Raw genomic sequence first — 114,587 nt, forward strand, 5'->3', positions numbered from 1 at the left:
GTAAGATCGTTGCGCCACAGCTGTACATCGCGGTCGGTATTTCCGGCGCGATCCAGCACCTGGCGGGCATGAAAGACTCCAAAGTGATCGTTGCGATCAACAAGGACGAAGAAGCGCCGATCTTCCAGGTGGCCGATTACGGCCTGGTGGCGGACTTGTTCGAAGCCGTACCTGAGCTGGAGCGGGCGCTCTGACTCGATGGCTGTTGCCACAGGTGGAGGGTGGGGCAGGGGGATGCCTGCCCCACCCATAAAAAAGCCCCGGACACTGTCCGGGGCTTTCAATGGGGTGTGCGAATCAGCAGTAGCTGTTCACTTTCACAACGGCAGGTTCTTCTTTCGCCTTTTCCCAAGTCAGGGTCAGGGTGTGCAGAACCTTCTCCATAAAGTGTGTGTCCGCTGCGGCCTTCTTGCCAACGTAGCCCTGGCCGCGGCGGTACATTTTGAGTCGTGCACGCATCTGTGGATGCTGCTTTTCAAACTCAGATTCTTCTGGGTATTGCGTGACAGCGTCGATATGGACTTCGCCCGCTTCATTGACCCACACAATATGATCGTCGAGTGTGTCTTTACGACTGGCAAACAGTTCGGCCAGTTCGTTAACAGTAGGTTGGTTATTCAGGTTCATCGCTAACTCCTTGACCACTCGTTGATCTGTCAATTGATTCGCGCAACTGCACATGCAGCGCTACGTAGTGTCCATCTAATGCAGATCCTGACTTGAACCCGTGATGTGTAGTAGTAGAACAGTGCTACTACAACATCGGCCTAAATAAGGGAGAACAGCGCGAGCCAGCATGCTTCGGGTGACGTGATGCATCAGCCACAAGCTTCATGAGGGCGTCTCGCCAGTTTCGCTCATCCTGACATCGGACGATCAAACCAGGTCCGCTTCATCAATTCTGCCTTGTGGGCAGTACCTATCCCGGAACAGTCCGACGGCTCGTCGAACATGCTTACAACCACTTTTTCCAACGCTTCCGGTGGGGAAGACGTCTGCATCATGCAAAATGAAAAAGCCGTCGTCAACACATATGTAGTGAATATTTTAAAGCACTACATATGTGACTCGTCGGTCTGTTTCCAGCATGGCAGTCATCTGCTCTGGCTCGGCAATTGGCGGCTCCGGGACTTGCCAACAACCTGTGACCAGTGGATTTCGCCGTATTGCAGTGCTTTTAGTACGGGCGGTGTATGCCGTGGGCCAGCAGCAGTGGCCGCTCTGTTAGTATCTGGCACTTTGATACCCATTAAAGGTGCCCTATGAGCGAGCCGATTCGCCTGACGCAGTACAGCCACGGAGCAGGTTGCGGCTGCAAAATTTCGCCTCAGGTACTTGAAGTCATTCTTGCGGGCAGTGGTGCGCAACACCTTGATCCAAAGCTGTGGGTCGGTAATTCATCGCGTGATGACGCGGCGGTCTACGCCCTGGATGATGAGCGCGGCGTGGTGTCGACCACCGATTTTTTCATGCCCATCGTCGATGACCCGTTCGATTTCGGCCGCATTGCGGCCACCAATGCCATCAGCGACATCTACGCCATGGGTGGCGATCCCTTAATGGCGATCGCCATTCTGGGCTGGCCGGTGAACCTGTTGCCGCCTGAGGTGGCCCGTGAAGTGATTCGCGGGGGCCGTGCGGTGTGTGATGAGGCAGGGATCCCGTTGGCAGGCGGGCATTCGATTGACACCCCGGAGCCGATCTTCGGTCTGGCCGTGACCGGTGTCGTCAATAAGCGCCAGATGAAGCGCAACGACACCGCGACCGCCGGGTGTTTGCTGTACCTGACCAAGCCATTGGGGATTGGCATCCTGACCACCGCCGAGAAGAAGGGCAAGTTGCGGCCCGAGGATGTCGGCGTCGCACGGGACTGGATGTGTACGCTGAACAGCATTGGCAGCCAGTTTGCCAAGCTCGAGGGCGTCACCGCGATGACGGACGTCACCGGTTTTGGCCTGCTGGGGCACTTGGTTGAGATGGCCGACGGCAGCGACCTGACTGCGCAAATCCAATACGCCAACGTGCCACGCTTGGCGTCGGTGGAGTACTACCTGGAGCTGGGTTGTGTACCGGGCGGTACGTTGCGTAATTACGACAGTTACGCGAGCAAAATTTCGCCTGTCCAAGAGCTGCACAAGCGTGTGCTGTGCGATCCGCAAACCAGTGGCGGGTTGCTCGTCGCTGTCAGTGCGCAAGGCAACGAGGCCTTCCTGCACATGGCCCGCGAGCATGGCTTGAACCTTGAGCCGATTGGCCGTTTGGTGGAGCGACAGACACACGCGGTTGAGGTTTCATGATGGCTCATGACATAACCGACTTCCGCGAACTGTTTCTCCATGATCGGCCGATGATCGACACCCGTGCGCCGATTGAATTTCACAAAGGGGCGTTTCCAGGGGTGGTCAATTTGCCCCTGATGACTGACCACGAGCGCGAGCGCGTGGGCACGTGCTACAAGCAGCAAGGGCAGCAAGCGGCTGTGGTGCTGGGGCATCAATTGGTGTCGGGCAAGGTCAAGGCCGAGCGCTTGCAAGCATGGGCCGATTTTGCTCGCGCCCATCCTGACGGGTGTTTGTATTGCTTTCGTGGCGGCATGCGTTCGCAAATCGTCCAGCAGTGGCTTAAACAGGATGCAGGGATTGACTACCCGCGCATCACTGGTGGCTATAAGGCGCTGCGCACATTTCTGATCCAGACCCTCGATGATGCCGTGGCGCAGTGCGATTTGCAGGTGCTCGGCGGCATGACCGGCACCGGCAAAACCGATGTGCTGGTGCAGCTCGACAATGCGCTGGACCTTGAAGGCCACGCCAATCACCGCGGTTCAAGCTTTGGCAAACGCGCGACCGGTCAACCGTCCAACATCGATTTTGAAAATCGCTTGGCCATCGATGTGTTGAAAAAGCGCGACAAAGGCGTTGAGCGGTTTGTACTGGAGGACGAGAGCCGCACGGTGGGCAGTTGCGCGTTGCCGTTAGCCCTCTACCAAACCCTGCAGACTGCGCCAATGGTGTGGCTGGAAGACAGCTTGAACAGCCGGGTCGAGCGTATCCTGCGTGACTACGTCATTGAGTTATGTGCTGAGTTCGTGGCCAGAAATGGTGAGCATGGCTTCGCGCTTTTCTCTCAACGGTTGTTGGAAAGTCTGGCCAATATTCAAAAACGCCTCGGCGGGGAACGTTACCAGCGTTTGCAGGAGGTGATGAGCAGCGCACTGAAGGAGCAGGAGCGTTGCGGCTCTGTGGATTTGCACCGGGTGTGGATCGAAGCGTTGCTGCGTGAGTACTACGATCCGATGTACACCTTCCAGCGTGAAAAGAAAGCCGGACGGATCGTGTTCGCAGGGGATCAGGCGGCAGTCCTGGCGTATTTGCGTGACCATGCCCGCAGCCGCGAGGACCGTTAAACAGCGTTTTAGGTACGGTCAATGGCTCATTGGCCAAACCAGTCAACCAGCTTGAGCGGTTTGACCATTGTTGCAGAGCCCTCGCAAGGCGATTATCAGCAGGATTTTCGACGGTTCCCATTCCTATAAAAAGACCGAGGGATTCTGCTGATGCGCGACTATCTGACCGCGACGAGCGACTTTGACTATCAACGTGCAGTGAGCCACGCGTTGCATGGCGATTTAACCGCTCTCAATGCCTGCGTCGAGTGCTGCGACCGCCATGCCTTGCCGGGGCGCATTGCCTTGTTCTGGGAAGGCCGTGACGCCAGCAGCGCGTCCTACACCTTTACCGAATTGCAGGACCACGCGGCCCGTTTTGCCAACTTCCTGTTGGCCCAAGGGGTCAAGCGCGGCGACAAAGTGGCGGGCCTGTTGCCACGCAATGTCGAGTTGTTGATCGTGGTACTGGCGAGTTGGCGCATAGGCGCGGTCTACCAACCCCTGTTTACGGCCTTTGGCCCCAAAGCCATTGAGCATCGCCTTAACAGCTCCGGCGCGGCGCTGGTGGTCACTGACGCCGTCAATCGACCCAAGCTGGCTGAAGTGAATGACTGCCCGACGGTCGTCACCGTGGGCGGTCCGAAAGGCCAAGGGTTGGTGCGGGGCGATTACAGCTTTTGGGCTGAGCTGGAGCGCTACCCGGCAGTCTGCGAGCCCATAATGCTGACCGGCGAAGACCCTTTTCTGCTGATGTTCACCTCGGGTACGACTGGCCCGGCCAAACCGCTCCTCGTTCCCCTTAAAGCCATCGTCGCGTTTCAGGCGTACACCCGCGACGCCGTGGACCTTCGCCCTGAAGACGCATTCTGGAACCTGGCCGATCCTGGTTGGGCGTACGGTATTTACTTCGGCATCACCGGCCCGTTGTCGATGGGCCACCCGATCACGCTCTACGACGGCCCGTTTAGCGTCGAAAGCACCTGCCGCGTGATCAAAAAGTACGCCATCACCAACCTCACCGGCTCCCCGACGGCTTACCGCCTGTTGATTGCAGCCGGTGATGCGTTTTCCAGCAAAATCAAAGGCCAGTTGCGGGCCGTCAGTAGCGCCGGTGAACCCCTTAACCCGGAAGTCATCCGCTGGTTTTCCGAGCACCTTGACGTCACCATTCATGACCACTACGGGCAGACTGAAATCGGCATGGTGCTGTGTAATCACCATGGGCTTGGTCATCCGGTGCACCTGGGAGCGGCGGGGTTTGCCTCACCGGGACACCGCATTGTGGTGTTGGACGACAACCATCAGGAGCTGCCCGTAGGTCAGCCGGGCATTTTAGCCGTGGATCGCAGTCAGTCGCCGATGTGCTGGTTTGGCGGCTACCACGGTTTCCCCACCAAAGCCTTCGTCGGTAATTACTACCTCAGTGGCGACACCGTTGAGTTGAATCCGGACGGCAGCATCAGTTTTGTCGGACGCAGCGATGATGTGATCACCACCTCCGGTTACCGTGTCGGTCCCTTTGATGTGGAGAGCGCCTTGATCGAACACCCGGCGGTGATCGAAGCCGTCGTGGTCGGCAAACCTGACCCTGAGCGCACCGAGTTGGTCAAAGCGTTTGTGGTGCTGAGCCCGCATTACCTGGGTGATGCGCAATTGGCAGAAACCCTGCGCTTGCACGTGCGCCAGCGCCTGGCAGCCCATGCCTATCCCCGTGAAATCGAATTTGTCAGCGAATTGCCCAAAACACCCAGCGGCAAGTTGCAGCGCTTTATCTTGCGCAATCAGGAAATCGCCAAGGCTGAACAGGCGGCGAACGCCCGGGCCACGGCTTAACCTTCAGGAAAAATCATGCAAATCGAGAACACAGTTTTTATCGTCACAGGTGGGGCTTCAGGCTTGGGCGCTGCAACGGCTGAGATGCTGGTCAATGCTGGCGCCAGGGTCATGCTGGTGGATGTGAACGCGGACGCAGTGGCCGCACAGGCCACCCGCTTGGGCGCTAAGGCGCGCAGTGCAGTGGCGGACATCAGTCAGGCGCAGGCCGCGCAGGCAGCCATTGATGCCACCGTCGCGGCGTTTGGGGGCGTTAACGGTCTGGTCAACTGCGCCGGGATCGTGCGCGGTGAAAAGATCCTTGGCAAGGGCGGCCCTCACGGCCTGGAGAGCTTCAGTCAGGTCATCAACGTCAACCTGATTGGCAGTTTCAATATGCTGCGACTGGCCGCAGCCGCAATTGCTGAAACGGCTGCGGATGTCGATGGCGAACGCGGGGTGATCATTAATACGGCGTCGGTGGCCGCCTTTGACGGGCAGATTGGTCAAGCCGCGTACGCGGCCTCCAAAGGCGCGATTGCCAGCCTGACCTTGCCAGCAGCTCGCGAGCTGGCCCGCTTCGGCATTCGTGTCATGACCATCGCCCCCGGCATTTTTGAAACGCCGATGATGGCGGGCATGACCCCGGACGTGCGCAACTCGCTGGCTGCGGGCGTGCCGTTTCCGCCGCGTCTGGGCAAACCGGCGGAATACGCTTCGCTGGTGCGGCACATCATTGAAAACAGCATGCTCAATGGCGAAGTGATCCGTCTCGACGGCGCATTGCGCATGGCAGTGAAGTAAGGAGAGGGCGATGACAATGTCTAATGATCCAGTCGTAATAGTCAGTGCTGCACGCACGCCCATGGGCGGTTTTCAAGGTGACTTCAAGGGCCTGACTGCGCCACAGTTAGGCGCTGCGGCCATCCGCGCTGCTGTGGAGCGCGCCGGGGTGTCGAGTGACAGCGTTGAAGAAGTGCTGTTCGGTTGCGTGCTGTCAGCCGGTCTTGGGCAGGCCCCTGCGCGCCAGGCCGCGTTGGGCGCGGGCCTGGACAAGGGCACCCGTTGCACCACGCTGAACAAAATGTGCGGGTCGGGCATGGAAGCGACGATTCTGGCCCACGATCGGCTGATGGCGGGCGGGGTGGATGTGGTGGTGGCAGGCGGCATGGAAAGCATGTCCAACGCGCCGTATCTGCTTGACCGGGCCCGCAGCGGCTACCGCATGGGGCATGGGCGGGTGCTGGATCACATGTTCCTCGACGGTCTGGAGGATGCCTACGACCGCGGCCGCTTGATGGGCACGTTTGCGGAAGATTGTGCCCAGGCCCATGGCTTCACCCGTGAGGCCCAGGATGCCTTTGCCCTTGCCTCGCTGGCCCGCGCGCAGCAGGCGATCAGCGAGGGAAGCTTCAGCGCTGAAATCGTCCCGGTGCAGGTCGTCGTGGGCAAGGAACAGCGCGAGATCACTGAGGATGAGCAGCCGCCCAAGGCCAAACCCGAAAAAATCCCGTCGCTGAAACCGGCGTTCCGCGACGGCGGCACGGTGACCGCGGCCAACGCCAGCTCGATCTCCGATGGCGCCGCGGCGCTGGTGCTGATGCGTCGTTCCGAGGCGCAAAAGCGCGGGCTTACACCATTGGCGGTGATTCATGGGCACGCGGCGTTTGCCGACGAGCCAAGCCTGTTTCCCACGGCGCCAGTGGGCGCTATCAAACGCTTGATGAGCAAAACCGGCTGGCGCCTCAATGAAGTCGATCTGTTTGAGATCAACGAAGCCTTTGCGGTGGTCACGCTCGTCACCATGAGTGAACTGGACCTGCCCCACGACAAGGTCAATATCCACGGCGGTGCCTGCGCCTTGGGTCATCCGATCGGGGCTTCCGGTGCACGTATCCTGGTGACGTTACTGTCGGCCTTGCGCCAGAAAAAACTCAAGCACGGCGTGGCCGCCATTTGCATTGGCGGCGGCGAGGCCACTGCGATTGCCGTGGAATGTCTGTATTAAGGAATCTTTATGCTGCCCACACCCGAACAACTACAAATTCGTGAAGCGGCCCGGCAGTTCGCCCAAGAGCGCTTAAAACCGTTTGCAGCCGAATGGGACAAGCAGCATCGCTTCCCCCGCGAGGCGGTTCAGGAAATGGCCGAACTGGGTTTTTTCGGCATGTTAGTGCCCGAACAATGGGGCGGTTGTGACACCGGTTATCAAGCCTATGCCATGGCCCTTGAAGAAATCGCGGCGGGCGACGGCGCCTGCTCGACGATCATGAGCGTGCATAACTCGGTGGGCTGTGTGCCCATTCTCAAATACGGCACCGAACAGCAAAAACGCGACTATCTGATCCCGTTGGCCAGCGGTGCCATGCTGGGCGCATTTGCGCTGACCGAACCGCAGGCTGGCTCCGACGCCAGCGACCTGAAAACCCGGGCCCGTCGTGAGGGTGATCACTACGTGCTCAATGGCTGCAAACAGTTCATTACCTCGGGGCAAAATGCGGGCGTGGTGATTGTGTTTGCGGTGACCGATCCGGCTGCGGGCAAGCGCGGCATCACGGCATTCATCGTGCCCACCGATACGCCGGGTTACAGCGTGGCTCGGGTAGAGGAAAAGCTCGGCCAGCATGCCTCCGACACCTGCCAGATTCTCTTCACCGACATGAAGATCCCGCTGGCCAATCGTTTGGGCGAAGAAGGGCAGGGGTACAAAATTGCGCTGGGCAATCTGGAGGGCGGGCGCATCGGTATTGCCTCACAAGCTGTCGGGATGGCACGCGCTGCGTTTGAAGCGGCCCGCGACTACGCCCGCGAGCGCGTCACCTTCGGGCAGCCCTTGGTCGAGCATCAGGCCGTGGCGTTTCGGCTGGCTGACATGTCCACAGAAATCACCGTGGCCCGGCAAATGGTGCGCTATGCCGCCGCTTTGCGTGACAGCGGGCAGTCCGCGCTGGTCGAGGCGTCGCAAGCCAAGCTGTTCGCGTCGGAAATGGCGGAGCGCGTCTGCTCCAAAGCGTTGCAAACCCTCGGTGGTTATGGCTATTTGAGCGACTTCCCGCTGGAGCGCATCTATCGCGACGTGCGGGTGTGCCAGATTTATGAAGGCACCAGCGATATTCAGCGCATGGTCATTTCGCGCAATCTTTGAATGAGGATTTATCAATGAACTACGAAACCATTCTGTTGGACATTCATGGGCGCGTCGGCCTGATCACCCTGAACCGGCCGCAAGCCCTGAATGCCTTGAATGCGCAGTTGGTCAGCGAAGTGAATCACGCACTCGACCGCCTGGAGGCGGACAGTGAGATTGGCTGCATTGTCTTGACCGGTTCGAAAAAAGCCTTCGCCGCCGGTGCAGACATCAAGGAAATGGCTGACCTGACCTATCCACAAATTTACCTTGACGATCTGTTCTCGGACAGTGAACGCGTGTCTGCTCGGCGCAAGCCCATCATTGCGGCCGTTGCCGGTTTTGCCCTGGGCGGCGGCTGTGAACTGGCAATGATGTGCGACTTCATTCTGGCCGGTGACAATGCCAAGTTTGGCCAGCCTGAAATCAACCTCGGGGTACTGCCGGGCATGGGCGGCACCCAGCGCCTGACACGCGCAGTAGGCAAGGCCAAGGCCATGGAAATGTGCCTGAGCGGTCGCTTGATCGACGCCGCTGAAGCTGAACGTTCCGGGCTGGTGTCACGCGTGGTGCCAGTGGATGAATTGGTCGAAGAAGCCCTGAACGTGGCTGCGGTGATCGCCCAAAAATCACTGCCGGTGTTGATGCTGACCAAAGAGTGCGTCAACCGCGCGTTCGAAGTGAATCTGGCCGAAGGCGTACGTTTTGAGCGTCGCGTGTTCCATTCACTGTTCGCCACGCAGGATCAAAAAGAAGGCATGGCGGCGTTTGTGGGCAAGCGCGAAGCCCAGTTCAAGCACCAGTGATGCATCAGGCGCAACGCGGTCAGGCCTGACCGCGTTGCGTTGAATCGTAACCGGCGCTTGGCGCGTTTAAACCAAATAGTGTTTCAGCTCGCGTGCAATGACCATGCGTTGGATCTCACTCGATCCTTCATAGATTTGGGTGATTCGCGCATCCCGGTAGTAACGCTCAACCGGGTAATCTTCCAGATAGCCATAGCCGCCATGAATCTGGATGGCTTTGGAGCACACATACTCAGCGATTTCCGACGCAAATAACTTGGCCTGCGAGGCTTCAGACAGGCACGGTTTGCCAGCGCTGCGCAATCTGGCCGCGTGCAGGATCAGCAAGCGCGCTGCATTGAGCCGGGTCTGCATGTCGGCCAGCATGTTGGCGACGCTCTGGTGTTCAATGATGGCTTTATCGAATTGCACGCGATCCCGGGCGTAGGTGAGGGCGGCTTCAAACGCGGCGCGGGCGATGCCAAGGGCCTGTGCGGCAATGCCAATGCGACCGCCTTCAAGGTTGGACAGGGCGATTGCCAGCCCTTTGCCGCGCTCCCCAAGCAGGCTGCTTTCGGGCACGGTGCAGTTATTCAGAGTGACCGCGCAGGTGTCCGAAGCGCGGATGCCCATTTTGTGTTCCGTACGGTCCACGATGAACCCCGGTGTATCGGTCGGCACCAAAAACGCCGACAAGCCCTTTTTGCCCAGGTCCGGATCGGTGACGGCAAACACAATGGCCAATTGAGCACGTTTGCCGTTGCTGACAAATTGCTTGGCACCATTTATCACCCACTGGCCGTCCTGCAATTGCGCCCGGGTGCGCAGGTTGTGCGCTTCGGAACCCGCCTGGGGTTCTGTCAGGCAGAAGCACCCGATGGCCTGACCGCTGGCGAGTTTTTCCAGCCAGGTCTGTTTTTGCGCCTCGCTGCCGTACTTGAGGATGGGGCCGCAGCCGACCGAGTTGTGAATGCTCATCAGCGCGCCGGTGGCGCCGTCTCCGGCCGAGATCTCTTCGACCGCCAGGGCATAGGCAACATAATCGACGTAGGTGCCGCCCCATTCCTCAGGCACCACCATGCCAAGCAGGCCAAGCGCTCCCATTTTTGAAACCAGTGTGTCGTCAATCCAGCCTGCTTTTTCCCATGCCTGGGCATGGGGCGCAATTTCGCGGCGGGCGAAGTCGCGGGCCATGTCACGGATCATCACTTGTTCTTCACTCAGTTCGATGTCCTGCATGGTTCAGGCTCCTGTCGGCTTGAAATCAGAGAAGAAGCTGGCGACGTGTGCGGCATCCAGTTCGTTCAGGGAAGGCGGGTTCCAATGAGGCGTTTTGTCCTTGTCGATAATCAGGGCGCGCACGCCTTCCATCAGGTCGCCGCGATCAAACCACTGGCGATCGAGGTGCAATTCCAGTTCGAAGCACTGTTCGAGGGGCAGCTCGCGTCCCCGGCGCAGCATTTCAAGGGTCACTGCCATAGCCAGCGGCGAGCGGGTGAGCAGCAGATCGGCCGTGGCTGTGGCCCATTCGCGTTGTTCTGGCAGCGTGACCGCACGCAGACGATCAACGATCGCTGACACAGTGGGCGCCGAGAACACGTCATCTATGAGGGGGCGCAGTGTGGCGAGCGGGGGGGCTGATGGTGAGCTGTCAGTCAAGGACTCGATCAGCGTCTTGAGGTCGTCAGCAGGCGACAGTGTCCAGTTGAGCGTACTCAGTGCAGCGTCAAAATCGGGCAGTCGGCTGCTTTCAATGAAGTGATCAGCCAAGCCGCAATACAACGCATCGCTGGCACGTATTTGTACACCGCTGACGCCGAGATACGTACCCAGTTGACCGGGTGTACGGGTGAGAAAGTAACTACCGCCGACGTCAGGAAAATATCCGATGCCGACTTCTGGCATTGCCAGTTTGCTGCGCTCAGTGACAATCCGGAAATCAGCGCCCTGTACCAACCCCATGCCGCCGCCAAGAACAAAACCGTCCATCAGGGCCACAAGGGGTTTGGGGTAATGGTGCAGCGTAAGGTCGAGGGCGTATTCCTCTTCGAAGAAGGTGTAATGCAGTGTGCCCTGGCTGTGGTAGCTGTCGTACAACGAGCGGATATCGCCTCCGGCGCAGAAGGCTTTTTCACCCGCGCCCCTCAATACAACAGCCTTGATGGCCGGATCTGTGGACCAGGTGTCCAGGTGGTGCTGAAGTGCGCGGACCATGTCCAGATTGATGGCGTTAAGGCCGCCGGGACGGTTGAGGGTCAAGTGGCCAATGTGGTTGCGCACCTCGGCCAGAATCTCGGAATGCGGGGTCTCGACATCCTGTGTCGCTGAGGATGAAACCTGAGCAGTCATCACTAACTCCCTGCTTTGTCTTGTTATTAAGGGCTGTTCGCTGACGAACGATGCTCGATGCTAACAGTGCAAATTTGCCTATTACAACCCGAATAAGTGCAGGCTTGGCATGCATATTTGCATGCCTGATCTGCAGATATGTGCCCGGTCATTGTGCCAGCCACCCGCCGTCGACATTCCACGCCGCCCCCCTGACCTGACTGCCTGCTTCACTGCACAGGAACAACACCAGTTCGCCCAACTGCGGCGGGGTGACAAATTCCAGTGATGGTTGTTTTTCGGCGAGCAGGTCGTGTTGGGCCTGATAAGGGTCGATGCCCTGACTGATGCGTTGGTCTATTTGCTTTTGCACCAGTGGCGTCAATACCCAGCCGGGGCAGATGGCGTTGCAGGTGATGTTGCTGGTCGCCGTTTCTAGGCCGACAACTTTGGTCAGGCCGATGACCCCGTGTTTGGCGGCGACATACGCAGCTTTACCGACCGACCCTACAAGGCCGTGTACTGAAGCGATGTTGACGATGCGTCCCCAATTGCGTTTACGCATGCCGGGCAGGGCGAGGCGGGTGCTGTGAAAGACCGAGGAGAGGTTGATGGCGATGATGGCGTCCCACTGCTCTACAGGAAACGCTTCCACGCTGGCCACGTGCTGAATACCGGCATTGTTGACCAAAATATCAATGCCGCCGAATTCCCGTTCTGCGTAGTCGATCATCTCGGCAATTTGCGTGGGGTCACTGACATCGGCGGCATGATGACCCACTCGGCCACCCCACTGTTCCACTTCGGCAATCACTTTGCTGGCATCCCCAAAGCCGTTGAGGATGAGGTCGGCACCGGCTTTAGCAAGGCTCAACGCAATACCCAGGCCTATGCCGCTGGTGGAGCCGGTTACCAGTGCAGTTTTACCCTTAAGGCTCATGATCATTTCCTCAGGTGAGACACGATTGGTTCGTGAGGAGGAAACGTAGCACGAGGTTAAAGGCAGCGGATACGAAACGGCCCACCAAGAGGCGGGCCGTTGTCACGCAGCGCTTGAGGATTAATCCTGGCGACTGGTCACTTCAAGCAGGTGATAACCGAATTGGGTTTTTACCGGACCTTGAACCACGTTGATCGGTGCGCTGAACACCACGGTGTCAAATTCTTTAACCATCTGGCCTGGACCGAACGAACCCAGATCGCCACCCTGACGGCTGGACGGGCAGGTGGAGTTGGCTTTTGCGACTTCAGCGAAATCAGCGCCGCCTTCGATTTGAGCTTTCAATTCGTTGCATTTGGCTTCGCTGGCAACAAGGATGTGACGGGCAGTGGCTTTGGCCATGGGAAGTACTCCTTTCAATAAAGTGGTGAGACTACCGGATTCAGGCGCTTTTTTCGCGGCAAAAGTTCCCGCCGTTGTCGTGTCTTTGCGAGTTATACGCCTTTGGCTTTGAGGCGGCGGGCGTGTTCTACATAAAGCCCGGCCGGATCGACGCTTTTGCTGGCCAGCGCTGCAACATGGTTAATGGTGTCCAGATGATCCAGGGGGTAGTCCGAACGAATGACATGCCCCAAGTGGGAACTGTAACGCCCGACCATCCCGTCATTCTCTTTGCTTTCGCGGGTGAAAAAGCTGCCGAACACTCGACAGGCATTGTGCAGGGGATCGAGCAGGTTCAAGGATTCGGAAAACAGCGAACCTTTAATGATTCCGCTCCATGAATAGTAGAGAACGCCATTGACCCGGTCAGCGCCCATTGCGCCCCATGTATCCGGCAACCCTTGGGGGTAGGTTTGGTTAAATTTCGCCACGCCCTCTGTGGTCAGCGCATTCAGCGCGCTCAAAGCATTCTGTGGCAGCTTTCGTTCACCACCCAAGGCTGAAATAAAACTGCCAAGTGCCGAGCTCATGGCCGCCGCAATGGTTTCAGGAAGAGCACCGGGGGTCAGTACTTGGCGAACCCGATCAGCAAGCTCCGAACCTTGGTTGGGACCGCTGACAGAGGTAACTGAAGCGACGAGTTCAGGGGCAACGGCTGCTGCGTAACGGGCGGTCAGGGCCCCTTGGCTGTGGCCGATAACATTGAATTTCGCGACCCCGGTTTGCCTGTTAAGAGCACGCAGTTGTTCTATCAGCTGTTCGCCCCGTTCTTCGGAGCTGTGGGCCGCAGAAACCTTGGCCACATAGACGTAGGCACCTGCGTTATTCAAGGCTTCTTTAATGCCATTGAAGTAATTGAACGGGCCAATGTGGTCGAAACCGAAAAGGCCGTGTACCAGGACAATCGGGTATTTCGTGGTGGCTGACGTATCCATGTCAATGCATATCCTCTAACAGTGTGTGATCCATAAAGATCACCTTAGGTGAGGGTTTCAGAACCGTGAGGGCAGGGATGTCGTCGAGCCAAACCCTTGAGGGCTCATTCCAGAGCCACTGTCGGCAGACTCCTGCTTTCCCCCTGGCAGTATCTGTAGGCAGTGGTTGAACTTTGACCCCGCATATTGGAAAAGACTGACGCTCAACGGTCTCAGGGCCAGTCCCGGGCACGCCACCCGGGACGCTGGGGGATGTCCGCGTCAGCCGATCACACGAGAACGCGTGCGCTGCTGTCGCAATTGGCTGGCAGCCGCGCGCAACAAGGTTTCGGTCGCATCCCAGCCCAGGCAACCATCGGTTACGGAGACGCCGTAACGCAGGTGGCCACTCAATGGCTGGCAGCCTTCGAACAGATGACTTTCGAGCATCATCCCGATCAAGGACCGATCCCCGCCCAGGCGCTGTTCAAGCACATCGTTGAATACATCAGGTTGACGCAGAGGATCCTTACCACTGTTTGCGTGGCTGCAATCGACCATCAAACGCGCGGGAATGCCGTTTTTCTCCAGCCCTGCGCGGGCGTTGGCCACGTGGGTGTGGCTGAAATTTGGGCCACTGTGCCCACCCCGCAAGACCAGATGAGTATCAGGGTTGCCGGATGTCAAAACGATTGCCGGATGGCCCTGTTCATCCACGCCGAAATGACGATGGCTGTGTGCTGCACTGCGCATGGCATCACACGCAATCGCTACCCCGCCGTCCGTGCCATTTTTGAAGCCCACGGGCAGGTCCAGGCCGCTGGCCATTTCCCGGTGGATCTGCGATTCGGTCGTGCGAGCGCCAATGGCCGCCCAGCCCAGCAGGTCGTCGAAGTAGCCAGCAGCAATCGGCTGCAGCAGTTCTGTCGCGACCGCAAGCCCCATGCGTAACATTTCGATCATTAACTCGCGTGACAGCGTCAGGCCATGCGTCATGTCGTCGCTGCCATCCAGGTGAGGGTCGTAGGCCAGGCCTTTCCAGCCGACGGTGGTGCGTGGCTTTTCAATATAGGCCCGCATCACCAGCAGCATATCCTCGCTCACTTCGCGGGACAGGGCGGCCAGGTGGCTGGCGTATTCGAGGGCGGATTGCGGGTCGTGGATGGAGCAGGGGCCGACGACGATCAATAAGCGATCGTCTACACCGCCAAGAATGTTGCGGATGGCCTGGCGTTGGGCCTGAACCAGCTTATGCAGGGGTTCGCTGAGGGGTAATTGCTGCTTGAGCTGGGCTGCACTTGGCAGGCGCTGGGTCATCGCATGGCTTGCAGTGGTTGGAGCAACGTTCAGTGCGGATACAATGGCGTTCATGATTCTGGCTTCCTGGGCAGGCTGCGGGTTTTCCCGCGCGCTCAGCCCTAGTGGGGTGTTCGACAATGGGCCGTATTGGCTATGAGGGGATGCGTGCCACCCAAGTGGTTTCGTTCGGAGGCGGCAGACTGTCCCGAACGACGGTTGATAAATCGCCATGCAGCACAGAGGTCGAAGCGGTAATAGGTGGTGTAGTTCATGGGTAAATCCTCAAATTCAATAAATTATCAGGGGCTAAAAAAACAAAACCCCCGGTCGGGTAGCCGACCGGGGGTGAGAATTCTCTGGTAGGCGACCCCTGAAACGTGGGCGCCGATTGGGTATCAGGCGCGCCAGTGGCTAAACCAATACCCAAAATAAAATCGTACAGCAGAGTGTGTGTTGTTCGCGCGCACAGCGCCGACCAAGCATAAATCGCTGGTGATCTGGCAAATGGCTGTGGTGGCTTCGCGCAACATGGCTGTTCTCCGATGAATGGCTTGAAGCTTACGCGAGGCCAGTCAACAGATTCAATCAAAAAATTCTATGGGTAATGACTCCGGGGGCTATAAGCGGTTTAGCAAGTGAAGGCCCGAACCGCATTCCCCGAGGCAGAGGGGGGTTATAGCAAAGCAATAGACAAGGGCCTGGGTGGGGTCAATTCTAAAATGGGGTGGTCTTCCCAATTAAGCGCATACTCAAAGCAATTCATCGCATTTCGCTTCAGAAGAAGTGGCAATGATGCCGTCTTTCATGCCCAGAAGTACCGCCACTTTGTGGGCTTCACCACGTTTCCCTTTTTTGCGCCCAGCGAGCACTTGATAGGTGGTCGCGGGATCAACGCCGTGCTCTCGAGCAAACTCTTGAACCGACTTTCCCTGATGTTCCAGCCATGCCTTGGCTTGTGCGGCAGTACGAATTCCGGTCATAGTTCAAAACCGTTCAAAGTTGTTTAATATTTTTTGATTATACCATCCTAGCGGGTGTTTAAAATGGGAACTTACATCCAAATGAGTGGAATCGGTTCGCGGTTGAGGCAAGAGAGAGAGCGGCTGGGCTTGTCGCAGAAAGCTTTTGGCATGATCGGTGGCGTTGAAGCTAATGCCCAGGGCAAATATGAAAATGGTGATCGTGCGCCCAAGGCCGATTATCTGTCGCGGGTGGCAGAGCGCGGCGTGGATGTGTTGTATGTACTGACAGGTAGCCCCACCCCGACGCTTATGGACAATCTGAGTCAGGTCGAAGAAAAGGTTTTGGTCAGCTATCGGGTGCTGCAAAAAGAAGATCAGGATGCTATCCGCCGTTTAACGACAACACTGGCCGACCTGTCTATCATACATGCGAGCAAGATTCGTCCTGATCCAACAGACGCCTAGCAGGTGTCTATCAGCGTTTTAAGTGTCTCCAGGGAAGGGCGGTGCAGGTAAGTAGGTTGGAGCTTTGGTTTTTTGCTAAGGTGTCGGCAACCAAAGAAGACCAATTTACGAGGTGTCGACTTGATTCGGGTTCTAGTGGTCGATGACCATGATCTTGTGCGTACAGGCATCACACGAATGCTGGCGGATATCGACGGCCTCCAGGTCGTCGGCCAGGCCGAGTCCGGTGAAGAGTCGTTGATCAAGGCTCGTGAACTGAAGCCAGATGTCGTCTTGATGGACGTTAAAATGCCAGGCATTGGTGGTCTTGAGGCGACGCGAAAAATGATGCGTAGCCATCCGGACATCAAGGTAGTCGCCGTGACCGTGTGTGAAGAAGACCCCTTCCCGACGCGTCTTCTGCAGGCGGGCGCCGCAGGGTATATGACCAAGGGAGCAGGTCTGGCCGAAATGGTTCAGGCCATCCGGCTAGTGTTTGCCGGTCAGCGTTACATCAGCCCGCAAGTCGCGCAGCAGTTGGCGCTCAAGTCATTTCAGCCTGCTAGCGATTCCCCATTCGATGCATTATCCGAACGTGAAATTCAAATTGCCTTGATGATTGTGGGCTGCCAGAAAGTCCAGGTCATTTCGGACAAGCTCTGTTTGTCCCCTAAAACGGTCAACACCTACCGTTATCGAATCTTCGAAAAACTCTCCGTCAAAAGTGATGTGGAACTGGCCTTGCTGGCAGTTCGACATGGCATGGTAGATGCCGGTTGATAATGACTGACGTGTTTGATCCGAGTGCCTTTCTTTCGACCTGCAGCGGTCGGCCCGGCGTTTATCGCATGTTTGATAGCGAGGCGCGCCTGCTGTATGTCGGCAAAGCCAAGAACCTTAAAAAACGCTTGGCCAGCTACTTCCGCAAGACGGGGCTGGCGCCCAAGACTGCTGCCTTGGTGGGGCGTATTGCGCAGATCGAAACCACGATCACTGCCAACGAAACCGAAGCCTTGTTGCTTGAGCAGACCCTTATCAAGGAATGGCGGCCGCCGTACAACATTCTGCTGCGTGATGACAAATCGTACCCCTATGTCTTTTTGTCCGATGGTCCATTCCCCCGATTGAGTATCCACCGTGGAGCCAAAAAGCCTAAGGGCAAGTACTTTGGGCCTTACCCTAGCGCCGGGGCGATTCGAGAAAGCTTGAGTCTGTTGCAAAAGACCTTTCTGGTGCGCCAATGCGAAGACAGTTACTTCAAAAACCGAACCCGGCCCTGTCTGCAGTATCAGATCAAACGCTGTAAAGGCCCGTGCGTAGGTCTGGTTGATCCTCAGGAGTACGCACAAGACGTGCGCCACTCGGTGATGTTCCTGGAAGGGCGCAGCAGTGCACTGACCGATGAACTGAATGCTGAAATGGAGCAGGCTGCCAGCGCGCTGGATTTCGAGCGCGCTGCCCAAGTGCGCGATCAAATCTCCTTGTTACGCCGTGTCCAGGATCAGCAGAGCATGGAGGGCGGTAATGGCGATGTGGATGTGATTGCAGCCTTCGTTAACCCAGGCGGGGCGTGTGTGCACTTGATCAATGTGCGCGGTGGACGGGTGCTCGGTAGCAAGAATTTCTTCCCGCAAGTCGGGATCGAGGAAGAAGTCGCTGAAGTGATGGCGGCTTTTCTCGGGCAGTACTACATCAGCAGCCCTGAGCGCGATTTGCCCAGCGAACTGATTGTTAACGTCGAGCACGAAAGCTTTGAAGCCATCAGTGCAGCGATTGATGAGCTGCGGGGCAGGGAAATAGCCATCAGCTATCGAGTGCGCGGAACGCGTGCCCGCTGGCAGCAATTGGCCGTCACCAACGCTGAACAGGCGTTGAGCGCCCGTCTGGCCAATCGTCAGCATGTTGCAGCCCGATTTGAGGCGTTGGCCAAGGTCCTTAAGCTGGATGAGATTCCGCAGCGGCTGGAGTGCTACGACATTAGTCACTCCAGCGGTGAAGCGACGGTTGCGTCCTGTGTCGTATTTGGCCCGGAAGGCCCTATCAAGTCGGATTACAGGCGTTTCAACATTGAAGGTGTGACCGCGGGTGACGATTATGCCGCGATGCATCAAGCGTTGATGCGACGTTTTAGCCGCCTCAAAGAGGGGGAGGGCAAGTTGCCGGACATTTTGCTGGTGGATGGCGGCAAGGGACAAATGTCCATGGCGCGGGATGTACTCAATGAACTGGCAGTTCCAGACCTTATTTTGTTAGGTGTTGCCAAAGGCACGACGCGCAAGGCCGGGTTCGAAACCTTGTACTTGAACGACGCCGCCCACGAGTTCACGTTAAAAGGGGACTCGCCCGCACTGCATTTGATCCAGCAGATTCGCGATGAAGCTCACCGTTTTGCCATCACCGGGCACCGGGCCCGCCGCGGTAAAACACGCAGAACGTCTACCCTCGAAGGTATCGCCGGGGTCGGCCCAACCCGCCGCCGAGACTTATTGAAACATTTTGGTGGATTACAAGAGCTGTCTCGTGCAAGCATCGAGGAGATCGCCAAAGCACCCGGGATCAGTAAAAAGCTCGCTGAGTTGATTTATGCAAACCTGCACAGCGAGTAGAATGCCACCTCACCTCGTAGCCAGTTGTGCCGATGAATATCCCTAATTTGATCACCGTACTACGCGTTCTCCTGATTCCTATCTTCATTCTTTTGTTCTACCTCCCTTACAGCTGGAGTTATGTCGCCTCAAGTTCTGTCTTCGCCTTTGCGGCTGCAACAGACTGGCTGGACGGCTATTTGGCAAGGCGTCTGGAGCAAAGCACGCCATTTGGTGCCTTCCTTGACCCGGTGGCCGACAAGCTGATGGTGGCGGTGGCCTTGGTGTTGCTGGTGCAAGAGCATCACAACGTCTGGCTGACGCTTCCTGCCGCAGTGATTATTGGTCGTGAAATTGTCATCTCGGCCTTACGTGAGTGGATGGCCGAGTTGGGCGCGCGTGCTCAGGTTGCGGTGTCCAACATGGGCAAATGGAAGACGGCGGCGCAGATGCTGGCGCTGGTCATTCTGTTGGCCAACCCTTCGGATTTCAGTTTCTGGGTCTTGGTAGGCTACGGCCTGCTGCTTGTGGCTGCGGGTTTGACCCTGTGGTCGATGCTCCAATATCTGCGGGCTGCCTGGCCGCACTTGAAGACCACATCTGAAAAATAAATAACACTTTTTGAATCAAGGGGTTGACGCATTCTTTGAAAACTATAGAATGCCCAGCACCAAGACGCGGGAATAGCTCAGTTGGTAGAGCACGACCTTGCCAAGGTCGGGGTCGCGAGTTCGAGTCTCGTTTCCCGCTCCAAATATCGATCTACAGAGTTCCATGGAATTCTGTAAGTCATTGAAAATAGACGCTTAGGCGTCTTTTTTTCGTTCCGCCAGAATCCATTAAAAACCACGGCAGCTCGACTAAGTCAGTCCATTTCGTGATGGCTTCGTGAGCGGATTGTTGCGCGAGCCTGACCAGTCATGTGCTGAATATCTAGTCCTGAAATCAACCTTCAGGAGACTAGAGCATGGCTCTTATAGAGGCTCCCATCCGGCACGCCTAGCCCATCGGCAATGACGACACCCCTCAGTTGCAGCGCCGACGCAACTGTTAAGCCGACCGGCGGACACAAACTCACCCCTTCCTTGGCCTGTTTGATCGCTGGATCGAACATCGCGCACTCTCGTTCAAAGAAAGGCGCCCACGTACGCGGTCTTAAATACGACGTATCTTTGCCAACCCTGTGTCGCCGTCACTGGGGTCGCGCTCTATCGGTCAGGGCGGCAGCTCTACCGACCCCAAATTTATCGATAACGTTCAGGGCATGCGCGCCAATGGCCTGAAGGGTGGGGTCTATCACTACTTCCGCACGCTAATACCTGCGCCTTTCCCTGAGCCACTGACTATCCGAAAGACGCTATTTTGAATTGGCCGTCAGGTCGCTGGCCACTTCCTTGGCCAGCGCCATAAATGCCCGTGCCGCCGAGGATTGATAGCCATTCTTGCGCTGCATCAATACTGCCGTGCGTTCCAACCGGTGCGGTCCCAGCTCAACAGCGACTAACGCGGGGTGCGCCCGCGCTATGGCGGCAGGCAGCAAGGTCGACAGTGCAGTTCTGCGCACCACCTCAATCAATGCACCAATCGCATTGGCCTCCATGACCACGCGCGGGCGGATGCCATGTTGGGTGCAATAGCGGTCGATCTGCTCGCGGGTGGCGAACGCGTTGCTGAGCAGAACCAGAGATTGCGCATTCAACGTCTCCAGCCCGATGGTCTGTTCCCCGGCCAGCGGGTGTTGGCTCCCCACGACCAAAGCAAGCGTTTCTACCAACAGTGCAAAGGCCTCGATGTCTGGCGCATGCACTTCATCAAACCCAATGCCCACATCCAGTTCGTCAGCCAGCAGTTGGTGCTCCATGTGCTCTTGGGCGAGCTCTTGCACGTTCAGCACAATGTTCGGGTAGCGGCAGTGAAAGGCTTGTACCAGTGGCCCGACCAGGTAAGTGGTGAAGGTCGGCGTCACTGCGATGCGCAGCGTTCCTCGACTGAGATCGCCCACATCATGGATCGCCCGTTGGCCTTCGCGCAGTTCCTGGGCCGCGCGCAGGGCATAGCGCAAGTAAACCTCTCCGGCATCGGTCAAGCGCGTCTTGCGACCTGTGCGATCAAACAACTGCGCGCCGAGGCTTTCTTCCAGTTGCCGCACTTGCTGTGACAGCGCGGGCTGCGAGACATGCAATGCCGCCGCTGCACGGGTGAAGCCCTGGTGGTGCGCGACCGCAAGGAAATATTGGATATGACGCGCGAGCATGGTCGTACCTATAAGATTATCTAATGCTTGCGATCATATATCAGTCTTTTACCTTATTTCACGTTCTCCGTAACCTCTGCTTCATCGCATCGCGAACCCACGGAGTCACCCATGCAAGACATCATCGACGGTTTCCTTAAATTTCAGCGCAATGCCTTCCCGGAACGTGCCGGCCTATTCAAAGGCCTGGCCAACCAACAGAGCCCACGGGCGTTGTTCATCTCTTGCTCAGACAGCGGGCTGGTACCGGAGCTGGTCACACAGCGGGAACCGGGCGACCTGTTTGTCATCCGCAACGCTGGCAACATCGTCCCGTCCTATGGCCCTGAGCCGGGCGGCGTGTCGGCCTCGGTGGAATATGCCGTCGCCGCCCTGAAAGTCAGCGACATCGTGATCTGCGGGCATTCCGACTGCGGTGCCATGACCGCCATCGCCACCTGCAAGTGCCTGGATCACATGCCCGCCGTGGCCGGCTGGTTGCGCTACGCCGATTCCGGTCGAGTGGTCAATGAGGCCCGTCAGCACGTCGACCAGCACGCCAAAGTCGCCTCGATGGTGCGGGAAAACGTCATCGCCCAGTTGGCCAATATCCAGACACATCCTTCAGTACGCCTCGCACTCGAAGAACAGCGCGTGACGTTGCATGGCTGGGTGTACGACATCGAAAGCGGCTGCATCCAGGCCTTCGATCGTCGCACCGGCACGTTCGTGCCACTGGCCGAAAACCCGACAGTTCGCGCTGTTTCGCACTAACCCTGATTTTTACCCACGGAGAACCCACCATGATCCAGTCACACATCAACCAAAACGCTCGCCATGCCCTGACCGACGTCATCTTGCTGGCCAAGGCCCGCAAAGACTTGTCGTTTGCACAAATCGCCGAAGGCACCGGCCTGCATGAAGCCTTCGTCACCGCTGCGTTGCTCGGTCAACACCCGCTGCCAGCCGAGGCCGCCCGTGTGGTTGCCGACACCCTGGGCCTCGACGCAGACGCTGTCCTTGTGCTGCAAAGCATTCCGCTGCGCGGCAGTATCGGTAACGGCATTCCCACCGACCCGACCATCTACCGCTTCTACGAAATGATTCAGGTCTACGGCACCACGCTCAAGGCGCTGGTTCACGAAAAATTTGGCGACGGCATCATCAGCGCCATCAACTTCAAACTGGACGTCAAGAAGGTCGATGACCCCGACGGCGGCTCCCGTGCGGTCATTACCCTGGATGGCAAGTACCTGCCGACCAAACCGTTCTGATCAATGCCCCATGGACCCGGCGCTTTATGGCTGCCGGGCTCCATTTTTCCGACAATCAGGAAGAGAGCTTCTGAGCATGAAAGCGTTACTTCTACTGATAGCCGGCGTGTTTAGCGCTGCGGCCATGGCCGACGAGCCGCTACCGGTTGAGCACTACAGCTATAGCCAGCACCTGGACATCGCTCACGTTATTTCTACCACTGAAATCGCCAATGTCTGCGCCGTCGTGCCAGTGCGCATGACCTATGAAGACTCCAAGGGCCAGAAACACATTCTTGAATACCGAGTGATGGGGAACGGCTGTTCCAACGGTTGAACCCCCAATTATTTGTTTTTCTACCGTTGCCCCGACGTGTCTGAGGGCAGCAACACAGAGGGCCTACGGCATGGATTTAATCTTTCGCAAGGTACGCATCGACGATGCCAAACCGCTGATGGACGTGGCGGTGCACGACGGCAAGATTATCGAGATTGCGCCGACCCTTTCAGTGCGCGCCACGCAGGAAATCGAAGGCCACAGCAACGTGCTGATCCCGGGGTTTGTCGAAGGGCACCTGCACCTGGAAAAAGCCAATATCATGCACCGCAAGGCCAATCGCTCCGGCACATTGAAAGAGGCCATAGCGGTTACCGCTGAACTTAAACCTACATTGACCCGTGACGACATCCTCGAGCGGTCGACTCAAGCACTGCGTGCATTGGTGCAGTCCGGCACCACCCACGTACGTGCCCACGCCGAATTCGACCCGGTGCAAGGCTTCACCGGTTTTGATGTGGTACTGGAACTGCGTGACACGTTGCGAGATGTCATCGACATCCAGGTAGTAGCTTTCCCGCAGGAAGGCATTCTGAAACTACCGGGCATGCAGGCAATGATGGTTGAGGCCATGGAAAAAGGCGCCGATGTCGTGGGCGGTATTCCCTACAACGATGACTCGGCCCATGAACACATCGACTATGTATTCGATCTGGCCAAGCACTACGGCAAGGACATCGACTTCCATCAGGACTTCGCTGACAACGCCGAGCACATGACCATTGAATACCTCGCGCGCAAGACGATCGAAGCCGGTTATCAAGGGCGCGTGTGTGTCGGTCACCTGACCAGCCTGGACGCGGTGCCGCCGCACAAACAGCAGGACATCATTGCCTTGATTCGCGAGGCCGGCATCAGCGTCATGTGCCTGCCCGCCACCGACTTGCACCTCGGTGCGCGCAGCGACGGTCATAACGTACGCCGTACACTGACGCCGGTGCGGGCACTGCGGGACGGGGGTGTGAATGTGTGTTTAGCCACCAACAATATCCGCAACGCCTTTACCCCCTTTGGCACCGGCGATTTGCTGAATATCGCGCAACTGGCGCTTCCGGCCTGTCACCTGGGCGGAGCGGATGACCAAGCCACGGTGTTGTCGATGCTGACCACGCATCCAGCAAAAGCGCTGGGGCTCAAGGACTATGGACTGGCGCCGGGTAAAGCCGCTGATTTGGTGTTGCTGGATACGCGATCGGTGGGCGACGTAATTCTCGACCTGCCTGCGCGGTTGATGGTGCTTAAGCGCGGAAAGATCGTGGCGACGTCGGTCTGTCAGCGCTCGGTGGTTTTCTGACTCTGGGCGTGGCCGGGCTAGAAACTCAGTCATCAGCGCGACGACCTTCAGCTCAATCACCCCCTTGTGGTCATTAACAAGCTCGCCCGTCACTGGACGGCCATTAGAGGTGTAAAGGTGCCAACGGCGCGAGCCCCAGCACCAGATCGGCACCCTTGTCGCCAATTACCACCGTTGTGGCATTGGTATTGCCGCAGATTAGATTGGGCATGACCGATGCATCAATTACCCGCAAACCGTCTACCCCACGGACACGAAGATCAGGCGTGCAGACGGCCATCGGGTCATCTGCATGGCCCATGCGGCAAGTGCCCACGGGATGATAGGCGGTGGTAAGTAAAGGCTCCATCCAGGCTAGCCATTGTTTGTCGGTCTGCACCTCTGGGCCGGGTCGTACTTCAGTGTCGATCAGTCCGGCCAGCGCGGGCTGTTTCGCCATGTCCCGCAACCAGCGCAAAGCCCAGATCAGCGCGCGACGATCGCGGGCGTCGTGCAAGTAGTTCATGGTAATCGCCGGGTGCTGATCCATGTCGCGGCTTTTAAGGCGTATATGGCCGCGTGAGAACGGCCGTCCCTGTAAGGGCCCCAGCGTCATACCCTCGAAACTGTCCGGTTGTGCGGCCTTGTCGCCGTCACAATCGCTTTGGCCAGTCATTGGCAGGCCGAAAACCTGAATATCGTTGTACGCCAGATCTGGATCGCTCTTGAGGTAGCATCCGAATTGCGCGGGTGGGCTCGTCATCGGCCCGGTGCGATTCGCCAGATAGCGCAGTACCGAGCCTGCCAGGCCCAAGCCCCGGAACCGGCTGTTCATGCCGCGTACGCCCGGTTTTAACTTCCAGCACAACGGCGCACTCACATGGTCCTGCAGGTTTTCGCCCACGCCGGGCAAGTCCACAACAACCGGGATACCCAAGGCCTGTAACTGCGATGCCGGGCCGACGCCCGAGACCATCAGCAACTGAGGCGACTGTACGGCCCCGGCGCACACCAGAATCTCGCGCCGGGCCTTGGCGTGGCGAAGGGTGCCATCGGGCAGGGTATATTCCACGCCGGTTGCGCGGCGGTCTTCAAAGACAATGCGCTGCACCATAGCCCGCATCACCAGTTTTAAATTGGATCGAAGCAGTGCCGGCTCTATAGCATTGCTGGCTATTGAAGAGCGTTGGCCGTCACGGAAATTGACCTGGAAGACCCCGGCGCCCCTGGCTTGCCCATCATTGAAATCGTCGACCCGGTCCAGGCCTGCTTGTACGGCGGCGTCAATCATCGCGTGCGTCAGCGGGTGCACTGTCGGCAGGTCGCTCGCCCTGAGCGGACCGCCCTGGCCATGCCAGGCATTGTGAATGCGCTGCTGATCTTCGGTCCGCACAAAATGCGGCAACAGTTCCGGCCAACTCCAGCCCGTGGCCCCAGCCGCTACCCAATCGGCGTAATCGTGCTCGTGCCCCCGGATATAGATCATTCCGTTGATCGAGGACGAGCCGCCGACAAGCTTACCCCTGGGCATTTTCATGCGACGACCGCCCGCATACTTTTCCGGTTCGGTCTTATGCATCCATGAAAACGTAGGGCTGGAAGTCATCGCCCCCCAGCCAGCGGGCATACGGACTAAAAAATGCTTGTGGCTGCCGCCGGCTTCCAAGACCAGCACCCGGTACCGGCCGTCCTCGCTGAGGCGCGCCGCCAGGGTGCCGCCCGCCGAGCCGGAACCCACCACGATATAGTCAAAGGTGTCCGACAAGAGTGATCTCCCTGGCTTATGTTCAAAATATCCCTGCCTATTATTGGCTTGGCTCCCGCGTGAACCTGAAACCGGGCATTTAATCGTTCCACAGCCGTTCTGCCGGTGCTTACCTCTTTCGGACTAGCCGGTCTTCAGTAGGCAGCGTGGGTCACCTCCCAATGCTTTGCGCTGTTCACGGGAGATTGCCAATCATCGAAGCGCTGGCGTAAGGAAACAATATGGGTTGCTGCGCAGCGTAGTGGCCGAGTTGAAAGGTTGGCTTTAGCGGTTGGAAGAGTGAGGGTGCTACAAGTGCGACCCCATTACGTTGATGTCAGAAAAGTTGATCGGACTGAATGGCGCAGCGAAAACTAAAGCCGGGGGAATAGTGTTTCTAACCGGTTCTGGTGCAAGGCGCCGTCCAGTAAGAGCGCTGAGTATTGGGTCTTCGGGGTAGTTCGCCCCCCTAAAAATCCGAAGGGTTCCAGTATCGGGACCAGCCGAGTTAATCAATGAAGACATACATTAATAATCTGTGTCGTACCCGCCATTAACCCAGTCGGTGGCATTGTCAGTGAGGTTATAAATGCCCAATGGATTAGCGACAAAGCGATTAACGAGAAAAGTACGGCCTATGCCCGTCATTGCGACCGTAGCCTAAACGTCCATTGTCAGCGGTAAACATGACTCTATTTGAGTGTGATCTTCTATGACTACTGTTTGTTTTTTCCTACATTTACATCCGTTAGCGGACATCTGATTTTGATAGCTGCGAAGTGAGGATAAACGGTTTTATTCAAGGCGATTGGTCGCTTGTAAACGCTCATTTTAAAGTTGTGTTTTTGGGGTGACTGCGCAACTTCTTGCACACCTAAATGTGGATAAGTCTGTGGATACATGCCTGTAAGTATTGATTTAAAGGGCGCGCAGAAGGGTGCGCAACTTCTTGCACAGTACTGCGCAAGAAGTTGCGCACTTTTTACCTGTTTTTAGCGTCTATTAACCTTGCTTTTATTAAGTGATTTAGCTAACTGTTTGATATATATAATATCGAAATTAGTTGGCATGAATATTGATTGCTTACTTGTTGTCCGGCAAGCACTTTCGCCTGTCGGCACTCATTTATTAAACAAGGAAATCATCAATGGCTACTCCAGCGTATATGTCCGTCACGGGCACTAAACAAGGCCTTATCACAGCCGGTGCATTCACGGCTGATTCAGTCGGCAATACCTACCAGGAAGGTCATGAAGACCAGGTCATGGTTCAGGGCTTCAGCCACGAAGTGATCATTCCTCGCGACCCGCAATCGGGCCAACCGACCGGTCAGCGCGTACACAAGCCGGTGAAAATCACCAAAGTCTTCGACAAGTCGTCGCCGCTGCTGCTGGCAGCACTGACGTCGGGTGAGCGCCTGACCGAGATCACTATCCAGTGGTACCGCACTTCGGCTGCCGGTACGCAAGAGCATTACTTCACCACCAAACTTGAAGACGCGATCATCGTCGACATCAAGGACTACATGCACAACTGCCAGGATCCATCCAGTTCGCACTTCACCCATCTAGAAGACGTGGAGTTTACCTACCGCAAAATCACCTGGACCCACGAAGTGTCGGGCACGTCCGGTTCCGATGACTGGCGTGCACCGGTTGCGGCTATAGCGGGCTGATGAATAAAACACCCCGGTCACTGAGTGGCCGGGGTGCTACAAAAACTCACGTTTAAACGTAAGGACAAACCTATGTTTGCGCCCGCCAATACTGCGCATTTCACGTTGTCGATTCCCTATGTTCGTAACGATTTCAAAGTGCTTGCCTTTGATGGATTTGAAGCGATCAGTACGCTGTATGCGATCAAGGTGGAGTTGGTGAGCGAGCACCCTGATTTTGATTTGGAACGCTTGCTCAGCCAGCCAGCGTTTCTCCAGTTCGGCCTGAAAGGCGAGGGTATTCATGGCCGTATTGAAGATGTGCGAGTGGGCGAATCCGGTAAACGACTGACGCGTTACCACCTGACGTTGGTGCCTGCGTTGTATTACTTGCAGTACAGCGTTAACCAACGCATTTTCCAGCACCTGACAGTGACGCAGATTATCGCCCAGGTGCTTAAAGGGCATGGCATTCAAGCCCATGCGTATAGATTTCATGTGAATAAAAGCCCTGAGCGCGAATATTGCACTCAATACGGTGAAAACGATTTCGAATTCATTCAGCGCTTATGCAGTGAAGACGGAATTTCATGGCATCACCAGCACAGTGCGCAGGACCACCTGTTGGTGTTCACCGAGGACCAGACTTTTTTTCCAAAACTGGGAACGACTCAATACCAGCCAGGCAACGGACTGGTGGCCGATTGCCCGGTTGTCAGTCAGTTTTCAGTGCGCTTCAGCTCCCGCACCACCACGACGACACGGCGCAGTTACGATTTAAAACGTCCCAGTTTATTGCTTGAGAGCCAATTCACGGCCGAGTTCACCCCTGCGCTTGAGGATTACAGCTCTCCGGCACCCCTCGACAATGAAAAGCAGGGGCGGCAGATCGTTCGGCAAGCGCTGGAACGCCATCGTGCGGATTACAAAGTCGCTCAGGGGGAGAGTGACCAGCCGACCTTGCGCAGCGGTCACTTTCTCAACCTGAGCGAACACCCACGCAAGCACTACAACGATTTGTGGTTATTGCTGGGGGTTCGTCACGTGGGCAAACAGCCCCAAGTGCTTGAGGAGTCGATAACCAGCGACGTGACGTCTGGCGACGCCTTCACGCAAGGCTATTGCAACACCTTTAGCGCGATTCCTTGGGATGTTTTTTACCGCCCCCCGCTGGTGAAGCGTCCATCGTTCTTGGCCAGCCAGACCGCCCGTGTCACCGGGCCGGCCGGCGAAGAAATATTTTGCGACGAGTATGGGCGCGTCAAGGTCCAATTCCATTGGGATCGCGCCGAACAGGGAAACGATAAAAGCAGTTGCTGGCTACGGGTGTCATCGAGCTGGGCAGGGCAAGGATATGGCGCCGTGACGGTCCCGCGTGTCGGCATGGAAGTGGTCGTGACCTACCTGGAGGGCAATCCCGACAACCCCCTGATTACCGGCTGCGTGCCCAACAAGGTCACGCGCGCGCCTTACCCGTTGCCTGCTCATAAAACCAAAACCGTGATGCGCAGCGCCAGCTCGCCTGCCAGTGGCGGCTTCAACGAGCTGTCGATTGAGGATCGAAGCGGCCAGGAGCTGATTTATGTCCGCGCGCAGCGCGACATGGAGCAGCGGGTCGAGAACGACAGCCGACTGGAGGTCGGCAACGAACGCCGCGAAACCATCAAAGGCAACAGCATCGCTGTGCTGGAAGCTGAAGAACAGCGCACCGTCACGGCCGATCGCAAGGTGCAGCTCAAGGCCAACGATCATTTAGTGGTCGCGGGCAACAGCCATACCCGTGTCGGGCAAACGGTCGTGATCGAGGCCGGTCAACAGGTTCATCTCAAAGCCGGCGCGCAGCTGATTCTGGATGCGGGGGCCAGCATCACCCTCAAAGGCGGCGGTGAACACCTCGTCATTGGCGCAGGCGGTATTTTCAGCAGTACCGAGATTCAGCTCGGAGGCGCACCTGCCAGCGGGACGGCCGCTGCACCGGTGCTGCCAGGCATGCTTGAAGGCGTGTCAGTCCCTTCGGCATTGACCCTGCCGGATCTGGCGTTTTACCAACTGCAAGCCTTTGTGGGCACGTTGCTGCCGTTGCCAGGCTGTGCGCTCGACGCATCGGGCAACTGCCCCATCCACCAACAGGGCCAGACAGCATGATGACTTCGATTCCCTCGCCTTTTCAGGCGCCTGTGGCGCCGGGCATGGTGTGCGTGATTCTGGACGCCAGTTTCGATCCGGCCCTGCAAGAACAGGTCGAACAGCGCATGGGCCATGGCCTGGAGCGCTGTGTGCCGTTGTTTGACACAACGCCTTATGTCGGTCTGCAATCCGCCGGACCGTTCGCCGTGCTGTGCGCGATGAACGGGGCATTGTTGGCCTATGCCAGTGCCTTACTGGAGCGGGTCGATGCCGGGTGCGTGTTCTATCTGAAGAATGAACAACACCTCGACCCCGCGGTAGAGCACTGGCGCAGTCTGTTGACCGTCAGCAGTGAGGACACCCCGGCCCGCTTAATGCGTTTTTATGATCCGCGCTGGCTGGAACCGTTGCTGCGAAGCCTCAATGATGCCGAGCGTGTGCAGTTTATGGGACCGCTCACCGACATGGCCTGGCGCAACGAGCTGGGGTGGCGTCATCTGTCCCTTCCCCGGCCTGAGGCCGAGGTTCACAGGCTCAAACCTGGCTGGCTGCACCTGAGTCTTGAGCGTCAGCACCTGATGCAACAGCACCGTCTGCACCTGTTCGCCGTTCGGTTGGCCCGGGATTATCAGGCCGTGCTCTCGATGCCTGAGCCAGAGACGTTCGTGTATCGGCAACTGCTTGCCGCCCGGCAGGCCGGCTACCTGCAACTGGCCGACCTGGAGCGTTGGTTGAGGCTTGCACTGCGCAAGGGCGATGGCTTCTGGCGTCGCGCCCCTTTTAGCGAATTACTGGCACGTGAAGCCCTGAGCCTTGGCGACAAACTCAATGCGCTAGAGCGCCTCTGAACTACAAGGACAACGACAGATGAGCACGACGTACATCGTTAAATACGGCGATACATTGAGCGAGATTGCCCGGCAGCTCGGGGTCAAGATGGCAGACCTGCAAGCCCTTAACCCGTTTATTGCGGACCCGGATTTTCTCAGGGAAGGGTGGGCGTTGAGGCTCTCGGACACGCCTTCTCAACCATCACTGCCCCCACCCTCACATGACAAGAGCGCCACCTGCATCGCACTCATGGGGCAGACCGAGTGCGATGAAGAGCTGGTGGAAGTGGTGCACATCACCGGGGACCCTTACTTTTATGTACTGACTGAAAAACAGTGCAAAGCGTTGAAACAAGAAACCACCAGGGTTCAGGCCCTGATGGATGAACTGCATCAGAACCTCACAAACAGCCTGCCCGTGACGCAGTGTAAAAAACCACAGGCCCCTGACGCCGGGTGTACCTGCACCCGCTGCGTGAAAGAAGTGTGGTGCGCCAAGGCGCAATTGGCGGGCTTGCTGGTGCGTGAGCCCGGCCCCCAGGCAGACAACGCCGCACCGCTGACCTCCGAGAACGACCTGGAAGGCGAACTGGCGACGTTACAGCAGGCGCGTGACTGGTATCAGAACTATTCGCCAGCCAGCGCCTTGCATACGCGGGTTGAAAGCAACTGGGAGACATTGCAGGCGAAAAAAACCCAGGCACTCGACCTGCAGATCAGCAAACTGCAAGCCCAACTGGCAACGCAGCCAACAGCCGTGCGGGCTTCAGGCGCGTCCAATGCCGTCACCCCCGTCAGCTCAGACAGCGAGACCCATGCGAACGACGCTGCCCCCGACGCGAAGCATGGCAAGGGGCGCAGCAGCAGGCGTGAAGGTGGCATACAGAGCAGAACAGGGATACGCGTCCTGGAAATCAGTGTGTTTGGCGAGCCAGCCCGGCGTTACTACATCCCTTATCGGCAGATCACCGCATGGCATGTGCGCGTGTCGACCCGTGTCATGGCGGGAAAGCCGTTCAACAAGCAGTTGGCCAAAGACTTGATAAAAGACATCAAAGAAGCCATCAGCGACGGCCGCAAGGCAGGGCCGCTGGGCAATCTGGAACTCAAGATCGGGCTGTGGAACAGCCAGACCGACAACTTGCTCAACGCCTTGCACAAAGAGGTGGCATGGACGACCGATCAGAGCGGTGCCATGCCCTATGCCGTCTCTGCGGAGGCCCACGCGCTGCGATTTGCGGCCAGTGCGAGCGCTGGCGTCAATAGCTGGGAGCCCGAGGAGGGCAATATTGATGTCGGCGTCAAAGGCAGCGCCGCGTTTTCGCTGGGTGAAGGGTCTGTCACGTTCGACAGGTATTTCCCTGATAAAGGTGGCTACGTTGCCACCATGGCCTACCGCAATGCGTTGGGTGAAGAAGTCCTTCACCCGATGGGCGTGTTTCGCCTGGGCGGCAAGTTGGAACTGTCGTGTTTTGTCGGCGCCAAGTCACAGGTCGAAACGGGGGTCAACATCCAGTACAAACCGAGCGAAACACCGGCAGGCGCCACCGCGCTGTTAGGGCCTCCGACCATGGAGGTCGGGCGCAGTGGTTACGTCGGGGTCAAATGTGATGCCTTTGCCGGTGCTCAGACCGGAGGTGCCTTGAGTGGTTTCTTTGAATGGATTGAACCTGACGAAGGGGGCAACGCGATTACAGAGCCGGCGAGGGGCAATTGGGTCAAATTGGCCGAGGTGAAAATGGAAGGTAATGCTGCAGTAGGAATCGGCGGCAGTGGCGAATTCGGCATCAGTATTTCGAATGATCGGTTGGCGTTTAACTGCAAAGGATCCGTGGTATTAGGGCCGGGTGCCGGGGGCGGGTTTGGCACCGTGGTGGAACTGGATCAAGTCGGCAAGTTGGCATTGCTGTTTTGTAATGCGCTGGCTGATATGGATTACAGGCATCTTATTGGAGTGACAAAGGAGGCTTTCAGTTATATGACTTCAGGGCTTTATCAAGCTGCTATTTCTCGCATAGGCACATTTCAGCAAGTGTTTGAATATGGGGGTGGTGAAATGGCTAGATGGTGGCAAAAGAGGAGGGTGACAAGGTTCGAAGCAGCATCTTTAGCTGAATATTTAATCGCGCATAGAGACGATAAAGTCTTGCGCATTCGTGAGCAAAAAATTCCGTTGAGTGTGCTTCCCCCAGAAACTATTGGTCCTATGGTTTATTTGTTAACTGAAGGAGTCATCGCCACAGGCATTGGTAGCTTCAATGAAAAGCAGGAGCAGGCCTTGGTTATTCTTCTGTCCGAGGTGCGTCGCTGGCGACAATTCATCAAAGTGCTGGAGCATTGTTCGCGCGACGCGTCAAAGGTCAATGCTATGAACAGTCTGGAGCGAATCAACGCTTTACTTGATGGGTACGAGCAAAATGAGTTCAACCGTTTTATTGATAACCTGTCTATGAACCAGACATCAGATAAATCTGTTCGGATAGCCTGGTCTCCCAGCAATGCCTGGCGTAAAGAGAAAATATTGGTTGCTGCCCAGAGGAGCGGCCGGTTTGAAGGGCTAGTGTAAATTTTAGGCTGATGAAAAGGGCGCGATGCATGATATGCGCCCTTATTACTTCTTAACTAAATCTGCTGATCTGACTGAATTGCACAGCGAAAGCTATGCCCTGGCACATAGTGCTCTCTGTCAGGTCTTTGTGCCCAACGCCTTACTGTGCTAGAACTCAATAAAGGATCTTCAAGATAGCTTGAACCCCTAAGAATACGAAGTGTTCCAGTATCAGGGCCACTAGGATTCATGAGCTGTGAGATGCGGTAATAGTCTTTGTGGTACCAGTCGTTTACCCAGTCTGTGGCATTTCCAGTCAGATTGTAAATTCCCAAAGGGTTAGGAACCAAACTATCGACTGCAAAAGTGAGCCTTTTCCATTCACCTGAGACAGGATAATTTCGACCAAAGTCTAAACTTCCATTATCAGTGGCAAACATGACGTATTGACCCCGATTACGGGCGGCATATTCCCACTGAGCCTCAGTAGGCAGGTCCACAGGATAGCCACTCAACTTACCGAGCCAGCCACAATAGTCCTTCGCTTCCTGCCAGCTTTTTACCGGTGCGGGAAGGTTGGGAGCGTAAAAAACCTCCTGTAAATCCTCCCGATTACGATCTTCTGCATCAAACAACGGTTTGCCCTGAGCGATAAAGAACAGATCAAAATCGCCCAATGTAGTTTGGTATTTGGAGAAGGAGTAACTGCTCAGTTTGACGGGGTGAACGAATTTATTATCGGTCCCCATGCTCAAGGGGCCCATCCGCTCGGGGTCCATACCGCAAGGCCAGTCACACATGTTGGTGATATCAAAATTATGTGGCCAACCAAAATCCCCCATCTGGAACTCACCGCCTTCGACAAACACCATGTTGTCCAGAGACTTCACCACGGTGTTCAACAGTTGACCGCGAATTTCAGTGGACAGCTTGGGGTAAGTCCGCTCGATGGTTGCGGCTATTTCAGCGACTTTGTCCGCTGACAGTTTCTGGCTTTTTGGTAGAGCGGAAGTTTGTGCCTGGCAACCCATCAGCATGATCGATATACACAAAGGCAATACAGTTTTCTTTATCATGGGCATGTTCCTGTTTCAGGCAACGTGAGGGGGCTACAAATGCGACCTCATAATCTATTGTTAGAGAGGTTGATCAGATTGAATGGCACAGCGGAAACTAAAGCCAGGGGAATAGTATTTTCTAACCGGTTCTTGTGCCCAGCGTTTTACGGTGCTTGAACTAAGCAGCGGGTTTTCACCATACCCAGATCCTCTAAGAACTTTTAGTGTGCCTTTTTCGGGCCCAGCAGGGTTTGCCAGCGGGGAAACGCGGTAATAGTCTTTGTCGTACCAGTCATTAACCCAGTCAGTGGCATTGCCGGTGAGGTTGTAAATCCCCAAGGGGTTGGGAACCAGACTATCGACAGCAAAAGTGAGCCTTTTCCATTCACCTGAAACAGGATAATTTCGACCAACGTCCAAACTTCCATTGTCAGTGGCAAACATCACGTATTGACCCCTATTACGAGCAGCATATTCCCACTGAGCCTCAGTAGGCAGGTCAACAGGATAGCCACTCAACTTACCGAGCCATCCGCAATAGTCCTTCGCTTCCTGCCAGCTTTTTACCGGTGCGGGAAGGTTGGGAGCGTAAAAAATTTCTTGTAAATCCTCCCGATTACGATTTTCTGCATCAAACAACGGTTTACCCTGAGCGATAAAGAACAGATCAAAATCGCCCAAGGTTGTTTGGTATTTAGAGAAGGAGTAACTGCTCAGCTTGACGGGGTGAACGAACTTATTATCGGTTCCCATGCTCAGGGGCCCCATCCGCTCGGGGTCCATACCGCAAGGCCAGTCACACATGTTGGTGATATCAAAGTTATGTGGCCAACCAAAATCCCCCATCTGAAACTCACCGCCTTCGACAAACACCATGTTGTCCAGAGACTTCACCACGGTGTTCAACAGTTGACCGCGAATTTCAGTGGACAGCTTGGGGTAAGTCCGCTCGATGGTCGCCGCTATTTCAGCGACTTTGTCCGCTGACAGTTTCTGGCTTTTTGGCAGAACGGAAGTTTGTGCTTGGCAACCCATCAGCATGATCGATATACACAAAGGCAATAGAGTTTTCTTTATCACGGGCATGTTCCTGTTTCAGGCAACGTGAGGGCGCTATAAATACGGCCTCATTATGTTTATCTCAGAGAGGTTGATCGGACTGAATGGCGCAACGAAAGCTATGGCCTGGCGAGTAATATTCTCTGACAGGTTCTTTTGCCCAGCGCCGTACAGTACTTGAACTGAGAATTGGGTCTTCGGGGTAGTTCGATCCCCTAAGGACCCTAAGTGTTCCCTTCTCCGGCCCTCTAGGATTTATAAACGGAGAAACGCGATAATAGTCTTTGTCGTACCAGTCATTAACCCAGTCGGTGGCATTGCCGGTGAGGTTATAGATGCCCAAGGGGTTAGGGACAAAGCGATCAACGGAAAAAGTACGGCCTATGGACCGCTCGGGGTAATTGCGCCCATAGTCCAAACTGCCATTGTCAGTAGGGAACGCCACATACTGGCCACGGTTGCGGGCTGCATATTCCCACTGAGCCTCAGTAGGCAGGTCCACAGGATACCCACTCAACTTGCCGAGCCAGCCACAATAGTCTTTGGCTTCTTGCCAGCTTTTCACGGGCGCCGGGAGGTTGGGGGAGAAGTACTTCTCCTGTAATTCTTTCCGCTTTCGGTCTTCTGTATCAAACAACGGCTTTCCCTGAGCGATAAAGAACAGATCGAAATCGGCCAGTGTTGTCTGGTATTTGGAGAAGGAGTAACTGCTCAGTTTGACGGGGTGAACAAAATCATCATCGCCATCCATGCTGATGTGGCCCATGCGTTCGGGGTCAACGCCGCAAGGCCAGTCACATAGATTTTTAGGGTCATCGTCATATGGCCAACCAAAATCCCCCATCTGAAACTCACCGCCTTCGACAAACACCATGTTGTCCAGAGACTTCACCACGGTATTCAACAGTTGACCGCGAATTTCAGTGGACAACTTGGGGTAAGTCCGCTCGATGGTTGCGGCTATTTCAGCGACTTTGTCCGCTGACAGTTTCTGGCTTTTTGGTAGAACGGAAGTTTGTGCCTGGCAACCCATCAGCATGAGCGCTATACACAGAGGCAATACAGTTTTCTTTATCACGGGCATGTTCCTGTTTCAGGCAACGTGAGGGGGCTATAAATACGACCTCATCATATTTATGTCAGAGAGGTTGATTGGACTGAATGGCGCAACGAAAACTATGGCCAGGGTAATACCCATCATTCTCCGGCTTATCACTCCACCGCCTCACAGTACTAGAGCTAAGTACAGGATCTTCAAGAAACCCTGAGCCCCTGTGAATTCGAAGAGTACCCGTATCGGGACCGGTAGGGTTTATCAACGGTGAAACACGATAATAGTCTTTGTCGTACCAGTCATTAACCCAGTCGGTGGCATTGCCGGTGAGGTTATAGATGCCCAAGGGATTAGGAACAAAGCGATCAACGGAAAAAGTACGGCCTATGCCCGGTTCGGGGTAATTGCGCCCATAGTCCAAACTGCCATTGTCAGTGGCAAACATCACGTATTGACCCCTATTACGGGCGGCATATTCCCACTGAGCCTCAGTAGGCAGGTCCACAGGGTAGCCACTCAATTTACCGAGCCAGACACAATAGTCCTTGGCTTCCTGCCAGCTTTTTACGGGCGCCGGGAGGTTGGGGGAGAAGAGTTTCTCCTGTAGTTCTTCCCGCTTTCGGTCTTCTGCATCAAACAACGGTTTGCCCTGTGCGATAAAGAATAGATCAAAATCGCCCAATGTAGTTTGGTATTTGGAGAAGGAGTAACTGCTCAGTTTGACGGGGTGAACGAATTTATTATCGGTCCCCATGCTCAAGGGGCCCATCCGCTCGGGGTCCATACCGCAAGGCCAGTCACACATGTTGGTGATATCAAAATTATGTGGCCAACCAAAATCCCCCATCTGGAACTCACCGCCTTCGACAAACACCATGTTGTCCAGAGACTTCACCACGGTATTCAACAGTTGACCGCGAATTTCAGTGGACAACTTGGGGTAAGTCCGCTCGATGGTCGCCGCTATTTCAGCGACTTTGTCCGCTGACAGTTTCTGGCTTTTTGGCAGAACGGAAGTTTGTGCCTGGCAACCCATCAGTATGAGCGCTATACACAGAGGCAATACAGTTTTCTTTATCACGGGCATGTCCCATGCGTGCTTGGAAGTGGGGGTGATCTTAACACTTATAAGGCGTCGAAGTTATCGTCACGAGCATTGTTGTGTCAGGCGCGCGATGAAGTAGTGTGTAGGTCCTTGATGTACTTGAATAAAAAAGCTTTATCCCTTTTTAGATAATTAGTGGGTGATCAGGGTAATAGTAAATAATTGTCTGATTACTAAGTAAGAATTGTCTTATATAGTAATTGTCATCCTTGCTACAGGCTCTGCCTTATTCCCGTTGTGTATTCGTTTAAATACTCACCGGTTAAGTGTGGTTTGGGGGGAAGGCTGTAAGTGTCACGATGATTTGTAGCGCTCGTTAACCCTGTGTAGCCACCGGGACACCACGTCTAACTCGCTGTCAGTAAACCCTTGGATCAGTTTGATATTCAGCAGGCCGATTTGACCATGGGATCTGCCAGTCCGGTTATGACGGGCAGAGGGGGCAGGTCTGGGAGCGGGATGGCGTTCAAGGCTACTCAAGGTGCAGAGCCAACACGTAGACCAACTCCTGGGGGACCTCCCTGTGCCTGCCTGTTGCACGTGTTCAACCTGCGTTCTGTGCCAGGGTTTCGCACAGTTCCACCAGTGCTCGCTTCAACAGATTCCCCGCATGGCTGAGGCCATTTTGGCCGTAGAGCGCCAGAAATACGCCTTGTATATCAGGCAGGCCACTGTCGGCTTCCAGCACCTTATGTTCGTCACTGATGACCCGCACAGGCAGCAGGCTGACGCCCACTCCCGCCGCCACGGCCGCGCACACACTGGCCAGGCTTGCGCTGGAGTAGTTGATGCGCCAGCGCCACCCGGCGACTTCCAGGTGGTGCAGCATCTCGTTGCGGTACAAACCGCCGACCGGAAATGCCACCAGCGGCAACGGATCACGCCCCAACGCGGGCATGGCACGACTGTCTACCCAGCACATGGGTTCCGGCCAGCAGGCGAGGCAATCAACCCCTTGCCCCATCTGTTTGACCAGCAGCAGATCGAACTCCCCCTCACGGTAAAGACGCAGCAGCTCGGGGCCTAATCCGCTGGTGACTTCCAGGCGTACGCCAGGATGCTCCCGGCCGAACCGCGAGAGGATGGGCATCAAGCGTTCAGCCGCAAAGTCCTCCGGTACCCCCAGGCGTAAAACGCCTTCGCTTTTAAGGTCCAGAAGCACGTCGCGCGCTTCTTCTTGCAGCGCCAGGATACGGCGAGCATAGGTCAACAACCGTTCACCTTCAGGTGTCGCCCTCACGTGCCGTTGTTCGCGGTCCAGCAACGTGCAGCCCAGGTTGCTTTCAAGGCGGCGAATTTGCTGGCTGACCGTGGATTGGGTGAGGTGCAAACGCTGCGCTGCCCGGGTGAAATTGGCGCAGTCCACGACTGCAACAAAACTGCGCAACAGGATCGGATCGAACATCGCTACCGCCATTCACAATGCCACTGGAGGGCATATTTATATTTAATTTCAGAATGCCAAGCGGGCTCACCATACTGGTTTTCCCTGCAATTGATAAGAGGCCATGAACATGGGTGTTCAGCCATGTAAATACGGTGCATGGGCCGTGGGAATGCTGATGATGGGTGTCGTGATGGCGAATGAGAACGATCTGTTGGCTGCAGTGAGGGAAGGCGAGCCGGGGAGGGTGCAGCAGCTGATCACTGCCGGTGCTGACCTTGGTGCCCCTACAGAGGATGGCAGCAGCGCACTGCTGCTGGCCACTCGCGCAAACCGGATCGAGATTGCCAAGGCGTTAATGGACGCCGGGGCCGACGTTAACCAGAAGAACCTGAGCCAGGACAGCCCCTACCTGTTGGCGGGGGCGAGCGGCCACAACGAGATCTTGCAACTCGCGCTGGTTCACGGGGCAGACCTGAAAAGCACCAACCGGTATGGTGGCACCGCGTTAATCCCGGCGTGCGAGCGTGGCCATGTCGAAACGGTGCGCCTGCTGATTGCGGCGGGTGTTGACCTGAACCATGTCAATCGGCTGGGTTGGACCTGTTTGTTGGAAGCCATTGTGCTGTCTGACGGCGGGCCTGCGCATCAGCACATTGTCAGTCAGTTGATTGATGCTGGCGCCGACCTGAATCTGCCTGACCGCCAGGGGGTGACCCCGTTACAACATGCCCAACAGCGCGGTCAACGCGTTATAGCCCAATTACTGCGCGCGTCTGGCGCGCATTGACTCAGCTCGAGGACTCGCCATGTGTGACGATGATTTTTACCTGCAACGCGCCGTGCAATTGGCCTCCCATAACGTAGCCGCAGGCGGCAGGCCGTTCGGCGCCGTGTTGGTGAAAGACGGTCAAGTGATCAGCGAAGCCACCAATTCAATCCATATCAGTCAGGACCCCACCGCGCATGCCGAATTACTGGCAATACGCGCTGCCAGCCAACACTTGGGCCCACACCTTGCGGGGTGTGTGATGTACGCCAGTGGCCAGCCTTGCCCCATGTGTTTAAGTGCGATGCATTTGTGCGGCGTCTCGAGGGTGGTGTATGCCGCGAGCAACGAACAGGCGCAGCCCTATGGTTTGTCCACTGCGCGCGTTTATGAACAGATGGCGTTGCCGCTGTGTCAGCAGGCCTTGCCGGTTGAGCACGTTGCGCAACCGGCCATGATCGCTATTTATCGTGACTGGCAGGCGCGCCATGCGGCTGGATAAAGCCACGTGGCGGGTGGTTGCCCAGTGGGCTTTGCTGATTGTGCTGGGCCTCAATTTGCGCCCGATCCTCAGTTCAGTCAGCCCGTTGTTGATGGAGATTCGTGCGGCCACGGGCATGAGCTTTCAAAGCAGCGCCTGGCTGACCAGCTTGCCGGTGGTGTGCATGGGCCTCGTGGCCTTGCTCGGAACGCGTCTGCACGCTGGTTTGGGCGAGCGCCATGGGGTGGCGTTGGGCCTGTCAATGATCCTTGGGGCATGCGGCTGGCGTTTCTATGGCCAGCACGCCGAGGTGTTGATCGCCACGGCCTTGTTGGGCGGGTTGGGTGTGGCGCTGATTCAAGTACTGGTGCCGGTACTGATCAAGCGTCAATTCCAGCACCGCGTTTCGCTGGCGTTGGGCGTGTACAGCGCATCGCTGATGGCCGGTGGCGGATTGGCTGCGCTGGTCAGTCCGCGGGTGGCGGGCCACTTCGAGCATTGGCAGAGCGGTTTGGGCATCTGGCTGATCCCGGCAGCGGTGGCCTTGGTCATGTGGTGGCGGCTCCCTTTTGCGGATGCCGTCCAGCCGCTAGCCTCGGCGCCAGCACGTGTGTGGCTTAAGCGCCGGGCGTGGTTGTTGGCGTTGTACTTCGGACTCGTAAACTGCGGTTACATGAGCATGGTCGCCTGGTTGCCCGCGTATTACGTGCAAATGGACTGGAGCGCGACACGCAGCGGCTCGCTGCTGGCGTTCATGACCGTATTCCAGGTTATCGCTGCCTTGGTGATGCCCGCGCTGGCGCACCGCAGCCATGACCGGCGACCGTTATTGATGATCAGCCTGGCAGCCCAACTGTCGGGCTATGCCGGGTTGGTGTTGTGGCCGCTGGGGGCGCCGCATCTTTGGGTTGCCTTGATCGGGTTCGGCTTAGGGGCGTGTTTTGCACTGAGCCTGATTTTGACGCTCGATCATTGCCGCAAGCCGAGCGAAGCCGGACAACTCGGGGGCTTTGTCCAAGGTGCGGGCTTTTTGATCAATGCCGTATCCCCGTGGATGACGGGCTGGCTTCGGCAGCTCACCGGGGAATTTGCCAGTGCCTGGTGGGTGCTGGTGATAGCGGTGTTTTCGATGATGCTGCTGACACGCATTTTCAGGCCGGCCAATATCAGCCAAACGGTGTTTTCTGCACAGCAAACCCCATACAAGGCGTCTGAGGTCGGGAACATGGGGTAGCACAACGCGTTACTTAAACGGTGCGCGAGGCGGCAATCGAGGCCGCCTCGGCTTGCCCCTTACAGTTTTTGCAACTGCCCGATACGGCCCATCATTTCGGTCACGATTTGCAGGTCCAGCATGAACTGCTCAACCGTTTTGAATTCGTTGTCCGTGTGACCGGTGTATTTGACATTGGGCATGGCCAGGCCGAACTGCACGCCGTTTGGCAGCTCATGCACCGACGTAGCGCCTGCGGATGATTCAAATGTGTGTTTCATGCCCAGGTTCTCAGTGGCCACTGCCAGCAGTGCTTGCACCCACTCGCCTTCCGGGTTGCGGTACATCGGTTCGGCAATGGTGTAATCGAAGACCACAGGCGTTTGGGTGGCCTGGCTCCAGGCGCTGAGTTTGTCCGCGATTTCTTTCTTCAGCACCTCAGGCGATTTGCCTTTCGGTACACGCAAGTTAACCGCCAGTTTCAAGCCCTTGTCGTCCAGCCCGACATAGGTTGGCGAAGTGGTCAGCGGGCCCATGAACGCATCGGAAAACCCGACGCCGAGTTTCTTGCCCGTGTAATCCAGCCCCCAGTTATCAGCCCCATAGCGGGCGGCATCGGTGATGAAGTTGGATTTCAGCGCGACGCTGCCGTTCAGGCCATTGATAAAGTCCAGCATGCGGGCCACCGGATTGACGCCGGATTCTGGCTCGGAGGAGTGGGCCGATACCCCGGTAACCGTCAGTTGTACGTCCTTGCCCACGACCTTGGCATTGATGTCAAAATCGCCACCGTTGCGCTTGGCATACGCGGCGCCAGCTTTGTTCAGCTCAGCGGCCACCTGTTCAGGTTGATCGGTCACCAGCGTGGCCACCGAGGTCGACGGGATCTGGTTTGTCGCCATGCCGCCTGTCAGCGAGACAACCTCGGCACCTTTGCCTTGCGCGGCGCGGCGTGCAAAGTTGGCCATCACGGTGCCATAGCCTTTTTCTGCAATGACCACCGGGTAACCGCCGTCCAGCGCAAGGTTGTACTGAGGCGTCGGGTTGTGATCGAAGTAATACGGAATGGCGTCGCCAGACGTTTCTTCGGTGGTGTCGACCAGCAGTTTGAAATTGCGTGCCAATGGCAGCTTTTCTTCTTTGATGACCTTCATTGCATACAGCGTGACCACGATGCCGTTTTTGTCATCTTCTGTACCGCGGCCATACATGCGGTCGCCGATCAGCGTGACCTTGAAGGGATCAAGCCGCGTGCCGTCCTTGAGCACCCAGTTTTCAGGCGTGACCGGCACTACGTCGGCGTGCGCATGGATGCCGACGACCTCGTCGCCCTGGCCGTCGAGGGTAATTTCATAGACGCGGTTATCCACGTTACGAAATTTCAGGTCGAACGCGTGCGCCAGTGTTTTGATCTTGTCGGCAATCTTCAGGAATTCCGGGTTCTGGTGCTGGGGAACACCTTCAACGGTGACGGTCGGGATGGCCACCAGCTCACGCAGGGTTTCGGTCGCGGCCTTACCGTACTTCACCCGTGTGTACAGGCCGAGCAGGCGATGGATTTCATTCTGCTGCTCAGCATTGAGGGGTTTGTTGTCGAGGAAGGTGGTGATCGTGGCGTTCAGGTTGTCCGCCTTGGCCAGATCGCTATCACCCAGGCGGGTGAGGAACTGTCTGAAATCAGTGACGGAGGCGTCACTGAAATTTTTCAGAATCGCCGCGCTTTGCGCGGGAGTGAGATTGGCGTGGGCGACTGTGGTGTATGAAGACAAACTGGCCATGACGAGGGTCGCGGCCGCCAGCTTTTTCAGGGAGAAATCCATTACAGGGGCATTCCTTGGCAGGTGATGGTTCAGTAGAACGTTGACTTGCAACAAAACGTTTCCAAACTAACACTGCATCGCCTGCGCAGGGAGCCCTTAAATGCGATGTGTCCCACAGAAATGCAAACGCGGCGGCCCCCAGACGCGAGCGCAGTGCCCGGGCTTGAGCCGTTACGCCGCTCTTTCAGGCCTTTATTTGCCGCTGAGTACCCCGCCCTGCAATGACGTGTGGCGCTTCAACCTGTAAGGGTCTGCTCCGCTGTTTTCCACGAGTGTTCGCTGCCGGTATCAATTTCAAATTTGCGGGCAAACGGGAAGTAATGGTCAAAAGCGGTATTCAGATTCTCGAGATACACCGCATCCGCCACGCTTGATTGTTCAAATACGGTTTTTCCTTGCACCGCCTGAAAAGCCGTTTCGTAGCAAACGCGTCGCTCTTTTGACAGCACATCGTTGAGCAGCGTGGGACCGGTGAGTCGAAAGTACGTTTCGAAGTACGCCTGATACTCCTTGCGCGCCTGTTCCAGGGCCTGTGATGAAAGCTGTTCATCAAGGGTGGGCCTGGGTTTGAGGTAAAACGTCTTATTGGCCATAAAGCGGTTGTGCATCTCGGTACTGATGGCCGTTAGCAGAGGGTTGTTGGGTTGCGTGGCAAAGTGACTGCTGTTGTAACCGTGGAAATTTATATCCGCCAATGTGACGAGGTTGCCTAACAGCAGATCGTCGGGCGCGGCTTTCAACTCGGCAGCGTTTAAAGAACCTTTGATTACGTCATCCAGGTCCATATAGATACCGCCGTAATAGTTGGTCAACGGAAAACGCACCACATCGCAGGCTGAAGCATACAGCTGACTGGCGGATTCTTTGATGAGCGCATATTGCTCAGCGTTCGGGCTGGTTTTGAAGACGGCATAGAACGGTTCGTCCTGAAGTTTTGAAACGATGAGCCCTGGCGCCCGCTCGTTGCACAGCTGTTTGATGGTTTCAAAAAGGGGGGCGCTGACATCCAGGTGCAAGGTTGAAATGAACCCGGGGGAGCGTGTCAGGTTGGTCGCAATATTGCTGATCAAGTGCAGCTCAGGCGCGCGGGTACCGATCCAGATGTAGTGAATATTAGTGGGGATCGCCACGGCATTCTCCGGCACTTTGGGTAAGGTCGGGAACGTGAAGGATTTCAGACGGGTCGGTGTAGGCGTTCGCGATTTATGAGTATTGAAGGCGTCGACCGATCCTTTTTCCCATTGCCCAATGTCGCTGCGCCAGACCGGCTCCCCGAGGCTCGTTTCCCGCAGATGGCGCCAGGCTTCCAGGTTGGCATCGTAGGCAACCGGCAACACGTACCCCTTGTAGCTCACCATATACGCGCCTTCTATCTCGATGATGCCATCCATGGGAAGGCTGATCTGCCGGGTCAGTGGCTGAGCCCGTGGCGGAGAGCCGCCCGCTAAACCGGCCACAACCAGTTCCCATTCTTGAGCAAGGGTGTCAAAACGCACGGCCGGGCCTTTTTGGTCCCCGTTGTAAATATGTGGAACGCGACTGCCTGGCGTATGTGCAAGGGCAAACACATTGCCTTGCATTTTTATGTAGTCCTTACCGGCCAGGTGGTAGATGTAATCACTGTACGTTGCAGTGGAAAGATCAACGTCAGGTTGGTGAAACCGTTGTTGTTGGCGCACATCCAGTTTTCTGATGCCCTAGGAAAAGTCCGGTTTGAACGGATTCACTGCGCGTTGCAACGGGCCGAAGCTCGTTGGCTGAATGGAGGACCCCGCGTAGGCAATCGTCAATGCGTGTCCGGGGTCCAGTTGGGTTCTGAGGTGTGCAAGTGCAGGCACGGTCTTTAATTTTTCGCGTAGCAACAATGTGCGTTGCAAGTAACCGAGGCCTTTGAGCCCCCCCAGGAATAACAAGCCGACTAAAGCAAAGGGATTGGCGGCCTGGGCAATGCCTTTGGACAACGAAATGACAAAAGCCCTTGAGCCGTAGGCGGCCCGCATGGACAACAGGGCGGCCCGCGATACGCCGAACGACGTACTTCTGACCACGATTTTGCCGAGTATCAGGGACGCTCGGTAGCCACTGAACAGGGCTTTGCCGAAGGGCAATACAAAAGCCAATATTTCAAGCAGGGCGCTGAACAGGGTGGCTGCCGTCACCTCGTCGTTTTCGATGTCCCGGTAGAGCGAGTAGAACGGAATGATCATTCTGAAAATCAGTTCTGTGCGGGCGGCAAGTTCATTTTTATAGGCTTCGTAAGGGGTTACATGGGCATACAGCGGGCGGGCAGACGTGATGGCCAGACTGAATACCTTGTCTACCATTAACTCGCTGAGTCGCTGAATGCGCGTGTTCTGAGGCATATCTGCAGAAGGCTCCCACGTAAAACTCAATGTCAGTCGGGGCCTGCCTCGTGTTGAACCTGTCATGCCTGTGGTGTAAGCGTCCACGTCCAGTTGCGGCAGCCCTTCAATCGTGTGACCGGTCCGGAGAATGCCTGAGGGGTCAAACGAGGCATACATCGCCATGCCTTCCCCGTTAGGCGCTACTTTCCTGATCGTCCCGGAGGGGCAAAACACTTCGAACACATAGGAGTCGGTGGGGTGCGTACTGACGGCCAGTAAACCGAAATAGCACGGGGTGTAGTTCCAGTTGTTCTCGACATCAAACTCCAGACTTAAAAAGTGGTTGGCGCTTAATAATTGAGCACGTTGTTCCGCCGGTAAGTCATTGATCGCATGCCTTAATTTCACTACCAGAGCCTTACGGTGCTCTGCCTGGTAAGTATCGTAGGCCGTGTTGAAGGCCCGGTTGAGCGTGCAGCCGGCGAGTCCCCGGGTATCAAAGCCCAGTACCTGATCATCGAATTCGCTGTCTTGGCCACACGTCATGTATTTCTCCAGCAATGACATGCGCATGTTGCGGCCGCGAGATTTAAACCGGTTGACGAAATAGTGATGGATCTGTGGCTCGGTGAAGGCGCGCCTGACGTCAAGGTCGTGTCTTGGGTGGTGTTGCGCTATTTGCTGCAGCGCCATTTTTTTTCGATCGGGAGGTGGTTGCACCAGCGAGGTCATGGCCCGGGCATGTTCCTCCTCAAGCTCGGTCGTGTACTGGAACGCGGTCATTACATCTTCAGAGGTCACGTCGGCCATCGGCGTAAATGGAATAGCCCCCCTGCACATGGCGAAGTGCAGAACAGGTGTTTTGCGCAATACGCTGATGGCCGTTGTCTGCTCGGAGGTAAGCGTTTGGGAAAGGGTCGACTGGTGCAGTTGCACAAGCCGCGCGTAACCCATATCAATGGCCGCTCCCGCAAAGGCCAACTCAGCCATTGCAACGGCATGCCTGAAGTCGATGGCCTGTTTGCTGTTGGCGTAACGCAAATCATGGGGAGCGTCAAAGATGAGCAGTTCTGGGCAATAACGCGGTGCCAACACGCCCAGCGCGAGATCAACTTCTTGATGAGACGTGCATTTGAGCGTGCTGCGCAGGTGCTCCATCAGTTGCGTGCGCACGGCCTCAAGCGTCAGGTTTCCCAGCCTGGGCGCATTCAGGTTAAAACCGCAAAGATGCCCTTGCCAGTGAGTTGCCGGCGGGTACAGGTAGTCGGTGAGGGTCGAGACCGTTAATGCCCTGATCAGGCCGGGAGTCGCGTTATTTCGTTCAATGTCTGTCCAGGGCGCTGCGCTCAGGAGGGCTGTTTCCAGCCGATGAAACGCGGGTGAATCCACCAGCACGGTCATGCGTTGATTAAGGGTTGCGCCTTGCAGACCCGAGCCCGCTATTGAGGGATCGGGGAACAGCGTATCGACCTCAAGCGCACCGGCCAGCGCCGCAAGGTCAGGCACGTTAAGGCCACCACCGATCAGGCCATGCACGGTTGACGACAACGTCGTTGAAACCTGCCGTGCCTTGTCAATGTCGTGAGGTTGAACAGCGACTTCAGGGCTGTGTGCGGAGAGTGTTTTGGCGTCGGTCAACAGCAGGCTGGACGTGAAGAAGTGGTATTCAGGGGAAAAAAAGCGGGCATTACGAATCGACTGCTGGGCGGCAAAAAAAATCCTGTAATGGCGGCTGTTGATGCTCGGCACCGAACGATCGTGGCGGGTGCATTTATGGGTCAGTGTCAATGCGGATTGCCCGCTCACGGTCTGGGCATTGGGAATATAGTCACTCAGCTCGCCCATCACCCCGCGCAGGACCGCCTGCGCAGTGGGCGAGGTGAACACTTCAAGGGTCAGCGCGCGAAACTCGGTATCGCGGGTCAATGTTTGTATGCGCGGCGGGGCGGTAAATACCGCTGACAGATCAATGATCGGCACCTGGGCGCTGACAGGTAACGCTTGATCCGGATGTTGCTGAATGTAAAAGGCCCGCGCGATCTCTTCAGGTGTCACACGGTCGAGCAGCTTGGCGGTTCGAGCTGCCAACACGTTGTGTACCGGCAGGTAGGATCTGCGCTGTATGGCGTCATCCAGCCTTTGAACCAGCGCTTGCGGTGACCTGAACAAACCAAGCACTGTCGCGTGTTTGAAGAAGTATTGAATGTCGTTGCCGTGTTTTTGCCGTTGGTCAGCCGCCCATTCTTTGAAGGCATCGCCGGTCAGGGTCTGTGTCCTGAGTTTTTTAGGGCTGTCTTCGCTGAAGAATGCAGTTTCAGCGTAATCGTGGGCGTCCACACAGGGTAGCCAGGCGCGAAGTTCATCGCGGTTGTTGAAGCGGCGATTCATCTCATCTTTAAGGGCCTGTGGGGTGTCAAATTCCTCAAGGCCCTTGTGCAGCGAATACACAATGGCCTTTGTCGACTCAGTGCCCGGTGTGTCCTGCATGAAAGCCAGGACTGAAGACAGTAGGCGAGGCGCTTGAGTACTGACGTTCTGGATAGCCAGACGCACCACTTTGACGTGGGCAGAACCAGGCCGCGCTGCGCGGTCGGCGGCGACCGGATGATCAATCACCTGACGTATCAAGGCAGCACCGTCGGGCGAAAGGGAGCCGTCTGCGGACAGCAACCGGATTTCGGTTTCCAGTTGCCCCTTCAGCGCCTGAACGAATGCGTCCTCATTTGAGCAGGGGGGGACGTCATTGTCAGCGCAGGGACGAGCCCAGTAAGTGTTCAGGGTTTCGACATAGGCAGTACTCAGTTGTTTGAGTCGCTGCATGAAGTGATTGTATTGCTGCGGGCTAACGGCGATCTCTGACTCGGCCTTTGTGGCGTCCGATGACCTGAACCGGATGTGAGTGGGATGGGCACCGGTGGCTGTATCCGTGGGGCTCGCCTGGGAACCCTCAATCAATGTTGCCAGTGTTCGAACGGGCAGCGTCGGGTTGACGTGGTCAGTAAATACCACGCTTTGCAGGTCAGGTAGCAGAAAGCCTGCCGGCAGTGCAGGAAAGGCGGCGCCCAGCTCGGCTCGTACGCAATCAAGGAGGCTGGGCTGCGCGGCCAGCAACCCAGGCAGGGGGTTGTACGTCGTCAGCGAATCGATCGCCAGTTTCTGGGTCGTGCGGGTGCAGTGCCTGTCCAGGATGTTGGCAATGAACGAGAGGGTTGCAGGATGGGGGCGGGGCAGTGCCGACAACCGGGAAATGATCCCGTTTTTGAATTGTGTTCGTAATGCCGGTTCGGGGCGTGTGCCGGGATAGTGGGTGTCTCCGGCGTTGGCCGCCCAGATCAAATTGGCAAGTTTAAGCAGCAGCGCGCCGACGTCAGGGTGTTTTACGGTGTTGGCCGGGACAGCCAGCAACCTGGCCACTGCTTCCTTGACGGCGACTTGCGTACAAAATGTCAGCAGAAACAGCCGGTCAGCGCAGTGCTCGGGTGTGAGCGTGGGGCTTTCGAGCTTTTGCAGCAAATAGCTGAGCAGGTCCATGGCCAGCTCGGCTGCCACGGGCGGGTTGCGCTCCACATAAACGAAGCCGACCGCGTCGGCGAGTTCATAAACGCTTATGCGTTCAATGATGGGTAAGGTTTGATGGTTCACAGGTGGCCCCTTGCCGTTGAGCTTCAAAATCTCAACGTAAGAGGTTTTGGCGTGGGGCAAGCGGTAGTTAAGTGTTTACAGGTATCTTTTGCTGACTACCGGGCAGGCCGGTGTGCACACCGGCCTGCCTCCGTGCACAGGTCGTTATCGGGTGATGTGCAACTGCCCCTCAGAAATTGACCGTGGCACTCAAACGGGCCGTCAAGGGCGCGCCCTGGAACACGTAGTTGTCGCCCATGTAATCCCCGACATCGCGCCAGTAACGTTTGTCGAACAGGTTGTCGACGGTCAGGCGCACCACCGTGTCATACCCCTCGATACGCGTGCTGTAGCGGCTGCCGAGGTTGAACACGGCGTAGCTGGCAGCGTCAACATTACCCTGCTGGTTGGCGTATTTTTTCCCGCTGTATTGCACGCCTCCCAGCAACGCCAGGCCGTCGACCCACGGCAGGGCGTAGTCGCCATACAGGCTGGCGCGTAGGGTCGGGACATTAATGGTCTGGTGCCCTTCGTAGTCCGGCGTGCCGCTGCCCGAAACCCGGGCACGGATCGCCGCAACACTTGCGGATACCTGCAGACGTTGAGTTACCCAGCCATTGGCTGCCAGTTCCAGCCCGGTGTTTTTCTGCTCGCCCTGTTGCACGAAGGTGAAATGCCCGGCGCCGTCAGGCTGGGAATACTGGTACGCCTGGCGCAGCTGGAACAGCGTCGCGCTGAGGCTCAGGCGTTGCCAGTCGTATTTGATCCCGGCCTCAATCTGCCGTGAAACGCTGGGCGGCAAGATGTCGTAGGCATTGCTGGCAAACCACGGCGCCGTGCCGCCCAGCGACAAGCCTTTGCTGTAGCGGGTGTACAGCGACAGGTTTTGCAGCGGTTTGTAGATCAGTGCGGCCTGCGGCAAGAATTCATAACGCCGTGTGTGGCGGGTGGTAACGCCGCTGCTGTCGAAGGATTTTTCGTCCAAACGCACCTCGCGCCCGCCCAGCACGGTCTGCCACTGCTCATTGAAACGGATGCGGTCATTGAAAAACACCCCGTACTGGCGGCTGTCGAGGCGGCGCTGGCTGTCGTTCAGGGCGCCGGTGTAGCGGGGGAATTGCTCGGGTTCGGCATCAATGTTGCCGCTGCCGATCCACGCCATGATCGACTCCCGGTTATTGACCACACGACGAAACGCGCTGCTGCCCACTGTCAGCTCATGGCCTAACGCCCCGGTGTTGAAGGCGCCGCTCAGGGTGGCTTGCACCTCGTCATTGCGCCGGGTGTCGTCGGGGCTGCGGAAGTCGTAAATGCCGTAACCGCCTTCAGGGCTGAAATAGTTGCCTTGCGAGCAGGCGTCACCCTGCGTACAACCGCCCCAGGCAAAGGCGCTGTAGTCGTCAATGACGACGTTGCTGCGCGACGCACTGAACGTGGTTTTCCAGTTATCGCTGAAGCGGTACTCAAGGTTGCCGTTGAGGTTCAGCGAGTCGATGGTCACGGGTTTTGAGCCGCTTTGGTGGCCAAGCAGTTTTTTCGGCGAGGCATGGCGCGGCAGTTCTGTACCGCCTAAGAGCTGGTAGCCGGGCACCGAACGTTGTTCTGTGGTTTGGTACTCGGCATCCAGTTGCAGCAGCATATCGGGGTTGATGTTCCAGTCGAACGCCAAAGACACAAAGTCGCGCTGGCCGTTGGCGTGTTCAACGTAAGAATGGATGTCTTCATGGGCCACATTGGCCCGCAGGCCGAACTGTTGTTCACTGCCGAACCAGCCGCCGACATCGGTGGCAATGTAGCCGCTGCCCCGGTCGTCGGTGGACACCGTCACCGAACGCACATCGGCGGCACGCTTGGTCACGTAGTTGACCAGCCCGCCGGGTTCCGACACACCGCTTTGCAGGCCGGACAGGCCTTTGAGCAACTCCACTTGCTGCTTGTTTTCGAGGCCGACGTTTTGCTCGCCGGTGATGGTGCGCCCATTGATCTTGTAACTGCTGGCCGCGTTCAACGAGAAACCGCGCACCACGAAGTTCTGGTAATAGCCGACAGGGGCGTAGCTTTCGCCCACTGATGCATCATTTTTCAACACATCGCTGAGCAAGCGCGCTTGCTGATCCTGGATCAGCGCTTCAGTGAACACAGAAACAGCCGCCGGGGTGTCCAGCAAGGGCGCCGCCTCAAATCCGCCCACTGATGCGGTTTGCGCCTGATACCCGACGCTGTCTTCGCCCGTCACTGAAATGGCAGGCAGCTCGGTTTCGCTGGCATGCACCGTTTGAAAAGCGCTGGCAACCAGCAGGCTGAAACTCAAGGTATTGAACGCAAAACGCGGCAAAGGCTTACCCATGAAAACTCCTGAACGTCCCGGCCTTGCACCCACCCACAGGCTCGCGAGCAACGTTGCCGTTTTCGCCAGCATGCGCGTATTTGCACAGGTCGATAGGTGCCTGGCTGATGGCCAGATCTTTGAGGCGCGCAGGGTAGCATCTCTGACCCGCCGACTCAGGCACTTACTGAGCCCCATCCGCAGTGGGTGATAACGTCACCTACCCACCGCCGAGGTCTCTTGCGTGTGACAAAATGCCTCGCTGCTAACATCAATGGGCACGAACGGCGTTTTGAGAAGCCTATAGAATGCCGCACTGTTTTGCCTCGGGCCGTCAACCCAGTCACCTGGCACGTGTTGTGAATGCAGGACGTGTGTGCCAGGGAGGTCGCCCCAAGGACCTGTTCGATCATCGATAGCGAGTAATACATTCTTTAAATGAGCACTCCCAACGTTTCATCCTCTGCCAATTGGCAACCGGTCATCGCCCTGGCGCTCGCCGCGTTTGTGTTCAATACCACCGAGTTCGTGCCGGTAGGGCTACTGAGCGCCATTGGCGCCAGTTTCGACATGACCACCGCCAGCGTCGGGTTGATGCTCACGATTTATGCCTGGGTGGTGTCACTGACCTCACTGCCCATCATGTTGCTGACGCGCAACGTCGAGCGCCGCAAACTGCTGCTGATCCTGTTCGGCATGTTCATCGCCAGCCACGTGCTGTCCAGCCTGGCAGCCAACTTTGGCATCCTGTTACTCAGCCGTATCGGGGTAGCGTTGTCCCATGCCCTGTTTTGGTCGATTACAGCGTCACTGGCGGTGCGGCTGGCGCCAGAAGGCAAGCAAGTGCAGGCGCTGGGGTTGCTGGCCACCGGGACGTCGCTGGCGATGGTATTGGGGATTCCCCTTGGCCGGCTGCTGGGCGAGGCGATGGGCTGGCGCACGACATTTCTGGTAATTGCGGGCCTGGCGCTGGCCCTGGTGTTTTGGCTGGCCCGTAGCCTGCCGTTGCTGCCCAGCCAGAACTCGGGTTCGCTGCGCAGCTTACCGGTGTTGTTCAAACGTCCGGCCTTGGTGGCGGTGTACATCCTGACTGCGCTGGTGGTCACGGCGCAGTTCACCGCTTATAGCTACATTGAGCCGTTTATTCAGACCGTTGCCGGGATGAGTGGGAATGTGGTGACCCTCATCCTGCTGTTGTTTGGTGGCGCAGGGATCATCGGTTCGCTGCTATTCAGCGTGCTGCATCGCCATAGCCCGCAGCGCTTTCTGATCGTGGCGGTCTCGGTGCTCGCGGTGTGTCTGGCGCTGCTGCTGCCGTTGAGTGGCAAAGAGTCGTATTTGGCAACCCTCAGCCTGTTTTGGGGCATGGCCATCATGTGTTTCGGCCTGGCACTGCAGTCGCGGGTATTGTCGCTGGCGCCGGACGCCACAGACGTAGCCATGGCCATGTTTTCCGGCATCTACAACATCGGCATTGGCGGTGGCGCCCTGCTGGGTAGTTGGGTGGGTGTACACGCGGGCTTCTCTTACATTGGTGTCACCGGTGGCGGCTTGGCCGGTGTGGCCCTGGCCATTTATTGCGTGAGCATGTACCGCATCAGCCGTTCGGCAGGGCAAAACCCGCCTGCCGAATAAATGGGCCAGCCTCTGACGCGTCTGCGCCGGAGGCTGTTGCGGCTCAAGCCTGACGCTCGCCTGCCTCGGTCCTGCGGGCGAGGGGCGAATCGACAGGGTTGAGCGATGCCCGCCGTGCTTTTGGTCGGGCGGGCAAGACGGCGTCCTGCAACACACAGGCCGCCGGGTGCTCAAAGTACAGGTGCGGTGTGACCTCGCGGTCCTCCACCAGCGTGCCTTCGGCCAAGACCACCACGCGTTGGCAGAAGTGTTTGACCAGGCTCAAGTCATGGGTAATCAGCAAGAACCCCGTCCCCGACTCACGGCGAATGTCAGTCAGCAGTTCGAGAATTTGCACCTGCAGCACTCGGTCGAGATTGGACAGGGCCTCGTCCAGGATGATCAATTTAGGCGCCACTGACAGGGCCCGTGCGATGCCGGCGCGCTGTAATTGGCCACCACTGAGTTGGGCGGGGAGTTTGTCGCCGTCCGCAGGCAGCAACTTGACCTGAAGCAACAACGCGTCCACCCGGTTTTTGCACGCCTGTTCACTCATTTGCGCCAGATGCCGCAAAGGCTCGGCGATGCTCCAGCCGATGCTGCGCTGGGGGTTGAAGGCAGTCAGGGCGTCCTGAAAGACCATTTGTACCTGTTGCAGGAATGGCTTGTCAGGGCCTTGTAGCGGTTCCCCGCGAAAGATGATGCGGCCCTGTTCTGGCGTCTCCAGCCCCATCAACAAGCGGGCAAGGGTGCTCTTGCCACTGCCGCTACTGCCCAACAGGCCGAGGTTTTGACCTTCGATCAGTTCCAGATTCAGCCCCTGCAGCACCTCCACCCGGTGCCGTTTACTGAACATGCCGCCTGCCGTGTAACCGTGGCGGATGCCTTCTACCTGTAGAAAACTCATGGCGCGTAGGCCTCCCGGGTCAAGGTGCGATGCGCGGCCAATAAGGTGCGCGCCTCGGGGCTGTGGGGGGATTCAAACAATGTGTGCACATCGACGTGTTCAACGATTCGGCCCTCTGCCATCACGCTGACCTGCTCGCAACTGCGCGCCACCACGCCCATGTCATGGGTCACCAGCAACACGCCAAGGTTGTGGTTCAGCACCAGCCGTTCCAACAGGTCGAGAAAGCGCGCTTGTGCCACCACATCCAGATCGCTGGTGGGTTCGTCGGCCAGCAGGAAACGGCTGTCGGCCAAGAGCGCCAGGGCAATCATCATGCGCTGCAACATGCCGCCGCTGAGCTGGAAAGCAAACGAATCCAGCACGCGGTCCGCCTCCTTAAGCCCCACCTCGTGCAGCGTGTCAAGGATCAGGTCGTGCGCCGGTTTACCGTGCACGTCCCGCGCTTCAAGGGTTTCCAGCGCATGCTGGCGCAACGAACGTACCGGGTTGAACGCACTGCGCGGGTTCTGAAGCACCAGCGCCACAGCCCGTCCGCGCAGTTGGTGCGGTTGCACCGGGTGTCCGTCAAGGTGCAGCGTTGCGCCAGTGCGGTGCACGCCGGGGGGCAGCAGGTCGAGGATGCCGGCACAGGTCAGCGACTTGCCCGATCCGCTGCCGCCCACCAACCCATGAATGCTGCCCGCCCTGAGGGTCAGGTCGACCCGGTCCACCAGCGTGCGCTGCTGATGGCTGAGGGTCAGCCCCTGTAGCGTCAATGTGTCCTTCATTCCTTGATCTCCGCCAGAACGCTGGGGTCGAGGCGATCGCGCAAGGCATCGCCCAACAGGTTGAAGGCCATGACCGCGAGGAAAATCATCAGCCCCGGCCACAGCAGCAATTGCGGATGAGTCCAGATGAACTCCTTGGAATCGTTGATCATGACGCCCCACTCAGGCGTCGGCGGGCTCACACCCAGGCCCAGAAACGACAACCCGGAGACGTGCAGCATCATGTGCCCGATGTCCATCGAGGCCAGCACCAGCAATTGCCCGACCACGTTGGGCATGATGTGCTGGCGTAAGCGGGTCAGGCGCGAGGCCCCAGCCAGGCGCGAGGCCAGTACGTAATCGCGATTGCGCTGGGCGATCACCATGCCGCGCACCATCCGCGCGTACCACGCCCAGTGCGAGAGGGCGATAGCGATGATGACGTTGGTCAGCCCGGTGCCGAGCAAGGCGATCAAAAAGAACGCCAACACCAGTGTCGGAAAGGTCAGGAACATGTCGCACACGCGCATAAGGAACATGTCCAGCTTGCCCCCGATCACGCCTGCGATGCCGCCTATTACCACCCCGAGTATCAAGACCAGCCCGAGGGTCAACACCACGCTGCCCAATGACAGCTGAGTGCCGACGATCAATCGCGACAGCACATCACGGCCCAGGTGATCGGTGCCCAGCCAGTGGGCTGCACTGGCAGGCAGCAGGCGGTCGTCGAGATTGACCAGCGTCGGGTCATACGGCGTCAGCCAGGGGCCGAACAGCGCCATGACCAACAGCAGCGCGACCAATGTGAGCCCTACGTGCAGTCCGCGTCCGGTGCGGGGCACTGTTGTTACCGCTATCGCCGTCATGCCATCACCCCCGATAAGCGTGTGCGCGGGTCGAGCCACGCATAACAGATGTCGACCACCAGATTGCACAGCACCAACAACGTGGTGAGCAGCAGGGTGAAGCACTGCATCACCGGGAAGTCGCGGTTGAGTACAGCACTCACGGCAAAGCGCCCCACGCCGGGCCAGGCAAAGATGGTTTCGATCACCAGCGCGCCGCCGAGCAATTCCCCGATGTGCATACCGGTGGCGGTCACCAGCGGCATCCAGGCGTTGCGCAGGATATGGTCGCGCCACACGCGGCGTTCATTCAGGCCACGGGCTCGGGCATAAAACACGTGGCGGTGCTGACGCACGTCCAGCAAGCTGGCCCGCAGCAGGCGGGCGTTGATCGACATCGACATCAGCGCGATTGCCAATACCGGCATGATCAGGTGCGCAGCGTCACCCCGTCCCATCGGCGGCAGCCAGCCGAGCCACAGCGACAGCAAAGCGATCAGCAAAAAAGCCAACCAGAAGTTGGGCATCGATACCCCGATAAAGGTCACAACCCGCACCACCTGATCCGGCCATTTACCTTGCCAGCGGGCAGCGATCAGGCCCAGAGGGATGCTGAATGCCAGGGTGGCCAGCAGCGCAAGGCCGCCCAGTTGCAGAGTGGCAGGCAGGTAATAGAGCAAGTCATCCAGCACGGGGCGGCCGGTAATGTAGGAAATCCCGAAATCCAGGTGCAGGGCGTTCCAGATCCACGTCAGGTATTGCTCCGGTAATGGGCGATCCAGCCCCAGCGCCTGACGTGCTTCGGCCAGTGCTGCATCTGTGGGTGGAATTTGCGACAGGCGCAGGTAATCCAGCGCCGGGTCGCCGTTACCCAAATGCAGCAAGATGAACACGATCAGCGACACCCCAAGTAGCACCGGGATCAGTAGGATCAGACGCAAAGCGATATATCGCAGCATGATTAAGGCTTCCCGCTGGCTGGGCGCATGACGTCGAACGGCACATCAAACAGCGTGCTGCCAAACTGCACATTGTCGACGCTATTGCGGCTGACACTGATGGCCGTGAGGTAGGAAATTGGCAAATACACTGCCTGATCCTGCAGGGTGGTGAGGATCTCGCGGTAACCCTCGGCCCGTTGTTTCTCGCGGGTTTCGCCCAGTACCTGGGTGATCTTGCGGTCGATGGCGTCTTTCATCGGCAGGCCGCGCTGGGCCATGTAATCGGCGTGACCGGCATAGCGCATCGAGCTGACAAAAGAATGCGGGTCATACGGTGCGCCCCACGTGTCCGCGAAGATCATGCCAAAACGTCCTTCACGCTGACGCTGTACCAACGCGCCGTCTTCTTCCGCACGCAATTGCACCTGCATGCCGACTTTGGCCAGTTCTCCCTGAATGATCTCGGCCAGACTTTTTTGCAGCGCGCTGGTGCCCAGAAACACCAACTCAACGCTCAGCGGTTGGCCGTCCTTTTCCCGCACCGATTTACCAGCAGGCAGCGTCCAGCCGGCCGCTTGCAAACGTTCGCGAGCCTTCTGCGGATCGAAGGTCAGTGCTTTGAGCCCGAGGTCGGTGTAAGGCAGGTTATTGGAAAACAGCGCATCGGCGCGCGGCTCCAGGCCATACAGCACCTTGGCGATCAGGGTGTCTTTGTCCACGGCCTGATTGATTGCTTGGCGCACCGCCAGATCGTTGGTCGGCACGCGGGCAGTGTTCATCGCCACCAGCCGGGTTGCCAGGGGGGCCGAGAGTGCAGTCTTGAAGCCCGCGTCGCGCAAGCGCACGAACGTGCCGGAAGAAATCTCGCCGTCGGCGCCCTGAATCAGGTCGATTTCACCCGTTTGCAAGGCGATGGCGCGGCTGTCAGGGTCTGAGATGACTTTCACCAACACCGAGCCATACGCGGGTTTCTCGCCCCAGTATTGATCGTTGCGGGCAAACCGATCGAATTCCCCGCGCCGGGTTTCTACCAGCGTCCAGGGGCCGGTACCCACGGGCGCACCTTTTTGGGCGTGCGGCGCACCAAAACGCAGCGGACGCACCTGCGCCAGTTCCATCAGGGTCGGGTAGTAGGGGTGCTTGAGCACCAGCACCAGGGTGTGCGCGTCCGGTGCTTCAACCCTGTCTATAGTACTCACCAGTTCCATCCATTGATGGCGTTTGGCATTGGCCAGTACCGCGTCAAAGTTGGCTTTGGCGGCTGCGGCGTTGAACGGGGTGCCGTCACTGAACGTCACACCTTCGCGCAGGGTGAAGGTGTAGACCTTACCGTCGGCAGACACGTTCCAGCCTGTCGCGAGCCAGGGTTCCAGTTGCCCGGACCGGGTATAACGTACCAGCGGTTCATAGACCATGGCCTGGGCATACATCTGATTGGGCGAGTAACCCCGAGGGTCAAGGGGCCCAGCATTGGCAGGCCAGGAGTAGGTAAGCGTCGGAGTATTGTCCGTGGCATGAGTGGGGGTGATACCGCTGCACAGGCAGCAGCTGATAAGCCACAAGCCAAGCTTCTTTTTCATCGACGGCTGCTTCAAACTGGCGCTCCCTCTAATGATGGCACTTTAGGTTTCATGCAACGGGTATGAAGTCTATGTGAAAAGTTCATAAACGCGAGGCAAGATCCATGCAAAGAGTCACCATCTCTCTGGACGACGCCTTGTTAGCCGTCATTGATGAGCGCGTCGCCACCCATGGCTATCAAGGACGATCCGAGGCGATTCGCGATTTGTTGCGCGCCGGGTTGCTGGAGCCCGAAGCCACACATCCCGACGCCAGCTGCGTTGCCACCCTGAGCTATGTGTATGACCACGGCACCCGTGAGCTGCCTAAACGGCTCAACACGGTGTTCCATGAACATCACGACTTGACGCTGTCGACGCTGCACGTGCACCTCGATCAGGGCCGGTGCATGGAAGTGTCGGTGCTCAAGGGTTCAGCCAAAGAGGTCACAACGCTGGCGCGTCAAGTGATGGCTGAGCGTGGCGTGCGGCATGGCGCTGCACAGATCATCCCGTTGCCGGTTATTGACGACCCCCATTCGCATTGATCGGTAGGTTGGCTGTGGAGGCGTGAGCATGGGAGCCAAGGATGGGCTTGGGCATTACGATCAGCATTAAATGCCTACCCAACCCCAGAGTGGACAGCAGCGAAGACGCTAAAAACGCATTGAAAGGTTTGCAATGCAGCATTGGTCATCACGATCAATACGTGGGAGAGGGGAGAGGGGAGCGGTGATGCGTGATGAGCGCTTCTTATGATCATGTTTTTTTGGTAGGGCTTGTAATGGACGTCGACGGATTTAATATTGAAGAGAGTGAAATTAATGCGTCACTGACCTTGTTCAAATCTGTGAGCAAATAATCGATCTGTTTTAATGTGGTGCATGCCAGTCGCACAGGTGTTTCAGGGAGGAGGGATATTATTTCACCGTTAATATCCTTCAGGAAAAGTAACATGCGCGAGCACAAAAACCCCAGGCTGCTTCCTGCCAAGCGAGCGTTCACATGCAATTCGCGCAGTGCTTTTAAATAAATGTCGTGGGGTTTGGTACAGACATCGGGCAGGCAATACAGGGCCAGGTGATTGTCGATCATGTCGGTGCTGAACAAGCCGTCGTAATAGTAGATTTCGAACTTCGACACGCAGGGGGGGCAGGCGCAGATAGCGGTTCGTAATGCATCAATGAAGTGGGTAAGAAAAGAGTGGGTGAGGTTTGAGTCTTCCTCAACGATTTGCTCAAGTGTGACGCCTGTGAAGGTACATTCTTCAATCAGTGAACTCAGGTTTTTCAGCAGGTGCGCAATGTCGGTATGGTCAAGGCGCTCTTGCGTGCCTGATAAAACAGGTGTGAAGTGTTGCGCATTAAGATCTTTGATCAAGGCGCTCTCTGCGGCACTCGAGAGCGCGTGCACTTCGCGGTCGAATGTCTGCACAAAATCCCGTAGTTGCCGGAATAGTCGACTGCCCATATTACCCAGTACGGGTAACAATGTGAGGATGGCTCGCCAATTACTTTCACTCGACGATGCGGTGCGTGCCAGTACGGGCATATCAGGAGGAGAACGTAATTCATGGCCATTATTTCGGTATGCATCTGAGCGTGCTTGAATCTTCTCTGAAATAGCGGGGAACTCGCTCAGAAAATACAAGTAACCTTTTAAAGCAGCACAGGTGTGCGCCTCGATTAATATGTCATTCATTAGGGGGGCACTAACAGCAGAACGACTGCCCTTCGCTATGGCGTCAGGCACAGAGCAAAGCTACAGTCGTTTAATAAAATTATTGCCAAGGCGAATAAAGTAGCAGCTCGATGAGCTGCACCTTACCAAGGCTTTGAAAGAGGGGTTAAAAACTCAATAAATTGTTGTGCTTCTGCGGGAAGGTCCAGGTCAATGCGCGTTGTAAATAATTTAAAGGCCTCGATAATGCGCTGGTATTCGCCAACAAACGCTTGCAATGGCGGGAGCATGGCATGGATGGTGGTGATGAATTTTATCTGGCCGTTGAAGCAGACGACGTGTTCATTTTTAAGCGTGATGAGTTTTTGTTGAGCTGTAATTTTAGTGACCAGCCTGTCTCGTTGTTGCAGCAAATCTAAAAACCGAATGCTTTCACCGATATGTTCGATGGTTTTTTTCAATTGTTCGATCGCGAACATGACGGCTTGTATGTTAGTAGGAGAAAGTCCTAGCGCCGTGATGTTCTCCAGCGTTAACGTTATGTCCTTGCCAATTTTTTCAATGCCGCCCTGGGAGAGCACATCAATGGCAGCGGTAAGGGTTTGTCGCTGCTCTTGAAGTTTTACTTCTTGCTCACTCAATAGACCCAGGGCAGCTTTAGCGTCAGCGAGATCCTTTTCAGACTCTTCGAGGTAGCCCTGCGTCATATTCAGCACTGAAGGCGTTTTGAGGCTTGATAGTTGACGGGACAGTACGTCTGTCGACGCGTACAGAGTGGATTTTACTCTGGCCGGTAGATTAGCCAGTGCAGTGTTTGTATCGGCTGTTTCCTGCGCAGTGCGCGCACCGGTTAACGATGCCTCGAAATAGCTCAATTCTTTAATGTTTTTTTCGAGGCCCATCTTTGCCGAGAGGGCGGTGTCACGAAGCGCCTGGCCGCTCTTGTTCATATTGAGCGTTAACGTCTGAAATTGATCATGCAGTGCTGGCAGGTAATTAAGTGTTGTAAAGAGGGCGTCGGCACTGCTGGCGTGGTCGCTCATCAACCTGATGCTCTGCGCCATGAGTGTGAGGTCAACGGAAGGGTAAGTAGTCGTGGTCATGTTACATTTCCTTGGGGGTTAGTGTTGGTTGTCGTTAATATAGTTTTTTTTGTATTCCTCTTCCGCCTCTTTAAAAACAGTAATGAAGATGTCAGCTGTTTTTTCAATGTGCCTCCATGGGTCAATGACGAGTTTGAATTCGGCCATAAACAGCCCCAGGCTTAAGGCGTCGTTAATGGTGTCTATTGAACTTTGCGATTGCTTTACATATTGGTATATGACATTCCAGACATGCCTTAGGTTTTGTGTTGCCACATCGGCGTCAAAGGTAACAAGTTGAAGGTTTTGCAAGTACCGTTTCATATGATGGAGGGAGGCAAGGGTTTTGTCTTTTTTGCTCAGTTTTTCAATGTCGAGTTTTTGTGCTTCAGATAATCGGTTGCGTTCGACCCTGACCCCGTCCGCCTCGACGCCTACATAGATGCCCATTACAAGGCCTGGCAAGTTAAAAGACAGCGCATTGCTGATCGATTTTTCTACCAGTGCTTTGTACTCTTTGCTTTTTTCATCAATGAGCAAAGAGCGTGCGTCAATTGCGCTTTTAAGGACTTCAATGTCGGCCTGGACCGAATTGTTACTGACCAGTTGTAATTGCGTTTTTATTTTGGGTACTACGCGATTGTGTAAGGTGTCGCTGAAATCGGTGAGTTCTTTGTGGACGTTCTGGGTGTCTTCCAGGTTGTTCTTGACTTTGTCGAATATCGTGGACAAATAGCTGCCCAGATTTTTTTTGGTGTCTTTTTCAAGTTCTATGTCGGGAAATTTCTCACCTGAATTAACCTCGATTTCTTTTAACTGGGCGAGCGTTTCGACCTGATTGACTTCAAGGAGTTTTTCAAGTTTTTTGACAGAGAGAATGCCGTCATAGAGCTGAGTTATAGAATCGCCATAGACACTCATGCTATGAGCAAAGATCCTGAGCTTGGTGCCAGTGAGCTTCATCTCGTCATACAGCGGAGACCACTGCAAGGCATGGTTACGTGTAAGGGTGAACAGGTCCAGGAAGTTTTTGTATTCAAGGCCAGGACCAACGTCATTCACGTCACCGTAGTTTAGATAGTTCTGTACATCTTCAAGCGTGCTCGGTAATTCCAAGGCGGCCGCTTCATACCGTTTGATGCTGATGATTTCCTCTTTTGTGAGTAAAAGTCCAGGCGCTCGACTGACGTCATCCTGATCGGCTGCGGAAACGCTGGTTAGTACTTTAGGTGCGTTTTGTGCTTGATAAATAATCTCTTCATAAGAGAGGTTTTTAACCGTATTTTCTGTTGCTGTATTGGGGTTCATAGTTAGCCTTAGCGTATTCTGACAGGCGGGTGATGGAGGTATAAATAAGGTTTGGGTTGCAGTTGTTTTAATGTGTTAATTGAACTCTAGATCACGTCTATATAAATGCCACCGCGTCACCGTTGCGCGGTGGTAGATGCCTTGGATGTATAGACAGCATGGAGCGTTGCCGCTTAGTTGTGTCAAATCATTGAATGAGAAGGTAATATTTTTGCAGTGCTGTAAATCTCACGCTGCAAAATTAGTTGATAACGTTGTTTTTCTGAAGTGGCTACGCCTGGACATGACACTTCCTACGTACTAGGGAGTTATAAATTAAGTTAGGTGATGACAAGGGCTGACGAAGCCGCGTGAAAATCACCTCAACTATCGGTTCTTGGCTTAAGGAGTAAAATGTTGGGTGCTTATTTATTGAGTAGAACCTGAACGAAATAACAGGGTTTTGAGGCCAGGGTGTCTTCTGCAAGCTCCAAACAAGGTAGCGAGCGGTCTTGCATAAAAAAACGTGAACAGAATTACTCAGTGGTTATAGGGGGCTGACGATTCTTATCTGCCAGGGTTGTCAGCTGCACGAATACCCTATGACAAGAAGTTTCAGGCAGACTGTAGGACGTTTCTGGAGATCAATTATGGAAAAGTCGAGATTGAGCGGCTTTCCTCCGATCTGCCCGATGGTGGCGGGCCGTAACGCCTGTTGCGTCGGGCCTCCTGATGAGGGCGTTCCGGGCATTGCGTCCCCATGTCCATGGGTGAGCAACACCGTCTAAGTTTTTTGCGAGAGGGTCGCAGTTTGACGCGGTGGAACGCCTCGCCAGGCCGTTACGGATGGCGCCTAGGCAAAGGGAGTCATGGCCCAATGGGCAGGGTCGACACGTCTGAAGTTGTCCATCACGTTTTGACAGGGAATAAAGCATGTTTCATGGGGTCACTGCATTTATCGCGTTGTACGTCATCGGGCGTTTCATTTGGCCGCTACGGGTCAGTACCCTCAGCAAATGCGTGCTGGGCGTGTTGCTGTTGCTGGTGGCCGAGCATCATCTGATTACCCGAAATATGTTTGGCAGCATGGCTTCGCCCGAAATACCCGGCGAGGTACTGATGGCATTGGGTTGGGCGTTTGGCAGCCTTATCGTACTGGCGCTGCTGCTGTTGGCGCGCGATGTGCTGGGCCTGTTGACGTGGCTGGTCTCTCGTCAACGTGGCCGTGAACTGCTGCGCAATCGGCGCCTTAATGCGGCGTTGGGCATCCTCAGTGTCGGCTTGGCGTTACTGGGTGTGTGGCAGTCGATTCGTGTCCCGGACATCAAAAGCATCGAAATCACCTTGGCGCATTTGCCGCAGGAAATGGACGGGTTGCGCATTGTGCAATTGACGGACTTGCACGCCAGCCGATTGCTGCAAGCACCGTGGATGCAGGCGGTGGTGGATAAGACTAACGCTCTGCAACCTGACCTCATTCTGATCACCGGCGATCTGGTGGACGGCTCCCCGCAAGCGCGCGCCAACGATGTGCAACCGCTGCAACAATTGCGCGCCCGCTATGGGGTGTTCGCCATCGCGGGTAACCATGAGTACTACGTCGATTACGTGCGCTGGTTGCCGGTGTTTGAGCAGTTGGGATTGCAGATGCTGCTCAACCGTCACGTGCTGGTAACCCATAACGGCGGTCAACTGTTGGTGGCCGGCATCACCGATAAGGCGGCTGCACCGCTCAGGCTGCCACTGCCCGACGTAGCCACGGCCTTGCGCGATGCCCCCGAGCACGCGCCGGTGATTCTGCTTAGCCATCGGCCAATTGGTGCCGTGGCCAATGCCAGGCAGGGTGTTGACCTGCAACTGTCGGGGCACACCCATGGCGGCCAGATCCTTGGCGCGCACCTGTTGGCGCAATGGGCCAATCAGGGGTTTGTGTCAGGCCTTTATGACGTGGAAGGCATGCAACTTTATGTCAGCAACGGCACCGGGTTGTGGAACGGCTTTCCGATCCGGTTGGGGCGCCCGGCAGAAATCACGCAGATCACCTTGCGCGCGCCCGCTATCCAGCATTGATCCACCCCAGCGTCAGGGCGCTTAACAGTGCATAGCGAACCCCTTTGGCCAGCGTCACAATCAGCAAAAAGCGCCAAAGCGGTTCGCGCATCACCCCGGCGATCAACGTCAAAGGATCGCCAATGACCGGTACCCAGCTCAACAGCAACGACCAGCGCCCATAACGCCGGTAAAAACGCTGTGCTTTCTCCAGCTTGGCCGCGGTTACAGGAAACCAGCGTTTGTGACGAAACCGCTCGACCGAACGCCCCAGCAGCCAATTGAGCACCGACCCCAGCACATTGCCAGCCGTGGCCACCAGCAACAGCAGCGCCACACTGTACTGCCCTGACCACAACATGCTCACCAGCACCGCTTCAGATTGCATCGGCAACAATGACGCTGCACCAAAGGCGGCAATGAACAGTCCGATGTAACTGGTTAATTCGAACACGTGAGTGTGGCTCTGAAAGCTATGCACGGGATAGCAGTGGGCGGCTTTTTAACATCAATCGCCTGGCCTGCCCATAAAAAAGGCGCTGCCAGGGCAGCGCCTCCTGTCTAGGCCAGATCAGCGGAACTCAAACAACTCCACGTGCAAATTCTGCTCCGGCACGCCGCAATCACGCATCAATTCGCGCACCCGCTGCAGCAGCCCTTTTGGTCCGCAGAAGCTGATATGCACGGTCTCGGGCGCGGCGCCCTTCAAGCACTGGCGCAGGTGATCGGCCAGTTGTTCTGTGCCGCCGCTGTTGGCCAAAAAGTGCACGCCACGTTGCTGGGCAACGCTCTGTAACTCTTCGGCAGGCGGGAAGGCGCGAGCAGGGTTGAAGCAGTAAATCAGGGTTGCTTTGTCAAAGTGCTCGCCGTGGGTGTCTTGCAGCCAGGCGATAAAGGGCGAGATACCGACACCGGCGCCAATCCAGATTTCTTTTGCTGCCCGGACCGGGCGTTTGAAGCGGCCGTAGGGCGCATAGATGTCGGCCACCATGCCGATCTTCACCTGGTCATGCAGGGCTTTGGTGTAGTCGCCCAAGGCCCGGATGACAAAGTCCAGCTGGCCGTTTTCGCGGTGGGCGCAGGCGATGGTGAAAGGGTGAGGTTCGCGCAGGCCCTTTTCTTTAAAGGACAGGAACGCAAACTGCCCGGCCTTGAAGGCAAAGCCCTTGCCGATTGGGGCGAAGGTCAGGTGCAGCGCGCCTTTATCGTTGCGCACGTTGATCACTTTGTATTCCCCGGCACGGGCCACAAACGGGTAGAGCAGGAGCTTGTAAAGCGCCGCCGCCACGCCCAGGCCGCAGAGCACGCTTAGCCAGATGCCGACAGGGCTGAACAGGGTGATGGGGGACTTGAAGCTGAGCCAGTGCAGGATGACGATCAGAAACAGTGGCCCGGACAGTTTGTGCCACCAACGCCATACGCTGTAGGGGATATTGCGGTTCAGGGCGAGCAGCACGATCATGCCCAGCGCCACGTAACTCAGTTGGCGCACCATGCGCGTCCAGTATTTGGACATTTCCAGAATGGGCACGCTGTTCCACACGTCCAGATTGGCTTTGAATACGAAGTGATAGGACGCGAACACCAGCGCCCAGATCCCCAACCATTTATGTGTGTCATAGACGCGGTCCAAGCCGCCAAACAGATTTTCTACCCCTCGCCATCGGCTGGCCAACAGGCAGGAAACGGCCATGTACGCGAGGGCCGTGGTGCCGAGGATCAAGCTCAGCGTGGCCGAGGTCAGCCAGGTGTCGGCAGGTATCTCCAGCAACAGTGTCAGTGCGGTGATCAGCAAGATACCGACGAGGCAGTGCCAGTTCTTCACGGGTTTCCTCCAATCATCAAAGCGTTAGGGTCAAGGCTCAAATCCGTCCTTCCTTGGGGATTCAGGCCGCCCGGAGTATAGCGGGATGCGTGAAGACGCCCGTGATCCCGGTCAGGCCGGGGGCAATTAATCGCACTGCACCCAATGCCTTGCCCAGGCTGTGCAATGGCGGTCGGTTTCAACCGGTTTCGCCGCGACAACGGATGAGAGCGGATCTGACCAATTACAGGTCGGATTCGCGCAAAAAAAGCGCGTTGGCTTCTGTTCGAATGACCCTCAACGACCCGCCCGCTGGCGGCTTTTGATCCTCGACGCAGACACAGGTAAATGCCATGCACATGCCCAAAACCCTTCAGATCAAAAACGGCGAAAAAGTGACCCCGACTTTCTCGGCTCATGAGTATGCAAACCGTCAGGCCAAGCTGCGGGCCTACATGGCCAAGCACGACATCGACGCGGCGGTGTTTACCTCGTACCACAACATCAATTATTACAGCGACTTTCTGTATTGCTCCTTCGGACGCAATTATGGGTTGGTGGTGACCCAGGACAAGGTTGTGACCATCAGCGCCAACATTGACGGCGGCCAGCCTTGGCGCCGCACCGTGGGCACCGAAAACATCGTGTACACCGACTGGCAGCGCGACAACTTCTTCGTCGCCATCCAGCAGGCACTGCCGCGCGCGGGGCGCATTGGTGTCGAGTTCGATCACCTTAATCTGCTCAACCGCGACAAACTGGCGGGCCGCTACCTGGACGCGCAACTGGTGGACATTGCCGCGCCCTGCATGCGGATGCGCATGATCAAGTCGGCCGAAGAACACGCGATCATCCGGCAGGGCGCCCGGATTGCCGATATCGGTGGCGCGGCGGTCGTTGAGGCGTTGCGCGATCAGGTGCCGGAGTACGAAGTGGCATTGCATGCGACCCAGGCCATGGTGCGCGAAATCGCCCGCACGTTCCCGGATGCCGAGTTGATGGACACCTGGACCTGGTTCCAGTCAGGCCTCAACACCGATGGCGCGCACAACCCGGTCACCACACGCCGCGTGAACAAGGGGGACATCTTGAGCCTCAACTGCTTTCCGATGATTGCCGGGTATTACACGGCACTGGAGCGCACGCTGTTTCTCGACCATTGCTCCGATGAACACCTGCGCATGTGGGAGGTTAACGTCAAGGTTCACGAGGCCGGGCTCAAGCTGATCAAACCGGGCATGCGCTGCTGCGACATCGCGCAGCAGCTCAATGAGATATTTCTGGAACACGATTTGCTTCAATACCGCACGTTTGGTTACGGCCACTCGTTTGGCACCCTGAGCCACTATTACGGACGAGAAGCCGGGTTGGAGTTGCGTGAAGACATCGACACCGTGCTGGAGCCAGGGATGGTGGTGTCCATCGAGCCGATGATCATGATTGAGCAAGGCCGTCCGGGTGCCGGAGGTTATCGCGAGCACGACATCCTGATCGTCACCGCTGACGGCAGCGAAAACATCACGCACTTCCCGTATGGCCCGCAACACAACATCATCAAGCGTTAAACCCGGCGGCCGCAGCCTGAGGTTCAGGCAGCGGCCAACCGGTACTGGCACATGCGCGCCCAGACGCGCAGTGCGTTTTGACCCATTACCCCTGCCTAGAACAACCAGAATGAGGGTAGTTGTCATGTCCTGTGTCCCGACGTTTTGCCAAGCCGTTACCTCCCGCACCTCACTCACTGGAGGTGCTCGATGAGTATCCCAAGTACAAGCCTCAGCGTACCGCTTACCACCCAACAGCAGCTCGAACTGAGCAGCGAACGCAAAGCCTTGCGCCGTGCTGCCACGGCCAGTTTCATGGGCAACTTTGTCGAGTGGTTCGACTACGCAGCCTACGGTTATCTGGCCACCATCATCGCCCTGACGTTTTTTCCGCAAACCGATGCGGCAACCGGGCTGTTGGCCACTTTCGCCGTGTTTGCGCTGTCGTTTGTCGTACGCCCCGTTGGCGGGCTGGTATGGGGCCATTTTGGCGATAAGTACGGGCGCCGCAGTGCGCTGTCCTGGTCAATTTTAATCATGACCGTGTCCACGTTTTGCATTGGCATCCTGCCCGGTTATGACTTGATCGGATTATGGGCCCCAGCATTGCTGTTGTTGATCCGGTTGGTGCAGGGTTTTTCGGCCTCGGGTGAATACGCTGGGGCCTCGGCGTTTCTGGCGGAGTACGCCCCTGAGGGGAAACGCGGGTTGTACACCAGCATCGTGCCCGCCAGCACCGCCGCCGGTCTGCTGTTCGGGGCAGTGTTTGTAGCGGCGTTACATGAATGGATGAGCGTCGAAACGCTTCACGAGTGGGGCTGGCGTTTGCCGTTTTTACTGGCTGCGCCGTTTGGATTGGTGGGGCGCTACATCCGTATGAGCTTGCAGGATTCGCCCAAGTTTCTGGAAATGGAGCAACGCCTGGAAGCCAAGGAATGTGCCACCCACGCGCCGATTCGTGAATTGCTGACGGTGCACCGGCGCAGCGTGATGATCGGTATTGGTGCGACGTGCCTGAACGCGGTGGCGTTCTACTTGTTGCTCAGCTACATGCCGACGTACCTGTCCACGGAAATGGGCATGAGCGAACGTGATTCCTTTATTGCCTCCACCGTGTCACTGGCGACTTATATCGGGTTGATCTTCCTGATGGGCAAACTCTCGGACCGTTTCGGGCGCAAGACCATGCTGGTGATGGCCTCCGTGTTGTTTCTCGGCTTGACGTTTCCACTGTTCAGCTTGTTGGGCAACAGTTCTTTGATCGTGATTCTGATGATTCAAATTGCCTTCGGCGCCATCCTGGCCATGAACGACGGCACTTTGCCGTGCTTTCTGGCTGAAATCTTCCCCACCCGTGTGCGCTTCAGCGGCTTTGCGTTCAGTTTCAACATTGCCAACGCGTTGTTTGGCGGCACGGCGCCCTTCATTGCAACCTGGCTCATTCACATGACGGGCAACAAAATGGCCCCGGCGTGGTATTTGCTGGCAGCGGCCGCCGTGGCCTTGGTGGCCATGCTCGCCAGCCGCGAAACAGCGCACAAAGCCCTTCAGGACTGAGCACATGAGCGAGCTTGCTCGCTCATGACGGTTCAGCGATTAATGCAGTGCAACCTGCTTGCGATCACCAATCGGCGACACCCCAAACAGTCGGCTGTAGCACTTGGAAAAGTGCGCGGCCGACACAAAACCGCAGGCCAGGGCGATGTCGCGCACTTGTGACTCGCTACGCAGCAACAGGCTGCGCGCCCGCGCCAGACGCAGCTCCAAATAGTACTGGCTGGGGGTGCGCTGCAAATGCTTGTGAAACAGGCGTTCCAGCTGGCGTATCGACACTTCGTTCAAGCGCGCCAGTTCTTCCAGGCTTACCGGTTCTTCCAGATTGGCTTCCATGATCGCCACCACTTGGCTGAGTTTGGGTTGCGAGGTCCCCAGCTTCTGGCGCAACGGCACGCGCTGTTGCTCCTGGGCACTGCGGGCCCGATCACACAGCAGCAACTCCGCCGCATGGGCTGCAATCTCCCGGCCGCCGGGTTCGCGGGCGATCAATTGCAAGGTCATGTCCATCGACGCGACGCCCCCCGAACAGGTGTAACGGTCGCGATCAAGCTCGAACAGTTGATTGGAAATGATGATCCCCGGGAAGTGGTCCTTGAGGGTTTCGATGTCTTCCCAGTGAATGGTGCAGCGATACCCCTTGAGCAACCCCGCACGGGCCAACCAGTAACTGCCCGTGCAAATGCCGCCCAGTACAACGTGCTCGTGCGCCAGTTTGCGCAGCCAATTGAGCAACGGACGACTGCTGAGGTGGGACACGATCGGATTGGCGCCTACCACCAGCAGGATGTCCAGCTTGGGGGCGTCTTGCATCGCGCAGTCCGGCAGAATGCGCATGCCATTGCTGGCGGTCACGGGTTCCAGGCCAGGGCCGATGATGAGGGTTCGAAACATGTCGCGGCGAGCAGCCATATTGGCCATGCGCAAGGTTTCAATCGTGGACGCAAAGCCAATGGTGGTGAAGTTTGGTATCACCAGTAAACCCACGGTTTTTGTGGGCGCATGACTGACCGCCGGATCTGCTACAGACCTTGCCATCTAACGTTTCCTCTTAACGATCCAGGACGCGTCTAGCGTCGGGGTTCCCGCAGCCCTCGCAGAACGTGCGCCATGACCGGGGCCGAGGCGTTTCTGCGCGAGGGGCGCAGTAAAGAGCAACAAAGCAATGCTCATGCCAGTGTGCCTGCATGATCCGGGTCAAGGGCGGCGGGTGCAAAAGCGGTTACAAGATCAGTGTGAGGAGTTCATAACAAAAAACGAGCACGGCCCGTGCCGAGGGGACCACCCCAAGCCGGTGCCTTAAAGGAATATCGCCATGGTTTTCAAGTTTGCGCGTCTGGCCACGGTCGGCCTGACGTTTCTTTACGCCTGCTACACGTCCGCCAGCGAGCCGATCCCGGCAACTGCCGCCGCTCAGCCTCCCGACCCCGATGTTGTGCAGCGCGGCCAGTACGTGGCGCAGCTCGGTGACTGTATTGCCTGCCACACCGCCAAGGGCGGGGCCGTCATGGCCGGTGGGCTGGAGCTGAAAACGCCCATGGGCACGATCTATTCCACCAACATCACGCCGGACCCCGAGACAGGGATTGGTCAGTACAGTTTTGAACAGTTTGACAACGTGATGCGTCAAGGCGTGACCCCGGCGGGCCAGAATCTCTACCCGGCCATGCCGTACCCGTCGTACGCCAAAATGAGTGATGACGACATGCGCGCGCTGTACGCGTACCTGTTGCAGGGCATGTCCCCCGTCAAACAGGCGAACCGTGAGTCCGACATGAGCTTCCCGTTCAATCAGCGCTGGGGCCTGACGCTGTGGAACTGGATGTTCGTCGACAACCAGCCGTTCACGCCTGACACATCCAGAAGCGAGGTCCTTAATCGCGGTGCCTACCTCGTTCAAGGGTTGGGGCATTGCGGATCGTGCCACACCCCGCGGGGGCTGGCGTTTCAGGAAAAAGCCCTCAGCGATGCGGGCAGCAGCGGCAAGCATTACCTGGCCGGGGAGACGGTTGAAGCCTGGCGGGCGTTGAGCTTGCGCAACCTGTGGACCGTAGAAGACACCGTGCAACTGCTCAAAACCGGGCAAAACCGTTTTGCGACGGTGTCAGGCAACATGGCGGACGTGATCCACCACAGCACCCAACATTTCAGCGAGGCGGACCTGACGGCGATTGCCAGTTACCTGAAGTCATTGCCCGCAGGCAAGGATGACTTGCCCATGCCGGCAGTGGCCCATGAGCCCGCCAAAGCGCCAGATACGCTGTTCACCACCCGGGGCGGCCTTGGTTACACGCAATTTTGCGCGGACTGCCATCGTCCGGACGGCGGCGGGGTCAAAGGCATGTTCCCACCGCTTAACGGCAACCCCGGCATCACGGCGGCCAACCCGACCTCCTTGCTGCATATCACCCTGACCGGCTGGCAAACCGCCGAGACTGCAACCCATCCGCGGGTCTGGACCATGCCCGGATTTGCCCGGCTGGCCGATGACGAGATTGCCGAGATCCTGAGTTTTGTACGCAGCAGTTGGGGCAATGACGCACCGGCGATCAACCCCGCGCAAGTGGCCAGCCTGCGCAAACAGTTGAACCCGGACACCGCGAACGCCTCGGCCTTTGTCACACCGCGCCTGGCCAACCTGCTGACAGCGTCGAATGCCGATCAAGTGGTGCGCGGCATGCGCCTGCACCTGCAAACCAAAGCCTTGTTACCGGACAACGTGGGCAATGCGCTGAACTGCACCAGTTGCCACTTGAACGCGGGCACGGTAGCGGACGGTTCGCCGTTTATTGGTGTCTCGGCATTCTTCCCCGGTTATGCGCCGCGCGCAGGCAAACAGATCACGCTGGAAGATCGCATCAATGGCTGTTTCCGTCGTTCCATGGACGGCAAGCCGCTGCCCGTGACATCCCCCGACATGCAGGCCATGGTCGCGTATTTTGACTGGATGAAAATGAACACGGCGCCCGGCGATAAGGTGGCGGGGCGAGGGGTGGGCAAGGTTGATCCGGCGATCCAGCCTGACCCTGCCAACGGCAAAGCGGTCTACGCCCAGCAATGCGCGGTGTGTCACGGCGATCAGGGCCAAGGTTTGAAACACGCTGACGGCAGCTTTATCTTCCCGCCGTTATGGGGCGAGGAGTCCTTCAACATCGGCGCCGGTATGGCGCGTACCTACACCGCTGCGGCGTTTGTCAAACGCAACATGCCGATTGGGTTCCATGAGCGGTTCCCGTTGGGGCAGGGTGGGTTGTCGGATCAGGACGCAGTGGATGTGGCGGAGTATTTCTCCCATCAGCCGCGGCCGGACTTCCCGGACAAGGTCAAGGACTGGCCTAATGGCGGCAAGCCTGCGGATGCGCGGTATTAAGCTCAACACGGCCTCACCCCGAGCCTCTTCCTCAGGAAGAGTGCCGGGGTGAAGCTGGAACGGTCACTCACACATGCGGGTTACCGTGTTTAACCTGCGGGCTGGCATATTGCGGTTTCAGCCCGCCCTGACTGTCGAGCAGCCACGCATCCATCACCTGGCGCACCACCGGCCCTGCAACACGGCCACCCGCTTCGCCGTTTTCGATCATTACCGAGATCACGATCTGCGGGTCTTCAGCCGGGGCAAACCCCACAAACAAGGCGTTGTCGCGGTTGCGTTCAGCGGTTTTCAAGCGGTTGTAACGCTCACCTTGCTTGATCGCCACCACTTGCGCCGTACCGCTCTTGCCGGCAATCCGGTATTGCGCGCCGGCTGCTGAAGCACGGGCGATACCCCGCGCATCGTGCATCACCAGTTGCATGGCATGGTTGACCTGGTCCCATTCTTTGGGGTCATGCAGCACGATATCGGGCATCGGGTGTTCATCCACCGGGGGCGCGCCGTCGATGGTGCGTGCCAGATGCGGGCGGTTCCACACACCTTTATTGGCAATCAGCGCAGTGGCCTGTGCCAGCTGCAAAGGCGTGACCTGCATGTAGCCCTGACCAATTCCCAAGATCACCGTTTCGCCCGGGAACCAGGCTTGGCGCCGGGTCGTGCGTTTCCATTCACGCGACGGCATGAGGCCAGACGATTCTTCGAACATATCCAGCGACACTTTCTGCCCCACGCCAAACATCGACAAATAGTCGTGCATGCGGTCAATGCCCAGTTTTGACGCGAGATCATAGAAGTACGTGTCGTTTGAACGCATGATTGCAGCATTCAAGTCCACCCAACCATCACCGCTGTGGTTCCAGTTGCGGTACTTGTGATCGACGTTCGGCAGTTGGAAATAGCCGGGGTCGAACACCCGGGTAGAGGCCGAAATCACACCACTGTCGAGTCCGGCGATAGCGACTTCAGGCTTGATGGTCGAGCCAGGCGCATACAGGCCGCGCAGTGCCCGGTTGAACAAGGGTTTGTCGATGGAATCGCGTAAACCGGAATAGTCTTTGGTGCTGATGCCGGTGACGAACAGGTTGGGGTCGAAACTTGGTTTGCTCACCATTGCCAACACTTCACCGGTTTTCGGGTCAATGGCGATGATCGAGCCTCGGCGGTCGCCAAGGGCTGCTTCGGCTGCTTGCTGCAACTTGATGTCGAGGCTGAGCACAATGTTCTTGCCAGGCACCGCATCGGTGTGGCGCAGCACCCGCATGACCCGACCCTGGGCATTGGTTTCGACTTCTTCAAAGCCGACTTTGCCGTGCAGCTCCGGTTCGTAAAAACGTTCAATACCTGTCTTGCCAATCGACTGCGTGCCCCGGTATTCGGTGGGGTCCAGTTGCTTGGTTTCTTTCTCGTTGATGCGCCCAACATAACCCACCGAATGCGCAAAATGATCGCCCTGAGGGTAGTGGCGGACAAACTGCGCCTCCACATCGATACCCGGCAAGCGGTACTGATTGACGGCCAGCAGCGCGATCTGTTCTTCCGTCAAGTCGTAAAGCAGGGTGGACGGGTCGAACGGGTGACGTGCCTGTTTCATCGCTTTGGCAAATACGGCGCGCTCTTCGTCGGGCAAATGCAGGATGCTGATCACTGAATCCAGCACCTTGCTGGTATCGCCCGCACGTTCGCGGGTCAGGGTCATGTTGAAACTGGGCTGGTTATCGGCAAGCAACACGCCATTGCGGTCATAGATAAAGCCGCGTTCGGGCGGGATCGGCAACACATGCACGCGGTTGTTTTCGGAAACAGTGGAGTTGTAGTCGAACTCGGTGACTTGCAGGAAATACATCCTGCCCACCAGCGCGCAACTGATCGCCAGTACCAATGCAGCGCACGCGATAAGTCTTTTATTGACCAGCCGTTTCTCGGTGTCGTGATCTTTGAGCGGGATCGGCTCGGGCATGGTTGGGGTGCCTCACATCAAAAAACGGAAATGCAGCCGCCTGCGCAAGGTGCGGCAGGCGGCGAAAAGTCGGCGCACACCTTACCAGCACGTTGGGTATTAATCCGCTTTGCAACATGAAACTCGACAGGCTGTGTGTACGGGCGCGCACCGCTGCCAGCCTACAGCCGAAAAACGGCGTGCCCCCGCAACAGCGTCAAGTCAATGCACGATTTGCGCAAGAAAGGCCTTGGCCCGGGGGCTTTTCGGTGCGTTGAAGAAGTCGTTGGGCGGCGAGTCTTCGATGATCATGCCGCCATCCAGGAACAACACGCGTTCGGCCACTTGCCGCGCAAACCCCATTTCGTGGGTCACGCAGAGCATGGTCATGCCGCTGCCCGCCAGGTTGACCATGACGTCGAGCACTTCACTGACCATTTCCGGGTCCAGCGCGGACGTCGGTTCGTCAAACAGCATGATTTTCGGTTCCATGCACAGGGCGCGGGCAATAGCGACGCGTTGCTGCTGGCCCCCCGATAATTGGCTGGGGTATTTATCGGCCTGGCTGGCAATGCCGACTTTGTTCAGGAAGTGCTGGGCCAGTTCAACCGCTTTTTTGCGCGACAGACCGCGTACTGACATGGGCGCCAGGATGCAGTTATCGAGCACGCTCATGTGGGGGAAGAGGTTGAAGTGCTGGAACACCATGCCGATTTCACTGCGCACCCTGGCGGCTTCACGGGTGGTGTGGGACAAGTCGGTGTTGTTGATCAGGATGCTGCCTTTTTCAGCGATTTCCAGCCGGTTGATGCAGCGGATCAAGGTGGACTTGCCTGAACCCGACGGGCCGCACAGGACGATGCGCTCGCCTTCGCGGACTTTCAGGTCGATGCCTTTGAGGACATGAAAGGCGCTGTAGTACTTGTTCAGGCCAGCGATGTCTACGACTACCTTTCGGGTGTCCGATGAGGGAGACACGGGCGTGTGAACGTAAGCAGGTTGTGCATGCATTGTGTGTCTCCAGTAATCAGTAAAAGCGCTCGGCGCTGTAGGGTGTCGGGTCGGTGAAGGGATATTCGCCGGTCATCATTTCTGCCAGCAGGCGTCCGCTCACGGGGCCAAGGGTGAGGCCGTGGTGGGCATGCCCAAAGTTGAACCACAGGCCTTTATGGCGCGAGGCCGGGCCAATCACGGGGCACATGTCCGGCAGGCAGGGGCGGCGGCCCAGCCACGGTTCGGCGTCCAGGCGCTCGCCCAGCGGGTAAAGGCGCCGGGCGCGTTCTTCGCAACGGCGCAGCTGGATTTCGTTGATCGGGTCATCGCTGTCGGCAAATTCGATGCCGGTGGTCAGGCGTATTCCGCCCACCATCGGCGCCAACACATAGCCGCCCACCGAATCCAGAATCGGGTGTTGCATGGTGTGGCCGTCTTTCGCGGCGTAGTGCATGTGGTAGCCGCGCTTGATTGCCAGCGGAATTGGGTAGCCAAGCGGTTCAAATATGTCCCGCGCTTGAGGCCCCAAAGTGACCACGGCTTCGTTGGCCACGATCAGCCCCTTATGGCTGTCAGCCTGCCACTGGCCGGCGGTCGGGCGCAGGCTGGTGGCGTCACCGATGACGAAGGTCCCGCCGCGCTTGATGAACAGTTCAGCGTAACCACGGGTCAGTCCGCCCGGATCGCTGACCGTTTTGGGGTCGAGCCAGTGAATACCGCCGATCACGTCCTCGTGCAAGCCCGGTTCCAGTGCATGCACCTCGGCCTGCCCGAGCACCCGGTAGTTGAGCGTGTATTCGAGCAATGCAGCGGCATCGCGCTGGGCTTTGTCGAAGTCGTCTCGGGTGCGGTAAACCTCTACCCAGCCGCTGTCTTTGATCAGGCCGGTCATGCCCGCAGGCCCGGCCAGCGCGTCGTGCTCGGTGACGCAGCGCTCGATCAGCGGCAACATGGCGCGGGTGGCCTTTGCCAGCCCTTTGGCCCCGGATTGGCGCCAATACTGCATCAGCCAGGGACCGGCCTTGGGCAGGTGCTTGAGGCTGTAGCGCACATCGGATTGTTGATTAAGGCCATAGCGCAGCAAGCGTGAGATTTCTCGCGGGAACGAGTAAGGAATCACGCTGGCACGTTCGATCAACCCGGCATTGCCGTGGCTGGTTCCGCAACCGGGCTGGGCCCGGTCAAGTAACACCACGTTGCGCCCTCGGGCCTGGAGTTGCAGCGCGGTACTGACGCCGACGATGCCGGCTCCCAGAACAATGGTGTCGCAATGCATAGTCAAATCCTTGAAACGGGGGGCCGTGTTTGCAGCCCGGACAATGGGCTTACTGCAAATGACGGCCGAGTCGACCTTCGATCAGTTTCAGGCTGCGGCGCACCACTTCCACGATCACCAGATACAGCACGGCGGCCCACAGGTAGACCTGAAAGTCGAAGCTGCGCGAGAACACCATTTTGGTCACGCCCATCAGGTCATAGATGGTGACAAGCGAGGCAATGGCGCTGGCTTTGATCATCAGGATCAGTTCGTTGCCCAGCGGGCCGATGGCCACCAACAGCGATTGCGGCAATACGATTTTGCGAAAGGTGGTCCAGCGCGACAGGTTCAAGGCTTTGCAGGCTTCACGCTGGCCCTGGGCTACGGACAGAATGGCGCCGCGCAGAATCTCGGCCTGGTAGGCCGCGGTGTTGAGGGTGAACGCCAGCAGGGTGCACAGCCAGGCGTCACGGAAGAACCACCAGAGCCCGACGTCTTGCCACACGCTTTTGAATGAGCCAAGCCCGTAGTACAGCAAGAACAGTTGCGCCAGCAGCGGTGAACCCCGGAAGAAGTACACGTAGGCACCGGTAAAACTGCGCAGAAAGCGGCTGTTCGACAGGCGACCCAAGGCAATCAACAAACCGAGCAGGGCGCCCAGGGTGAAGGAAATGCCCACCAGTTTGCAGGTCACCCACAAGCCGTCAATAAAGCGCGGGCCGTAGCGTTCCAGCAAGTCGGGGCTGAGCAACAGGTTTTGCAGGTCCGTCAGGCTCATGGCTGCACGCTCCGCTGATGACGATTGAAATGGCGCTCCAGGTAGGCAAACAGGCGGCCGGAAATCGCCGAGAAGAACAGGTAGATGAAACACGCCACGCTGTAGAACAACATCGGTTCCTTGGTCACGCTCACCGCCAGGTTGGTCTGACGCATCAAGTCGACCAGGGCGATGGTCGATACCAGCGAGGTGTCCTTGAGCAGTGACAGCCAGTTATTGGACAAACCGGGCAAGGCGATGCGCGCCAGTTGCGGCAGCACCACTTTGCGAAACGTTGTGAACGGCGAAAGGCCCAGCGCCGAGGCGGCTTCAAATTGACCTTTTGGAATGGTTTTAAAGGCACCCAGCCAGATTTCGCTGGAGAACGCTGCAAACACCAGGCTGAAGGCAATCATCGCCGCCACGAAGGTGTTGATTGTGAACTGCGTGTCGTACCCCATCAGCGCAAGGATTTTTTGCGCGGCGATCTGGCAGCCGTAGTAAATGATCAACAGCGTGAGCAGTTCCGGCAGCCCGCGAAACACGGTGGAAAATGTCGTCGCCCAAGCGCGCATCCAGCGATTTTTGGAGCGCGCGGCCACCGCCACGAACAGGCCCAGTGGTAAACCGATGGGCAGGCAGCTCAACGCCAGGGCGATGGTGACCAGCGACCCGGCGAGCAGCGCCGAGCCCCAGCCGCCACTGGCAAAGGAAAGCAATGAAAGTTGATCGAGCATGCTCCAGTCCCCGGACAAATTCGGGCCGATATTGAGCCGCTGCGCACACTGGGCGCGCAGGGCAAGGCGTTAGGCAGGCTGCCCTCAAACGAGGGCGGACAGGTTAATAAATGTCGAAGTCGAAGTACTTGCTGGAGATCTTTTTGTAGGTGCCGTCAGCGACGATCTCGTCCAGCGCCTTGTTGAAGCGCTCGCGCAAGGCGTTGTCTTCTTTGCGCACGGCAATCGCGGCGTCGGCCAGCGTGCCGTTAACGTCGCCAATGATCTTGCAGCAGTCCTTGCCGGTTTTATTGACCCATTCCAGCAACGGGAATTTGTCCGCAATCACCACATCGACCCGCTCATTGGCCAGTTCACTGTTGGCTTCGTCGAGGGTCGGATACAACTTCAGGTCGGCGTCCTTGTAATGCTCTTCGGCATAAATGCTCTGTGTCGCGGCGCTTTGCGCACCGACGGTTTTGCCTTTGAAGTCACTTTGCGCATCGGTGATGTCCGAATCTTTCGGGACGGCAATTGACAGCGGGGTGCGGTAGTAATGATTGGTGAACGCGATTTTTTGCTTGCGCTCATCGTTGACGATCATCGACGCCACAATCGCGTCGTATTTTTTCGCCATCAGGCCGGCAATGATGCCGTCCCAGTCCTGTGCCACCAGGGTGCAGTCGGCTTTCATGCGTTCGCAGACGGCCATCGTGATGTCGACGTCAAAGCCATGCAGCTTGTTGTCCGAGTCCACGTAGTTAAATGGAGGGTAGGCGCCTTCCGTGGCGATTGTCAGTTTGTCGGCCTGAGCGTTGGACGCTACGGCTACAACCATTGCACATGCACTTGCAAAGCGAATGACGTTTTTCATCTAGCACCTCGTTTTATTGTTTTGTGCCGGGTGAGGAGGTGTAGCCCACGAACTCGTTGTGCAAGGCCGCGGTTGCCTCAAGACGTTTTTCGACGTCCGGTCCCAGTTGTTTGCAGACTTCATTAATCAACAGGTGCACCAGCGACAGCATGGCCGCCGTGGATTCCCAGAACAGGTTGAATTCGGTCGGTACGCGAAACACTTCATCGGCGTACTGGTCGGCCCAGTCGCAGAAGGTGTCCGTGACCAGCGTCACCGGGATACCGGCTTCGCGGGCCTTGCGGCACAGGTGCTGGGCGTGGCGCGAATAACGCCGTGCCTCGAATATCACCAGTGCACAGTCGTTGTCGGGGCATAACAGGACATCGGCGTAATGCCCGGCCGCACCGTCCACCAGGTGCACGCCGTCGCGGAGGTATTGCAGCAAATGCACCATCGAGGCCGCGATGCCGCGCTCGGTTTGAAAACCGGCGACAAACACTTTGCGGCGTGTGGCCAGGCGCTGACTGACGGTTTGCCACGCGGGGGTCAGGCTGTATTCGTAGACCTTGACCAGTGCACCGACTTCCAGCTCGAAGCTGCGCGGGAGCGCCTGCGGGCTTTGGCTTGATTGTTGGCGGAATTCTTGCAGGCGATCACCGACCAGCCAGGGGCCATCCCCCAGGTCGTCTTTAAGGTCGTTTTTCAGTTCTTTGAAATGGCTGTAACCCAGCGCCCGGCAAAAACGCCCGACACTGGACTCGCTGACACCCAGCTTGCCGGCAATGTCAGCAGCCGTTTGAAAAGGCAGCTCGTAGAGGTTGGCCAGCATGTAACTGGCAATCGCCCGACCCGATGGGGCGGCGGTTGACAGGCTGCTTTCGAGGCGTTGTTTGATCGACTGACTCACGGCTGCTGTTCCTGTTTTTATTTCAGCGCGTTGCAGAAAGTGAATGTTTTCTGTCATTAAGTCAACAATTGACAGATATCTGTCATCGCCGGATAGTTACCCACGACAATAACAACGAGATTGGAGCACACCGCATGTCTCAGTCCGACGCTTCCCCGCAGGCCGTTGAATCGCTGTCACTGGATCAATTGACCGCCTTGCTGCAACAGATTTTTGAGCGCCACGGCACCTCTGGCACCGTGGCCAGGGTGCTGGCTGATAACTGCGCACGAGCCCAGCGCGACGGTTCCTACAGCCACGGTGTGTTCCGCATTCCTGGCTATTTGTCTTCGCTGGCCAGTAATTGGGTCGATGGGCAGGCAACCCCCAAGGTTGAAGATGTCGCGTCGGGTTTTATCCGGGTGGATGCGGCCAATGGCTTCGCTCAACCGGCATTGGCCGCCGCTCGCTCCTTGCTGGTCGAAAAAGCCCGCAGCGCCGGAATTGCGGTACTGGCCATTCGCAACTCGCACCATTTTGCGGCGCTTTGGCCGGACGTTGAGCCGTTCGCTGAAGAGGGGCTGGTGGCATTGAGCGTGGTCAACAGCATGACGTGCGTAGTGCCCCATGGCGCGCAAAAACCCTTGTTTGGCACCAACCCGATTGCCTTCGCCGCGCCCCGGGCCGATGACCATCCCATTGTCTTTGATCTGGCCACCAGCGCCATTGCTCATGGCGATGTGCAAATTGCGGCGCGTAAAGGCCACGACCTGCCGGCGGGTATGGGTGTTGATCGCCTGGGTGAGCCCACGCAGGACCCGAAGGCCATTCTCGACGGCGGGGCCTTGCTGCCGTTTGGCGGGCATAAAGGCTCGGCGCTGTCGATGATGGTGGAGTTGCTCGCGGCGGCGTTGACCGGCGGCAATTTCTCGTTCGAGTTTGACTGGTCTAAACACCCCGGCGCGCAAACGCCATGGACCGGCCAGTTACTGATCGTGATTGACCCGAGCAAATCCGGGGGCAACAGTTTTGCCGGGCGCAGCGCTGAACTGGTGCGCCAGATGCACGCGGCAGGCCTTGAGCGGCTGCCCGGCGATCGTCGGTTCAAGACGCGCGCCCAGTCGCTCAAGCAAGGCATACCGCTGGCTGTGGAGGAACTCGCCAGGTTGCAGGCATTGGCGCAGTAACTACCCGTCACGTGTTCGAGGTAACGAGGTTGCTGGCTTGAGGCAGCCTCATGCCTGGAATCAGGAAAACAACTGGCGTATCAGATTGGGCGTGCAACCGGTCCAGCGCTTGAGCGAGCGCCGGAAGTTGGCCGGGTCGCTGAAATTCAGGTAGCGCGCCACGTCTTCGTTGCTCATTCCTTTGATTTGATACAGGTACAGCGCCATGTGTTTGCGCGCTTGATCCTGTTGCGCCTGAAAGTGTGTGCCGTGTTTATTCAGTTTGCGTTTGAGGGTGGCCTGGCTCATGCCCAGGGTTTGGGCGGTGAGTTCCAGGCTCGGCGCACGGTGCGCGTTTTCGCGCAAATACACGTATAAACGGTCAAGCAAACTGGTGCTGAACCCCAGGCCGTCGAGTTCGCGCTGCGCGTGTTGCAACGCCACTTGCCGTGCAATGGCCGAGGCGTTGGGCCATGGCCGGGTGAGGCACTCCCGGGGGATGCGCATCATGTCCAACTGGCAGCCAAACTGGCTGTTCTCGCCCAGATGCACCCAGTATTGCTCTACATAGCGGGGTTCGGCATGGTTGAAGCGGCATTCCCAGGGCAGCCGTTCGCCACTGAGCCACTGACTCATGGCCACTAGCGCCGTCATGCTGGCTTCCAGCACAAACCGTGCTTGCTCCTGGGCGCCGCTGCTGTCGAGCCAATACACATAGGCGTAGTGATCGTCGAGTATCAGTCGCGGCGTCAGCAGCGGGCTGAGCAGGGCGCGATGGTGGATTACGGTTTCAAGCGCTTGATGCAGATTGGGCGCCTGTTGCAGGGCGTGGCTGGCAGGCCCGTAATGCCCCGGCAACAAGCGCTGGCCGAACAGAAAACTGCTGTCGTCAGCGTCCAGCAGGCGACGGGCATTGCCGATCAGGCTGAAAAACTGCTGCGGGCTGACACAGGTCGTGCCTGCCAGAACGTCTTCGTAAAACAGCCCGGTGCCGCGTAGCAGACGATGGCTGTCGATGTCCCGCGACAGTGCCAGATCAATCAGCGTTGCGGGCTGGTAATGCCCAGGTATAAAACGCGTGTCGGCTTCGTACCATCCGCCGGGCCGGCTCATGCGCGCTTGATCCTCGGTGGTTTGGCGCGGGCCAGTGCCAGGTTCAGGCGTTTGAGCAGGGCGTCCGGTGTTTCGTCGACCGCCATTACCACCGCAGTGCTCGCGCACAGGTAGACCCGTTCGCCCTGTAAACGGGTTTTATGCGCCAGACTTTGCACTGCCTGCTCCATTTCCAGTGCCAGCAGGCGCCCCTGACTTTCGCCGGTATTGGGCAATACCATCACAAAGCGATCCCCGGCCAGACGGCACAGCAGGTCGTGACGGCGCAGGTTGAGCAGCAACAATTGGCTGATGGCTTGCAGCACGGCGTCGCCTTCAGCGTGGCCGTATTGCTGATTGATCGCGGCGAAGTGGTCGAGGTCGAGCGCCAGCAGCGACAATGGCTGCTGGTGCTCAAGGCTTTGGCTCAGGCAGTCGTTGACCTGACGCTTGAGGTAATCGGCGCCACCCAGCGGCGTCAGCTTGTCAAACAGGCGATGTTCCCGGAATACCCGCTCGCGTTTCTCCATTTGCTGGCTGATGGCCAACTGTTCGCGGTGCCAGTGGAACAGGCCGATGGTCAACAGGACCATGCCCACCGGCATCGGTGCTGACTCCAGCCAGTGATCCCAGCCGATGTGTTTGGGCAGGCGGATAAACTCGTCGAGCACATCGATCCACCACGAGAAAAACATGAAGCACAAACCGCTGGCCAGGTAGTTGGTGACACGTCCGGCAGGACGGCTTTTGAGTACCAGTGCGAGCCAGAACAGCATGAACAGCGCCGTCCCGCCTTCGCCGAGGATGTCCAGCCATTGCCACTCACTGACCGGTTTTGCGGTGCCGAAAGCCAGGTTGAGCAGCAAGCCGATGTTGGCCCCCAGCACCAGCAAGGTGAGTTTCCAGCGATGGTGTTTAAGCACGTTTAACCCGCTCATATGTGTTCTACCAAAACGTAGTGCCGGTCAGCAGACCAGAGCAATGTGACAACGGTATGACGGGTGCGCCGGGTCGAATCAGCTCAGAGGTGTTGCAAGAAATTTCTTTAAACAACAGCGTTTGCAGTGGCTGTCGAGCCGCGCGCGGGTGGCGCCGTTAGTGTGATGAGGTCAGCACAGGGGCTTGGCCTTGACCGCAGCCTCGTACCTGAACAGCAACACCGCACCGCGTGAGGTCAAATCAGCTCATTTCGTCACTCATCTGCGCCCAAACCCGCTGATTTCGGGGTGTTGCGCCACCCCCTGTCACAGCACTGTCATTCGCGGTGCCTAGTTTTCGCTACCAATTGCCGGGCCACTTGCCCGGCCGGTCGCGGGACGCTGGGGGAGCACAAGCATGTACAAGTGTCGCAGTAAGGCACAGTGGTTCGGGTTTACAGTCAGTGCGCTGGCTATAGCGATTGCCAGTGAACGCCTGAGCGCAGCCGACGCGGCTGCCACAGGTGCTACTGAGCATGTGGAAGTGGTCGGGCAGGCCGCGAGCATCGATCAGGCGCTCAAGGAACAACGTCACTCGGACAACATCGAGAGCGTGGTGCACGCCGACGGCGTGGCGCAGTTGCCCGACGCCAACGTCGCTGAAGCCGTGCAGCGCTTGCCGGGCATCAGTGTCGAGCGCGATCAGGGGGAAGGGCGTTTTGTCAGCGTGCGCGGTCTGGGGCCAGACCTCAACAGCGTGACCATTAACGGCACGCTTGTGCCTTCGCCGGAGAGCGCGCGCCGGGCGGTGGCGCTGGATGTACTGCCATCCGAACTGGTGCAATCGCTGTCAGTGATCAAAACCCTGACCCCGGACATGGATGCCAACTCGTTGGGCGGCACGGTGGACGTACAAAGCCTGTCGGCGTTCGACCACAAAGGGCTGTTTTACACCGGCAGCAGTGAGGCCGGTTATAACAAGAACACCCACCAGACCAGTCCCGAGTTTTCGGGGGCGATCAGTGATCGTTTCAGTCTGGGTGACGGCATTGATAACTTCGGTGTGGCCGCTGCCCTGAGCTGGAACAAACGGGACTTTGGTTCGGATAACGTCGAAACCGGCGGCGCATGGGACTTCAACAACGGCGCCCGGCTCAACAGCTTCGAGCAGCGCGTGTACGACATCAGCCGTGAACGCACCGGCGGCGGGTTGAACTTCGACTACAAGCCCGATGACGACACCCAACTGTACCTGCGCACGCTTTACAGTCGTTTCAAGGACACTGAAACCCGTAACGCCACCAGCATCGAATTCGACAAACCACAGGCGGCGGGTGAGTTGGGCAAGGCCAAAGCCAAGCGCAAGCTCAAGCAGCGCGAAGAAACCCAGGAAATTCAGTCTTACGTGTTCGGTGGCGAACGCATGATGGGCTTATGGACCCTCAGCGGGCAGGCGGGTTACAGCACGTCCAGTGAAGACAGTCCGGGGCACATCGCGGGCGCCACGTTCAAAGGCAACTCCAGCTTCCCCGACAGCGGCTTTTACGGCACTGAAAAGCCGCGGCCGATTATTGGCACAGGGTTTTATGACCCGTCCAACTTCACCCTCGACAAAGTCGACTGGGAAGAGCAGGACACCCGGGACACCGAGAAAAACCTTCGCCTCGATCTGGCCCGTGACTACGACGTTCAGGGGTATGCCTCGCAGGTCAAGTTTGGCGGCAAGGTCAGCCGCCGCCACAAGGACAATGACCTCAATGCCTGGGTTTACAAAGATTTCGATGACGCCGGTTTTAACGACGCGCAGTTGAACTTGACCCAGTTCGACAAGGGCAATGTGCATTATCAACTGGGCCAGTTCGGTCCTGGCATCAGCGGGGGGGCGATCAAAGACCTGATTGGCGGCCTTAACCCCGGCGATTACTACGATGCACAGGAGTCGCGGGCCAATGACTTCAGCATGCGCGAAGACATCAACGCCGGGTACGTGATGAACACCCTCGATATTGACGATTGGCGTTTTATCGCCGGCATGCGCTACGAGGGCACGCAATTCGAAGCCAAAGGCACGGGCGTGCGCGATGGTGCCTTTGAAGCGCAGGACACAAAACGCGATTACCACCACTGGTTACCGGGGCTGCACGCACGCTATCAACTGGATAAAAACACCCAGTTACGGGCCGCATGGACTAATGCTGTGGTACGCCCGACCTTCGGCCAACTGGCGCCGGGGTTTGTGATCGAGGATGACGAAGCCAGTTTCGGCAACCCGAACCTCAAGCCGCTGGAATCGAGCAACTTCGACCTCGGCATCGAGCATTACATGGGGCAGGCGGGCACGGTGTCGGCGTTCCTCTTCTATAAAGACATCAAGAACTTTGTCTACAACAACGACCTGGCGGGCAGTGGTGAGTGGGCCGACTTCACGCAAGCGCACACCTACGCCAATGGCGACAGCGCCAAGCTGTACGGACTGGAGTTGGCCTATTCGCAGAAGTTTGACTGGCTGCCTGCGCCGTGGAATGGCCTGTTGCTCGGCGCCAACACCACCTTCAGCCGCTCCAGCGCCAGCATTGAAGGGTTCGATCAGGCCGCCGGGCTAAACCGCAAACGCGACATCGACTTGCCCAACCAGTCCGACACCGTGGGCAACCTGATGCTCGGGTGGGAGGACGACGCGCTCAGCTTGCGCCTGTCTGCCAACTACAAGTCGCAGTACCTCTATGAACTGGCGGGGATCAGTGACAAAGCCCACGACCTGCATGTCGATGCGCAAACCTTTGTCGATTTCAGTGCCCGTTATTCGCTGACCAAAAACCTGCAAGTCAGCTTTGAGGCGCAGAACCTCACCGACCAGCCTTACTTCGTCTACAGCGGCAACCGTCGTTACAACAACCAGTACGAAGAGTATGGGCCGACCTATTCGCTGGGCCTGACGTTCACCCATTTTTAAAGGCGGCCCGAGCGGGCCAGTAGAAGGAATTTCCAATCATGGGTTTTATCCGTAAACCGTGTCTGTTGCCGATCCTGGCATGCCTCAGCGCCGTCACGGCGCAGGCCGCTCCTGAGATCGCTGCGCCGACCCTGCAACCGTGGGGGCAGGGCAAAGCCCAGGCGCTGGGTTTTGCCGCCGGGGACCAGCGGCTGACCGTGAGCAAGCGTGACGGGGTGTTGCTGCTCGACGCACAGGGCAAAACCCTGAGCCACGCCGCGGGTGCTTTCGCCTCGCTGGACAGCCGTGCGTTGGGCGATCAGGTACTGGTTGCCAGCCATGACGAGAAAAAACAGCAAGTGGCGTTGTTCAGCCTCGACCCGCGCAGCCATGAGTGGCAGGCACCGGTCTACTTGCCGCCCCGTGAGTACGCCGTCAACGGCGTGTGCCTGTACCGCGACGAGGCAAGCAATGTCTACCTGTTCACGGTGGGTGAAGAGGGCAAGGGCGAGCAATGGCTGGTGGCTGCTGAGCGCAAACGACTGGCCGAGCCACGCTTGGTGCGCAGCCTGCCGTTACCGCCGAATGCTGAGTTCTGTCAGGTCGACGATGCCGGGCAACAGTTGTTCGTGAATGAAGAAAAAGTCGGCTGGTGGGTGTACCCGGCCCACGCCGAGGCCGATGCCTCGCGGGTGCCGGTGGCGCTGATCGAGCCCTTTGGTGAGGTGAAAAAAGCGGCCGGGGCCATGGCGCTGGTGCCGGGCGGGATGCTTGGCCTGGACCCGAAAGCGGCGCAACTGCATCTCTACCAGCAGCAAGGGAACGGTTGGTCGCCGGTGGCCCGATTGCCACTGGGCACGCTGAAAGAGCCGGAACACTTAGCGGTGCGCCAAACGCCTCAGGGGTTGCAAATGCTGGTTCAGGACGACAGTAACCAACAGGTCTACCAGGGGCTGTTGGACTGGAAGCCGACCCCGGCCCGTTCCACTGCAGTAATGCCTGTTATCAAACCCGTGGTGCAAACCGAGCCGGTGGTCAGTCAGGGCGATGCAGCGGATGACCCGGCCATTTGGGTTAACCCGCAAAATCCGGCAATGAGTCGGGTGTTGGGCACCAATAAAAAGAACGGCCTGGAGGTGTATGACCTGCAAGGGCAGCGGGTCCAGCACCTTGAAGTCGGGCGCCTGAATAACGTCGACGTGCGCCCCGGTTTTACGTTGGGTGAGCGCACCGTGGACCTGGCAGTGGCGAGCAACCGAGACCACAACAGCCTGAGCGTATTTAGCATCGACCGTACCACGGGTGAGGTGCGTGCAGTGGGCGAGGTGCCGACGCCGGTCAAGGACATCTACGGCTTATGCCTGTTCAAGGCGCCGGGGGGCGAAATCTACAGTTTCGTCAACGACAAGGACGGCACGTTCGTACAGCACCGCCTGAGCGCCCACGGCGATCAGGTGCAAGGCGAGCTGGTCCGGCAGTTCAGCGTCCAGACCCAACCTGAAGGCTGTGTAGCGCACGACCAACAGCAACGGTTGTTCGTGGGCGAAGAGGATGTGGCCGTGTGGGCTGTGGATGCGCGTCCCGATCATCCCGCCACGTTGACCCGCGTGATCAGCGTTGGTGATCAGGTGCACGACGACATCGAAGGGCTGGCGCTGTATCAGACCGCCAAGCAGGCCTATCTGGTGATCTCCAGCCAGGGCAATGACAGTTATGTGGTGTTGGATGCGGCGCCGCCTTACGCCGTTCGCGGCGCCTTTCGTGTGGGCGTCAATGCCGAAGCCGGAATTGACGGCGCGTCTGAAACGGATGGTCTTGACGTGACCTCGGCCAGCCTTGGCGGCCCGTTTGCCCAGGGCATGCTGGTGGTGCAGGACGGCCGCAAGCGTATGCCGGAGCAAAGCCAGAACTACAAGTACATCCCGTGGGCCGAGGTGGCCAAGACCCTTAATTTGCCTTGAGCCGGTTGTCATCAACCGGTCACTGCAGTGGTTTTGAATTTTATCTGTGCGCCACTCCCGCAGAGCGGCGCCGTCTTGAGCAAGGAGTCAGGTATGCAAGCGACTATGGAACAGATGACGATGTGGGGTTTGATCAGCGACGCGAGTCTGTTGGTCAAAGGGGTCATGCTGGTGTTGTTTCTGGCGTCTGTGCTGAGCTGGTTTTTGATCGTGCGCCGCAGTGTCATTTTGCGCCGCAGTGAACGGGACATGGACGCTTTTGCTGAGCGCTTGCGCAGTCAGGGCGAGCTGAACGCGCTGTACCGCGAGAGCCGCGACAATCGCCACGAAGATGCCGGTGCCGAACAGGTGTTTGCGGCGGCCTATAGCGAGTACGCGCAGCTTAAACAACAACCGGGGATTGATCCTGACGGGGTGATGCAGGGGATCGAACGCGCATTGTACGTAGCGATTGCCGAGCAGGAAGTGCGCCTTGAAAAGGGCTTGCAGTTCCTCGCGACGGTGGGCTCGGTCAGCCCGTACATCGGTCTGTTTGGCACTGTGTGGGGGATCATGAACGCTTTCATCGGCTTGTCTCAGGTGCAGCAGGCCACATTGTCCACTGTGGCGCCAGGGATTGCCGAAGCCTTGATTGCCACCGCGATTGGCCTGTTTGCGGCGATTCCGGCGGTGATTGCCTATAACCGTTTTTCATCCCGTGGCCAGACCCTGCTCACCCGCTATTACAGCCTCGGCAATGAAGTTCAAATGCGCCTGTACCGTGGCCTGCATGCAGGCGCGCGGAACATGGCGGCAGTCGCCTGACAGGGAGTTGGATCATGCTCGCTCGACCACAGCGTAAACACGGGCCCAAGGCCGAAATGAACGTCGTGCCGTATATCGACGTGATGCTGGTATTACTGGTGATCTTTATGGTGACGGCACCGATGCTGACCCAAGGGGTAAAAATTGAACTGCCGAAGGTGGCCAGCGAGGCGTTGGTCAATGATAAGCAGCAGACGATCCTGACGTTATCCGTGAAGGCCGACGGCGGGTACTACTGGAACCTGGGCAGTGAACTGGACACCAAAAACCAGACGGACAGCGCCGTCAACCTTGACGAGTTGCAGGCCAAGATTGGTCTGGTGGTGGCGCAAAACGGTGACACTCAGGTGTATATCCGCGCCGACAACGAGGCCGGTTACGGCAGCGTGGTCAAGGCAATGGCTGCCTTGCAACAGGGGGGTGTGAGCAACCTGGGGCTGGTGACCGAGGCGCCGCAATGAACGCCGCCGTGATGGGAAGCCCGGTGTCGCAGACTCAGTCCATGTCGTGGGGGCGACTGTGGCGTAACGCCCAGGCGTGGGCGGTAACGGTTGCGCTGCACGGGGCAGTGGTGGCGTTGTTGGTGGTCGGCTGGACGCTGCAACAGCCACCCGTGAGCGCGCCATCGGTGCTCAAGACGCGCTTGATTACCTTGCCTGCCGAGCGGGCGATCGCGCCAGCGCCGCAGCCGTTACCTGTGACGCAACAGCCGCCTGTGATCGAGGCTAAACCCGAGGTTAAACCTGTGCCGGTCGACCCACAGATTCAGGCGCGCAAACTTGAACAGGCTGCTTTGGCGCGCAAACGTGTTGCCGAGCAGCAACAGGCGCTTGAAGCCCGCCAGGTTGAACAGCAACAGGCCCGGCTACGCGAGCAACAGGCCGACGCGCAGCGTCAGCAGGCGCTGGCGGATCAGGCGCGGGTCGCGGCAGATAACGCCCGGCGCGCGCAGGAACAGGCAGCGGCAGCCGACGTGCGCCACTACCTGCCAATCAGCAAGGAAGCGCCGGATTACCCGCAGCGGGCGCTGGATAAAGGCATCGAAGGGGATTGCACGGTGGAGTATTCGGTGACGCCTCAAGGCAAGGTCGAGAACCCGAAAGTGGTGGGCAACTGCCACCCGATGTTTATTCGTCCTTCTCTACTTGCGGCGGCCACCTTTCGTTATAAACCACGCATGGTGGACGGCCAGGCCGTCAGTGTGCCGAGCGTACGCAACACGTTTCACTACAAAATTCAGTAAAAACTGATTAAAACCGGGCCCTGAGTGCCGTGTCGCCTGCATCTCGACGGGTGTGAAGCTGACAAGCATCAACGCCCGGTTCGCATTCCTGGCCTATGCTGCAGGCGATTTTATGCACAAGGAGATGGCCATGAATGCGCCTGCAACCACCCCGGAGCCGACCCCGGCAAAATTGAAACTGCCCTTGGGTCTGGTGATTGCTGTTCTGGTCATGGTCGGGATTTTGCTGTTGCCACTACCGCCTGACTTGCCGGTCGCCGGGCACCGCATGCTGGCGATCCTGGCCTTCGCGGTGGTGGTCTGGATTACCGAGGCGGTGTCGTACGAAGCCAGCGCGATCATGATCACGTCGTTAATGGCGTTTTTGATCGGTATGGCGCCGATGCTGGACGACCCGTCCCGCCTCTATGGGACGTCGGCCGGGATCACCATGGCCCTGACCGGGTTTTCCAATGCCGCACTGGCCCTCGTGGCTGGCGCGCTGTTTATTGCTGCGGCGATGACCCACACCGGGCTTGACCGGCGTATTGCCTTGGTGACCCTGTCAAAAATCGGCACCAGCACCCGGCGAATCTTGCTCGGGGCGATAGCCGTGACCATTTTGCTGAGCCTGGTGGTGCCCAGTGCCACGGCGCGCAGCGCGTGCGTGGTGCCGATCATGATGGGGGTGATCCTGGCGTTCGGTGTCGATAAGCGCTCCAACATTGCGGCCGGGATCATGATTGTGGTGGCGCAGGGAACCAGCATCTGGAACGTGGGCATTCAAACGGCGGCGGCGCAAAACCTGCTGACGGTGGGTTTCATGGACAAAATGTTGGGGGCCCGGGTGAGCTGGATCGACTGGCTGATTGCCGGTGCGCCCTGGGCGATCATCATGTCGGCGGTGTTGCTGTTTGTGGTGTTGAAAATGCTGCCGCCAGAAAGTGACAGCATCCCCGGCGGCAAAGAAGCCGTGGAGCAGTCGTTGATAGCGCTGGGGCCGATGACCGCGCCGCAGAAACGCCTGATGGCGGTCTCTGTCGCCTTGCTGCTGGCGTGGGCCACGGAGGGCAAGTTGCACAGTTTTGACACCACCTCGACCACCTACGCCGGGCTGGTCTTTCTGCTTTTGCCCCGGTATGGGGTGATGACCTGGAAAGATGTGCAATCGCGCATCCCGTGGGGCACGGTGATCGTGTTCGGGGTGGGTATCAGTCTGGGTACGGCGTTGCTCACCACGCAGGCCGGCCAATGGCTGGGGGGGCAAGTGGTGCAGCATACCGGGCTGGATCAGGTCGGGCCGCTGGGCATCTTTGCGATTCTGGGTGCGTTCCTGATTTTGATTCACTTGGGGTTTGCCAGTGCGACGGCACTGACCTCGGCTTTACTGCCGATCCTGATTGCTGTGCTGCAAACCTTGCCCGGTGAGTTCAACCGCTTGGGCATGACCATGTTGTTGGGCTTTGTGGTCAGTTACGGTTTCATCCTGCCAATCAACGCGCCGCAAAACATGGTGTGCCTGGGCACGCAGACCTTCACCGCCAAGCAGTTCGCCAAAGTCGGTCTGATTGTGACAGCAGTGGGGTATGTCTTGATGTTGGGTTTCGGTGCAACGTACTGGAAATGGTTGGGCCTGATGTAGCCCTGTTGCGCATGGACTGCGCGAGACTGCAACTGGCGGGCAAACCGCCGGTTGCAGTCTCGGGTTGATGAGTGCGTTAACTGCCGCCTTTACTGCTGACCTCTGCCGGAACGTCTTCCCCCGCCATGCGCTTGCGGAACAACGACGTGCGCGCCAGCAGCAAGGTGGTGACGGGAACGGTAATCGACAGCAGGATCGGTATCAGCCACGCGTGCAATACGGGTGTGGATTTAAGCGCCGAAAAATACAGGATTGATGCCAGTGCCACTCCCCAGGCGCCGAGGGTGGACGCTAGTGCAGGCGGGTGCATGCGCTGGAAAAAATCTTTGAGCCGCAACAGACCGATCGCGCCACATAAGGCGAACAGGCTGCTCAGCACCAGCAGCACGGCCACTGGAATCTCGATCCACAGTGATAACTCGCTGATGGAATTCATTCGATCACCTCACCGCGCAGCAGGAATTTGGCCAGCGCAAACGACCCGACAAAGCCGAACAGGGCAATCAGCAGCGCGCCTTCAAAGTAAGTATCACTGGCATACCGAATGCCCAGTACCAACATCATCAGCATGGCCACGATGTACAGATAATCCAGCGCCAGTACCCGGTCTTGGGCTGATGGGCCCTTGAACAGACGGATCAGGGTCAGCACCATGGCCAGGCTGAAGATGAACAGGCTCAGCAAAATAGCGTTGGAGAGCAGCGCACTCATTCAAAGATCTCCATCAGTGGGCGTTCGTAGGTGGACTTGAAGTGCTGGATAAACTGCGCTTCGTCGTCTAGATCGAACACGTGCAACAGCAAAATACTGCGATCCAGTGCCAGTTCGGACCAAATAGTGCCGGGCACGACCGTGGTAATCATCGACAGGGCTGCCAGCCCGTTGGCGTCGCGCAGATCCAGCGGGATTTTGATGAACCGTGAACGTGGTGGTCGGCGCCCGGCGTTGAGCACGCCCCAGGCCACGGCCAGATTCGAAACAATAACGTCACGGCCCACTAGAAAAAACAGTTTGATGATCACGCCGGGACGACGGATACGAATAGGCAACGGCCGCAGCGGGGCCATCATCAGCGGCGCTAAAAAACCTAGTGCGGCCCCGAGCAAAAGATTGCCTGCACTCAGTGACAAGTTGAGCAGCAACCACAATGCCCACAAGGCCAGCGACAGCCACGGTGCGGGAAACAGGCGCCTCATGGCTGCACCTCCAGCCGGGCTGCTTTCGCTTCGGGACTGGGCACCGGGCGCGATCCCATGACTGCCATGACATAGCGTTCCGGGTTGTTCAGCGTGTCCGCTGCCGCCTGGGTATAGCGCATCACGGGTTCAGCCTTGAAGGTCATGACAACGCACAGACCGAGCAAGACGACGATGGGAATGCACTCGTAGCGCCGCAGCAACGGTGAAGGGCGCTCCAGCGGGGTCCAGAAACGCTGAATCCCCAAGCGCGAAAAGCCAACCAGAGAAGCCAGTCCGGAAAGAATCAGCAGCGCCAACAGGCACCATGCCGCAGTGGAAATCGGCGTCTCGCTGAGATTGCCCAGGCCTACGGGGTTTAGCAGGGCATTTAGCAATGTCAATTTGCCGATAAACCCTGACAGTGGCGGCATGCCGATGATCAGCAAGGCGCAGGCAATGAAGCTCAGGCCAAGAAACGCCATCGTCCAGGGAATGATCTGGCCCACGACGGCTTTTTGTTCGTCATCAAGGTTGGTGCCACGGGGCGGGTTAAGCGATTCCATCAGGCTGGGGAGCTGCTCGACATCATCGTCAAGGAGCATTTCGTTCGAGGAACGTGAGCGCTCTATCAGTTCGGACAGCAGGAACAGTGCACTAAGGGCGAGTGTGGAACTGATCAGGTAGAACAGGGCGGCCGCGGTCAGGGTGGGTTGGGCGAACCCGACAGCGGAAAGCAAAATGCCTGCCGACACCAGGATGCTCAGGCTGGCCATGCGCTCGAGGCGTTGAGCCGCCAGAATGGCAATCGCGGCACAGACGATGGTGGCCATTCCGCCATAGATCAGCCAGTCGCTGGCAAAGTAGGCGGAAGCGCCCGCTTGACCTGAAAACATCAGCGTCCACAGGCGCAGAACGGTGTAGATCCCGACCTTGGTCATGATCGCGAACAGCGCGGCCACCGGTGCGCTTGCAGATGAATAGGCAGGCACCAGCCAGAAATTGAGCGGCCACATGCCCGCCTTGGCCAAAAACGCCACGGCCAGAATTGCCGCGCCGGCATGCAGCAAGCCGCGGTCAGCTTCAGGCACCAACGGGATCTTCAGGGCCAGATCAGCCATGTTCAGCGTGCCGGTAACCCCATAGATCAACGCAGCACCGATCAGGAACAGGGACGATGCCAGCAGGTTTATCGAAATGTAATGCAACCCCGCTGACACCCTGGCTTTGCCCGAACCATGGAGCATCAGCCCGTAGGACGCTGCCAGCAGCACCTCGAAGAACACAAACAGATTGAACAGGTCCGCGGTCAGAAACGCGCCGTACAGCCCCATCAACTGGATCTGGAACAACGCATGGAAGCTGGCTCCGGCCCGGTCCCAGCGAGCCATGGCGAACAGTAAGGCGCAGCTGGCGATGATGCCTGTCAGCACCAGCATCAAGGCAGACAAACGATCCACCACCAGCACGATGCCAAATGGCACTTGCCAGTTGCTGGGCAGATAAACCCCAATGGACGCTGGTTCCGTTTGCTGCTGGGTCCATAGGAGCAGGGTGATGGAAATGGCCAGCCCCAGCAGTGTTGAACCCAAATTGATCCGGGCCTTCATGGGCCGGTGTTTCTCGCCCAGCAGCAACATGCACGCGGCGGTCAGCAGCGGCAAGAGAATGGGCGCAATAATCAAGTGCGGCATCACGTTCATTCTTTAGGCTCCCGGCCATCTACGTGGTCAGTGCCGGTCAGGCCCCGTGAGGCCAGCAAGACCACTAGAAACAGCGCGGTCATTGCAAAACTGATGACGATTGCGGTGAGAACCAGTGCCTGGGGCAGCGGGTCGGTGTAATTGAGCAGGTCTTGCGGAACCCCGTCCTTGATGACGGGTTCTTTGCCGATGAACAGACTGCCCATACTGAAAATGAACAGGTTGACCCCGTACGACAATAGGCACAGTCCCATCACCACCTGAAATGTCCGGGGACGCAGTACCAGCCATGTGCCGGAGGCAGCCAGTACGCCGATCGCGATCGCGATGACTTCTTCCATCAGGCGGCTCCTGTCTTGGGTTGTGAATTGGCTTGCAGCCCGGGACGGTGAGCCCGGACTGACTGGTGTGCGAGCGCGGTCAGGATCAGCAGGGTGGCGCCGACCACGACGGCGAATACGCCGATGTCAAAGAACAGCGCGCTTGCCACGTGAATGTCGCCCAGCACAGGCAAGCTGAAATGCGCGGTGTGGGTGGTAAGGAACGGGTAACCGAAGCCAATCGCACCCAGACCGGTGATTGTGGCAAACAACAAGCCCGTGCCCATCCAGCGCAGTGGACGCAGGCTCATCTGGGCTTCAACCCACTGAGTGCCAGCGACCATGTATTGCAGGATGAACGCGACTGACATCACCAGCCCGGCGACGAAGCCCCCGCCCGGTTGGTTGTGCCCGCGCATGAACAGGTACATCGATACCACGAACGCTATGGGCAACAGCAAACGCACCAGCACCGCAGGCACCATCATGAAACCCAGCGCGGTGTCGCTGGCGCTGCGCGGGTTCACCAGGTCGGTGACCACATCTTTGGCCAGCAAACGCTGCTGAGCGGGTAGTTCCATGCTTTCTTTGGGGGGGCGGAAACGGCGCAACAGGGCGAATACAGTCAGCGCCACAGCCACCAGCACGGTGATCTCCCCCAAGGTGTCGAAGCCCCGGAAGTCCACCAGCATGACGTTCACCACATTACTGCCGCCACCTTCAGGCAATGCGCGGCTGAGGTAGAAAGAAGAAATATCATTCGGGGTCTGGCGGGTCAGCATCGCGTAGGACAACAGCGCCATACCGCCGCCGACTACAGTCGACAAGAGCAAGTCACGCAGGCGCCGGATGCGCGCCTTGCGTAAGGTTCTTGGCAGAGGTGAGACTTCTTCGATCCGACGTGGTAACCAGCGCAGGCCCAACAGGATTAATACGGTGGTGACGACTTCTACCACCAGTTGCGTCAGGGCAAGGTCCGGTGCAGAGAACCACACGAAGGTGACACACGTCACCAGCCCGCACACGCTGACCATGGTCAGTGCGGCAAGACGGTGATATTTGGCTTGCCAGGCGGCGCCCAGCGCGCAGGCAATCGCCATCAGCCACAGGGTAACGAACACAATCGAACCCGGAATTTTCGGTCGGTCGCCCCAACTCAGGCCGCTGTAAATCATCGGAATCAAACCTGCGATCACGGCCGCCAGCACCAGCAGAAACAGCTGGCTTTGCAGGCGTTGAGTACTGATGCGGCGTTCTATTCGACGCGCGCCCCGCATGATGACCACCAGGCTGCGTTCGAAGAAACGCTTGCCATTGAAGAAACGGATCAGGGGCGGCAGTGGGAAGCGATTGAGCTTGAGCTGTTTGCGCAACAGAACATAGAGCACGATGCCGCCGGACATGGCGATCAGGCTCATGATCATCGGTGCGTTCAGGCCGTGCCAGATGGCCAGGCTGTACTCGGGCAATTCCCCGCCGACGACAGGCCGGGCAGCGGCAGCAAGAAGTGGCCCCACGGTTTGAGCCGGAAAAATGCCGACCATCAGGCAGGTAAATACCAGCAATTCCACTGGCGCACGCATCCAGCGCGGCGGCTCATGGGGTGTGTGCGGAAGATCAGTGGCGGGGGGGCCGAAGAACACATCCACCGTGAAGCGCAGGGCATAGGCCACACTGAAAGTACCCGCTACGGTCGCAACTACCGGCAGCGCGATTTCTACCCATTTTGTGGAATTGATAAAGACGGTTTCGGCAAAGAACATCTCTTTGGAAAGGAAACCGTTGAGCAGCGGTACGCCGGCCATGGAGGCGCTGGCAACCATGGCCAGCGTCGCGGTATAGGGCATGAGCTTGAACAGACCGCTGAGCTTGCGTATGTCGCGAGTACCGCTCTCGTGGTCGATGATGCCAGCCGCCATGAACAAGGACGCCTTGAACGTGGCATGGTTGAGAATATGAAAGACGGCCGCTACCGCAGCCAGCGGGCTATTGAGACCAAGCAGCAGCGTGATCAGGCCCAAGTGGCTGATCGTCGAGTAGGCCAGCAGACCTTTGAGGTCGTTCTGGAACATGGCGCAATAAGCACCTAACACCAGTGTGCAGGCACCGGCCCCACTGACGATCCAGAACCATTGCTCACTGCCGGACAACGCAGGCCAAAGCCTTGCCAGCAGGAATACGCCGGCCTTGACCATGGTTGCCGAGTGGAGATACGCCGAGACAGGCGTGGGAGCCGCCATGGCATGGGGAAGCCAGAAATGGAACGGGAACTGTGCGCTTTTGCTGAGCGCGCCAATCAGGATAAGCGTGAGCAGGATCGGATAGAGGCTGTGTGCGCGAATCTGGTCGCCCGCAGCCAATACGGCATCCAGATCGTAGCTGCCGACAACATGGCCGAGCAGCATGACGCCTGCCAGCAGGCACAACCCCCCTGCGCCAGTGACCATCAATGCCATATACGCGCCACGGCGGGCATCTGAGCGATGGTGCCAATATCCGATCAGCAAAAACGAGAAGAGGCTGGTGAGCTCCCAGAAGAACACGATTTGGATCAAGTTGCCTGAAAGCACAAGGCCGAGCATCGCACCCATAAAAGCCAGGAAAAATGAAAAAAAGCGCGGGACAGGGTCTTCAGGTGACATGTAGTAGCGGGCGTACAGGGACACCAAAGTGCCAATGGCTAACACCAGGATTGAAAATAACCAGGCAAACCCGTCCATGCGCAACACAAAATTCAGGCCGAGGCTGGGCAACCACATGAACTCTTCCCGAATAACACCCCCATGGGCGATTTGCGGGTAGAGCATGGCGACTTGAATAGTGCCAACGAGGGCAATAAGACCGGCCAACAGTGACTCACTGTTGCGCGCGTTGTGCGGCAAAACAGCCGCCAGACAGCTGCCGATAAAGGGCAGAAGCAGTAGAACTATCAGGGACATAGGCTTCTAATCTGCAGGAGTTTGTGAGCGATCATACGTGGCGGGCAGGGGATCACCAACACTCAAGCTGGCGCCGAATCCTACAAAATGTGTACAAGCTGTGTAATGGCTTGCCGGCAGCATCCTTGTATGAGCACTCCCGGATAGGGGTGTGTACATCTGATTTCAGCGCTGCAGAATCAATCGCATGCTTTGTTGCTTTCGTGTTCATCAGGTATGTCGAGAGTTTTACCTTTTGTTTTTAACTCACTCACGATCACCGCTGCAACAATCAATGTTGCCCCCAGCAAAGCAATGGCAGGTAAACGTTCGCCCGCCAGGCGCCCGGCGATTCCTGCCCAGACAGGTTCTCCTGCATAAATCAATGTGGCGCGGGTAGGGGATACGCTCTTCTGCGCCCAGTTCATGGCGACTTGAATGACTGCACTGGCAATACCCAATCCGACAGCGCTTATTAATAGTAGCCATGAAAAGTCGGGAGCTGCTTCATGGGTAGGTACGGTCATCGCAAATGCGAGAACGGAAGCAGTCGCCAATTGCACAACGGTGACTCTGCGCACGTCGACTTTACCGGCATACGCGCTAATCAGGATGATCTCGGCTGCGATGGCGATGGCGCTGATCAACGTAGCGATTTCACCGGAACTGAAACTTAACGACGCGCCGCTGGGGCCTGAGAGCAACATTAATCCTGCAAAGGCAAGCATGATGCCCAGGCTGGGCATTAATCCCGGACGACGGCCTAGAACCAACCATTGCAGTAGTGGAACAAAAGGAACATACAGCGCCGTAATAAAGGCTGATTGACTGCTGGGGATGGTCTGCAGACCAATGGTTTGCAAGCCGTAGCCCAGCATGATGGCAATGCCTATGAATAACCCTGCCTTCAATTCAAGCAGGGTAATGCCGCGCAAGCTGCGGATTGAGAACAGCGCGACGATGCTGGCCGCGGCAGCAAAACGCAACCCGACAAAGAACAGGGGGCCGCTTGCAGTAAGAGCATTTTGCACAAGCAGAAATGTGCCCCCCCACACCATAGTGATCAGGATCAGCACGTATTCCGCTTTACTGATACGAGATGTCAAAAACGACAGTCTGGAAGCTTTCAATGGTGTCACGACCTTGCGCGTTATAAACGTGAGACGCACAATGCGCCAAAGCTGAGCAGTATACTGCGCAGTGTCACAAAGTGAGCAATATAGTGCCCAAAGAAAATTCCCAGCGTGCGTCTGTACTGCAGCACGTGAGCCAAAATGTACGACGTCTACGGCTGCTCGCACAGCTCAGTCAACGTGCTTTGGCAGAGTCGTCAGGGGTTAGTCGACGGATGCTGGTCGCTATTGAGGCGGGCGAAAAAAATGTCAGCCTCAGCACCCTTGATCGAGTGGCTGAAGCCTTAGATGTGGCTTTCAGTGATCTGATTCAGGCTCCCGGCTCCCCCGATCCTGGTCGGATCAATGAAGTGGCCTGGAGCGGTTGCGTTCCAGGAAGCAAGGCGGTGTTGCTCGCCAAGGCCGCTGCAAAGAAGGAGGTCGAGTTGTGGGAGTGGCGTCTGGAGCCTGGAGAAGAATACCTATCCGAGGCCGACGCGGACGGCTGGAGCGAACAGCTATACATCATTGAGGGTTGTTTGACCTTGATGCTTGACGATCAAGTATTGCGCTTTAACGCGAGCGACTTTTATACGTATGCGAGCAATCGACCACATGCTTATCGCAATGAAGGTGATGCGGTGCTGCGTTTTATACGAAATGTAGTGATTTAAGGTAGGTGGCGGGACTTGTGTCCCGCCGAACCAAGCGGCTCGATAGGCAACGGCTCGCAACAGTATCAGTTCATTAGGCTGTTCTGACGCTGGTGGGGATGTGCTGAATGGGGGTCAGCCCGAGCTGTTGCACGATTTGAGCAGCCTGGAACATTTTATTTAGCGGATGTTCTTGATGCTGCCTTTGTTGCCTGTCACGGTGACGTTAACTTTCTTGAAAATGAAATAGTCTTCAACCGACACTGCATAGCGTGGTGCAACAATCAGATCAGAGCCTGAGCCTTTAACGGCTTTATATGCGGCTGCGGCTTTTGTCGCTGAAACTGGGTCAGGCAGGCTAAACGCTGGCGCTGGGCCGCCGTAAGTCACGCCATCGGCGAATTCGCTGTCGCCACTTATTTTCAATACGCCGAACAGAACGTTCGATGTGGATTGACCAGTAATTTCGCCACCGACTTCGATTTTTGCTTTCAGGTCAGCTGTAACTGTACCGGCAATAGGAGCGTTGGGCTGGCTCACGTTATGGCTCATGCAACCGCTGGTGGCCAAAACTGCTGCAGCAATAGCCGCGGGCATCCATATTTTTTTCATCTTAAAGCTCCAGTAAAGGTGTCGGTCCGTTCGTTAACGGCGGCGAGACTTTACGTGAGAGCCGCTTAGGATTAAGTCGGGCGCGTCCTCAGAAGTTGAGGGTAAGTGTGATTGTGTTGGTAGGAATTGTGCTCTGCTCCATGACAAAGCGCTGTAGGCGACAGGTGAATGACTGCGCGCGCCTTAGCTTGGAGTGACTCACTGTGTGCGTCATCATTTACGAGTGTCATCAGCAATGATCCACTGCGTCATTTTCAGAGACTGACACAGCTTAGATAGCAGAGCTAAAAATTATTAGAATTCAGGGGGTTGCCAGCTTCTTTCTTCTAGTACATAATGCGCGCCATCAGCACGAGGCACAGCCTGAAATGCTGGATTTAGAGCGTCACAATTTCTTTTGTATTTGATGTTTATTTTAAAATGTCAGGCACAAATGGCCGAGTAGCAAAATGGTTATGCAGCGGATTGCAAATCCGCCCACGCCGGTTCGATTCCGGCCTCGGCCTCCATACTGAAAACCCCGCAGATCAAGGTCTGCGGGGTTTTTTATTGGGTGCTGAAAAGTGAAGTGTTCCATTACTTTGGGCATGGTGTTCCATAACTAACTCACTTTGTGGGCTTGGCGATGGCTCCAACACGCCGGTAAACCCGTTCCGTAATCCCTTCTTTTGAGTGCCCAAGAAGTGCGCTCGCCTCCGAAATATCTGCAATTTCCGACGCGGCCTTTGGCCTGATGTCTCGAAATTGAAATTGCATAATCCGCTTTGCTTCCTCCTCTGATCCCGATGCTCTTGCCCTATCAGCGGCAAGCAAGCGAGTGGCGTCCCAGCGGTTGCGCATCATTTGCCAGGACACCCGCACACCGCTTTTGCTGAGAATGAAATAAGGTGAGGTGTGAGCAGCATTGCGCTGCATGATTTGGTCAAGCAACAGCCCGAGACTGCTGCGGCCGACACTGGTGTTCAAGTGAATGCGTAGGCGCTTGCCAGTCTTACCTTGGCGTACCAGCAAAAAATCCCCCACCATATCGTCGCGGCGCATCGCCAAAACATCAGCCGGGCGCTGTCCAGTCAGATAGGCCAAGTCCATCGCGTCCTGAACTTCTTGTGGAGCGCAGCCATAAACTGCTCGCCATACGTCGTCATTGGCGTAATAGTCCCTGGGTTTCTCTTTGTTCTTGCGAACACCGAGGCACGGATTCTCCTGTCGAGTTAACCCCCACTCCCTGGCTATGTTAAATACGTGCGAGAGCAGTGCGAGTTCTCTATTTGCTCGCGTCTTGGCTGATCGGGCATCACGGTATTGAGCCACCATAGACGGCGAGATTGCATCAATAGGCGCGTCATCAAATACAGACCTCAGTTGGCGAAGTTCGGCGGCATTGTCTTTTTGCGTCCTTGGCGCCTTCTTTGGAATGATATCTCTGGCGTATCGATCAAATATCCCTCTCATTACAAGTAGGTCTAATGGTTTTTCTTTCGACTCCAGTTCGGCCCACTTCATACGGGCCTGGTCGATATCTTTACCCAGCGGAATGTCATGGCCCGTTGCATCGCGGTAATAGTAAGCCGTCCACACTTTCCCATTTTTGCGCAGGCGTGTTCGCTGATACATCCGTGGCGGCAGGTGTTGGTTTTCGGTTTTGCGAGGGCGCATTTCAACTTACTCGAGAAAAGTCAGGAGTCCAGGTAGGGGCGGGTGGCGGGGGTTGGGTTGCCAGCGTTGGCGAGATTATTCCTAGCTTCATGCGTGCGAACATCCGGCCAACGAGAGGGCGACCGCCGCGACTTTCGACAAAGACCCAATTGCGGTTTTTAAGCCATTGGCGCTGATATCCGCGGTGTTTGTACCCAGTTAGATCGGCCAGCTCTTCCTCTGAGAGGATTTCAGTTTCCATGGTTGCCTCCTGGTGTCCCAATTACATAAATGGCAATCGAATACCCGGCCACAATCCAAAGCGCGGTACCGGCGAATGCGCCAACCAGATGAGCGTCAGAGCCGTTTTCGGTTAGCGGAAGGATAGCCAGGCAGAACCATGTAACGCTGGCAATCAGGTAAAGCGTGACGACCAGCAGGAACAGGCAGAGCTGTTTGGTGCTGAGAGCTTGAAGTGAGGGCATAGAAAATCCTTGCCTGCCGAACTACGGCTGGCATGTAGAGGGATTGGGGTTAGGAGTCCTTGCGATCTGGTGGGGAGGGCGGGAAGCCAAAGTGATGCCGCCGTTTGCCTGTGTACCCGCATTCGCTGCATCCCGCGGGCTGGCCACAACTACATCCACCCTCGCAGCCGCAACTGCATCCGGAGCAATCAAGGGTGCACCAGCTTTCTTGCTCAACTTCCCCTTCTTGGGTAATCGCGTAGTTGATACGACGGTCTAGGCGAAAGCCGGTAATCTTTTCGGCGTCCTCGTAGGTAGCGGGCACTGACCGGAAACCGTATTGGGCGGCAGGATCATCAATAAAACGACGAACAGCTCTCATGGCCTCACCACCTCGACCAAGGCCCAGCAGATCTGTCTGGCATAAACTGATGGCACGCGCTTAACCTGGCCGGCGCGCTCCAGGCGTTCCAGCTGGCGGCGCACCCAATTGGTTTTTAATCCCTTGTGCCCGGCCATGCTCAGACCGTTACGAATGACATAGGTCATCTGTTGCGAGCCCCAATACATGATCTGGGCTTTTATTTCGGCATCGGTGGGTTTTGGCTTGATAGTCATCAGTAGTCACCCCAGCCCAAGCCCTGAATGTATTCGTTCGGAATGGTTACAGCCTCCGCCGGCACCGTGCTTTCGACTTCAAGGTTGCCGAAATATCCAATGGCTGCCTTGGCGCGCTCGATTGAAAGCTGTGCATGTCGCATCTGCCAAGACTTGCGTGCCTTGTACGAGCGCAGTGCCAGTGCCTTGTCGGTGTAGGCAAAACGCCTGCCCCAGCTACCACCTTCTTTCAGCACGCGCTTCCGGCGTTTCTTCACCGCCTCGGCGGTCCAGCTGTATTGCGGACCCTTGATCAGGTCACAGGTATGGGTGTCGCCGATGTAGTAGCACTGCGTGGTTTCTCCGATAACCTGGTAAGTGATGCAGTGCACCTCAAGACCATCCGGGCCAATGGTGTCGATGTAACGGAAGTGGTCCGGCCAGGCTTTCTTCTTTTCTTCAGGCATGACTTCGTCCTTACCGCTGTAGCGGCTGATCTATGGTATTTAGTTTTGCAGTTGCGTATTTGTGGATGAGACCTAAAGTAGGCTTGCTAGATGTAACTATCTGGAAATAAAGGAGTGTGTTTCGTGCAATATGAAAAACAGATGTCGTTGACGCATCGATATAGGGGGCAGACTGTATATTTAAAATTTTATTGGATGAAGCCTAACGACAGCGCACCTGCTGCAGTACATATTGTTGACGCGAGCGATGTGTCTGGTTTCGGTGTTACGGCTGCTGAATTGGTCGAGAACTGGCCTGATTACCCAAGCGCATTAGCTGAAGCGGTTGAAGCAGCGAAAACATTCATTGATAGCCAATTAGGTTGAACTATTTGTTCTGCAAGTGCAGCTCAACCGCTTGGGCTTGGTGCAATTTGCTGAATTGGTCTGGGGGCGTGGGCACGTGATTTGTTGCATTGGTCGCACATGACGTTCAAGTCCAGCGGCCGCATGGGGCCGCCATTGATCCGGACGGTTCGGCGGAGCGCGGTCATGCTGCCACCGCCTGACGCTCGATTGCTCGCCATGGATCATTCGCCCGGGCAAGTGCAGCCATCGGCGGCGGGCTGACACTGTTGCCACACATATGAACCTGCTGGGTTTTGGTAAAGGGCTTGCCATCGGCGCCGTAACCTATGATGTAGTCGCCCGGGAAGCCCTGAGCCTTGTACAGCTCTGCCGGTTGTAGCATCCGCAGGCAGATGTCGACGATTACATACGGCGTGCCTTTGATGGTCACGGTGACCAGTGCCAGACGGTCGCGGGTGGTGATGGTGGGTGTCGGCTCGTTGGCGTCACTCACATTCTCGGTGCCGTAGTAGCTGATCAGGAATGCCGCGACCCTCAGTGCACCGGCTTCAACCTCCGGCGACAGTTGCAGCTCAACCAGAGAGCTTTTGCCGCCACCGCCCGCTGTGATTGTTGGAGTTGGCTCGTCCAGGGCTTGGCCGACACTTGCGCCGAACTGGCGCTCAAGAAATGCCGTCATTAACCCGTGGTGTGTACCGCCGGCGCTGATGGTGTGTAGTGGGTCATTCAAATCACGCGCATCGCAGTTACCGCGCAAGTGCACCAGGTTAGCGGTGACCAGTTGCTGCTGGCTGCCTGTATTGGTCACTGTGGTCATGGGGTCTTCAATGCTTTTGGCGGCGGTGGTGTTGAAGCCGCCATTCATCTGCGCCATGAACACCGTTGAAATCCCCATTGCATGCGCAGCACCGGCTGGGCGCTTGTAGTTCCCGCCGCTGGTAATAGTGGGCAATGGCTCGTCCAAAGCCTTGCCTTCGTCGGCGAACCTGAACTTGACCAGGTGCGCTGCCGCTATTGAGTGCCCGCCGCTTGCCGTGACTGTTCCGAGCGGCTCACCAGCAGATCTGCTTCCAGCACCCCAGCGTTGAACACCTACGGGCTTGCCTTCGCCATGTGCGGCAGCAACCAACACCGGGCTCACAACCGAGAAGGCGCCGCCCTTGGGGTAGGAGGTCACGGTACGCAGCGGCTCGGCCGCAGATTGCACGCTTTCCCCGGACCAGTTTGCAATCGGCACGATGAAAGGCTTGGCCGAGTCCAGTACGAACTTGCGCATGCCCTTGGCCACCCGGCGCAGGGTGGCCGGGGCCAGATCCTTTTTACGGCCGAAGATGCTTTTGCTCGGAATTGACCAGTCAATGCACTCGGCGGCGGTGCGCCACTTTTGCTGGCCCTTGGTGGGGTTTTTTGCGTGAGTGGGCTTAGGCCACACGATAGGCTGACCATCGCACCGTGCGATCATGAACAGACGTTCTCGGCTGGTCGGTGCGCCGAAGTCGCAGGCCTTGATCACACGCCATTCGACGGCGTAGCCCAGGCGCTGCAATTCAGCCACGAAAACTGCCCACGTTTGGCCGCGGCGTTTTGGATCGGGCACCAAGAACTGTTCGTTAACCGGTACAACTTCGCCTGCCTCGGCAATCCCGCCACCCAGCTTGATGACACGCCCAGTCGACTTGCAGCGCTTTGCCACCAGTGGCCCCCACTGAAGGATCTGCTTCACGTTCTCCAAGCTGATCACCCGGGGCCGCTTCATGCCTGCCCACTTGAGACCGATCCACGAAAGGTTGCGGATCTCGCGCTTGCGCGGTTGGCCGCCGGCAGCCTGGCTGTGGTGGGTGCAGTCCGGCGACATATGGAACCAGCCCACGGCCCGGCCACCGCATTCAGTATCAGGGTCGCCCTCAAACACATCAGTGGTGAAGTGCTTGGCATGCGGGTGATTGATCGTGTGCATGCTAATTGCGGCAGGGCTATGGTTTTTGGCGACGGTTACAGCACGGCCAAGGCCCATTTCCAGCCCGGTACCGGCGCTGCCACCGCCGCAGAAGAAGTCCACGACGATCTCATCGTCCTGTTGGTGGAAGCCAAGGCCGTACTGGGTTTTGAAGTCGAAAGGGTATTTCTTCTGATGTGCAGACATGATCAGACCTCGCCGGGCGGCGTGATGTTGAATGATGGGAGTGGGTAGAGCGGAGTGGTGTAGCTACGCGGCTTGTGTACGCTGTGCAGGGTGCCACTCACAGAACCCAACCCGTTGCGCTTTCGTTTTCGGGTTGATGATTGGCTTGCCTTCGGCATCGGTCATAATGCGCTTCGCTCTGATCCGCAAATCCCGGCATTGAATGGTCTTGCGGGCCAGCTCAATGAACTGCTCGGCGTACTGCGGGGCATCAAACAGCGGGGAGAGTTGGCGAACTGTCCCCCCCCCCATAATCTGCTCTGTCTTCTTCTCGACCAGCTCCAGCCATTCGGCCAACGGAACAGGCTCTACACCTCCCGGTGCCTTCAAGTTCTTGCGGGTGCCTTTGGTGCGCTTCTTGGCCTCGGCCAGCGCAACGTCGCGGGTCATTCCAAGCACTGCAAATGTGCTCATCGGATTCTCCAATCAGGCGGTTACACGCTCGCCAATCACCGTAGTGGTAAAATTTGGTTCGAGTTCGATTTGTAGCTCGAATAAACCACCGCAGGTGTCGCACTCCATGTTCTGATCGCGATAGTCCTCGGCCTCTATATGAATGACCGTCGCGCAGTGCGGGCATTTGCATTCGCCCAGATTGCGATAATCCCACTCGTCATAGTCGGTCTCGGCCACCCTGGCCAGCGCTGCGGCTTTCGCAACGGCGTCTTCTGCGTCCTGGCAAGGTTTGCAGGTGAAGCCTTCAGGGTGGCCCCACGGTGCTTCCGTGAGCTTAGAGCGGTGAGTGCTGCATAGGCGGCAGACGTTGTGCTTGTCGCACACCGAGTAGCTGTATTTCTCACCACTTCCGTTGCACTTTGCGCAACCAGAGATCCAGTACCAGGCGCCATCGATTCGCTCGGCGTACAGCCCTACTTCTGGGGGATCAAGCCGAACCTCTGGCAAACCGTTGGTATGCGGCTTGCCGTGTCGGGCTTCATTCCAGATGTTTGTTTTCCCCGAGAGCAGGCGCTGCGTCCATTCGCCGGGGATTTCCGGTATCAGGATCTTCGTGTTCTTGTCCATGGATTATCTCCAGTCAGGCGCCGCCCTCCGTGACCGGATGCGACATAGTGGCTATTTGGTAGTTATTGGAGTAATACGTGTGACCGGCTTGAGGCCGATCACGGTGGCTCTATGCTTCACTCTTTCAGAGATGCTCACAAAGGCTGCATATTCACAATGTACTTTAAGGTCTCCCCGAGTGGAGTGACCTCAAGACTCGATATAGAAGGGCTCCCACCCCGTGGGTATGCAGGCAAGGTCTGGAAGGATCAAGACCAAGCTAAAGCTGACGTAAGTAGCGATGCAAGGATAGCCATTGATGCTATGTGCTCTTAGGAGCGGCCCTCCGTGACCGGATGCGCCGCGTGATCATTTGTTGTTTGTGACGCTTGGGCGTGACAGTTACTGCAAGCGGATTAATTCGGCCAACTGAGTATCAGTCATGCGATCCGCGCCACGGATGAAGCGCGATATCAAATCCTGTTCTTCATCAATTCCGCTGCGCGCCATCACCCGTTTCAGTGCGGCGTCATCGTTGTGATAAAGAGCTGTGACAATCTTTCGTGACAGCAACAGCGCTTCTTTTTCCTGTGCACTCAATTTGTCTCGCGAGCGCTGTTCGCGCTTGCGTTCTGCTGGAGTTTTGGCCATGGCCTACCCCTTCTAATCCAGTGGCCGGGAGTGCCAACCATGTTTGACGTTTGCGTTGCTGGATGCGGGCTATGCGCCTCATGCCGCGACCTTTTGCTGATTCCAGGCACCCACCGCATCAAATACTCGCGCAGCTTGAGCTTCGTCCAGCGAAACCTCGGACGGAATAGCGATCCAGCCTGACGCGACTACATGATTCGGGTTGCACTGCGCGAGTAGCGTTTTGTATGCAGTCTCGATTGCATCTGTCAGATGCTCGGCGAGGTAAACGCCTTGAGGCGCTATTTCTACTGACTTGGTGTAGCGGGAGCCCGGGCCATCGACGCAATGAACGCTGAGGTAGACCGTCCAGCGATGCGGGATGTCGCAGACAGCATCTACAACTTTGCGGCCTGCGACGTTCTTGCAGTTTGCCCAGTTGATCAGCCCTTGGCGGCCGCTGGGGTCGATGTTCACCACAGCAACGTGGCTTGAACTCAGCAGTGCACGGCAGGATCGTTCGATACGAGTGCGGATGTTGTGAGGCTTACGCTTACTCATAAGGCCTCCGTGAGTCGTCGCAGCATCTTGCGCTCAGCGTGGGTTGGCGAAATGCGGCGGCGCTTCAGGATGGTGTCGGGGTCAATCTTGTCGGAGCGGGCCGGGAACACAGGCTTGAATGCGAAGCCGCGCGCTTGAGTGATCTGCCCGCCAGAATTGAAGAAGGCCGCTTTTGCGGCCTCCAGCTGGGCTTGGCGTTGGGTGCTTGCGAGGATTTGGTTGTCGATCATGCAGCCTTACTCCGCAGTTTCTCCTCGTACCCGTCCACCAAAAGCTTGAACTGCCAAAGATCGGCTTCGAGCTTTTCGATATAATCATCGTCGCGCTTGAACTCCTGCCACCAAAGTTGGCGTCCGACCACTTTCAGGTCAGGGCAATACATCCCGATATGCCACCACTTTCGGCCAGTGATCCACATACAGCCTTGCACCTGGTCCATTATTTCGCTGGCATCGTTGTCGATGTGGAATGAGCGAAGTTTTTCGGGGGCGAGGAAGCACTTGTACTCGGCGCCGCCATCATCACCAATGAAACCGTCAGCACTTGCGCCAAACACGCCGTCGTCCGTTTTGACCAATCCAACTTGAGTCACGATTAAACCGGTTTGTATTTCATGCTCCATTCGGGCTTCAGGTTCGAGTTCGTGGCCTCGGCGCATTTGCCACGTTTCAAAACCGTTATCCAGAGGCTTGCCGCCGATACGCTCAACTGCGAGACGGAAGGCGTAATCAAGAGCCTTTGCAGTCGGCTCGCCTTTATTGGGGCCCGATTTGAGTCGGGCGCGAGCATCACCGAACATGCTTGCGGTAATGACTCCGGCCCGTTCTTGGTGCCAGGCTTCTGAGCCTTGAGTGCAATTGACGATGATCATTCGTTCACCTCTTCAAATTCGACTTCTTCTTCAGCAGGCAAGACTTCCTCTGCCGGTTCTGGATCAGCTTTCACCGCAGCGGTTTTCAACTCAGTGCCACGGGCAGTTACTGCGGCCTTAAGCGCGTCGTACGAAGCTGTGTCTTTGACCTCATTGATTGCCGCGACTCCAGCCTTCCAAACTTCAGTCAGCGCCTCTGGCGTTACAGCCGCGTTTGCTTGAGCAACCCAGTGTGCCGCCAGTTCAGCGTTGTGCGGGGCGGGGGTGGGCTTTTGGCTATTGGGGTGAAAGGATTCCTGTGGTCTTAGCTCTTCAGGCAAGTCCTCGATGTCCTGCGTGAATATGTCCGAAGCGGCAGTGACGTTGAGTGTCATTGCGATCATGGCGCGCTTGCAGGCCATTTTGAGGATGGTGTTGGCCAGGTCTGCTGGTTCGGTGCGGATCTGGTCGGCCGTATTGCCGTTTTTGTAGTATTTCTTACGGCGCAGATTCTCCGGAGTGGCGTCCAATTCCGCTTTGCAGATGACGCTGCGCCACTTGTACTTCTCTTCGCTGGACGAGCATTCGCCTACGCCTTCGCCGAGGGCGACGCCGGTCATCTGGTGACGACCAACACAAGTGACCCGGTAGCGTGCTACGGCTGGGCCGGATAGATCTTCAATTCGGTATTCCTGCGCAACCCGGAACGTCACACAGAGCACCTCTGCACCCGGCTTGTACAGGGTTGGCTTCTGGGTGCCTGGGATGGTGCCGTAGTGCGTTTCCCGCTTCATGATGCCTTGCATCACTTCCTGTACCAGGTTTACTCGCTGGCGAATTTCAACTGCCGAGAAGCGATGCACCTCTGCAGCGGTTAGGCCGGCACTTTCACGCGTTGGCATTTGGATGATTTCGTTCATGACGACCTCAGTAAGTGATGGCGATGGCTGGAATCTTGCGCTGAGCAATCAAGGTGACTGCCTGTTTCGCGCATTCCACGGGCATACCGCCGGCGATAAATGCGTCCAGCGCGGCGCGGTTGATCTTTGCTTTGTGCGCCTTGTCCGCCTCCCGCGCGGCGGCTTGGCGGTTGATCTCGTCGGCAGCGGCATTTGCCCGAGCGATCTCTGCGAGTCTCGCTCGCTCAGCGGCTTCGGCTTGGCGGCGGTCCGAGTTAATGCGCTCTTGTTCTGCACGCTGTTCAGCAGCGACTCGGTCGGCTTCGGCCTGAGCTATCGCTTGCTTATGTCGCAGCTCGTCGTCGATCTTCTGTTGCGCGGCGCGCTGCTCCGACTCGATCTTTTCCCGCGCTGCCTGGGCGGCGGCGCGCTCCGATTGCTCAGCAGCCAGCTTCAATTCCAGCTCCCGGCGATCAGCGGCGGCTTTTGCTTCGGCTTCACGCCTGGCTGAGGCATCACGTTCTGCCTGTGCACGCTGCTCGGCTTCGCGGCGGGCGCGCTCCTCAGCTTCCCGGGCGATTTGGGCGTCACGCTCGCGCTGGGCCTGCGCTTCTGTTTCGGCGCGCAGCCTCACCAGTTCCGCCTGCTCGGCTTCGTATTTCTGGCGGGCGGCGAGGATGGCGCGCAGCTTGTCCAGAACCTGATCCTTGGTGCGGGCAGCTTCAGCCTCGAACTCTTCCCAGTGCTCGCCCATCTTCACCGCCTCAACCGAGGCGATAGACTCAAGCAGTACCGCGGCGGTGACGTCCGACAGATCCAGGGCAAAATCCGCAATTGCCTGTACGGCATCGACGTGCCGATCCTTGCGAGCCTGCTCTGCGGCTTCCCAGTCAGTCAGCGGCTTGCGAACTTCCTCTTGCCACGCGCTCAGCAGCTCACGAACGCGCTTGCGCTCGGCGTCGATCTTCCTCGGTACATCCTTCAGCTCTGCAACAAGTTCTTTGCCCAGGCTGTCGAGTTTCGTTTTTGATCCCGCCAGGCTGTAAGCAATCGAGCGATACGCGTCTTGGCCCTTTTTGGTTTTAACGTCAGGTGCCGAGGCGTTGAACTTGTCGATTTCTTCCCGGACGCTTTGTAGGTACGGGTCGAGGCCGCTGGGGGCGCTGAATACTGCCAGGGCTACTTCTTTAGCTGGCAGGATCGCCAGTTGCTGTTCTGCGGACATAAGGAATCCCTGCCGCGATGCTCGCAGCGGTAAAAAGTTGGGGTTATTGAGCTTTGGCGAATGCCTGAGCCATTGCGGTAGGCTGGACGGCTTGTTTAATGGCCTTCTCGGCGGCGACACATTCAGCGTGGTCAAACCATCCGAAATGGCACTTGCCGACCTCAATACCCATTTGGCTGGCCAGCCATTGATAGGCGAGCGTCCGGGTTAGGCCCGCCTTTCGCATATGGTCGTGAAAGGCGGTCTTGCTGCGATTACGGACTGCCCGGAGCTTGTCGTCAGCGAGTGTTCCGAGAGGAATGTCCGTGTCCGGGTGCAGGCCTACATATGCCCGGCAGCCATCACAGAGATAGGCATAGGGCCAATCCCCGTAGCTGCGCCCGTTGTAGATTTCAGAGTTGCACACCAGGCGCACTTCGCCATTGCAGTAGCGGCAGCTTGCTGGAGCAGGGATTGGATTTTTGACGCGTTTAAGTGCGCGGCGACTGACGTGAGGCAGCGGAGCGGGCGCAGCAATGCGCTCGGGGGCGTTAGCCCGAGGATCGATTGGCATGGTGGGTGACCTATTGGGTGATTCGATCAGCGAAAGCGCTGAGCAGCATCAAGACGGTGAAGATGGCAAGGGCAGGGAATGAACCGCGCCACAGCAGCTAGCGGCGCTGGCGTTGGCGGTTGGTCACGCGGCATCTGCCTTACGCTGCTCGAACCGATCCGCCGCAGCGTCTGCGGCCAGTTCTTCAGCGCGGGCCTGACCGTAATCATTAGCCCAAGGCCGAATCAGAGCTTCGGCTACATCGTGCAGCGCTGTGGGGTGATGCTTGACCTTGGGCGTACCAAGAGCAGAGCAGGCCAAATCATAGGCTGTGCCATAAACGCGGCGCCCGCCGGCAACGATTTCGCAAATCATCCGCTCAATCGGATATTCGCGGTTGTCGGTTAGCAGCGGGGCGATTTGCTCTTGAGCGCCCAGGTGTTCCGCCAATGCCTCGTACAGCGATTGCGGTGTGACCAGAGCAACTGACTTGCCGAACGGGCGCGGCGCTGTGACGTTATCGCCACAGATCAGGGTGTTGATTGCATCGTGAAGCCAGTCCGGGCCTTCGACGGTATCGAGAAAGTCAGTCATGGCGCTTACTCCTGCTCAAGTTTGCGCGCATAAGCGCAGGCGGCGTTATGGTCGCGCCGAAAACCCTTCACCTTATTGGTGCGGGCATCGACGATGTGGAAGAACTCGCCGCTCACTGGGATCACCCGGTAGCGCGGGGCACGTTTAGGCTGGGTGGAGCCGACCAGTCCGAGGCTGATTGCTACAGACATGTTTCGGCGCTGGTGCATTGCGAGCGCTACATCACAGTAAGCGCGGTGACTTGGGTTCATGGTCGCCTCCAGGCAGACGAGGTGGTCAATTCAGATACAGAGGGATGCATTCCATCATTCCGCTGATCGTCAATGGCGCGGAAGGCTGAGTGCGAGAGGAGGGGGTGGTGCGGATTAGAAACGTATCGCGAGAGGCGCCAAGGGTTAGCTTTAACGGCTAACCCTAAGCAAACAGGATCATTACTCCACGGTGCAGATCCAGAGATGATTGTGTCGATAAGGAGCGCGAGTGAAGTGGATATCTGAAATCAGATTTAGGCCTCGCTCTTTAAGTGCTTCGGTCAGCTGTACGAGTGTCTCTGCTTGGATAGTCATTGCTGTTACCTCGTCAGATTTACTGCGTTCATAATTCTTGACCGGGAAGACAACTATCTAATTCAATTTTTTTATAACCCGGCTGATACGTGCGGGGGAAGGCAAGGTAGTTATGGAAGTCAACGCTAGGGCTAGTCGCTTACAGCCAAGGCTGAACTTATTTCGCGCTCGGCCTGAATCCGCTGATAAATCTCATCCCGGTGAACCGCAACATCAGCCGGCGCGACAATTCCAAGCTTCACTTGCTGTCCGCTTACGCTCAGCACCTGAATGTTGATGTCGTCTTTGATGCGGATGATTTCGCCTACGCGGCGGGTAAGTATCAACATGGTCTTTCTCCCTGGTTGTTTTCCCAATGCACCCGGTTGCTCAGGTGCATCAGTGAAAAATTCCATTTGCACAGGCCGACGTTCGCTTTCACGTCAACTCCGTCTGGCTTTTAGCCGTAAGGTTGTTACGCGCCTCTCCAGCGCGCCCTCCGAATGAGGTGTCCTGTGCCCAGCGCCGACATGAGGTCGAATCGCTGCGTACCGTTGCGCAGTACGTCCGCTGGCTATGCATCGGCCAGCTCGGCGTCCATCAGGTTGTTAAAGAGCAGTGCAGCCTTCGCTGCTGAGCCGTTTGTTCGCGGCCCGTGAATAAATATGTACTAAAGGTTCACTAAAAACAAGAACCAAAAGTACATATTTTTCGTGCGGACCAAAAAAAGCCCGCATTGAGCGGGCTACGTTGCGGCTGAAAAAGGCTTTTCCCACTTTATGCTTTATAAGAGAGCTCCCCGAAAATTGAGTGGCTAACTCTTAAATTTTTCAGGACCTCTACGGCATCTTGCTTTTCTGCATAGGGACCTATGACGACCACTGCGCCATCAGGCTTATCGCAAGGCCAGCCATCCGAACTCACTATTTTCTGCGTTGCCTCAAACTCCATTCCTGGCCTGCAGGGTATGCGGACCGTCCAGCCCACAGCAGGATTGATTCGCGACACAGCCTCAATCTCTGCCCCGCAGTGCTTGCACTTGACGGCAGCATTTTTGATGGTTTCGGCGCAAAGAGGGCAGTGGCGAGTATCGTGTTCGGCAGTCTCGGCGCGGCCTGGTGTCGAGCTTTTACCTCCCAGCAACATCATCACCAGGCCGGCCAGCGCTATCATCCCGCCAACAATCGTGTGCACCTGGCGGTCTGCCATTAGGCCAAGGTTGTTAACTCTTCCCATGCCCGTTGACACTGAGACGTCCATGCTTAGTGCGAAAACTACCCAGCAGATGCCCACTATCAGGGCAAATGTACCGAAGCCTTTCATTGGATCTCTCCCTAAATTAAGACCGAACTTTAACACTCTGGACATTTGCTCACCATTGATCGGGCTGAGAGTGAGATGGGAAGGTCCCGCTTGCCTGAATGAGAAATAAAGACCAAAATAAAGACCTTAAAAGGAGTCTTAAATATGCAGAATGTTTTGGCCAATGTCGCCGTCAGCGTTTCCGAGCTGAAAAAAAACCCTTCGGCTGTGCTGAGCGGTGCGGGCGGTGCCACGGTTGCCGTACTGAACCATAACCGTGTCATGGGCTATATGGTTCCGGCGGACGTCTATGAGGCAATGATTGAACGGCTGGATGATCTGGAACTAGCGCAAGTTGCTAAAGCCCGGATCGAGGCTGGCGAGAAACCTGTCCGCGTGTCACTTGATGATCTTATTGGCGAGGCTGAGGCAGATATCGCTAATGGGCGCTGAGTACGACGTTGAGTGGAACCCAAAAGCCCTGAAAGAATTACGACAGCTCGATGGCGCTGTTCGTCTTCAGTTCTTACGAAAGCTTCAGGAGCGACAAAGTCATCCGCGTGTACCGGGCGATGCCCTTCACGGCCTTAAGGACTGCTACAAGATCAAATTGCGTGGGGCAGGGTACCGGCTCGTGTATCGCGTTGAGGATGAGCGGATTGTCATCCTGGTTCTCGCCATTGGTAAGCGGGAGCGCAGCTCAGTGTATGAGCAGGCGGGGAAGCGGTAGGTAGATGCAAGAAGCCCGGCGCAGAGCTCTCTTGCTAGACTTTCCGGCTCATGAAAATTATCAAATCATTTAGGCATGATGAGCTCATTCTGCCTCGCTCTATGACGCAACCTGCAAAGTGCTTTGCGTAAAAGGATTCGTCCGTC

The 114,587-nt window shown here is 57.3% G+C and carries 106 protein-coding genes and 2 tRNA genes; 42 read left to right on the plus strand and 66 right to left on the minus strand.

Annotated features, from left to right (window positions below; translation table 11 throughout):
• Positions 1–194 (plus strand): FAD-binding protein (locus HBN68_RS03210; RefSeq protein WP_222931613.1); only part of this gene is annotated, 194 nt, incomplete at its 5' end.
• A 103-nt stretch (positions 195–297) separates the two neighbouring features.
• Here HBN68_RS03210 and HBN68_RS03215 read toward each other — a convergent pair.
• A complete protein-coding gene (locus tag HBN68_RS03215) occupies positions 298–627 on the minus strand; it encodes a hypothetical protein (protein ID WP_094995235.1) in 330 nt (109 codons plus the stop codon).
• A gap of 635 nt (positions 628–1,262) precedes the next feature.
• On the opposite strand from HBN68_RS03215, the gene selD reads away from it, so the two are divergent.
• The 7 genes from selD to HBN68_RS03250 all read left to right on the plus strand — a co-directional run bounded on the left by selD (position 1,263) and on the right by HBN68_RS03250 (position 9,133).
• The gene (gene selD, locus HBN68_RS03220; protein ID WP_094995234.1) at positions 1,263–2,297 is read left to right on the plus strand and encodes a selenide, water dikinase SelD; all 1,035 of its coding nucleotides are present in this window, start codon (positions 1,263–1,265) and stop codon (positions 2,295–2,297) included.
• On the plus strand, positions 2,297–3,406 hold the full coding sequence (gene mnmH, locus HBN68_RS03225) for a tRNA 2-selenouridine(34) synthase MnmH (protein ID WP_094995236.1): 1,110 nt from the start codon (positions 2,297–2,299) through the stop codon (positions 3,404–3,406). Before selD ends, mnmH begins: the two co-directional genes overlap by 1 nt.
• Before the next feature lie 150 nt (positions 3,407–3,556).
• On the plus strand, positions 3,557–5,221 hold the full coding sequence (locus tag HBN68_RS03230) for an AMP-binding protein (protein ID WP_169962576.1): 1,665 nt from the start codon (positions 3,557–3,559) through the stop codon (positions 5,219–5,221).
• 15 nt (positions 5,222–5,236) lie between these two features.
• Positions 5,237–6,004 (plus strand): SDR family NAD(P)-dependent oxidoreductase, encoded by a 768-nt coding sequence (locus HBN68_RS03235; protein ID WP_169962578.1) that lies wholly within the window; start codon positions 5,237–5,239, stop codon positions 6,002–6,004.
• Between the two features lie 10 nt (positions 6,005–6,014).
• Complete coding sequence (locus HBN68_RS03240; protein ID WP_169962581.1) at positions 6,015–7,208, plus strand: acetyl-CoA C-acyltransferase; 1,194 nt, start codon at positions 6,015–6,017, stop codon at positions 7,206–7,208.
• A 9-nt stretch (positions 7,209–7,217) separates the two neighbouring features.
• Positions 7,218–8,345: an acyl-CoA dehydrogenase gene (locus tag HBN68_RS03245; RefSeq protein ID WP_169962583.1), complete on the plus strand. Its 1,128-nt coding sequence runs from the start codon at positions 7,218–7,220 to the stop codon at positions 8,343–8,345.
• A gap of 14 nt (positions 8,346–8,359) precedes the next feature.
• A complete protein-coding gene (locus HBN68_RS03250; protein WP_094995230.1) occupies positions 8,360–9,133 on the plus strand; it encodes an enoyl-CoA hydratase in 774 nt (257 codons plus the stop codon).
• A 66-nt stretch (positions 9,134–9,199) separates the two neighbouring features.
• Here HBN68_RS03250 and HBN68_RS03255 read toward each other — a convergent pair whose 3' ends face one another.
• From HBN68_RS03255 to HBN68_RS03285, 7 genes are all read right to left on the minus strand, one after another.
• Positions 9,200–10,351 carry an acyl-CoA dehydrogenase family protein gene (locus HBN68_RS03255; RefSeq protein WP_094995229.1) on the minus strand — a complete coding sequence of 384 codons (1,152 nt, stop codon included), beginning with the start codon at positions 10,349–10,351 and terminating at the stop codon, positions 9,200–9,202.
• Positions 10,352–10,354: 3 nt separating this feature from the next.
• Positions 10,355–11,461, minus strand: a complete 1,107-nt coding sequence (locus HBN68_RS03260) for an enoyl-CoA hydratase/isomerase family protein (protein WP_169962586.1) — start codon at positions 11,459–11,461, stop codon at positions 10,355–10,357.
• A 148-nt stretch (positions 11,462–11,609) separates the two neighbouring features.
• Complete coding sequence (locus HBN68_RS03265; protein WP_083293923.1) at positions 11,610–12,380, minus strand: 3-hydroxybutyrate dehydrogenase; 771 nt, start codon at positions 12,378–12,380, stop codon at positions 11,610–11,612.
• 120 nt (positions 12,381–12,500) lie between these two features.
• Positions 12,501–12,782, minus strand: a complete 282-nt coding sequence (locus HBN68_RS03270; RefSeq protein WP_008150918.1) for a peptidylprolyl isomerase — start codon at positions 12,780–12,782, stop codon at positions 12,501–12,503.
• A 92-nt stretch (positions 12,783–12,874) separates the two neighbouring features.
• Positions 12,875–13,756, minus strand: a complete 882-nt coding sequence (locus HBN68_RS03275; protein WP_070411784.1) for a triacylglycerol lipase — start codon at positions 13,754–13,756, stop codon at positions 12,875–12,877.
• Positions 13,757–14,017: 261 nt separating this feature from the next.
• On the minus strand, positions 14,018–15,106 hold the full coding sequence (locus HBN68_RS03280; protein ID WP_169962588.1) for a 3-deoxy-7-phosphoheptulonate synthase: 1,089 nt from the start codon (positions 15,104–15,106) through the stop codon (positions 14,018–14,020).
• 677 nt (positions 15,107–15,783) lie between these two features.
• Positions 15,784–16,014 carry a DNA-binding protein gene (locus HBN68_RS03285; protein WP_070411782.1) on the minus strand — a complete coding sequence of 77 codons (231 nt, stop codon included), beginning with the start codon at positions 16,012–16,014 and terminating at the stop codon, positions 15,784–15,786.
• A gap of 81 nt (positions 16,015–16,095) precedes the next feature.
• On the opposite strand from HBN68_RS03285, the gene HBN68_RS03290 reads away from it, so the two are divergent.
• The 5 genes from HBN68_RS03290 (at position 16,096) to HBN68_RS03310 (ending at position 19,778) form a co-directional block, all read left to right on the plus strand.
• Complete coding sequence (locus HBN68_RS03290) at positions 16,096–16,461, plus strand: helix-turn-helix transcriptional regulator (protein ID WP_094995225.1); 366 nt, start codon at positions 16,096–16,098, stop codon at positions 16,459–16,461.
• Positions 16,462–16,581: 120 nt separating this feature from the next.
• Positions 16,582–17,220 carry a UvrY/SirA/GacA family response regulator transcription factor gene (uvrY, locus tag HBN68_RS03295; protein ID WP_047273603.1) on the plus strand — a complete coding sequence of 213 codons (639 nt, stop codon included), beginning with the start codon at positions 16,582–16,584 and terminating at the stop codon, positions 17,218–17,220.
• A 2-nt stretch (positions 17,221–17,222) separates the two neighbouring features.
• The gene (gene uvrC / locus HBN68_RS03300) at positions 17,223–19,046 is read left to right on the plus strand and encodes an excinuclease ABC subunit UvrC (protein ID WP_169962591.1); all 1,824 of its coding nucleotides are present in this window, start codon (positions 17,223–17,225) and stop codon (positions 19,044–19,046) included.
• A 32-nt stretch (positions 19,047–19,078) separates the two neighbouring features.
• Positions 19,079–19,636, plus strand: a complete 558-nt coding sequence (gene pgsA, locus HBN68_RS03305; protein ID WP_047275824.1) for a CDP-diacylglycerol--glycerol-3-phosphate 3-phosphatidyltransferase — start codon at positions 19,079–19,081, stop codon at positions 19,634–19,636.
• A 66-nt stretch (positions 19,637–19,702) separates the two neighbouring features.
• Positions 19,703–19,778: transfer RNA gene (locus HBN68_RS03310), tRNA-Gly, on the plus strand.
• Positions 19,779–20,382: 604 nt separating this feature from the next.
• Here HBN68_RS03310 and cynR read toward each other — a convergent pair.
• Complete coding sequence (gene cynR, locus HBN68_RS03315; RefSeq protein ID WP_169962593.1) at positions 20,383–21,279, minus strand: transcriptional regulator CynR; 897 nt, start codon at positions 21,277–21,279, stop codon at positions 20,383–20,385.
• A gap of 111 nt (positions 21,280–21,390) precedes the next feature.
• On the opposite strand from cynR, the gene HBN68_RS03320 reads away from it, so the two are divergent.
• From HBN68_RS03320 to HBN68_RS03335, 4 genes are all read left to right on the plus strand, one after another.
• The gene (locus HBN68_RS03320) at positions 21,391–22,032 is read left to right on the plus strand and encodes a carbonic anhydrase (RefSeq protein WP_169962595.1); all 642 of its coding nucleotides are present in this window, start codon (positions 21,391–21,393) and stop codon (positions 22,030–22,032) included.
• Positions 22,033–22,061: 29 nt separating this feature from the next.
• Positions 22,062–22,532 (plus strand): cyanase, encoded by a 471-nt coding sequence (gene cynS, locus HBN68_RS03325; protein WP_169962597.1) that lies wholly within the window; start codon positions 22,062–22,064, stop codon positions 22,530–22,532.
• Positions 22,533–22,608: 76 nt separating this feature from the next.
• Positions 22,609–22,848, plus strand: coding sequence for a DUF2790 domain-containing protein (locus HBN68_RS03330; RefSeq protein ID WP_169962599.1), 240 nt, complete (start codon positions 22,609–22,611; stop codon positions 22,846–22,848).
• Between the two features lie 70 nt (positions 22,849–22,918).
• Positions 22,919–24,142, plus strand: coding sequence for an amidohydrolase family protein (locus HBN68_RS03335; protein ID WP_169962601.1), 1,224 nt, complete (start codon positions 22,919–22,921; stop codon positions 24,140–24,142).
• A gap of 103 nt (positions 24,143–24,245) precedes the next feature.
• Here the strand turns inward: HBN68_RS03335 and HBN68_RS03340 are convergent, their stop codons facing one another.
• Positions 24,246–25,886 (minus strand): GMC family oxidoreductase N-terminal domain-containing protein, encoded by a 1,641-nt coding sequence (locus HBN68_RS03340; RefSeq protein ID WP_169962603.1) that lies wholly within the window; start codon positions 25,884–25,886, stop codon positions 24,246–24,248.
• Between the two features lie 1,126 nt (positions 25,887–27,012).
• On the opposite strand from HBN68_RS03340, the gene HBN68_RS03345 reads away from it, so the two are divergent.
• The 4 genes from HBN68_RS03345 (at position 27,013) to HBN68_RS03360 (ending at position 33,042) form a co-directional block, all read left to right on the plus strand.
• Entirely contained in the window at positions 27,013–27,540 is a 528-nt protein-coding gene (locus tag HBN68_RS03345; protein ID WP_169962605.1) for an Hcp family type VI secretion system effector, read from the plus strand.
• A gap of 72 nt (positions 27,541–27,612) precedes the next feature.
• Positions 27,613–29,664: a type VI secretion system tip protein TssI/VgrG gene (gene tssI, locus HBN68_RS03350; protein ID WP_169962607.1), complete on the plus strand. Its 2,052-nt coding sequence runs from the start codon at positions 27,613–27,615 to the stop codon at positions 29,662–29,664.
• On the plus strand, positions 29,661–30,494 hold the full coding sequence (locus tag HBN68_RS03355) for a DUF4123 domain-containing protein (protein WP_169962610.1): 834 nt from the start codon (positions 29,661–29,663) through the stop codon (positions 30,492–30,494). Before tssI ends, HBN68_RS03355 begins: the two co-directional genes overlap by 4 nt.
• 19 nt (positions 30,495–30,513) lie before the next feature.
• Positions 30,514–33,042, plus strand: coding sequence for a LysM domain-containing protein (locus HBN68_RS03360; protein ID WP_169962612.1), 2,529 nt, complete (start codon positions 30,514–30,516; stop codon positions 33,040–33,042).
• A gap of 56 nt (positions 33,043–33,098) precedes the next feature.
• On the opposite strand, the gene HBN68_RS03365 is transcribed toward HBN68_RS03360, so the two are convergent.
• The 5 genes from HBN68_RS03365 to HBN68_RS03385 form a co-directional block, all read right to left on the minus strand.
• A complete protein-coding gene (locus HBN68_RS03365; protein WP_169962616.1) occupies positions 33,099–34,100 on the minus strand; it encodes an SUMF1/EgtB/PvdO family nonheme iron enzyme in 1,002 nt (333 codons plus the stop codon).
• A gap of 60 nt (positions 34,101–34,160) precedes the next feature.
• A complete protein-coding gene (locus HBN68_RS03370) occupies positions 34,161–35,162 on the minus strand; it encodes an SUMF1/EgtB/PvdO family nonheme iron enzyme (RefSeq protein WP_346010189.1) in 1,002 nt (333 codons plus the stop codon).
• Positions 35,163–35,223: 61 nt separating this feature from the next.
• Positions 35,224–36,219: an SUMF1/EgtB/PvdO family nonheme iron enzyme gene (locus HBN68_RS03375; RefSeq protein WP_346010190.1), complete on the minus strand. Its 996-nt coding sequence runs from the start codon at positions 36,217–36,219 to the stop codon at positions 35,224–35,226.
• A 61-nt stretch (positions 36,220–36,280) separates the two neighbouring features.
• Positions 36,281–37,276: an SUMF1/EgtB/PvdO family nonheme iron enzyme gene (locus tag HBN68_RS03380; protein WP_346010191.1), complete on the minus strand. Its 996-nt coding sequence runs from the start codon at positions 37,274–37,276 to the stop codon at positions 36,281–36,283.
• A gap of 568 nt (positions 37,277–37,844) precedes the next feature.
• Complete coding sequence (locus tag HBN68_RS03385) at positions 37,845–38,705, minus strand: LysR family transcriptional regulator (RefSeq protein ID WP_094994379.1); 861 nt, start codon at positions 38,703–38,705, stop codon at positions 37,845–37,847.
• Positions 38,706–38,814: 109 nt separating this feature from the next.
• Here HBN68_RS03385 and HBN68_RS03390 point away from each other — a divergent pair, with 109 nt between their 5' ends.
• From HBN68_RS03390 to HBN68_RS03400, 3 genes are read left to right on the plus strand one after another with little or no spacing between them, the layout of a single operon-like run.
• On the plus strand, positions 38,815–39,474 hold the full coding sequence (locus tag HBN68_RS03390; RefSeq protein ID WP_169962639.1) for an ankyrin repeat domain-containing protein: 660 nt from the start codon (positions 38,815–38,817) through the stop codon (positions 39,472–39,474).
• 19 nt (positions 39,475–39,493) lie between these two features.
• Positions 39,494–39,955 carry a nucleoside deaminase gene (locus HBN68_RS03395; protein WP_094994378.1) on the plus strand — a complete coding sequence of 154 codons (462 nt, stop codon included), beginning with the start codon at positions 39,494–39,496 and terminating at the stop codon, positions 39,953–39,955.
• Positions 39,942–41,168: a CynX/NimT family MFS transporter gene (locus HBN68_RS03400; RefSeq protein WP_169962642.1), complete on the plus strand. Its 1,227-nt coding sequence runs from the start codon at positions 39,942–39,944 to the stop codon at positions 41,166–41,168. The genes HBN68_RS03395 and HBN68_RS03400 overlap by 14 nt, the downstream gene beginning before the upstream one ends.
• Before the next feature lie 59 nt (positions 41,169–41,227).
• Here HBN68_RS03400 and HBN68_RS03405 read toward each other — a convergent pair whose 3' ends face one another.
• From HBN68_RS03405 to HBN68_RS03420, 4 genes are all read right to left on the minus strand, one after another.
• A complete protein-coding gene (locus HBN68_RS03405) occupies positions 41,228–42,967 on the minus strand; it encodes a dipeptidase (RefSeq protein WP_169962644.1) in 1,740 nt (579 codons plus the stop codon).
• Between the two features lie 236 nt (positions 42,968–43,203).
• A complete protein-coding gene (locus HBN68_RS03410; RefSeq protein ID WP_169962646.1) occupies positions 43,204–44,646 on the minus strand; it encodes a glycosyltransferase in 1,443 nt (480 codons plus the stop codon).
• 18 nt (positions 44,647–44,664) lie between these two features.
• Positions 44,665–48,954 carry a DUF6543 domain-containing protein gene (locus HBN68_RS03415; protein WP_169962648.1) on the minus strand — a complete coding sequence of 1,430 codons (4,290 nt, stop codon included), beginning with the start codon at positions 48,952–48,954 and terminating at the stop codon, positions 44,665–44,667.
• Between the two features lie 169 nt (positions 48,955–49,123).
• Positions 49,124–51,280 (minus strand): TonB-dependent siderophore receptor, encoded by a 2,157-nt coding sequence (locus HBN68_RS03420; protein ID WP_094994374.1) that lies wholly within the window; start codon positions 51,278–51,280, stop codon positions 49,124–49,126.
• Positions 51,281–51,697: 417 nt separating this feature from the next.
• Between HBN68_RS03420 and HBN68_RS03425 the strand changes: the two genes are divergently transcribed.
• Entirely contained in the window at positions 51,698–52,894 is a 1,197-nt protein-coding gene (locus HBN68_RS03425) for a sugar transporter (RefSeq protein ID WP_094994373.1), read from the plus strand.
• Between the two features lie 43 nt (positions 52,895–52,937).
• Here the strand turns inward: HBN68_RS03425 and HBN68_RS03430 are convergent, their stop codons facing one another.
• The 5 genes from HBN68_RS03430 to nikA are packed head-to-tail and all read right to left on the minus strand — an operon-like array spanning position 52,938 to position 57,895.
• On the minus strand, positions 52,938–53,780 hold the full coding sequence (locus HBN68_RS03430; RefSeq protein ID WP_169962650.1) for an ATP-binding cassette domain-containing protein: 843 nt from the start codon (positions 53,778–53,780) through the stop codon (positions 52,938–52,940).
• Positions 53,777–54,550, minus strand: coding sequence for an ATP-binding cassette domain-containing protein (locus tag HBN68_RS03435; protein WP_094994371.1), 774 nt, complete (start codon positions 54,548–54,550; stop codon positions 53,777–53,779). Before HBN68_RS03435 ends, HBN68_RS03430 begins: the two co-directional genes overlap by 4 nt.
• A complete protein-coding gene (gene nikC, locus HBN68_RS03440; RefSeq protein WP_169962652.1) occupies positions 54,547–55,395 on the minus strand; it encodes a nickel ABC transporter permease subunit NikC in 849 nt (282 codons plus the stop codon). Before nikC ends, HBN68_RS03435 begins: the two co-directional genes overlap by 4 nt.
• A complete protein-coding gene (gene nikB, locus HBN68_RS03445; RefSeq protein ID WP_169962654.1) occupies positions 55,392–56,333 on the minus strand; it encodes a nickel ABC transporter permease subunit NikB in 942 nt (313 codons plus the stop codon). The genes nikC and nikB overlap by 4 nt, the downstream gene beginning before the upstream one ends.
• A gap of 2 nt (positions 56,334–56,335) precedes the next feature.
• A complete protein-coding gene (gene nikA / locus HBN68_RS03450) occupies positions 56,336–57,895 on the minus strand; it encodes a nickel ABC transporter substrate-binding protein (RefSeq protein WP_262373408.1) in 1,560 nt (519 codons plus the stop codon).
• A gap of 104 nt (positions 57,896–57,999) precedes the next feature.
• Between nikA and nikR the strand changes: the two genes are divergently transcribed.
• Positions 58,000–58,422 carry a nickel-responsive transcriptional regulator NikR gene (nikR, locus tag HBN68_RS03455; RefSeq protein WP_094994368.1) on the plus strand — a complete coding sequence of 141 codons (423 nt, stop codon included), beginning with the start codon at positions 58,000–58,002 and terminating at the stop codon, positions 58,420–58,422.
• 211 nt (positions 58,423–58,633) lie between these two features.
• Here nikR and HBN68_RS03460 read toward each other — a convergent pair whose 3' ends face one another.
• From HBN68_RS03460 to HBN68_RS03470, 3 genes are all read right to left on the minus strand, one after another.
• Positions 58,634–59,575, minus strand: a complete 942-nt coding sequence (locus HBN68_RS03460) for a hypothetical protein (protein WP_169962659.1) — start codon at positions 59,573–59,575, stop codon at positions 58,634–58,636.
• 122 nt (positions 59,576–59,697) lie between these two features.
• Positions 59,698–60,657, minus strand: coding sequence for an alpha-xenorhabdolysin family binary toxin subunit B (locus HBN68_RS03465; protein ID WP_169962661.1), 960 nt, complete (start codon positions 60,655–60,657; stop codon positions 59,698–59,700).
• A gap of 18 nt (positions 60,658–60,675) precedes the next feature.
• Positions 60,676–61,944 (minus strand): alpha-xenorhabdolysin family binary toxin subunit A, encoded by a 1,269-nt coding sequence (locus tag HBN68_RS03470; protein ID WP_094994365.1) that lies wholly within the window; start codon positions 61,942–61,944, stop codon positions 60,676–60,678.
• 912 nt (positions 61,945–62,856) lie between these two features.
• Here HBN68_RS03470 and HBN68_RS03475 point away from each other — a divergent pair.
• On the plus strand, positions 62,857–63,993 hold the full coding sequence (locus tag HBN68_RS03475) for a metallophosphoesterase (RefSeq protein ID WP_169962662.1): 1,137 nt from the start codon (positions 62,857–62,859) through the stop codon (positions 63,991–63,993).
• Here HBN68_RS03475 and HBN68_RS03480 read toward each other — a convergent pair.
• Both HBN68_RS03480 and HBN68_RS03485 read right to left on the minus strand, forming a co-directional pair.
• A complete protein-coding gene (locus HBN68_RS03480) occupies positions 63,980–64,426 on the minus strand; it encodes a YqaA family protein (RefSeq protein WP_169962664.1) in 447 nt (148 codons plus the stop codon). The two genes, HBN68_RS03475 and HBN68_RS03480, sit on opposite strands and share 14 nt — an antisense overlap.
• A 117-nt stretch (positions 64,427–64,543) precedes the next feature.
• Positions 64,544–65,797 carry a ferredoxin reductase family protein gene (locus tag HBN68_RS03485; RefSeq protein ID WP_094994362.1) on the minus strand — a complete coding sequence of 418 codons (1,254 nt, stop codon included), beginning with the start codon at positions 65,795–65,797 and terminating at the stop codon, positions 64,544–64,546.
• Between the two features lie 332 nt (positions 65,798–66,129).
• On the opposite strand from HBN68_RS03485, the gene HBN68_RS03490 reads away from it, so the two are divergent.
• Positions 66,130–67,341 carry a M24 family metallopeptidase gene (locus HBN68_RS03490; protein WP_169962666.1) on the plus strand — a complete coding sequence of 404 codons (1,212 nt, stop codon included), beginning with the start codon at positions 66,130–66,132 and terminating at the stop codon, positions 67,339–67,341.
• Between the two features lie 189 nt (positions 67,342–67,530).
• Positions 67,531–68,877, plus strand: coding sequence for an MFS transporter (locus HBN68_RS03495; RefSeq protein ID WP_169962668.1), 1,347 nt, complete (start codon positions 67,531–67,533; stop codon positions 68,875–68,877).
• Between the two features lie 39 nt (positions 68,878–68,916).
• On the opposite strand, the gene HBN68_RS03500 is transcribed toward HBN68_RS03495, so the two are convergent.
• Entirely contained in the window at positions 68,917–69,912 is a 996-nt protein-coding gene (locus HBN68_RS03500; RefSeq protein ID WP_094994359.1) for a GlxA family transcriptional regulator, read from the minus strand.
• A 277-nt stretch (positions 69,913–70,189) separates the two neighbouring features.
• On the opposite strand from HBN68_RS03500, the gene HBN68_RS03505 reads away from it, so the two are divergent.
• Complete coding sequence (locus tag HBN68_RS03505) at positions 70,190–72,244, plus strand: c-type cytochrome (RefSeq protein ID WP_169962670.1); 2,055 nt, start codon at positions 70,190–70,192, stop codon at positions 72,242–72,244.
• Between the two features lie 67 nt (positions 72,245–72,311).
• Here the strand turns inward: HBN68_RS03505 and mrdA are convergent, their stop codons facing one another.
• From mrdA to HBN68_RS03540, 7 genes are all read right to left on the minus strand, one after another.
• On the minus strand, positions 72,312–74,204 hold the full coding sequence (gene mrdA, locus HBN68_RS03510; RefSeq protein ID WP_169962672.1) for a penicillin-binding protein 2: 1,893 nt from the start codon (positions 74,202–74,204) through the stop codon (positions 72,312–72,314).
• Between the two features lie 201 nt (positions 74,205–74,405).
• A complete protein-coding gene (locus tag HBN68_RS03515) occupies positions 74,406–75,194 on the minus strand; it encodes an amino acid ABC transporter ATP-binding protein (RefSeq protein WP_094994356.1) in 789 nt (262 codons plus the stop codon).
• Between the two features lie 16 nt (positions 75,195–75,210).
• A complete protein-coding gene (locus tag HBN68_RS03520; protein ID WP_094994355.1) occupies positions 75,211–76,452 on the minus strand; it encodes an FAD-binding oxidoreductase in 1,242 nt (413 codons plus the stop codon).
• A gap of 49 nt (positions 76,453–76,501) precedes the next feature.
• A complete protein-coding gene (locus HBN68_RS03525; protein WP_094994354.1) occupies positions 76,502–77,212 on the minus strand; it encodes an ABC transporter permease subunit in 711 nt (236 codons plus the stop codon).
• Entirely contained in the window at positions 77,209–77,928 is a 720-nt protein-coding gene (locus tag HBN68_RS03530) for an ABC transporter permease subunit (RefSeq protein ID WP_094994353.1), read from the minus strand. The genes HBN68_RS03525 and HBN68_RS03530 overlap by 4 nt, the downstream gene beginning before the upstream one ends.
• A gap of 103 nt (positions 77,929–78,031) precedes the next feature.
• Complete coding sequence (locus HBN68_RS03535; RefSeq protein ID WP_094994352.1) at positions 78,032–78,781, minus strand: transporter substrate-binding domain-containing protein; 750 nt, start codon at positions 78,779–78,781, stop codon at positions 78,032–78,034.
• A gap of 13 nt (positions 78,782–78,794) precedes the next feature.
• Positions 78,795–79,670: a MurR/RpiR family transcriptional regulator gene (locus HBN68_RS03540; RefSeq protein ID WP_169962674.1), complete on the minus strand. Its 876-nt coding sequence runs from the start codon at positions 79,668–79,670 to the stop codon at positions 78,795–78,797.
• Between the two features lie 134 nt (positions 79,671–79,804).
• On the opposite strand from HBN68_RS03540, the gene HBN68_RS03545 reads away from it, so the two are divergent.
• Complete coding sequence (locus HBN68_RS03545) at positions 79,805–80,836, plus strand: Ldh family oxidoreductase (protein WP_094994350.1); 1,032 nt, start codon at positions 79,805–79,807, stop codon at positions 80,834–80,836.
• A gap of 60 nt (positions 80,837–80,896) precedes the next feature.
• On the opposite strand, the gene HBN68_RS03550 is transcribed toward HBN68_RS03545, so the two are convergent.
• Positions 80,897–81,928 carry an AraC family transcriptional regulator gene (locus HBN68_RS03550; RefSeq protein WP_094994349.1) on the minus strand — a complete coding sequence of 344 codons (1,032 nt, stop codon included), beginning with the start codon at positions 81,926–81,928 and terminating at the stop codon, positions 80,897–80,899.
• Positions 81,925–82,845, minus strand: coding sequence for a GGDEF domain-containing protein (locus HBN68_RS03555; RefSeq protein WP_169962676.1), 921 nt, complete (start codon positions 82,843–82,845; stop codon positions 81,925–81,927). Before HBN68_RS03555 ends, HBN68_RS03550 begins: the two co-directional genes overlap by 4 nt.
• A gap of 397 nt (positions 82,846–83,242) precedes the next feature.
• On the opposite strand from HBN68_RS03555, the gene HBN68_RS03560 reads away from it, so the two are divergent.
• The 6 genes from HBN68_RS03560 to HBN68_RS03585 all read left to right on the plus strand — a co-directional run bounded on the left by HBN68_RS03560 (position 83,243) and on the right by HBN68_RS03585 (position 91,385).
• Positions 83,243–85,777 carry a TonB-dependent receptor gene (locus HBN68_RS03560; RefSeq protein WP_169962679.1) on the plus strand — a complete coding sequence of 845 codons (2,535 nt, stop codon included), beginning with the start codon at positions 83,243–83,245 and terminating at the stop codon, positions 85,775–85,777.
• A gap of 38 nt (positions 85,778–85,815) precedes the next feature.
• Positions 85,816–87,717: a phytase gene (locus tag HBN68_RS03565; RefSeq protein ID WP_169962681.1), complete on the plus strand. Its 1,902-nt coding sequence runs from the start codon at positions 85,816–85,818 to the stop codon at positions 87,715–87,717.
• Positions 87,718–87,810: 93 nt separating this feature from the next.
• Entirely contained in the window at positions 87,811–88,521 is a 711-nt protein-coding gene (gene tolQ / locus HBN68_RS03570) for a protein TolQ (protein ID WP_094994345.1), read from the plus strand.
• A 14-nt stretch (positions 88,522–88,535) separates the two neighbouring features.
• Positions 88,536–88,982, plus strand: coding sequence for a protein TolR (gene tolR, locus HBN68_RS03575; RefSeq protein ID WP_094994344.1), 447 nt, complete (start codon positions 88,536–88,538; stop codon positions 88,980–88,982).
• Complete coding sequence (locus HBN68_RS03580; RefSeq protein ID WP_169962683.1) at positions 88,979–89,764, plus strand: energy transducer TonB; 786 nt, start codon at positions 88,979–88,981, stop codon at positions 89,762–89,764. Before tolR ends, HBN68_RS03580 begins: the two co-directional genes overlap by 4 nt.
• 130 nt (positions 89,765–89,894) lie before the next feature.
• The gene (locus HBN68_RS03585) at positions 89,895–91,385 is read left to right on the plus strand and encodes a DASS family sodium-coupled anion symporter (RefSeq protein WP_169962685.1); all 1,491 of its coding nucleotides are present in this window, start codon (positions 89,895–89,897) and stop codon (positions 91,383–91,385) included.
• Positions 91,386–91,461: 76 nt separating this feature from the next.
• On the opposite strand, the gene HBN68_RS03590 is transcribed toward HBN68_RS03585, so the two are convergent.
• The 7 genes from HBN68_RS03590 to HBN68_RS03620 all read right to left on the minus strand — a co-directional run bounded on the left by HBN68_RS03590 (position 91,462) and on the right by HBN68_RS03620 (position 98,631).
• Entirely contained in the window at positions 91,462–91,821 is a 360-nt protein-coding gene (locus tag HBN68_RS03590) for a Na+/H+ antiporter subunit G (RefSeq protein ID WP_094994342.1), read from the minus strand.
• Positions 91,818–92,096 (minus strand): K+/H+ antiporter subunit F, encoded by a 279-nt coding sequence (locus HBN68_RS03595; protein WP_047273660.1) that lies wholly within the window; start codon positions 92,094–92,096, stop codon positions 91,818–91,820. The genes HBN68_RS03590 and HBN68_RS03595 overlap by 4 nt, the downstream gene beginning before the upstream one ends.
• A complete protein-coding gene (locus HBN68_RS03600; RefSeq protein WP_094994341.1) occupies positions 92,093–92,581 on the minus strand; it encodes a Na+/H+ antiporter subunit E in 489 nt (162 codons plus the stop codon). The genes HBN68_RS03595 and HBN68_RS03600 overlap by 4 nt, the downstream gene beginning before the upstream one ends.
• Positions 92,578–94,263: a monovalent cation/H+ antiporter subunit D gene (locus HBN68_RS03605; RefSeq protein ID WP_169962687.1), complete on the minus strand. Its 1,686-nt coding sequence runs from the start codon at positions 94,261–94,263 to the stop codon at positions 92,578–92,580. Before HBN68_RS03605 ends, HBN68_RS03600 begins: the two co-directional genes overlap by 4 nt.
• Positions 94,260–94,604 (minus strand): Na+/H+ antiporter subunit C, encoded by a 345-nt coding sequence (locus tag HBN68_RS03610; RefSeq protein ID WP_003446102.1) that lies wholly within the window; start codon positions 94,602–94,604, stop codon positions 94,260–94,262. The genes HBN68_RS03605 and HBN68_RS03610 overlap by 4 nt, the downstream gene beginning before the upstream one ends.
• Entirely contained in the window at positions 94,604–97,522 is a 2,919-nt protein-coding gene (locus HBN68_RS03615) for a monovalent cation/H+ antiporter subunit A (RefSeq protein ID WP_094994339.1), read from the minus strand. The genes HBN68_RS03610 and HBN68_RS03615 overlap by 1 nt, the downstream gene beginning before the upstream one ends.
• A gap of 179 nt (positions 97,523–97,701) precedes the next feature.
• Positions 97,702–98,631, minus strand: coding sequence for a DMT family transporter (locus HBN68_RS03620; RefSeq protein WP_178088430.1), 930 nt, complete (start codon positions 98,629–98,631; stop codon positions 97,702–97,704).
• A 92-nt stretch (positions 98,632–98,723) separates the two neighbouring features.
• Here HBN68_RS03620 and HBN68_RS03625 point away from each other — a divergent pair, with 92 nt between their 5' ends.
• Positions 98,724–99,287: a helix-turn-helix domain-containing protein gene (locus HBN68_RS03625; protein ID WP_094994337.1), complete on the plus strand. Its 564-nt coding sequence runs from the start codon at positions 98,724–98,726 to the stop codon at positions 99,285–99,287.
• A 159-nt stretch (positions 99,288–99,446) separates the two neighbouring features.
• Here the strand turns inward: HBN68_RS03625 and HBN68_RS03630 are convergent, their stop codons facing one another.
• The gene (locus HBN68_RS03630) at positions 99,447–99,878 is read right to left on the minus strand and encodes a hypothetical protein (RefSeq protein WP_094994336.1); all 432 of its coding nucleotides are present in this window, start codon (positions 99,876–99,878) and stop codon (positions 99,447–99,449) included.
• Positions 99,879–100,313: 435 nt separating this feature from the next.
• Here HBN68_RS03630 and HBN68_RS03635 point away from each other — a divergent pair.
• Positions 100,314–100,387, plus strand: a tRNA-Cys gene (locus HBN68_RS03635).
• Positions 100,388–100,484: 97 nt separating this feature from the next.
• Here HBN68_RS03635 and HBN68_RS03640 read toward each other — a convergent pair.
• The 5 genes from HBN68_RS03640 to HBN68_RS03660 form a co-directional block, all read right to left on the minus strand.
• Positions 100,485–101,534, minus strand: a complete 1,050-nt coding sequence (locus HBN68_RS03640) for a tyrosine-type recombinase/integrase (protein ID WP_169838615.1) — start codon at positions 101,532–101,534, stop codon at positions 100,485–100,487.
• Position 101,535: 1 nt separating this feature from the next.
• Positions 101,536–101,775, minus strand: coding sequence for a DUF4224 domain-containing protein (locus HBN68_RS03645; protein ID WP_047275871.1), 240 nt, complete (start codon positions 101,773–101,775; stop codon positions 101,536–101,538).
• A complete protein-coding gene (locus tag HBN68_RS03650) occupies positions 101,765–101,998 on the minus strand; it encodes a hypothetical protein (protein WP_047273680.1) in 234 nt (77 codons plus the stop codon). The genes HBN68_RS03645 and HBN68_RS03650 overlap by 11 nt, the downstream gene beginning before the upstream one ends.
• Before the next feature lie 357 nt (positions 101,999–102,355).
• Entirely contained in the window at positions 102,356–102,595 is a 240-nt protein-coding gene (locus HBN68_RS03655) for a hypothetical protein (RefSeq protein WP_047273682.1), read from the minus strand.
• Positions 102,595–103,041 carry a hypothetical protein gene (locus HBN68_RS03660; protein ID WP_047273684.1) on the minus strand — a complete coding sequence of 149 codons (447 nt, stop codon included), beginning with the start codon at positions 103,039–103,041 and terminating at the stop codon, positions 102,595–102,597. The genes HBN68_RS03655 and HBN68_RS03660 overlap by 1 nt, the downstream gene beginning before the upstream one ends.
• Positions 103,042–103,164: 123 nt before the next feature.
• Here HBN68_RS03660 and HBN68_RS03665 point away from each other — a divergent pair, with 123 nt between their 5' ends.
• Positions 103,165–103,407: a hypothetical protein gene (locus HBN68_RS03665; protein ID WP_238933285.1), complete on the plus strand. Its 243-nt coding sequence runs from the start codon at positions 103,165–103,167 to the stop codon at positions 103,405–103,407.
• 163 nt (positions 103,408–103,570) lie between these two features.
• Here the strand turns inward: HBN68_RS03665 and HBN68_RS03670 are convergent, their stop codons facing one another.
• The 14 genes from HBN68_RS03670 to HBN68_RS03735 all read right to left on the minus strand — a co-directional run bounded on the left by HBN68_RS03670 (position 103,571) and on the right by HBN68_RS03735 (position 113,732).
• Positions 103,571–105,532, minus strand: a complete 1,962-nt coding sequence (locus tag HBN68_RS03670; RefSeq protein WP_169962689.1) for a DNA cytosine methyltransferase — start codon at positions 105,530–105,532, stop codon at positions 103,571–103,573.
• 63 nt (positions 105,533–105,595) lie between these two features.
• On the minus strand, positions 105,596–105,985 hold the full coding sequence (locus tag HBN68_RS03675) for a hypothetical protein (RefSeq protein ID WP_169962574.1): 390 nt from the start codon (positions 105,983–105,985) through the stop codon (positions 105,596–105,598).
• A gap of 12 nt (positions 105,986–105,997) precedes the next feature.
• On the minus strand, positions 105,998–106,594 hold the full coding sequence (locus tag HBN68_RS03680; RefSeq protein WP_169962691.1) for a hypothetical protein: 597 nt from the start codon (positions 106,592–106,594) through the stop codon (positions 105,998–106,000).
• Between the two features lie 381 nt (positions 106,595–106,975).
• Positions 106,976–107,224, minus strand: a complete 249-nt coding sequence (locus HBN68_RS03685) for a hypothetical protein (protein ID WP_169962693.1) — start codon at positions 107,222–107,224, stop codon at positions 106,976–106,978.
• A gap of 78 nt (positions 107,225–107,302) precedes the next feature.
• Entirely contained in the window at positions 107,303–107,764 is a 462-nt protein-coding gene (locus HBN68_RS03690) for a hypothetical protein (RefSeq protein WP_169962695.1), read from the minus strand.
• Positions 107,761–107,994 carry a hypothetical protein gene (locus HBN68_RS03695; RefSeq protein WP_047280545.1) on the minus strand — a complete coding sequence of 78 codons (234 nt, stop codon included), beginning with the start codon at positions 107,992–107,994 and terminating at the stop codon, positions 107,761–107,763. Before HBN68_RS03695 ends, HBN68_RS03690 begins: the two co-directional genes overlap by 4 nt.
• Positions 107,991–108,635: a lambda exonuclease family protein gene (locus tag HBN68_RS03700; protein WP_047280544.1), complete on the minus strand. Its 645-nt coding sequence runs from the start codon at positions 108,633–108,635 to the stop codon at positions 107,991–107,993. The genes HBN68_RS03695 and HBN68_RS03700 overlap by 4 nt, the downstream gene beginning before the upstream one ends.
• Entirely contained in the window at positions 108,632–109,534 is a 903-nt protein-coding gene (locus HBN68_RS03705) for a hypothetical protein (protein WP_052892914.1), read from the minus strand. Before HBN68_RS03705 ends, HBN68_RS03700 begins: the two co-directional genes overlap by 4 nt.
• 7 nt (positions 109,535–109,541) lie before the next feature.
• Complete coding sequence (locus HBN68_RS03710; protein ID WP_169963036.1) at positions 109,542–110,738, minus strand: hypothetical protein; 1,197 nt, start codon at positions 110,736–110,738, stop codon at positions 109,542–109,544.
• Positions 110,739–110,781: 43 nt separating this feature from the next.
• Positions 110,782–111,291 carry a zinc-finger-containing protein gene (locus HBN68_RS03715; RefSeq protein WP_047280542.1) on the minus strand — a complete coding sequence of 170 codons (510 nt, stop codon included), beginning with the start codon at positions 111,289–111,291 and terminating at the stop codon, positions 110,782–110,784.
• Between the two features lie 123 nt (positions 111,292–111,414).
• Complete coding sequence (locus HBN68_RS03720; RefSeq protein WP_169962697.1) at positions 111,415–111,864, minus strand: hypothetical protein; 450 nt, start codon at positions 111,862–111,864, stop codon at positions 111,415–111,417.
• A 5-nt stretch (positions 111,865–111,869) separates the two neighbouring features.
• Positions 111,870–112,115 (minus strand): hypothetical protein, encoded by a 246-nt coding sequence (locus HBN68_RS03725; protein ID WP_052892128.1) that lies wholly within the window; start codon positions 112,113–112,115, stop codon positions 111,870–111,872.
• 446 nt (positions 112,116–112,561) lie between these two features.
• On the minus strand, positions 112,562–112,759 hold the full coding sequence (csrA, locus tag HBN68_RS03730; protein WP_047280993.1) for a carbon storage regulator CsrA: 198 nt from the start codon (positions 112,757–112,759) through the stop codon (positions 112,562–112,564).
• 427 nt (positions 112,760–113,186) lie between these two features.
• The gene (locus tag HBN68_RS03735; RefSeq protein ID WP_169962699.1) at positions 113,187–113,732 is read right to left on the minus strand and encodes a hypothetical protein; all 546 of its coding nucleotides are present in this window, start codon (positions 113,730–113,732) and stop codon (positions 113,187–113,189) included.
• Between the two features lie 144 nt (positions 113,733–113,876).
• On the opposite strand from HBN68_RS03735, the gene HBN68_RS03740 reads away from it, so the two are divergent.
• Positions 113,877–114,164: a type II toxin-antitoxin system Phd/YefM family antitoxin gene (locus HBN68_RS03740; RefSeq protein ID WP_169962701.1), complete on the plus strand. Its 288-nt coding sequence runs from the start codon at positions 113,877–113,879 to the stop codon at positions 114,162–114,164.
• The gene (locus HBN68_RS03745) at positions 114,154–114,441 is read left to right on the plus strand and encodes a type II toxin-antitoxin system RelE/ParE family toxin (RefSeq protein ID WP_095008983.1); all 288 of its coding nucleotides are present in this window, start codon (positions 114,154–114,156) and stop codon (positions 114,439–114,441) included. The genes HBN68_RS03740 and HBN68_RS03745 overlap by 11 nt, the downstream gene beginning before the upstream one ends.
• Positions 114,442–114,587 lie beyond the last annotated feature (146 nt).

Source organism: Pseudomonas sp. WS 5078 (assembly GCF_012985745.1).
Lineage (GTDB): Bacteria > Pseudomonadota > Gammaproteobacteria > Pseudomonadales > Pseudomonadaceae > Aquipseudomonas > Aquipseudomonas lundensis_A.

What these genes read in the sequence shown, in the direction of transcription:
- HBN68_RS03215 (WP_094995235.1), bottom strand. Translation starts at nt 627, where the DNA reads ATGAACCTGAATAACCAACCTACTGTTAACGAACTGGCCGAACTGTTT.
- selD (WP_094995234.1), top strand. Translation starts at nt 1,263, where the DNA reads ATGAGCGAGCCGATTCGCCTGACGCAGTACAGCCACGGAGCAGGTTGC.
- mnmH (WP_094995236.1), top strand. Translation starts at nt 2,297, where the DNA reads ATGGCTCATGACATAACCGACTTCCGCGAACTGTTTCTCCATGATCGG.
- HBN68_RS03230 (WP_169962576.1), top strand. Translation starts at nt 3,557, where the DNA reads ATGCGCGACTATCTGACCGCGACGAGCGACTTTGACTATCAACGTGCA.
- HBN68_RS03235 (WP_169962578.1), top strand. Translation starts at nt 5,237, where the DNA reads ATGCAAATCGAGAACACAGTTTTTATCGTCACAGGTGGGGCTTCAGGC.
- HBN68_RS03240 (WP_169962581.1), top strand. Translation starts at nt 6,015, where the DNA reads ATGACAATGTCTAATGATCCAGTCGTAATAGTCAGTGCTGCACGCACG.
- HBN68_RS03245 (WP_169962583.1), top strand. Translation starts at nt 7,218, where the DNA reads ATGCTGCCCACACCCGAACAACTACAAATTCGTGAAGCGGCCCGGCAG.
- HBN68_RS03250 (WP_094995230.1), top strand. Translation starts at nt 8,360, where the DNA reads ATGAACTACGAAACCATTCTGTTGGACATTCATGGGCGCGTCGGCCTG.
- HBN68_RS03255 (WP_094995229.1), bottom strand. Translation starts at nt 10,351, where the DNA reads ATGCAGGACATCGAACTGAGTGAAGAACAAGTGATGATCCGTGACATG.
- HBN68_RS03260 (WP_169962586.1), bottom strand. Translation starts at nt 11,461, where the DNA reads ATGACTGCTCAGGTTTCATCCTCAGCGACACAGGATGTCGAGACCCCG.
- HBN68_RS03265 (WP_083293923.1), bottom strand. Translation starts at nt 12,380, where the DNA reads ATGAGCCTTAAGGGTAAAACTGCACTGGTAACCGGCTCCACCAGCGGC.
- HBN68_RS03270 (WP_008150918.1), bottom strand. Translation starts at nt 12,782, where the DNA reads ATGGCCAAAGCCACTGCCCGTCACATCCTTGTTGCCAGCGAAGCCAAA.
- HBN68_RS03275 (WP_070411784.1), bottom strand. Translation starts at nt 13,756, where the DNA reads ATGGATACGTCAGCCACCACGAAATACCCGATTGTCCTGGTACACGGC.
- HBN68_RS03280 (WP_169962588.1), bottom strand. Translation starts at nt 15,106, where the DNA reads ATGAACGCCATTGTATCCGCACTGAACGTTGCTCCAACCACTGCAAGC.
- HBN68_RS03285 (WP_070411782.1), bottom strand. Translation starts at nt 16,014, where the DNA reads ATGACCGGAATTCGTACTGCCGCACAAGCCAAGGCATGGCTGGAACAT.
- HBN68_RS03290 (WP_094995225.1), top strand. Translation starts at nt 16,096, where the DNA reads ATGAGTGGAATCGGTTCGCGGTTGAGGCAAGAGAGAGAGCGGCTGGGC.
- uvrC (WP_169962591.1), top strand. Translation starts at nt 17,223, where the DNA reads ATGACTGACGTGTTTGATCCGAGTGCCTTTCTTTCGACCTGCAGCGGT.
- pgsA (WP_047275824.1), top strand. Translation starts at nt 19,079, where the DNA reads ATGAATATCCCTAATTTGATCACCGTACTACGCGTTCTCCTGATTCCT.
- cynR (WP_169962593.1), bottom strand. Translation starts at nt 21,279, where the DNA reads ATGCTCGCGCGTCATATCCAATATTTCCTTGCGGTCGCGCACCACCAG.
- HBN68_RS03320 (WP_169962595.1), top strand. Translation starts at nt 21,391, where the DNA reads ATGCAAGACATCATCGACGGTTTCCTTAAATTTCAGCGCAATGCCTTC.
- cynS (WP_169962597.1), top strand. Translation starts at nt 22,062, where the DNA reads ATGATCCAGTCACACATCAACCAAAACGCTCGCCATGCCCTGACCGAC.
- HBN68_RS03330 (WP_169962599.1), top strand. Translation starts at nt 22,609, where the DNA reads ATGAAAGCGTTACTTCTACTGATAGCCGGCGTGTTTAGCGCTGCGGCC.
- HBN68_RS03335 (WP_169962601.1), top strand. Translation starts at nt 22,919, where the DNA reads ATGGATTTAATCTTTCGCAAGGTACGCATCGACGATGCCAAACCGCTG.
- HBN68_RS03345 (WP_169962605.1), top strand. Translation starts at nt 27,013, where the DNA reads ATGGCTACTCCAGCGTATATGTCCGTCACGGGCACTAAACAAGGCCTT.
- tssI (WP_169962607.1), top strand. Translation starts at nt 27,613, where the DNA reads ATGTTTGCGCCCGCCAATACTGCGCATTTCACGTTGTCGATTCCCTAT.
- HBN68_RS03355 (WP_169962610.1), top strand. Translation starts at nt 29,661, where the DNA reads ATGATGACTTCGATTCCCTCGCCTTTTCAGGCGCCTGTGGCGCCGGGC.
- HBN68_RS03360 (WP_169962612.1), top strand. Translation starts at nt 30,514, where the DNA reads ATGAGCACGACGTACATCGTTAAATACGGCGATACATTGAGCGAGATT.
- HBN68_RS03365 (WP_169962616.1), bottom strand. Translation starts at nt 34,100, where the DNA reads ATGATAAAGAAAACTGTATTGCCTTTGTGTATATCGATCATGCTGATG.
- HBN68_RS03385 (WP_094994379.1), bottom strand. Translation starts at nt 38,705, where the DNA reads ATGTTCGATCCGATCCTGTTGCGCAGTTTTGTTGCAGTCGTGGACTGC.
- HBN68_RS03390 (WP_169962639.1), top strand. Translation starts at nt 38,815, where the DNA reads ATGGGTGTTCAGCCATGTAAATACGGTGCATGGGCCGTGGGAATGCTG.
- HBN68_RS03395 (WP_094994378.1), top strand. Translation starts at nt 39,494, where the DNA reads ATGTGTGACGATGATTTTTACCTGCAACGCGCCGTGCAATTGGCCTCC.
- HBN68_RS03400 (WP_169962642.1), top strand. Translation starts at nt 39,942, where the DNA reads ATGCGGCTGGATAAAGCCACGTGGCGGGTGGTTGCCCAGTGGGCTTTG.
- HBN68_RS03405 (WP_169962644.1), bottom strand. Translation starts at nt 42,967, where the DNA reads ATGGATTTCTCCCTGAAAAAGCTGGCGGCCGCGACCCTCGTCATGGCC.
- HBN68_RS03420 (WP_094994374.1), bottom strand. Translation starts at nt 51,280, where the DNA reads ATGGGTAAGCCTTTGCCGCGTTTTGCGTTCAATACCTTGAGTTTCAGC.
- HBN68_RS03425 (WP_094994373.1), top strand. Translation starts at nt 51,698, where the DNA reads ATGAGCACTCCCAACGTTTCATCCTCTGCCAATTGGCAACCGGTCATC.
- HBN68_RS03430 (WP_169962650.1), bottom strand. Translation starts at nt 53,780, where the DNA reads ATGAGTTTTCTACAGGTAGAAGGCATCCGCCACGGTTACACGGCAGGC.
- HBN68_RS03435 (WP_094994371.1), bottom strand. Translation starts at nt 54,550, where the DNA reads ATGAAGGACACATTGACGCTACAGGGGCTGACCCTCAGCCATCAGCAG.
- nikC (WP_169962652.1), bottom strand. Translation starts at nt 55,395, where the DNA reads ATGACGGCGATAGCGGTAACAACAGTGCCCCGCACCGGACGCGGACTG.
- nikB (WP_169962654.1), bottom strand. Translation starts at nt 56,333, where the DNA reads ATGCTGCGATATATCGCTTTGCGTCTGATCCTACTGATCCCGGTGCTA.
- nikA (WP_262373408.1), bottom strand. Translation starts at nt 57,895, where the DNA reads ATGAAAAAGAAGCTTGGCTTGTGGCTTATCAGCTGCTGCCTGTGCAGC.
- nikR (WP_094994368.1), top strand. Translation starts at nt 58,000, where the DNA reads ATGCAAAGAGTCACCATCTCTCTGGACGACGCCTTGTTAGCCGTCATT.
- HBN68_RS03460 (WP_169962659.1), bottom strand. Translation starts at nt 59,575, where the DNA reads ATGAATGACATATTAATCGAGGCGCACACCTGTGCTGCTTTAAAAGGT.
- HBN68_RS03465 (WP_169962661.1), bottom strand. Translation starts at nt 60,657, where the DNA reads ATGACCACGACTACTTACCCTTCCGTTGACCTCACACTCATGGCGCAG.
- HBN68_RS03470 (WP_094994365.1), bottom strand. Translation starts at nt 61,944, where the DNA reads ATGAACCCCAATACAGCAACAGAAAATACGGTTAAAAACCTCTCTTAT.
- HBN68_RS03475 (WP_169962662.1), top strand. Translation starts at nt 62,857, where the DNA reads ATGTTTCATGGGGTCACTGCATTTATCGCGTTGTACGTCATCGGGCGT.
- HBN68_RS03490 (WP_169962666.1), top strand. Translation starts at nt 66,130, where the DNA reads ATGCACATGCCCAAAACCCTTCAGATCAAAAACGGCGAAAAAGTGACC.
- HBN68_RS03495 (WP_169962668.1), top strand. Translation starts at nt 67,531, where the DNA reads ATGAGTATCCCAAGTACAAGCCTCAGCGTACCGCTTACCACCCAACAG.
- HBN68_RS03500 (WP_094994359.1), bottom strand. Translation starts at nt 69,912, where the DNA reads ATGGCAAGGTCTGTAGCAGATCCGGCGGTCAGTCATGCGCCCACAAAA.
- HBN68_RS03505 (WP_169962670.1), top strand. Translation starts at nt 70,190, where the DNA reads ATGGTTTTCAAGTTTGCGCGTCTGGCCACGGTCGGCCTGACGTTTCTT.
- mrdA (WP_169962672.1), bottom strand. Translation starts at nt 74,204, where the DNA reads ATGCCCGAGCCGATCCCGCTCAAAGATCACGACACCGAGAAACGGCTG.
- HBN68_RS03515 (WP_094994356.1), bottom strand. Translation starts at nt 75,194, where the DNA reads ATGCATGCACAACCTGCTTACGTTCACACGCCCGTGTCTCCCTCATCG.
- HBN68_RS03520 (WP_094994355.1), bottom strand. Translation starts at nt 76,452, where the DNA reads ATGCATTGCGACACCATTGTTCTGGGAGCCGGCATCGTCGGCGTCAGT.
- HBN68_RS03525 (WP_094994354.1), bottom strand. Translation starts at nt 77,212, where the DNA reads ATGAGCCTGACGGACCTGCAAAACCTGTTGCTCAGCCCCGACTTGCTG.
- HBN68_RS03530 (WP_094994353.1), bottom strand. Translation starts at nt 77,928, where the DNA reads ATGCTCGATCAACTTTCATTGCTTTCCTTTGCCAGTGGCGGCTGGGGC.
- HBN68_RS03535 (WP_094994352.1), bottom strand. Translation starts at nt 78,781, where the DNA reads ATGAAAAACGTCATTCGCTTTGCAAGTGCATGTGCAATGGTTGTAGCC.
- HBN68_RS03545 (WP_094994350.1), top strand. Translation starts at nt 79,805, where the DNA reads ATGTCTCAGTCCGACGCTTCCCCGCAGGCCGTTGAATCGCTGTCACTG.
- HBN68_RS03550 (WP_094994349.1), bottom strand. Translation starts at nt 81,928, where the DNA reads ATGAGCCGGCCCGGCGGATGGTACGAAGCCGACACGCGTTTTATACCT.
- HBN68_RS03555 (WP_169962676.1), bottom strand. Translation starts at nt 82,845, where the DNA reads ATGAGCGGGTTAAACGTGCTTAAACACCATCGCTGGAAACTCACCTTG.
- HBN68_RS03560 (WP_169962679.1), top strand. Translation starts at nt 83,243, where the DNA reads ATGTACAAGTGTCGCAGTAAGGCACAGTGGTTCGGGTTTACAGTCAGT.
- HBN68_RS03565 (WP_169962681.1), top strand. Translation starts at nt 85,816, where the DNA reads ATGGGTTTTATCCGTAAACCGTGTCTGTTGCCGATCCTGGCATGCCTC.
- tolQ (WP_094994345.1), top strand. Translation starts at nt 87,811, where the DNA reads ATGCAAGCGACTATGGAACAGATGACGATGTGGGGTTTGATCAGCGAC.
- tolR (WP_094994344.1), top strand. Translation starts at nt 88,536, where the DNA reads ATGCTCGCTCGACCACAGCGTAAACACGGGCCCAAGGCCGAAATGAAC.
- HBN68_RS03580 (WP_169962683.1), top strand. Translation starts at nt 88,979, where the DNA reads ATGAACGCCGCCGTGATGGGAAGCCCGGTGTCGCAGACTCAGTCCATG.
- HBN68_RS03585 (WP_169962685.1), top strand. Translation starts at nt 89,895, where the DNA reads ATGAATGCGCCTGCAACCACCCCGGAGCCGACCCCGGCAAAATTGAAA.
- HBN68_RS03590 (WP_094994342.1), bottom strand. Translation starts at nt 91,821, where the DNA reads ATGAATTCCATCAGCGAGTTATCACTGTGGATCGAGATTCCAGTGGCC.
- HBN68_RS03595 (WP_047273660.1), bottom strand. Translation starts at nt 92,096, where the DNA reads ATGAGTGCGCTGCTCTCCAACGCTATTTTGCTGAGCCTGTTCATCTTC.
- HBN68_RS03600 (WP_094994341.1), bottom strand. Translation starts at nt 92,581, where the DNA reads ATGAGGCGCCTGTTTCCCGCACCGTGGCTGTCGCTGGCCTTGTGGGCA.
- HBN68_RS03605 (WP_169962687.1), bottom strand. Translation starts at nt 94,263, where the DNA reads ATGAACGTGATGCCGCACTTGATTATTGCGCCCATTCTCTTGCCGCTG.
- HBN68_RS03610 (WP_003446102.1), bottom strand. Translation starts at nt 94,604, where the DNA reads ATGGAAGAAGTCATCGCGATCGCGATCGGCGTACTGGCTGCCTCCGGC.
- HBN68_RS03615 (WP_094994339.1), bottom strand. Translation starts at nt 97,522, where the DNA reads ATGTCCCTGATAGTTCTACTGCTTCTGCCCTTTATCGGCAGCTGTCTG.
- HBN68_RS03630 (WP_094994336.1), bottom strand. Translation starts at nt 99,878, where the DNA reads ATGAAAAAAATATGGATGCCCGCGGCTATTGCTGCAGCAGTTTTGGCC.
- HBN68_RS03640 (WP_169838615.1), bottom strand. Translation starts at nt 101,534, where the DNA reads ATGCGCCCTCGCAAAACCGAAAACCAACACCTGCCGCCACGGATGTAT.
- HBN68_RS03645 (WP_047275871.1), bottom strand. Translation starts at nt 101,775, where the DNA reads ATGGAAACTGAAATCCTCTCAGAGGAAGAGCTGGCCGATCTAACTGGG.
- HBN68_RS03650 (WP_047273680.1), bottom strand. Translation starts at nt 101,998, where the DNA reads ATGCCCTCACTTCAAGCTCTCAGCACCAAACAGCTCTGCCTGTTCCTG.
- HBN68_RS03655 (WP_047273682.1), bottom strand. Translation starts at nt 102,595, where the DNA reads ATGACTATCAAGCCAAAACCCACCGATGCCGAAATAAAAGCCCAGATC.
- HBN68_RS03660 (WP_047273684.1), bottom strand. Translation starts at nt 103,041, where the DNA reads ATGCCTGAAGAAAAGAAGAAAGCCTGGCCGGACCACTTCCGTTACATC.
- HBN68_RS03670 (WP_169962689.1), bottom strand. Translation starts at nt 105,532, where the DNA reads ATGTCTGCACATCAGAAGAAATACCCTTTCGACTTCAAAACCCAGTAC.
- HBN68_RS03675 (WP_169962574.1), bottom strand. Translation starts at nt 105,985, where the DNA reads ATGAGCACATTTGCAGTGCTTGGAATGACCCGCGACGTTGCGCTGGCC.
- HBN68_RS03680 (WP_169962691.1), bottom strand. Translation starts at nt 106,594, where the DNA reads ATGGACAAGAACACGAAGATCCTGATACCGGAAATCCCCGGCGAATGG.
- HBN68_RS03685 (WP_169962693.1), bottom strand. Translation starts at nt 107,224, where the DNA reads ATGGCCAAAACTCCAGCAGAACGCAAGCGCGAACAGCGCTCGCGAGAC.
- HBN68_RS03690 (WP_169962695.1), bottom strand. Translation starts at nt 107,764, where the DNA reads ATGAGTAAGCGTAAGCCTCACAACATCCGCACTCGTATCGAACGATCC.
- HBN68_RS03695 (WP_047280545.1), bottom strand. Translation starts at nt 107,994, where the DNA reads ATGATCGACAACCAAATCCTCGCAAGCACCCAACGCCAAGCCCAGCTG.
- HBN68_RS03700 (WP_047280544.1), bottom strand. Translation starts at nt 108,635, where the DNA reads ATGATCATCGTCAATTGCACTCAAGGCTCAGAAGCCTGGCACCAAGAA.
- HBN68_RS03705 (WP_052892914.1), bottom strand. Translation starts at nt 109,534, where the DNA reads ATGAACGAAATCATCCAAATGCCAACGCGTGAAAGTGCCGGCCTAACC.
- HBN68_RS03710 (WP_169963036.1), bottom strand. Translation starts at nt 110,738, where the DNA reads ATGTCCGCAGAACAGCAACTGGCGATCCTGCCAGCTAAAGAAGTAGCC.
- HBN68_RS03715 (WP_047280542.1), bottom strand. Translation starts at nt 111,291, where the DNA reads ATGCCAATCGATCCTCGGGCTAACGCCCCCGAGCGCATTGCTGCGCCC.
- HBN68_RS03720 (WP_169962697.1), bottom strand. Translation starts at nt 111,864, where the DNA reads ATGACTGACTTTCTCGATACCGTCGAAGGCCCGGACTGGCTTCACGAT.
- HBN68_RS03725 (WP_052892128.1), bottom strand. Translation starts at nt 112,115, where the DNA reads ATGAACCCAAGTCACCGCGCTTACTGTGATGTAGCGCTCGCAATGCAC.
- csrA (WP_047280993.1), bottom strand. Translation starts at nt 112,759, where the DNA reads ATGTTGATACTTACCCGCCGCGTAGGCGAAATCATCCGCATCAAAGAC.
- HBN68_RS03735 (WP_169962699.1), bottom strand. Translation starts at nt 113,732, where the DNA reads ATGAAAGGCTTCGGTACATTTGCCCTGATAGTGGGCATCTGCTGGGTA.
- HBN68_RS03740 (WP_169962701.1), top strand. Translation starts at nt 113,877, where the DNA reads ATGCAGAATGTTTTGGCCAATGTCGCCGTCAGCGTTTCCGAGCTGAAA.
- HBN68_RS03745 (WP_095008983.1), top strand. Translation starts at nt 114,154, where the DNA reads ATGGGCGCTGAGTACGACGTTGAGTGGAACCCAAAAGCCCTGAAAGAA.